Here is a 115,343-nt window from a genome sequence, read left to right as displayed (position 1 = left end):
AAACAGCAACAGTAATAATGAATGCGCCAAAGAACCAGTTGGCCACGTAAATGTGAGAGGTCTTGCGCTTAACGATGGTGCCAAAGAAGACCACCGCGTAACTGACCCAAACCACCGCAATGGCGATATCAATTGGCCATTCCAGTTCTGCGTATTCTTTACCTGAGGTAAAACCTAACGGAAGGGTAATGGCGGCTGCCACAATAATTGCTTGCCAACCCCAAAATGTGAAGGCAGCCAGTTTTGGCGCGAACAGCTTGGTTTGACAGGTTCTTTGTACCACATAGTAAGATGTGGCAAATAGGGCCGAGGTACCGAATGCAAAGATAACGGCGTTGGTATGTAGTGGTCGTAAACGACCATAAGTTAACCACGCAATATCAAAGTTCAGCGCTGGCCAGACTAGCTGTGCTGCAATTAAAACGCCGACAGCCATGCCCACGATACCCCATAAAACGGTAACGAGTGCAAATTGGCGTACAACGGTATAATTGTAGTCAGCTGTAGATGGACTGGAATGAGACATCATTATGCTTCCACTGCTATTGGATTTTTATACACTTTATAGTTTTCGTCAGTTCAACTTCATACGCAAAATATCCAATGCTATAGGGTGATCTATTTCACAAAAAAACCGCTAGCGGCTTGGATAAATCAGAAGTCACGGCGATCATACTTGAGCTATATCAAAAAAGATAGCAATCCAACTACAAGAAACCTGATCCAGATCAATGCGCGGGAAATATATTTGAAAACTGGCAACAATTGGCTAAATACCCACCGAAAATTTAACATATGTACGGTTCTAGCAGTATTTGCAACCATAATTTTGTTATCAGCTTGTAAACCTGCAACCGACGACTTAGGAAGTTTACAACCTGATCTAAGCCTGTGCTTATTCGAGCAGGAGGTTTGTACAAAAACGGTGCCGGGAATGTCAGTAAGTTTAATGACTTCACCTACCGAAATGCCGAGTGAAGAGATGGTCACGTATCATCTTGAGTTTTCAACACCGGTAACGCGGGTGCGAGGCAAATTAGAGGGCCGGGATATGTTTATGGGCTCGATACCAATTTTGTTTTCTAGAAAAGAAGGTAATCACTTCGATAGTGAAGCGCAATTTGGGGCTTGTATCAGCGGTTACATGGTTTGGCGCTTGACTGTGAATTTTGAAACTCAGTCAGGCCCGCAACAAGTGTATTTTGACTTTCTAGCTGACTCCGATCAACACCAATAATAAGTGAACCATTACTATGTCTGCCGTGGATACTTCTAACGACAATAAAGCACAGCGTCAAAAACAATTACAAAACTGGTTAAAAAGCTTCACTCGCAAGGCTACGCTTACTAATACCTTGGCCTCGATCTTCGGTGTAGCTAACGGTTTGCTTATTATTGTGCAATGTTGGTGTTTAGCCAGTTTAATTCATGGCTTGGTTATGGACGCAGCACCGTTTAGTGATGTAAGTCAGCTGGCTATAATTTTTGTAGTCAGTGGCGTTTTTCGAGCCTTGTGTTTGTATGCAAAAGAATGGTTTGGTTTTAAAACGGGAGAAATCATACGGGTTACCGTTCGCAGTCAATTGTTAGCGTCGATGGATCGGATGGGTCCGGCTTACATAAGCCGCTTTAGTCAAGGCCATTGGAGCACGGTATTAATTGAACAGGTGGAAGACATTCAAGATTACTACGCCAAATATCTGCCGCAAATGCGAATGGCCATGTTTATTCCCATTTTTATTTTGGTCGCAGTATTTCCACTCAACTGGGCGGCGGGTCTTGTGTTGTTGTGCACGTTGCCGCTGATTCCTTTATTCATGTGGTTGGTAGGCCAAGGCGCCGCCGACGCTAATAAACGAAACTTTATCGCATTAGGCCGCTTAAGTGGTCATTTCCTGAATCGGTTACAAGGCATTGAAACCATTAAGCGCTTTAATCGACAGGCGCAGCAAAGCAAGGCTATCCATGAAGCCAGCGAAGATTTTCGTTCGCGCACCATGGATGTGCTTAAGTTAGCGTTCCTAAGCTCTGCCGTGCTTGAGTTCTTCGCTGCTATCTCAATTGCCGTAATGGCCGTTTACTTTGGCTTTTCTTATATTGACCATTTGAATTTTGGTCATTACGGGGCGGGCATAAGCTTATTTGTTGGATTGTTTTGCTTGATGCTTGCGCCAGAGTTTTATCAGCCACTTAGGGATCTCGGTACTCATTATCACGCCAGAGCCCAGGCTGTTGCTGCGGCCGACTCCCTATATGACGTCATTCACGCAAAACCAACGGTGTCTGCTCAAGCTAGCAGTAAAATCGCAGAAACGTTCGGAATTGGATTGGTCGCCAAAGACATGGTGGTGTGCTCACAGGACGGCCAGCCGTTAACGCAACCAATAAACTTTGATATAAAACCGGGTCAAGCGGTGGCGGTTGTCGGGCCCAGTGGCTGCGGTAAAACGTCGTTGATTAACGCATTGCTGGGTTTTTTACCTTATAGCGGCCGCTTACAGAATTCACCTAAACTTGAGCAGATAACCTGGCTTGGGCAATCACCTAAATTGTTTAACGGCAGCATTAGAGACAATTTGCGGGTAGCTAATCAAAGTGCAACTGACCAACAACTTAAAGCGGCATTAATAGAGGCAAACGCTGCGGAATTTGTAAATGAACTGGATAGAATGGTGGGAGACCAACAACAAGGTTTGTCGGTGGGTCAAGCTCAGCGTATCGCGTTAGCACGGGCCATGTTAAAAAACGCATCAGTAATTTTGCTCGATGAGCCTACCGCCAGTTTGGACCCAGAAAATAAACAGCAAGTGAATAACGCAATAGCGCAATGGCAGCAGCAAAATACGCTCATTATGGTGACTCATGAACTGCCTTCAAACTTAGTGTTTGATCAAATTATTCGATTGCAACCGTTAGCGAATAAGGAGGTTTGCTCATGAAAGCGTTGATGCCTTTTGTACGCCTATTCGCCCGTCATTGGGGGTGGATGAGTTTAGGTTTGTTACTGAGTCTGCTGACCCTAGTCATGGCAATCGGCTTATTGAGCCTATCCGGTTGGTTTATATCAGCGTCTGCGGTTGCAGGTCTGACTGTTGCGACGAGTCAGGCATTCAACTATTTAATTCCTGCAGGTGGGGTACGCGGCTTATCCATTGGACGTACCGCTGCAAGGTATGGTGAGCGTTTAGTTACCCATAACGCCACGTTTAAGTTGTTAACCGAGATGCGGGTGTGGTTATGGAATAAATTGCTACCCTTATCGATAGGGCAATTGACACGCTATCGCCAAGCGGATTTATTGAATCGCTTAGTGAGCGATATCGATACTCTAGATCATCTTTACTTGCGGCTATTAACCCCAATGTTAGCCTCGCTCAGTGTTATTTTGTTGTTGGGCGGTTTTTTGGCAATATTCGACGCAACGGCGGCTTGGTTTCTTTGTTGTTTGTTATTAAGCCTGTGGTTGTTATTGCCGCCGCTATTTTATTGGCTTGGCAAACGTCCGGGCGAGGCGACTCTGCAAGCAAAACAGGCGTTTCGGATTAGAAGCATTGAGTTGGTGAGTCACGCCAGTGAAGCTCGAGTTTTTGGTTACCAACAACGGTTGCAGCAACAACTGAATGACGCCCAAGACGTGCTTTTGAACAATCAAGCAAAATTGGCAAAGATAACTGGGTTATCGCAGGCGGTTATTATAGTAGCAAGTGCCGTTGCTGTGTTTGGCGTTATTGCCATTGCCTCTCAAAGTGTTATGAGTTCGACATACAGTGGTCCTATTTTAGCCTTGCTGGTATTCGCCACGATGGCAAGCTTTGAAGCTATGCTTCCGGTAGCCGGAGCTTTTCAATACCTTTCTGCCACCATAAAAGCGGCGGTGCGTGTTAGCGATGTGGTTGAGCAGCAACCCATGATTGAATACCAAGGTCATGAGCAACTAAATGTGAATAGGGAAACCGCAATTGAGTTTCAAAATCTAGCGTTTCAATATCCACAACAAGACAATCCGGTGTTCGTTAATTTGGACATGAAGGTGGCTTTAAAAGAACGAGTAGGAATAATAGGGCCATCCGGTATTGGTAAATCAACTTTATTGGCGTTAATTAATCGACAATGGCAGCCTAGCGATGGCCAGATTAAGGTTTTCGATACACCTTTAGAGCAGATACAAGAAACCAGCTTGCGACAAAACCTGGTAACCATTGGCCAAGTGGTGCATTTGTTTAATGCAACCCTTGCTGAGAATTTACGGATTGCAGCCGATGTCAATGATGAGAAATTAGTCGAGGTGTTAAAGGCCGTTGGTCTTGACTCACTGCTGCAACAACCGCAACCATTGGAGCAATGGCTAGGCGAGGGCGGACGAACCTTAAGCGGTGGTGAGCAGCGGCGCATTGAGATTGCACGGGCTTTACTAACCGGCGCACCCATTTGGCTGTTAGATGAACCGACAGAAGGTTTGGATTCAGACACCGAGCAACAAATTTTGCACCTACTGACAGAACTACCGTATCAACCGACTATGCTGTGGGTTAGCCATAGACCTCAGCATGAGCAATATTTTGATCGGGTGATTAACATCGGCGAGTTTCAATCCAAATAGCACGAAAACTTGTTTATTGATTAACATTGCAGTAACTTTATGGTTAATTGTTAACAATTAAAAGTATAAGCGCAATGAACAAGTACACTCGTGCAGCCTTTCTGTATGCCTCAGTCGTCACTATTGGCGGCTTTGTTTTCGGCTTCGATGCGGCCGTCATTTCTGGAACCCTTCGCTACGTGTCGTTGGAGTTTGCTTTAACCGATATTGAACTGGGTAATGTGGTGAGTGCACCAGCACTTGGTGTGCTGGTTGCGTTATTGGTGACCGGGTATGTTTGCGATGTAATTGGACGGCGAAATACCCTCATTGTTATAGCAGCGTTGTACACGGTGTCCGCCATTGCCTCAGCGTTTGCTCCCAACTATTGGTCTCTAGTTGCAGCGCGATTTTTAGGTGGCTTGGCATTTACGTCGCTTTCGATGGCATCGATGTATATTGGTGAAATTGCACCGGCGAAGGCCCGCGGCAAACTGGTATCGATGAATCAAGTGATGATTGTCATCGGCTTAACCGCAGCGTATTTCTCCAATTATTTTTTAATGGAGGCCGTAACAGCTAACGCTGACTGGGTTGTTAGTTGGGGTATAGCTGAAAATTTGTGGCGTTGGATGCTTGGCGTCGAGATTTTACCTGCATTATTGTGGCTAGTATTGCTGATGAAAGTGCCACAGAGCCCGAGATGGCTTGTTTCTAAACAGCGCTATGATGATGCAAAAATGACTTTGTCTAAGCTATTGCCGCCAGAAGAAGCAGCGACCGAATTTGAGGCGATTAAAGCCAATGTAGAGCAAGACAACACGGGGCCGAGCAATATTAAGCAAGATATTAAAGCCCTTATTAAGCCAAAATACCGTATGGCCATTGCCGTAGGGTTGATTTTTGCAATGGTGCAGCCACTTACTGGCGTTAATCCAATATTGTTCTATGCCCCCATGGTGTTTGAACAAACTGGCATTGGCAGTAGCGCCGCTTATGCTCAAACCTTAATTATCGGCATGGTCAGCTTGCTGTTTACATTAGCTGCGGTTTATTTGGTCGATAAATTGGGGCGCAGACCATTGGTTAATTTTGGTCTAGCCGGTTCAATTGTTTGCTTAGGTTTATGCGTTTTTGCTTTTAATAACGCTACCTATAAGCTTAACCAAGACAGTTTAGAAAAGCTCGCCTTGTTGCACGACCCAGTGGTCGTTGAGCAATTGCAACCTATTATAAATCAAGAATTTGTCAGTGATACCCACTTTAAGAAAACCGCTGCCGAGCTTATTGGTCACGACACCTTTAGAGCCATTGACCACTCGCTCATTCAACACGCCATTGATATTGATGCCACATTAGTACTTATCGGTATTGTTGGCTTTATCGCGGCTTTTCATATTTCCATAGGGCCTATTATGTGGGTCGTGTTTTCAGAAATTGTGCCCACTAAAATCCGTGGTGTAGCGATACCGATGTTTGCGCTGTTAACCAGCTTAATTAGTTACTTTATGCAAAAGTACTTCCCGTGGTTGCTCAATGCACTTGGTGCCGATCAGGTCTTTTTAAGTTATGCCTTGTCGGCGTTAATTGGTTTGATTTTACTAAGCCGCTACCTACCGGAAACTAAAGGTAAAAGCATTGAGCAGGTGGAGCAGTGGTTCGAACAAAAGCGTAAGCAAAAACAGCAGCAACACCTTGCGCAAAGCAAATCCACTCAGCCATTAAATTAGGGAAAGGAGCCTGTAACGATGTCGTCATTGTTGTTAAGCGAAAAACAGGTGAGCGATTTTCATCGAGATGGTTTTGTGATTGCTAAGGGCTTTTATACCGTCGAGGAAATTTCTAAACTTCAACAAAAAGCCTTCAATGACGACAGTTTGTATGAAAAAGCTTGGGATAAAAAAGACGCCTCCGGCACTATAAGCAAGGTGTGTTTATGGCAAGAGCTTGGCAGTGATTTGTATTCAATGTTTTCCAGAGGTCGTCGCTTAACCGACTCGGTTGAAAAGTTGCTGGGCGAACCAGTTTTTCACACCACAACTAAAATCATGATGAAGGAGCCTTACGTTGGCGGCGCGTGGGAATGGCATCAAGACTTTGGTTATTGGCACCATGACAATTTTCATTTAATGCCCAAGTTGGTCAGCGTCATGATTGCTATCAATAAAGCCACCATAGCCAATGGTTGCCTTGAAGTCTTGAAGGGCAGCCATCACCTCGGTCGTTTAAACCACAGCCGCACCGGCGACCAAAAGGGCGCTGAAATGCTGTTTGTTAATGAGGCGCTGAAACACTTGGAATTGGTTAAGGTGGAACTTGAACCGGGTGATGCCTTGTTTTTCCACTGCAATCTGTTGCATAAATCCAATCAAAATCGTTCAAGTGATCCACGTTGGACAATGATTTCGGCGTATTGTGCAGAAAGCGCTAAGCCGTTTCACGAGAACTCGTTGCAATACCGGCCTCTCGTAAAAGTTGATGACGACGCTATTTTAAGGCATGGCAACTGATACTGACGATACCCCAGTAGCCTGGGGCGTGATTGGTTGCGGGCGTATTGCGCAGCAATTCTGCGCAGACATGAGCTGGGCTCACAATGGCGTAGTGAGGGCGGTTGCATCGAGAACTCTTGCAAAAGCACAACACTTTGCTGAGCGTCACCATATTGATAACGCGTATGGCAGTTACCAACAACTACTAGACGATCCCAGCATTGAAGTGGTGTACATCGCAACCCCGCACGTTTTTCACTGTCAACAATCCATTCAAGCCCTTAAGCGCAGTAAAGCGGTTGTGTGTGAAAAACCCATCGCCGTCAACCTTTATGAATGCCAACAACTATTTCAAGTAGCGCGCTGTGAAAAGGTTTACGTAATGGAAGCCATGTGGAGCTATTTTTTGCCGGCCATTAAACAAACTAAAGCCTGGATTGATAAAGGAGTCATTGGGGAGCTGCGCTGCATAGAAGCGAGTTTTGGTTTTGTTGCGCCTAGAGACCTGCAAGGGCGTCATTTTAACAAAGCGCTTGGCGGTGGCAGCCTATACGATATTGGTATTTATCCGTTGGCGATGGCAGCGTTCTTATTAGGAGAGTTCGAAACAAGCTGGTGTGTTGAAAATATGGTAACCAATCATGGCGTAGACAGTGAAGTAAGCTTCACAGCGCAAACACAGCATGTGCAACTGTCGTTTTGCTGCAGTTTTAATCGGGTTTTGGCTAACGAGCTTGTAATCACTGGAAGCAAAGGCCGAATCACCGTACCGGACTTCTGGCAAGCTAAAGGCTGCCAATATTGGCTAAACGATGGTAGTGGTGATGCTTTTATCGATCAAACTCAGGGCCTAGGTTATCAACATGAGGCCATTCAAGTCGCAAAAGACATTAGAAAACAAAGAACACAATCCAACGTAATGACTCTATCCAGAAGTCTGTGGCTACAACAACAAATGGAGAAAATACGTAGCGAGCTCATTAAAAGTTAAAAACAAACTTGAGCTTATGTGCAATGCACAATATTGTAGCTGTAACGTGAATAAACGGAAGATACACATGATTGAGCATTTTTTAGGTCGTTGGTCAGTGGACGCAACAAAAAGTCACTATGAGTTTGGAGAACCTATTGTCAGTGGTGGGTTAGACATAAGCATGGACGACAATTTCACAGTGTTTGATTTTTACCATAGTGACACCGGCGATAAGCACAAGCATTTCATTTTTGAGCAAATTGCAGACGGTATCACTCGTCCGTATGGCGACTCTGATGTTGAAGAGAGCGTACTCAAGGTAAACGATAACAAGGTAGAAGCCGTCATCTTAAAAAACGATGAAGTGATTTGTGCGTTTGAAATTGAAAAGTCGGATAAGCAGTTGGTCTTGTATTTTGGCATGCGAATTGGTGGCAAAGATTTGCGCACCAACACCCATTACCTTGTAAAATCTTAAGGTTTAATTACGGGTCACAACAGACTCGCAAAATACCACATTCTTTTTTGTTCTAAGACGAACGCCTAAACATGCTTTATGATGCCGCCTTTATAGGTTAACGAGGCGGTATCAATGAAAGTGCTCAGCCAAACACAAATAGGTTCGCTGATCGCGATAACACTGATAGTCAGTGCTGCGATTACCGCGAGCTCAGATTTATTTTTGAGACTGCTTATTGGTCTTGCTCTCGGCATCACCTTAACTAAATCTGCCATAGGGTTTGCCGGCAGCGTTAATCGCGCTTATCGCCGTGGCTCAACCGAGCTTATTAAAACCTTAATGTTGATGTTTGTCAGCGCATCGATAATGAGCGCCGCACTATTGTATAGCCAAGGCAACGAACACTTCCAACTTTGGGTCAACCCTATTAACGCTGGCTTAATCCTAGGGGGATTAATGTTTGGTTTTGGTATGACCTTATCGAGTTGCTGCGCGTCGGGAGTTATGGTGGAAATGGTGGCCGATGTGCCGAGGGCATTAACCACCCTAGTTGCATTTGGCCTGGGCGTTTACATAGGATTTCCGTTGCAAGCCAGCGCCAGTTGGATTACTGACAGTTGGCTCTCTAGCGCAAGTTACACAGACAAAGGGGTGTTCTTACCGGATTGGTTTAGCTGGGGACCGCTAAACGGCTATTTAATGGCGGTTTTGGTAACCGTAGTATTCGCCTATATTGTTGTTAAGCTTGCCGAACGCTACCAACAAACACGCAAAGAGCAGGGCCGATACCTTGGCGTTGCTGCTGAAGAGGCCCGTCAGAATTTGGTATTAATGCAACAAGGTGCCAGTAAATTAAGTGCTTTGTGGAGCATGAATTTCGGCGCTGTTGTTATAGCCGCCATTTTCACCATACTCATGATAACCACAGGCGCAGGTTGGGGCGCTTCAACACCCTTTGGCATTTGGTTCGGGAAACTGCTCATTATGCTCGGCGTATCGGCCAGCGATGTCGCGCAATTTAGCCACAAGAGCGTAGAGTTGTTTCAAACACCCGTATTGCAACACGGCGTTTCACTGCAGAACATCGGCATCTTACTTGGCACGGTAATCGCTGTATTATGGTTAGGTAAATGGCGTAATCCCTGGGTCAACAGTTACACGATAAAACACTACGCCTTGTTTGCACTCGGTGGAATCTCTATGGGATTAGGTACTCGGTTTGCCAACGGTTGTAATGTGGGCGCGCTGTTTACGCCCATTGCTAACTTTTCATTATCGGGTTGGGTATTTTTCGTCGCTTTGATTATTGGTTGTGTCGTTGGTAATCGATTTGCTCAGAAAGTTCGGATGATTGGGTAGGTAGACAAGCGGGGAGCTATTAGGGCTTCCTGCATTTCCTAGTTACTTTGAGTTACACATTTGATTTAACATAATATACATTGTGCGCACTTTGTTGTGTGATGGTCTGGTAACCATATTACAATTTGTAACCACTCAGCCTCTGCTAATTTAGCACTTTACTATTGAACCAGATTAACTAATTCAATAAGTTAAAACTAACTGTTTCATTTTGGTCTAGGCTTAGTGAATGCCAAAACCAAACTAATAACGATGGCGTTTATGGATCTGAGTGTGCAGCAATGGCAAATATTAGCCATTCTCTTAGTTACAATTGGATTGTTCCTTTGGGGTCGATGGCGTCATGACTTAGTGGCGCTGTCCGCTTTGTTGGCCTGCGTGTTGCTGGGACTGGTCAACAGCGACAATGCGTTTATCGGCTTTGGCCATCCGGCTGTTATCACGGTTGCCTGTGTTTTGATTTTAAGCTCAGGTTTGCAAACCACCGGTGCGGTCGACTTACTCGCCAAATACACCTTACCAAAATCGTCTGGTCCTACTATTAGTATTGGCGTGCTAATGACCATTGGCGCGCTCTTGTCGTCCTTTATGAACAACGTTGGCGCTATGGCATTGTTAATGCCGTTGGCGATACAGTTGTCAAAGCGCTTAGAACTAACGCCTGGTAAAGTGCTGATGCCGCTAGCGTTTGGCACCATTTTAGGCGGCATGTCGACGCTGATTGGTACGCCTCCAAACTTGATTGTATCGGGTTTTCGAAGCCAAGCGGGTTTAGGTCATTTTGGCATGTTTGATTTCACCATTATTGGTGTTTGCGTGGCTGCCGTAGGCATAACCTTTATTGCGTTTATTGGCTGGCATTGGGTTCCAAAACGTGAGCCTAAAGGCATTAAAGGCTTTGAATCCGGCAGCTATTTAACCGAAGCCATTGTGCCTGAAGACAGTGCTGCCATAGGTAAAACCCTTGGTATTATTGGTCAAGAATTAGACCGGCACGATGCCCAAGTAGTCAGTATGGTGCGTAACGAATTTAGGGTATTTGCTCCCTACCCCAATCGCCGTATTCTGCAGGGCGATATTTTAATGATTGAGGCGGAACCGGCCAGTTTAAGCGGTGCGCTGACTGAAATTGGACTGGAAATACAGCAAGAAAATCCACCCAAAGAGCCTGGCGGCGAGCAAGATTTAATGGGCCCTGATAAACCGTTGCAAAAGGAAGAATTGGCTCAAACTAGCCTGCAAGAGTTCGTGATTCTGCCCGACAGCTTGTTGATTGGGCGCTCAGCGCGAGAGGTACAGTTATCTCGGCGTTACGCATTAAAATTATTGGCCATTAGCCGCCAAGGGCGTCGCTCAATTAAGCGTTTACGTTGGGAGAAGCTTCAAGCCGGCGATTTAGTATTGGTGCAAGGCAACCCAGAGGCACTAACAGGCTTTGCGAATACCTTTAGTGCGGTGCCTTTGGCGAATCGAGATATTCGCATTCCTAACGTCAAACAAGCCGCTTTTGCAGCGCTTATTATGGCGACAGCTATTTTGGCTACGGCGGTTGGATTAACCTCTGCGCCGGTGGCTTTCTCAGTAGCGGTTATCGGCTATGTGGTTACCGACATCATTCCATTACGAAAATTGTACGACGCCATAGACTGGCCAGTTATCGTGCTATTAGCCTGTTTAATGCCGGTTGCAGCGGCGATGGCTTCCACGGGTACGGCCTATTGGTTAGCAAGCGTGTTGTTGGAAAATGTAGCCCAAGGCTCGCCGATTATTGCGCTTACCTTAATGCTTGTGGTCACCATGACGTTATCAGACTTTATGAACAATGCCGCAACTGCAGCGGTAATGTGCCCTATTGCGGTCAGCACCGCACAACAACTCAGTGCGTCCCCCGACCCGTTTTTAATGGCGGTAGCCATTGGCGCATCCTGTTCGTTTCTAACGCCGATTGGGCACCAAAATAACACCCTGATTTTAGGACCTGCGGGGCTTAAGTTTGGCGATTATTGGCGCATTGGATTACCAATGGAAATATTGGTGGTGTTGATCAGCATTCCATTGCTGCAAATTGTTTGGCCATTGTAATAACCATAGTACTCAGTTGGTGGTTCCGCTTCTGCCGTAGCGATCGTCAAAGCGAACAATGTCGTCTTCGCCTAAGTAACTGCCCGACTGCACTTCTATCATTTCTAGCGCGACTTTACCTGGGTTTTCCAATGCATGACGCTCACCAATTGGTATGTAGGTGGACTCGTTTTCTGTGACCAAAAAGGTGTCATCTCCAATGGTCACTTTAGCGGTACCACTCACGACTATCCAATGCTCGGCACGATGGTGGTGCATTTGAATCGAGAGCTTTTCACCCGGTTTGACCGAAATGTGCTTCACTTGATAGCGATGTCCATTATCAATGGAGTCGTACATACCCCAAGGACGATACACTTCTCGGTGGTTTGTGGCTTCACAGCGCTGTTGCTGTTGCAGTTTGTTGACTATGTTTTTAACGTCCTGCACCTTTTCTTTATTGGCAACTAACACGGCGTCTTTTGTTTCCACGACCACCAGATTGTCAACACCGACAGTGGCAACGAGTTTGCTTTGCGCATTAACATAACAATTTGAACTCTTGTCCAATAGCACATCGCCCTGCAGTACATTGCCCTGCTCATCTTTATCCGCTGAATCCCACAGCGCATGCCAACTACCTAGGTCACTCCAACCCACCGACATGGGCACCACAACGGCATCCTTAGTGTGCTCCATTACTGCATAATCAATCGAGTCTGATGGCGATAGCGCAAACTCAGCTTCTGGGATACGGACGAAATCTAGGTCGTCGTAACGTTTAGCAAAAGCTTTTTTGCATGAAAGCAGCATGTCTGCACTGTATTGTGATAACTCATAAATGAATCGCTTGGCTTTAAACAAGAAAATGCCACTATTCCAGTAAAAGTTCCCCGACTCAATGTAATGGCGCGCCGTTTCAACATCCGGTTTTTCTTTAAATTGGCTAACGGCCAAGGCTTTTGTGCCTTGGACAGTTTCTTTCGCCTCAATATAGCCGTACCCCGTCTCTGGTGACTCAGGGGTAATACCAAAGGTGATCAGTTTGTCGTTCAACGCCGAATTGCTGGCATGATTAATGGCGCTCGTGAAGGCCTGCTCGTCTTTTATTAAATGATCAGCCGCCAATACCAAAATTTTAGCGTGAGGGTCGTCTTCAAGAACTGCTAAAGCAGCGATGGCAACTGCAGGAGCGGTATTGCGCCCTACTGGTTCCAAAATGATTTTTCCCAACTGATTAATAGCCCGCAGTTGCTCCGCTACAACAAAGCGATGTTCTTGATTGCAAACAACGATAGGTTTAGCGACATTCAGTCCGGCCAAACGCAATACCGTTTGTTGCAATAAGGTGTGCGTGCCAGCCAAAGCTAACAACTGTTTTGGAAAGGCCGCCCGGGATAATGGCCATAATCGACTGCCACACCCACCGGCTAATATGATTGGATAAATCATGCGCAGAGTCCCTTTGAAAATGATAATTTATTTTTTGTCTTTCAATTAAGTGTGCACACAAATGGCAATTTCGCCAGTTTAGTTAATGGGACAATCAAAAGGCTTTGAAAAACGATCGCGACTGGCTAAAAAGAGTTGAACATAGCCAAGGAAACTATTGAAGTTAAGCGGTTTGTCGGAGTGCTCAGTTAATACAGTATGCGCAATGGTGAGTATTTCGGGACGACATTGGGCCAATTGCAACCAATGGTTGGCAACGTAATATTGATGGTAATATTTTGCCTCTCCGCTTCCATCTACTTTAAAACTCAGTTGTTCTTTGTGATACATAACATCCACTAAGGTGTTCGCCATACAAGCCAGAGCAGGTGTAACAGAATCTATTCCTCTCTCATGAGCTAACAAGAGAAAACCAATTTCTATATCAGCGTGAGTAATGTCTTGTACTTTTGGCCAGCCTTTTATTTTGTAGGCATAGTTCCACTGACAAGAGCCTGACGAATCGTAGTCAATTTGGCTTAGAAAAAACTCGTTTAACTTAGCCGCTTTTTGCCACAAATCTGTGCGCGTTGGCCGCCATTTATGAATTAACAACATGGCTTTAGCCATTACCAAATTATGGTTGTTTGCTAACGGTGGAGAATACAGGCCCTTGTCGGTACTGTATCGATTGTGAACATTGGGGTAATAAAATGACGCACCGATACCTTGTTGTTTTGTTTCTGAATAGGAGCTTGAATGGCTATCAACCACAGTTTCGGCTAAATCCAGCAGCGCATCTGCACGTTGATAATATGGCTTTAACTCAAATCGATATACGTGATCCACTACCATAAGAAGCACTGCAGCGATAATTCCATCGGTAAGTGCTTCAACTCGCCAACTGTCTCCTTTTCTTTTGCCACGCCATCCAGGTGCCGCCACGCCAGCATTGTTTAGGTAATACTTAGGTGCTTGCCAGTATGGCTGTGAGACGATATCGATTTCCCCTCTTTTAAAGCGGTTGGCATCGTTGTTGGCAGCAATGTGTTCAGCCACTTGCAGTGCTTGCTCTAGAAAATTAGGTGAGCCTTGAATCTCAGATAACAATAAATATGCGTGGATCCACGCAGGAGCTTCCCAAGCAAATCGTCCCGTTTCATTACCTACGGTGACGTTAAGAACGGGTTTAGTCGCTGGAAAATTGTTGTCATATTCCTGCAAAACAGACGCTAATTCTTGCCAGTCGTGGTCTTCGGTAGTAGCAAAGGCCTGTGATGACACTGATGTCATGAGTAATGCGCAACACACCAGCAGCGATTTTAAAAGCATAGTAGCGGGTTGAAAATTTATGGGTACTTAATAACTTAGTAGAAAGGTTTGAATTTTTCCTGCAACAATAAAAAAAGGAGCATAGCGCTCCTTTTTTATCTGACTCGTAAGTTGAGGCGTTACTTAGTTAGGCGCAACATGTTTGCCCAGGCTAAGTACTCTCCAAACCAAGTAGTTTTGTTTGCGTGGCGATCTAATGTCGTTAAAACGTCATTAGCGACTCGCGGATCAAACTGATGCAATTCAACCCAGTTCCAGCCCGTATTGGTATTGTGCTCAGAGCTCGCCGAACCACCCTTACCATCAATTAAATCGGTGTAGGTTCCGTTGCCATCATACATAACGGTTGTAAACGACTTAGTAATGCACTGCATAAGATCTTCGTCGCCGGTAATCCCTTCTCTAAAAGCCTTTACAGCAAACTCAATGTCTAAATCACCGTGGTTTAGATCTTCCGTTTTTGTGTTCGGATCCGACACGTGATACTGGTAACGCCAAGTGCAAGTGCCATTACTTTGGTATTCCATCTTGTCGGCATAAAAGGTCCACAAATTGGTCACTCGAGTATGGTAGTTGCTTTCACCACTCCATTTATCCATTACAAGCTGCGGGAAGGCCATTGCAAAGTTGTGATTAAATGGTAGTGGACGACTGTATAGGCCATCGTCACCGTACTTGTCGGTATCATTTGGGTAATAGTAAGACCCAGCGATGCCCGGTTGACGCGTTTCGCTGTAAGACGAATCGTGACTGTCGATGATTCGCTTAGCTTTTTGCATGTACTCGTTGGCCTTGTCATCGTATTGGCTTAGGCCATTCTCTTTAATGTAGTCAACGACATACATTACACCGACAAGTGCACGACCATCTGTGAGTGCTTCAACACGCCAATCAATACCATCTCTAGGGAAGTGTCTGCGCCAACCCGGTACAGGCGTTCCAGGGTTGTTGGTGTAATAACGTGGGGCTTGCCAATATTTATCTCCGGCTACGTTAATCTCGCCACGCTTTTCGCGCTCTTCGTCCGTATAGTTAAACATATGGTCGATTAATTCTATGGCCCAATCTATGTACTTAGTATCTTGATAGGTCGTCGCCATGGTTACATAGGCTTTTAACCAAATCGGCGCTTCCCAAGCAAATCGACCGGTGTCGTTACCCACGGTAATGTTCATAACCGGACGGGTATTAGGGTATTGCTTGTTAAATTCATAGTCCCAATCTGCCTGAGATTGCACTGGCGCATTTGACATATCGAGATCGTAACCGGGTAGACACCAGTTATCGTTGTCATCACATGGGTTTTCTGGTGGTAAACAGCTATCTGGATCCTCTTCACATGGATCAACCGGTGGCAGACAATCGTCTGGGTTTTCTTCACATGGATCAACCGGTGGCTCGTCTGGAACAATATGCTCGACGTCCGTTAAACTGAAATTGGTACCCGTATCTGGTAATAGGTTTTCAAAGCCCTGAGCTCGATAATTTACGGTATTAGTACTATTGGCGTCATCGATTAGCGACAGCGCTTGCAAAATACCAGCAGAATAAACCTCACCACGGCTATACATTACATCGAAATGCATAGAAGACGGTTGAATACTCGAGTCTGCTACAGATGCGGTGCCTTTGCCGTCAGTAACGGTTAAACGTCCATCGCTAACGTGCAGTTCCACATAGTAAGTATTAGCAAAATCAAACGATTGATATATACCAATGTATTGATTCGCAAACTGTACCTGAATTGAATTGGCGTCTAATCGAACCGATTGCGAAGAATTGCTATCAGCAAGAACGTGAGTCCATACGTATTGACCTTGCTCATTCTTATCCAGTTCGCCCAACCAAATTTTGATGGTAACGTCGCCTTGCGCTTTCCAATCCGCGAAGGAAATATGGCTTGTAGAGCCGTTAAATTTACTGCCAAAGCCTTGTAATTCTTGTGCTTGAGCAAAGCTCATGCTGGTGCATGCCAGTAGACCCAATAAACAGGTCTTAATAAATGATTTAATCAAGTGTGCTCCTAATCTCAAATGGTTTTGTGAGGCGCTTTATCTCGAATGAGCGCTCTAAAAATACCTACAGGCGGTTTTGCTATGAAACATAGAAATCGGCGCCGTTGTTGGTCAAAAACTATACAGATGAGGTTTTAGAGAAGAAACCGAGGTCTCAAAGATAAATGGCTTGACTTTCGAGCATTAGAAGGCGCTAATGCTCAAATAATGAACTAGTATGATGTTTTATATAGAAAAAGAATTTTACGCTGTAAAAACACATAAAATTTAGACTGTTAACACACTGTTAAATTTAGGTGGCAAGTTCGTTCTATTGGAATGAAAAATGATAAATAACATGCTAACTAATTGAATATGCTATCTATTAATGCGAGCGCCGGCATATTTTGCCATTAAAAGCTCACATTTATACATCCTAAAACAGCACAGTAACCTAAATAAATCATCTTTTTCCTGCTTTTATTCCGACATTTGGTTAGTAATGCCGACTCTTAAGCTGTTGAAAGAAAGGAAAAAAGTGTATAAACCTAATTTCCTTTCTAATATATAGAAACCAACTTTACGATTTTCTTGATAAACCCCGTCTTTACTCGTTAGTTGTACAAAAAGATAACGTGATAGTGTCGCAAAACCATTGCTCTGCATCACCGTTTTGCATCACGCAACGATCGCAATACAAAGGTAAAGTTACCTATTAAATAGCGCTTCCACATTCTTTGCGGCTCTTTTATTAAGCGATATACCCATTCGACACCAAGGGCCCGCATCCAATGAGGAGCTCGCGTTGCTTTTCCTACGGTAAAATCAAATAAAGCACCCACACCTATGCCTAAGATAGCGCCACATTTTTCAAGGTTATTATCGAGCCAAAGTTCCTGTAGCGGATTACCTAACGCGACAATAACGATATCGGCCTTACAAGCTTTAATGGTTTGGCAAATATGCTGCGATTGGCGTTCGTTAAAATAACCATGGTGCTCCCCTACCCAGTTTAACTGCGGATATTGCGCTTGCCATACGTTTAAACACTCTTTCGGGATTCCCGGCTCGCCGCCGAGCAAAAAAAGCTTAGTACCCGGTGTTAAATTGGCCAACAAGTAGGGAACAAAATCGGTACCGTTGAGATTATCTTTAAAACCGATTCCATATTTGAGTTTCGACGCTAGACGCATTCCGGAGCCGTCGTTTACGGTTAGGCTTCGGTTTAATACCGCCAAATACTCATTACTTTGTTGAGCAGTATTAATGGAGTGGGCATTTGCAAAGGCTAGAATCGTAGACCTTCTATTTTCAAGCCTTTCATTTAATTGAGTCAGTAATGCTTGTTTTGAGTAATCGTTGACGGTTATCCCTTGAATCACCTTCTTTTGGGCATTTACTTGCTGGTAAACCTGCTCAAAGGATTTACTTACCCTTGACCAACTGTATTCTTGACTTGCGCTGATGGCCTTACTTCGCAGCGATTGATATTGCTCAGAGACATGGTTGCAAAATTGAACGATGCGTTTAGCATCTTGAGCCGGATCGTTAAATGGCGTGATTAACCCAACTTTAGCGTTATGAATGATCCGATTGAAACTGGCAATATCAGATACTACAGGTATAAGCCCTGCGGCCATACCTTCTAATATGGTCAATCCAAACCCCTCGTACTCTGAAGCACTGCATATATAGCTAGCACTGGACACTAAAGCTCGAATTTCGTCATCCGCTAACTCGCAATATATGGAAACCCAACCCTGAGCATTGAGTGTCGAAATTTTCTCCGTAAGCAGCAGTTTATTATTATCCCAATCTTTGCCGATTATCGATAAACGAACCTTAACACTACCGATTTTATTAACCTCGCTGAGCGTATCTATGAGTTGTGGAAGGCGCTTGTTATCTGAAAATCGACCGATAAAAATGAAGTGAGGTTGATACTGGGGTGACGCGGCATTAGCGAATTTGCTCACATCGACACCGTTTTCAATGAGCAATAATCGCTTTTGATTAATCTTGCTAAAACGCAGTAAATCGTTATTGCTGCAAGCCAATACATATTGAAACGCACGCAAAGACAATCGAGTCACGGTATTGAAATAGAGTCGTTTTGCCATGGATGCAAATTTTGAATGAAAAAAACCGCCGTGCGTCGATACCACCATGGGCGCAGATACCCGCCACCAGTTTACGGCAAGGTAATCGACAAAAAAATCGATGGCATGAACATGTACAACATCACAAGACGGAATTTCGCCTACGATTGACAAGGCTATGGGATAGCGCGGACTGCCAACGTAGCCGATACGCTTTACTAAAATACCCTCGATTTCTGCTTCATACGGCAGTTGCGAACCTTGTTGGTGAAAGACTCTATTGAGGGTAATTACAGTAACGCTATGCCCAGACTTAAGTTGCTCTTGAGCGAGCGACTTTACGAAGTTTTCTAAGCCCCCCATTGCTGGATCAAATTGGCGAACGATATGAACTATGTGCATAGTTAGCCTCACCTCATTAACTGTAATTGTTTACGAAACTTATAAACATCTTTAGCGGCACGCAATAGGCAGTAGCTAATGATCAAAATGCTTTGCCATTCTAGTAAACGAGTAAGCTCTAGAGCGCCGGATAACCCAGCAAATGCCAACAAGATAGCCAATGCGATAACGTTAATTAGGTGGTTAGGAATGTCGCGACGACTTCCACCAAATCGATATACAACATAAGGAATCCATTTACTCAATGCCTGACTAATACAAAACGCCACACCCACTGTGCCTGTTGTGACTATCACTAAATAACCGCAACTGCGGGCTAATTGAAGCAATAGCATGGGTAAGATTCGCCCCTGTACAGGCAAGCGATTAAACCAAGCAAACATAAGCCGAACACTTATCAACAAGCCTGTAAAACTGGCAAAAATGATTAACACAGACATTGGAGCAGCACTGCCGTTATTTGCCAACGCTAAAGTAACGCTTGCGGGTATCGCTAAAATAAGACTGAAGATCCAAGCGTAGACAACCGAAAAGTGCGGTGCATATCGCTTATAACCATCACTAACCTTGGGATTTTCTTCATACTGCAGGCCCAGCTTATCGTTTTCATAATAGCCAATTTCATAAGCGGTAAAATAACTCAGTAAGAAAAGAAATAACGCTAAGGCGGTTAGGAAAGGCTCTGCAGAATAACAAGCAAAAGCGAGCAGCAATACTAGGTAGTCGTGGCCAATGATTGCTCGGGTGAAGTAACTTTCATTGGGCCGTTTTACCCGCTTTAAGTATGAAAAAGGTAATAATGGTGTTCTACCGGCCGGTATATTTACCGCGGTTGGCCACTTAACCAATAAAGGATATTTGCTTTTTCTAAACAAATCGTTGTCCAGACGACTGTCGCTAATGGTTGCGCTGTTCGCCAGCTCTTCTTCGCCAATGTTCTTTTCGACGATGCTTCCTTTGCCTAATAAGCGCAGCGTCCGATAGTTGCCAAAATCTGCGCTCACAACTACTGGCCAGGGTACATTGCTCGCCGCAACTAAGGGGGTAATGATAAAGCCGAAGCTGTAACTCGCTATGTACACCTTGTCAAAACGTCTTAGTGTCTCTACTAGGGCGCTATTAAGGCATTCATTCACCCGTTTCTTTGCGGTCTTGGGCCAAAAAAACAAAGTCCAAGGCGCTAAAAGCAACACTGCACCAATGCGTATTTTGTCTCTAATATGATCAGGGTTAATGCTGTTAAACCAATCCCAAGGCCTGATTAAGCCTAACAGTTGTAAAATGATGGCTACCCATAAATTGGGTCTCGCGGAAGATAAAAACTGTTCTACCGAATTTCGAAGCCATAGCGTTTCATCGAAATCAACAACAATGGGAGTCGATTTAGGAAGGTGTGATAGCTGCGATAAAGCTTCGATAGGAGTGCTTAACTTTACGGGTTTACTAGGGTCAATAGAGCGCATTGCAACACCCTCTTCTATCACATTATTAGAGCTATCCATTAGTTTTGCCCCTCTTTATGTTTGCCATAGATTTCAATGCGTTCAACATTCAGAAAATAGCGAACCTTACCGTAATTTGCTCTTTGCATGAGCTGATAGCGAAATGAGCCTTTGGCATGAGTAACACGGGCAAATGCATGCAACGCACTTGCGACTATAGTGAGAAATATGGCTCTTATAAAACCAATGAGACTGTTAACACGCCACTTATCTTTAAAGAAGACTCGAGCATAAACTTCGCCGATTCGAATGGAGCGTTTGAGTAAGTAATCGGCGTTTAAGCGTTTTTTCTCGACGGTTTCGAACACTTTAGCCTGCGGGCAAGTAACGATGCGTCGGCCTTGGTTATGCATGGTATTGAACAATTCGGTATCACCGCCCCCCGTAATGCCATAGTCACTGTCGAATGGGCCTTGTCGCTGTGGTAAGTGATCTTTATAAATTAATACATTGTTAGTAGCACCAACGTTAATTTCAGTGCCTCTTGGCGACAAGGTGCGATTAAAATAATCTCCGTCAACAATCCACTTCGGGGTATTTTCGGGGTAGGAGGCAATGACACTGCCCATAACGACCGATGCTTTAAACTCTATAGCGGCGTCCATAAGTTGCGTCAGCCAATCTTCGGCCACCAACTCGTCGTCATCAATAAAGGTAATCCACTGTCCTTTAGCATGAGCAACACATAGGTTTCTAGCTAAACAAATATTCTTTCGTGGTTCTACATAATAGCGAACAGGAATGGTTAATTGTTCACCGGCGCGTTCTACGAATACGCGGCCTGATTGTTGCTTGCAATTATCTACAACAACGCACTCCAAACGAAAAGAATTTGGCACCTTTAGTGCGGCTAAACTCATCAAACATTCATAAATAAACGGTCTGTTATAAGTGCAAATACAAATGCTAATTAGCGGTTCCATATGTCGTTTGCCTATATTCTTTATGCGCTCTAAGAGCGATAGCTATCACCAACAATTGAATCACCCAAATTGAATGAAGCCCCCTAATTATGCTGGATTCAGTAATGTTATTCGTTAACGAAAAAAGCATTAAGATCCAGCAAATATAAAACAGTTTACGTTGGCTAAATTGAAAGCCACTGACGTGTTTTGAGAACTGAGCTAAGCAACCAATATAGGCGAGTAAGCCAATAACGCCCAATTGCGCTAACAGGTCGATGTAGCCATTGTGCGCTTGATGCAAAAACACAATAAACCCTTCACCGTAACGGATGTTTGGGGAGTCAAAACCGATGCCCCAAAACGATCCTAATCCATAGCCAATTAACCAAGATTCCTTGATTTCATCGAGCATAAAGCCCCAAATGAAATCTCGCCCGGTAAGGCTGGTATCCTCAACAAATAACTGTAAGAAGGGTTGAATACTCAATCCAAACCAGGCCGTGCCAAATGCAATGAATAAGCTGATACCTGCAATGGCTAGAAATAATACGGTTCCAACCTGAAGTCTTAATGACTGACCAATGTAGTCCAGCCCCACTATCAGCATAGGTACCAGAACAAACAGGGCGATGGAGGTTTTTGAAATGGACAAAAGTAGCAATGCTGCCCAAAGCGCGCTGTAAAAAACTAAGCCCAGTTTGTTTATTGTATGGCCACAAAAGTAATAGACCGCCGCTCCCATGTATAGGCTCAGTGCAGCGTACTGACCCATTACGTTTTTATGAGTTAACGCTCCGCGAAAGGCGCCGTTAAGATCAAACGCTACGCCTGCGGGAATGCTCATCAAATTGATGAACAAAAGGATGAAGCACAGCCGATAAAGAATTAGAAATATTTGTCGTATGTCTTTTATAAAGATAACGGCACTAAATACGGTTACCAGTAGAATGATTTGCATGACTGAACGCTTGAAAGAAATTACTGGCGCAAGCGCCCATGCAACGCTTATGACTCCGAAAATTACCAGTATTAGCAACGGTTTTTGGGATAGACAAAACTGACTGACAGTTTTCGGAAACTGAGCACAAAGAAACAGTGATAAGGCAAATAGACTGAACCAAAAGAGATACTTGCCAGCCCCACTCCCTGAAGTATCCTCAACCAGCATGTCGACGCCAAACTCATGGTAGTTTACCGCGCTAAAATCCGGTGACGCAATTCGCAAAACCTGCACACTGATAGCGGTAAAAATGACGATGGCCAATTTCTGTGAAAACGAATACGAGCGACAATCTTCGCTCACCCATAATGACAACAAGGTATTCATAACTGTCCATCCCTTGCGCTGGACAATAGGGATTGTGGAAAGTCGATAACCATAGCCTTCGCCTTCGCCTCTCCTACTACATTTGCGGCTTTTTTAACGGCTTGGGAAAGTTTTGGCGGACGCGTGGTTAGATTATGAGCGTCGGTTGCGATACTCGATACCAGCCCCTGTTGTAATAATTCGATGGCGCGATCGTATGACTCTCGTCTAAAAGCCCCGAGCAGCGAACCTGCTGTGATTTGAAAATAGCAACCGAGCTGAACTAAAGGCGATAACTTTTGTGGAGACTGCCATACGTCACGATTACGCTCTGGATGAGCAATAATCGGGCGTATGTCTCGCTGTAACAGCCAGCGAATCAGCTTCTCAATACCCACAGGTACGTTAGTGTGAGGCATTTCCAACAAAATTATTTGTTGCCCATTTAGTGTTCCCAACGTAGGTAATCTATTGCTACTTGCAAGCGTTAACACGGTCGGGTCTACCCGTAATTCGGCTGCGAACGAGGTCGATAAATTTAACTCTGCTTTTAGCAAATGTTGTCTGAACTGCATAAAAGCTTGTGCGATTTGATGAGGCTGATTTTCAAACCGGCCAGGGGTTATGTGAGGGGTCACGATGGAGTGTTGTATGCCATCTTCTAAAGCCATCGACGCCATCGCTAAGGCGGTCTCTAGATCATCAGGGCCGTCGTCTATGCCTGGTAATAAATGGCAATGAATATCAATCATCAGTTGATCAAGGCGAGCCGACTAAGCAACTCGCGCCTCCTTTCCGTGGACCTTATTATGGTTTTGGGTGTAATAATCTGAATAGGTTTGATAATCGCCATATTTGTGAGCGTCTTTTAAATCCATGCGATTTAAAATTACGCCATCAATTCTTACTCCGTTTTGAATTAATCGACCTACCGCAACTTTAACCTGCGGTTGTCTGGTGGTTGCCGCTTTTATAACGAGAATACAGGAGTCGCAATGTTGGGCTAACAAGTGCGTATCACTGACCGGCTGCAGCGGCGCACTGTCTATAACAATGCGGTCATACTTTGTTTTTAGCATGGCTAGGATTTGTTCAAATCGTTTTGATACAAACAGGTCTAACGGGTTTGGAGGAATCAATCCAGCAGGCAAAATGTCTAATTCGCTACGTCGATCGTGAACAAGACAGTCCTCGAGATCATGAGTACCGGCGATAAGGTTAGCTAAGCCCGGTTGGAACCCGGAGAATTTAAACTTTGTCCCTAGTGAAGGTTTGCGCAAATCCGCATCGATTAGCAAGGTTTTTTCTAACGATGACAAAGCAAACGCTAAACTGGTTGAACAGGTTGACTTACCCTCTGAAGGTACGGTTGAGGTTACTAACACGACTTTTTTATCAGAGTTAAGGTTAGACAGCATGTAACCGGTCCGAACCGTTCGGATCCCTTCAGCGAAGCTCTTATCTTTTTCGTTAAAGTACAAATAGGCTTCAATTTCGCTCTTATTAAATTTAACCTTTGGAAGAGCGGCTAATAGATTAAGCCCTAGCCCTTCCTCAACCTGTTGTACGTTCACAAAGCCTTCATTCAACGCGTCTCTTATGACCGCAATAACACAACCAAAGCCCAGTGCGGTTAGAAACGCTAAAACAACAATAAGCTTTCTTTTAGGTGCGCTTGGATACAGCGGCGCCACTGCCTTGTCGGTAAAGTTGGCTATGGTTGCTCCAAAATCGCTGGAAGCAGTGGTTTCCTTGTAGCGCCCCATAAACATTTCGTACAACTGCTTATTGGAATCTACTTCGCGAGCCAATTCGTTGTATCGAGTACGTTTAACCGATAAGTCTCGGTATTCGTTTTTCTTGGTCTGGATCTCTGCTGACAGGGCCGCTTCAGCATTTCGGGCGGAAGTAACTTCATTTTTAATGCCACGAAGTAATTCATTGAGTTCTTTGTTTAATTTTTGACGAGTTGACCGTAATTCCGCTTGTGCGGTTTGCATCCTTGGGTGTTTAGGTCCATAGCGCTGTGACAATTCCATGACTAATCGGTCTGCTTGCCCTTCCGCTAACTTTAGGTCCCTAATCAAAGGATGGTTCGTTATTTCTGGTAGGGTCGACATCACCGCTAAGTCATTTTCGGCAGAAGTGCTTAAATTATACAGCGAGGCCGCCGCAACTCTGCGGTTCTTAGCTTCGTTTAACTTCGAAGTTAATTCGTTAAGTTCTCGAGATGCTAACTCCGACACGCCTGCTTTACTGTCAGATTCTACTAAGCCTTCTTTTCGAACAAATTCTTGCAACTTGGTTTCGGACTCATTAAGTCGATTTTTTAACACCTGCATGCGATCGCCTAACCATTCAGACGCCTGTTTCGACATTTGAAATTTGGCATTGAGGTTGTTTTCTATGTATACCGTACCCAATTCATTAGCAATCAGTGCTGCAAGTGCGGCGTTTTCACTGGTAAAGCTGATGGAAACTAATTGCGTTTTGCGTTTTGGCTCAATGACTAAACGACTTTTAAAACTGGCCAACACCAAAGCCTTTTCCTGAGCTAGGCGTTGCGCCTCATTCGGTATTTGTTCCACTTTAGGCGTCAAGCCTAGTTGCGCGGCCAACTCACTCTCGGCCAAATGGATTTCAATGTAATTTCTGAGGTCTGCAAACATAGGCTCCCGAAGATTCGGGTTAAATTCTTTGTGGCTTTGGAGGTTTAAACGCTCAATAACTTCCTGGGAAATGGTGTTGGACTTTAAAATCTCGAACTGAGTGAGCAAATATTCCGAGGAGCTGGTATCGATACCAAACACTCGATCGCCACTTAACATTTGGGAATCTTTTGGCTCAATCATTAACGTCGCTTTGGCGGTATACATATGAGGCTTCGACAATACAAAAGCCACTGCTACCGCTGTGATGACCAAAGCGAAGAATAGAATTTTCCATTTGTGTTTAAGGATCGCAAATAGATGTTTCTTGAGATCCAGTGGCTTCTCGTTAACCGATGAGATTCCTGCAATCATTTGATTATCATTCATGAGAATACCTACTCTTAGAAAAAGCTCTGATCAATGACGAGGATATCTCCAGGCTGCACCTTGTGGTTTAACCCAACTTTTTTAGGTTCACGGTTTGGAAATTCACTGTTACTCAAATAGATGCCGTTTTTCGACGCGCGTTCAGTAAAGCCGCCGGCAAGGGCTATGGCTGTGTTTACGGTAAGGTTGGGCTGATAAGGATAGCCGCCAGGGCGTTTAACCTCGCCATTTACAAAAAATGGACGGTATTCCAAAATACGGACATGAACGTTTGGCTTTAAAAGATAGTCACCTTTTAAACCACGTACAATTTGGTCCTTCAGTTGTTCAACCGTTAACCCTTTAACGGTTAACTGCCCTAAAAATGGGTAATTGATGCGACCGCTTGAGCCAATTAGGGTTTCAAAAGTCAGTTCCTCCTCTCCGAAAACCTCTATCATGATCTTGTCGCCAGGGCCTAGCTTATAGGTACTTTCAAAACTGTTGGCTTGCACTAATGCAGAGAACTGCACTGCGCAAAGTGTCACCATAGCTAAGATAAACCGTTTCAAAATCATCATAGGCTTACAAGGTCACGTGGAAAGTTACGGCTATAATGCTTTGGTCAAAACCAATTCCGGCAGCATTTGAGCTTTTATTGGTATCGGTATAGCTAAGACCCACATTCATCCAGCGTTGAACATCGTACTCTAGCCCTACGGTATATTCTTTTATGGTGTCATCTCGAACGATGCCGCTGTATGCATCCTTACCGTAATGATACTCTGCTATGGTTGCAAAACGGTCGAGCCAAAAGTGCTTCCAATTAAGGCGAATGAGACTGGCTTTAACATAATCACCGGTTTCTTGACTGGGGTTTTTGGCCCGTTGGCTGGTTTCCAAAGTAAGCTTTGAATAAGCTTTTAGTAAGTAGCCAATGTTTACGTCCCAACTAAAATCGTGGAAAGAATCGTCCCGCCCCTCTTTAAAGCGCTTGTTTTGATAACCTAGGCGTACTTTACCTGTCAGCTTTGCTGAGTCAGAACTCATTTCTGCACCAACAAAAGCAAAGTAGTCGTCATTGTCTCGGCTAAAAGTTTGGTCTCGCGTTACTTTATAGCGGTTATCGACCTTAACGCCTTCGATTAGTAAACTGGTTTTAGCGGCGATACGATAGAAAAATGTCGCTAAATAGCGCGTTTCAGTAAGATCTTGAAACTGTGTTGCATCTCGGAAGTTGGTATAGCGTTTGTCTCGGTGTCGAAAACCGACGTCAATACGACCCGTGGCGTTTTCACCACCAAAGCTGTAAACCACTTCGCCGGTTTGTCGATCTATCTTTACAACTTCATCAAACAGTTCCCCTCGACCTTCGGAGAAACCATAGCCTCGTCCTTCATGCATTTTATCGAAATTGTAATAGAAGTTTAGTCGATGGCGAGTGGCGAGATTCCAGTTGAATACACCGTTTAAGAAATGGTCCGTAAAGTTATCGTCGTTCGAGTCGTAGTAGTTCCCTTGAACGAGACGATACCCCACTTCAAATTGTGAATTACCCGGATTGCCGACCAGTTCAACGCCTGGCTCGATGTGACTCCCAAAAGAGCTAATGGTATCGGTCTGGCTACGAATAACGTTATTATCATTAAACAAGCTCGCCTTTACGTATGGATTGAGTTCTAAGCCATTCTCAAAAACATACGGTTGCGGCTGTACATCAGCTCGAGCTGAACTGAGGGACATCAGGATAGCGGTTGTTAACGCTGCAAACGCCTTAACAGGAAAACCTTGCATAAAGCCTCCATACTAAATCAATTAAAACAATTTCTTATTGCGCACTTTTTATTGTTCTTTCAACTATAGTCAGCTTTTTAAAAAAAGAATAAATATCCATAAAAAATTAAAAATTAATTAAGAAACTTGCGATAACTGATATTTTGGTCTAGCAGGAAATTTAGAAATCTTGGTCTATAGTTAGCGTAGAAAACAACAAAGACCATTGGAAAGCGCTTATTCATGTCCACTAGCCAAACTAAAGTGTTGCATCTAACGATGGATTACCCCAATCCTTATCGCCCTAAAAACACGCCGGCGGTTAAGAACTTAATTGCAGAACTTAATCATATTGACCATCAAGTTATAGCCTTAAGAAGAACCTCAAATGTATTTAAGACACAAACAGTAACCATCGACGATAATAAGGTCGCTATAAGATTCTTTGGATTACCATTTGGATTATTGCATTCAATTAGCATGGCATTACTTGCCTATCGAATTAAACGACTCGTAATGAAAAAAGGAATTGAATTCGATGTTATCCATGCGCACAAGTTTGCCTTCGAAGGACTTGCTGGTTATTTCTTAAGCCTTCAAACTAAAAAACCCTTCATGGTATCGGTTCGAGCGGACTCAGATAAGCGCCTAATCAGTTTCAAACCTATGCTACAGCCTTTATTAGCGAAAGTGGCGAAACGCTGCAAACACATATTTTATGTATCTGCTTGGTATCAAAAAGAGTTAGAAGTTCGCTTTAATCTGCCCAGTGAGAAGCAAAGTTCACTACCTAATTTTGTACACCAAGCCCCCAAAAGCGCCCCTAAGACTGCCGACTCAAAGCGACTGGTTACGGTACTCGATTTAAATATGTACAAGAAAAAAGGGTTGGTCGACTTGTTGTACGCAATCTCTTGTTTAGTCATTACTCACCCGACGTTAACTCTTGATATATATGGTGATGGCTTTAGCCACCGTGTAGAAGAAGTAAAACAGCTCATTCAAAAACTGCAATTGACAGAGCAGGTAACGTTAAAAGGTAAAGTGGACAATACGCAATTGGTGAAGGCTTTGCCCGACTACGCGGCGCTCATTCTCGCAAGCCACTCTGAAACCTTTGGAATGGTGTACGTAGAGGCACTGTTTGCCGGCATTGGAATAGGCTATTCAAAAGGGACCGGCATCGATGGTTTTATAGATGATTTGAATGTTGGTGTGGGTTTTGATAGTAACAACAGCGCGCACATACAGCTCGCTATCATCGAGTTGCTGCAACGACAACGTGAATTCAAAGTTTGGATTTCAGAAAACAAGGTCTTGTTGCAACAACGTTTTTCACCTCGAGCCTATTGCCAACGGTATTATCAAATCCTCGATAACATTAAGAAGTCTGAAACACAGCAATATGCTCAGCTACCATCGCGATGATTCGATTCATAGCTTCGGTGCTTGCCCACGCGCTGTGAGGGGTAATAATGAGATTAGGCAAGGATGCGATCATTAGCGGGTTATTCGCCTCTATGGGCTCGACACTTGCTACGTCAAACCCTGCACCCCCGATTTCTTTGCTCACTAGAGCTTGTACCAAATCCAGTTCGTCAACAAGCCCTCCACGTCCACAATTAATAAGCAAAGCATGGGATTTCATTAACTGCAGTTCTTTTTTCGAAATCAAGCCGCTTGTTGATTCCGTTAACGGGCAATGAAGAGATACGACATCACTGGTTGCGAGCATGTCAGAGAAAGCAACTCGACCAGGACGTACATGCTGTGCCCCCTTTCTTTCGGAAAGCAATACCTTCATACCTAAGCCTCTAGCAGCCTCGATAACTTTGTTTGCGATGCCTCCAACGCCGACAATTCCCAGTGTCTTACCAGACAGCTCCATTATGGGATAATGGTTAAGGCAAAAAATGTCACTGTTAGTCCACTTGCCGCGACTCACATCATCACGATAATGATGCGCATTGGTGGCTAACATTAACATTAATGCCATGGTGTGCTGAGCCACAGTAGAAGCGCCGTAGTTTTCCACGTTACGAACCTCGATTGCAGCGGCTTTGCAAGCAACAAGATCGATATTATTAAGGCCCGTTGCAGTAACACAAATCAGCTTTAAACTAGAACAAGCCTCTATTACAGGCTTATCGATAACAACTTTATTGGTAATGACTAAATCAGCCTCTCCGATACGCTCTATGGTTTGCTGCGCGGTTGTGACATCGTATTCGCGATAGTCACTCAACAAAGATGCGATGGGTTTAGTCGAAATGGTTTCGGGGAAGGTTTTACGATCTAAAAATACACCTTTCATAGCGGGCTTATCCTTACTGCATAATTAAAACTCGGCAACTGTGCATAACGTGTTTAGCGGGTATTGCGTTGCCACTGTAATATAATTTTCTTCCAAGCCAATTTTTCTTCCGCTTGTTTGGCGTAGTTAACTCGAAGTTCGAGTAGAAGCAAGCCAGGCTCTAACCCTAACTCTTTGGCGACATCTAATGCCAACTTATCCGACAGTCGGCGTCGGCCCTTTTTTATATCGCAAAAATAGGCGGTGGAGATCCCCATACTTTCCGCCATCGCTTTATCACTGAGCAAGCGTTTGCTCTTTTTATATTGGTTAAACAAAGACTCTAAATCAACCACTTCTTACACCATTTCAATAAGATACACCGATAAGTACGCATTATCGCGAATGAACCAATTGAGGAATACGCACTTATGCGTATCGCTCGTAGCGTCATTCTCTATTTTGCGAACCAGCTTTTTAAGTGTACGTCATTAGGCGAACAATCACCAATGGCAATTGATTTAGAAATGAGTAAGTTGTGATAGAATCAGTTACCCACTTTTTAGAATCTGAAATTAATGACTGAATCCTCTACCCGTTTAAGCGCAAAGCAATTGGTTCCGCATTTTGAGCAACTGGCGTTGTCCGACTCCAACCAAACCATTAGCAAAGCCTTATTGGGGCAACAGCGGGCTACTGAAACCATATCCCTAGCCTTATCACAGGCCGTTAAACGTCAGCATGTGTGTTTAAGCCACTTTGGTGACATGCATCTCGAATTACTTACCCAAGCCATTAGCTCGCAAATCGAAGGCGATGTCGCTGTTGTTGATAAAGCCATAAGCCGACAAGCCTTGGTGGGTAATGCACAGTCCCCCGGATTACTAACAGAAAACACATGCCTTTTTATTCGTGCTGAAGTACTGCTGCATCAAAAGCAGTTATGTAAAAGTCTACTCACCGAGTTGCAACACCAAACAGCCGCCTTAGTTGTCGTGCTTGGGCATGCTCATGAGGTACAGTCATTGCAAACGATTCATAGCCAGTTTTCATTACAATTTGGGCTGATGGCTGAACTGAATCATGAATTTGAAATCACTGAACAAGGCTCCCTCGCCTATGTGGAATACCTGCAAGCCATTGCTGATTTTAATCAATTGCAATTGTCAGAAAGTGCCTTGTTGCCCTTGTTTACTTTCAGCAGTTGGTTAACTGAGCATCAAAACCGTCTCAGCCTTTGCAGCAAGTCCATAAGTCAGTTAATGCAGCAAGCCGCCATGTTCGCTAAGTCTTCTTTAATTTCCGCTGACCACATTCAACAAGCGCGTGCTCATAAAGCCTATCGTCATGACATTCAGCAGCAACTGTCGCAACAGGCGTTTCTCGATAAATTTGTATTACTGCAAACTGAAGGCAACTTGGTGGGGCAAATTAATGCGTTAACGGTTATTGACACTCCTGAGAGCAGTTATGGCGAGCCGGCTCGTGTCACGGCTACTGTGCACTATGGTGATGGAGAAGTTGCCGATATTGAACGAAAATCCGACTTAGGGGGCAATATTCATGCTAAAGGTATGATGATTTTATCCGCCTGCCTGTATCGAATTTTCGGTAAAGATGCCCCGCTTCACTTGAACGCCAATATCGTGTTTGAGCAGTCCTATCAAGAAATTGATGGTGACAGTGCCTCGTTAGCCGAATACTTAGCGCTGATCAGCGCCATCAGTGATTTACCCATTCGCCAAGAGCTTTCGGTAACCGGCGCCATTGATCAATTCGGTAATGTCCAAGCCATTGGCGGCCTTAACGAAAAGATAGAGGGCTTTTATCGCCTGTGCCAACAACGGGGCTTAACCGGCCAACAGGGTGTTGTAATACCTGCGGCAAACGCGATTCAGCTAAATTTACCGGAAGAAATTGTGGGTTCAGTCAAAGAACAGCAATTTCATATATACCAAGTTGATCACATTGATGAGGCTATACAACTGCTGTTGCAACACAAAGCAGGAAGCGTTAATGACGACGGTTTGTTCCCGAAAGAAAGCGTTTATGGGCGAGTTCAAAGCCGTTTAGACGAATTAGCGGGTGATATTGAGCCTGAAACAACTTGGTTTGGTCGTTTGCTGAGACGCTTAGTTAATTAGGCATTACTCATCTGGTCGGTCTTGTTAGGCTTACAAGTGTTCGCTATTCTGACGCCTCAAGATTCATAGCAGAATAAAGAACATGACTAAGCCAAACAGTTTTAGCAAAGAGCAAATCGTAGCCTGTGGTTACGGTGATTTGTTCCCAGGAGATACACCACGCCTGCCCGTCGACAACATGCTGATGTTGGATCGCATTGTCACCATTAACCAAGATGGTGGCTCGTTTGGGAAAGGTGAAATAGTAGCCGAATTAGACATCAACCCTGAACTGTGGTTTTTTGACTGCCATTTCCCGGGTGATCCGGTAATGCCCGGTTGCTTAGGTTTAGATGCAATGTGGCAATTAGTGGGCTTTTTCTTGGCTTATGAAGGCGCTAAAGGTAAAGGTCGAGCACTGGGTGTGGGTGAGGTTAAATTTACAGGCCAAGTACTGCCTGAGGCTAAAAAGGTCACTTACCGAATTGACGTTAAGCGTACCATACACAGAAAATTGGTTATGGGCATCGCTGATGCGACGTTAGAAGTGGACGGTCGCACCATTTATACCGCCACCGACTTGAAGGTGGGCGTCTTTACTGACACCAGCACCTTCTAATCCAGCGTACACATGTTTCATCAAGCTTACAGTAAGGCTTCGATTTCCTCTTTAAGCTTGATGGGATCAGTGGCAGGGCCATGACGGCTCACCACCCTACCTTCTTTATCTACTAAAAACTTGGTGAAATTCCACTTAATGTTATTGGTTATCAATCCCTTTTGCTGACTTTTAAGATAATCAAACAGTGGATGAGCGTTGGCACCATTGACGTCGAGCTTTTCTGACAACGGAAAAGTTACGCCGTAATTTAATTCACAAAAGCCTTGTATGTCGGAAGCGTTTCCTGGCTCTTGCTTACCAAACTGATTGCACGGTGCTCCTATGATCACTAACCCTTTATCTTGGTAGTGCTTATGCAGAGCCTGTAAACTTTGATATTGCGGTGTAAAACCGCATTTGCTGGCCGTATTAACAATGAGTACCACTTTTCCTTTTAAGCTCGATAACTGCAACTCTGAGCCATCATTCATTGTTAATTGGTGTTGGTAGAAATCCATAAAAAAACCCCCTATTGTTAGGGGGTTAGATTAACTGAAAATGATTCTGACTGCTACTTGGTAAACAGTCCTGCTAATCGCCCTTCTGTGCCTTCTCGCCAACCACCGAGCCATTGGGATTTAATGTCTAATTCTGAATAAGGGCAAAAATCTTTACTGCGGCCTGATGCCCCAGCTTGGAAACCTTTGGAATAAGCGCGTTCTAAACGGTCTCGTTTCTGTCTTTTCATACTATTTCCTCTTGGTTCTAAAAAAAGTGACGCGTTAGCGAGCTAACAAAGTCACTAACACTATGATTAGATCCTTTCGCTAGGAATTTCAATACAAAAAAGCACAAACTTTAGTCTAACCTAAATAAGCTTATGTAAAGGTTAAGGATTCTCTTAAGATCGATTTGTTATTAATGGGACCCCAAAAAGCATAATGGAGGCTTAAGCCTCCATTAAACACGTAAACAGCAGTTAAAGCGGGTTAGCTGCGACGACGCCACCATATCAATGGTGCGGCAAGCAGCAGCCACCAAAGCGCGGCACCTTTGCGCTTGTAGACAGGATTCGAAATGTCATCTTCATAGGTACACACTTCACCACTGCTGGTGGGTTTTAAAACGGCGATGCGTGGAATTAGCGTGGTAATGGGGTCACCGTTAGCATTCAGTACAAAAAACGGCATACCGTTATCGCCAATAATTACTTTACCTTCTTCATCCACTTCGTAGTTTGGCTTTGATACAAACGCCGTACCAATGATAGTGCCGTCTTCTAGGATCTTATTACCTTCAACCACTTCGATAATCGTCTGGTAGGTAAAGGTGTCGCCACGACCATCGGTAACCGTTACTTCATGACGTTTCCAACTGTCGCCATCTGGCTCAAACCCTTTAGACTCACAAGTGAGCAGGTTATTGACGTCTTCAAAACTCTCATCTCTGTGATCGTACAAGAAGGCATGACGACGACGTACCGTATCTTTACGATAATCCACTTCAATATTGCCCGTCACTTGACCTGCGTTATTAATAGAACGCGGATAGCTAGACAGATCGGTTGTGGTCGTGGCGAAGTCTAACGGCTCATGAATACGAGGATCCGCTTCGTTGGTGTCTAACACAAAGAACTTGTAACGAGGGTATCCAGAAATATAACGTTGAGAACGACCTATCATTAGGCCGTTATCGTTAATATCATAGGCAATGGAATCAAAGATATCCCAGTTGTTAAAAGTAATTTGGTTAATCTTGTTGTCTGGTGTCCACCAAACGGCATCGTAGCGTAAGGAGCTGGTATCTCCGTCGCGATAGGTGTGTGAACGCCCTACAACCACACCGTTGTTGTTAACGCCTAAGGCTTGAGCTAGATACAGGCGGGTATCGTCTTCATCAATATCAATTGGGAATTCCAATTGCACCGGTTCAACCACACCGTTATTGTCTTGCCATTTAAACGCTCTGGTTTGGTAGCCAATGCGAATACTGCCATTTACTGGGAACTGACCTGTTTGAATACACACATCAATGGGTAGCGCCGTATCTGGGTTCTCTTCTAAATTTTCTATACAATTATCGATGTAACTCTTGCCACCGGCGGTAAGCTCCGTAGAGCCATAGCCTACAGCAACGTTCGATTCGTTAATGGATACGGCTTGAGAGAGACCACCGATATTATAACCTTCGTAGCTAGTTATGGATGGCGGCAAGAAGACTGGGTCTTGGTCACCCACTTTATAAAAAGCGCGTTGCTCAAACTCTCGGTAATACCAAGTATCTGGATCGTCTTCATCGGCATCTTCATCCGGTGGAATTGGTAGCGTGCTGACTGGGCCGCTGGCGTAGCCAACCTTAGTGCCAGAATCATTTGAACCAAAATACACAGAATCAGTAGTATTGGGCGAGTCCACTTCCGATGGTGGTGTGGTGTCAATTATTGGGTCGAACTGCAATTGCCAATTTGTGGTTTCATTGGCGGTGAAAGTGAACAGGTCGGCAACAATGGGGCGAGTGACATTTAAATAGGTTACTTCGCTGTCACTGATGCCACTGTCACTGTCGAAATCGGTCGTTGTCCGACGACCGTTTGACGTACCAATCACTTCGCCGAGGGTATTACCAGCTTTACCGTATGAGGTTCGAGTCCCTAACAAAGTAGGTAAATCGTAATCGTCGATGTTTACAATTTCGTATACTGGCTTAGCAACTGCTGGAGCGGATAATGCACCTAATAAGGTGACAGATAAGGCCGAATAAACCAGTGGTTTTGCTGCTTTCATTAAAAATTTCCTGTATTACTCTTGGTCTGTTTTGAGCTGTTCTAGCTCTTCCCAACGCTCGAAAAGCGACTCCAGTTGCTGTTCTTTGTCAGCCAACTGAGCGAGTTTGTCATTTACTATTTGTTGTTCTTGTTCAAAAAATTCTGGAGAAGCGATGTTTTTTTGTAGCTCTTCTATATCGACTTCTAAGTTTTCCATTTGTTCCGGCAATTGTTCTAATTCGCGCTGCAATTTATAAGACAATTTCTTAGGGCGCTTGTTGGAAGACTCTACCTTACTTGATTTCGGGCTTTTTTCAACTTCTGATTTTGCCGGCGCAGCGCTGTCTTGCTCAGCTTTATAGAACTTCGCCCCTTGGCTAACAGCATCTTCATAGCCACCAACATATTCCTGCCAACGACCATTGCCTTCAAACCACCAACTGCTGGTGACCGTATTATCCATAAAGGCTCGGTCATGACTCACAATTAACAAGGTCCCAGGGTAATCCACCAACATGGCCTCTAGTAACTCTAGAGTTTCGATGTCAAGATCGTTGGTTGGCTCGTCGAGAATGATTAAATTGGCCGGCTTTAACAACAAGCGCGCAAGCAACAAGCGGTTTTTTTCGCCGCCGCTTAAAGCTTTTACGGGCGTACGCGCCCGCTCTGGGCTAAACAAGAAATCTTGTAAATAGCTTAGAATATGCCGTTCACGGCCATTAACCATGACCTGTTGCTTACCTTCGCCTACGTTATCTTGTACAGTTTTTTCTACGTCTAGTTGCTGCCGATATTGATCAAAATAGGCCAGTTCAATATTAGTGCCTTGTCGAACGCTGCCTGATTCTGGTTGCAGCTGTTCCATCAACAACTTAATCAGAGTCGACTTGCCACACCCGTTTGGGCCAATTAAAGCAATTCTGTCGCCTCGCATCACCGAAGTGGAGAAGTTTTTTACCAGATAATCGTCTTCATAAACAAACGATAATTCTTTTACTTCAAACACTAATTTACCGGAACGATTGGCATCGTTAACGGCCAGTTTGGCATTACCTTGTTTCTTGAGACGCTCACTACGCTGTTCACGCATCGCTTTTAGCGCTCTAACCCGGCCTTCATTGCGGGTGCGGCGAGCTTTAATGCCTTGACGTATCCAGGTTTCTTCCTCTGCCAATCGTTTATCAAACAAGGCATTTTGATCCGCTTCAACTTGAAGCCATTTTTGCTTGCCTTCCAAGTAGGCTTGGTAAGACCCAGGCCAAGATGTGGCCACCCCTCTATCAAGATCGATAATACGAGTTGCGAGTCGGTCGATAAAGCCACGGTCATGACTAATGAACACAATCGCACCTTTGAAGTTGAGCAATAACTGCTCTAGCCACTCAATGGTATCGATGTCTAAATGGTTAGTGGGCTCGTCAAGCATGAGCACATCCGGCTCACTCACTAACGTTTTTGCTAACGCAACCTTACGCAACCAACCACCGCTGAGTTGCGATAAGGTTTGTTGTGCATCCAAGCTAAGCCGTTGGCACATAGAGTGAATCCGGGCATCGAATTGCCACCCGTCTAGTCGGTCTATGCTTTCTTGCAAAGTCGTTAAACGCTTCAATTTGGTGGGGTCGTTTGCCAGTGTCGGATCGGCGCTCAGGGTTTGATACTCGGTGAGCTGATTACCAACGACCGCAAGCCCTTGAGCTATATATTGATAGACGCTGATGTCGCTGCTTTGCGGTGGGTCTTGTTGTAAACGGGCTAAGTTAACGTCGCTACTGATATTAAGCTCGCCGTCGTCCAATTCAATTGAACCATCGAGCACCTTAAGTAAACTGGATTTGCCAGCACCGTTGCGTCCGACAATACACACACGTTCACCCGCTTCAATGGCGACATCGGCGTCCTTTAGTAACGGCGTATGCCCAAAGGCAAGATTGCCTTGATTAATTCTAATAAGACTCACTTAACGCTCTCCAAGAATGCGCTGACCATGTCTTTATCAAAAGGCCAACCCAATTCACTGCCACCTAATGTAAGTACCGGTATGCGGATCCGGTAACGCTCAAGCCAAACGGTTTGCTCACATATGTCCACCAATTGATACGCCAATCCCATATCATCGAGTAACGCCTGAGCTTCGTCACACAAGTGACAACCATCGGTGTGAAACAAGGTTAACTTACTGCTCATGGCGTACGACTGACCAACAATTGTGAATTTGCGGATTGCGTTTAAAATCTAAAGGCAATAATTTGGCATCAATATTAATGGCTTTTAAACCGTGCTCAGCGAGGCCATCGAAGTCCATCTTAAATTTGCGGCGATTGTTGGTGAAGATAATTTCTCCACCGGCAGACAGAATGCGCTTTAAGCCCGTTAACAAGGCGACGTGATCTCGCTCCACATCGAAGGTCGTGTCCATGCGTTTTGAGTTGGAAAACGTTGGCGGGTCAATGAAAATCAAATCAAACTCTGTTGTGCAATCATCGATCCATTTTAAGCAGTCCGCTTGAATAAACTGATACTGGCGTCCGGATAACTTATTAAGCGAGAAGTTCTCCTGTGCCCACGCTAAATAGGTGCGCGACATATCCACCGTAGTAACACTTTTCGCGCCTCCTAGTGCCGCATGGACCGATGCGCTGCCGGTGTAGGCAAATAAGTTTAACACCGATTTGTCCGCTGACTTTTGCCCCACCAGCTTACGAGTTAAGCGGTGATCTAAAAACAAACCACTGTCTAAGTAGCGGGTGAGATCAACTTTAAAGCGCGCTTGGTATTCAGTAACGATTAGCTCTAACGACTCATTACTGCGCTTTTGATACTGCTCGCTCCCCCGCTGTTTCGCCCGGGTCTTCATAATGATGTTATCTGGCTCAATACCGGTGGCCGCAGGTAGGCTTAACAACACTTCAGTTAAACGGCGTTGCGTAGTTGCTTGCGGAATGTGCGAAGGTGCTGCATATTCTTGAACCACCAAATAATCTTGATAGCGATCAACCGCTACGTTGTACTCCGGAATATCGGCGTCGTACAAACGATAGCAATCGGTGGGCTGGCTTTTCGCCCATTTTTCTATTGCTTTTCGATTCTTTTTAACACGGTTCACAAAAGATTGTGCAAACTCTAAGTCCACCGGTGAATCAGTCGTGAGGCGATTTTCGTGAATGGAGTAATTACAAAACTCACATTCCAAATTACCGTTGTACATTTGAATGCGTTTATCAAACTTAAGCTTCATCGCTCGCAGTAGTTCTGGCTCACTGGACAGTAAGCTTATCTTCCAACCGCCGAAGTGACTTTTTAGCTGTTGTCCGAATTTAAAATAAAGCTGTAACAAGCTGTTGTAATTACCCAAGCGCTCGCCAAAAGGAGGGTTTGCTATTAAATAACCGGGCTGTTCGGTTTGTGGAGTCGCTTCAACGGCATCGGCTTGCTCAATGGTTACCAGCGCGGCAACACCGGCGTTTTGCACATTGTGTCTGGCCGCTCGAACCACGCGCGGGTCATTATCAAAACCGTAGAAGCGTGTTTTACAGCGTTTTACACCCAAACTGGCTCGTGCCTGCGCTTCTTGGTATATGTCATCCCAAAGTTTGGCGTTATGACCGCGCCAACTGGTGAATCCATGTTGGTTACGGTTAAGAGCTGGTGCCATATCAGCAGCAATCATGGCCGCTTCGATTAGAATGGTGGCGCTGCCACAAAACGGATCCATGATGTCTTTTTGATCGTCAAGCCATCCCGAGCGAGCAAGCATGTTGCAAGCAAGGTTTTCTTTTAAGGGCGCGTCACCAGTGCGACCACGATAGCCTCTTTGATGCATGGCAGAGCCACTGAAATTAAACCCTAAGGTCACTTGATCGCGCTTAATGCGGGCAGAGATGCGGATGTCGCACTCTTCTTTACTTACATCTGGACGCTTATAGCCGTCATCGCGAAACCTATCCACTATGGCATCTTTGATCTTTAACGCACCAAACTGAGTGTTATTAATAAGTTTGTTGCTGCCCACAAAATCCACTAGAAACTTGCTTTTCTCACTGAAAACCGCTGGCCAATCCACACAAAAAGCGGCTTCATAGAGTTCATCCACTGTGGTGAATTTGCCTTGATACAGGATCATGATGATGCGACTTGGCAAGCGCGACCACATGCAAATGCGATAGGCGGTTTCTAGGTCTGCGCCGAAGTAGGCTCCGGCCTGGGCTTCTTTTACATCATTAGCCCCAAGTTTAATAAGCTCTTGGGTTAATGGAAATTCGAATCCACGAGGAGCGGCAGCGAAAAATTGATACATAGGATGGGCTTCTGTTCAAACAATTGCGTCATTATAACTGTCGAGCGCATGAAATGATAACGCCAATCTTGGCTTTAACCCTCAGATTCGTTGTTTATTTGAGCATACAAACCAATTGCGCAAGAATAGACTTGCAAAACAAAAGTACGCTGTTAAGATACACCACGTTTTCGGACGCGGGATGGAGCAGCTTGGTAGCTCGTCGGGCTCATAACCCGAAGGTCGTCGGTTCAAATCCGGCTCCCGCAACCAATTTTTCAGTAACCACCAGCAACTGAAATCTAAGAAAACAGTCACCATTCGGACGCGGGATGGAGCAGCCTGGTAGCTCGTCGGGCTCATAACCCGAAGGTCGTCGGTTCAAATCCGGCTCCCGCAACCAATTCTCTTGCTATTGATATCCCTTTCTATTTGCAATCATTGACTTATACTGGCTAAACACTTTCTAACACCATTAATCTATTGTGAATAAAATTGCTGTTTTTGTTGATGTGCAGAATATCTACTACACCACTCGCCAAGCTTACCAGCGCCAATTTAATTACCGCCGGTTTTGGCAGGAATTGTCTTTTCAGGGTGACATCGTTATCGCCAATGCTTATGCGATTGCGCGTAACGATGACCAACAACGCAAATTCCAAGATGCGCTGCGCCACATCGGCTTCGACGTTAAGCTAAAACCCTTTATTCAGCGTGCCGACGGCAGTGCTAAAGGCGACTGGGATGTGGGCATCACCATAGACGTGTTAGAAAGTGCGTCGGCGGTTGATGCCATTGTGCTGCTCAGTGGCGACGGTGATTTCGATAGACTGCTCAGCCACGTTGCAATCAAGCATGATTGCCAAACCCACGTATATGGTGTGCCCTCGTTAACGGCTCAATCTCTCATCAACCAAAGTCACCATTTTCACGCCATTGACGACACTTTACTGTTGTAACGCCTGAAGTTGTTGCCACAGTCCTGATTGCCGCACCGTAGCTCGTTCAATACAAAGTCTCAAACTCGGCACTTGAGCGTAAATAGAGACCTGCGACTTGGCTCTGGTAATTCCGGTATACAACAACTCTTTCGACAGCACTTGCTGTTGTTTGAGCTCTGGCGGTAGCGCGATCGCTACGTGGTTAAACTCGGAGCCCTGAGATTTATGTATGGTCATCGCAAAGGCGACATCATAATGGCTTAATCGACTTGGTAGAAAGGAACGTACACTGCCATCCATTTGTAAGAAGCACACCCGCAATTGGCCCTCTTCATCCTCAAGGGTGATGCCAATATCGCCATTATACAGCCCCAAGCTATAATCATTGGCCGTGATCATGATGAGCCGACCGGGATAAAACCCTTGTTGCAATCGAGTTTGTGGAAGATTAAGCAACCTGGCTTCTATGCGCTCGTTAAGAGCCTCAGTGCCCAACTCGCCGCCACGCGTGGCGCACAATACACGATAACCATCGAACTTAGTCAGCAGGGTATTAGCATCTTTAACGCTTGCTTGATGACTCGCCAACACCAAAGGTTCGTAAAACGACAGGCTGTTATCAATAAGCCGTTGACTATCAGGCTCGCTAAGATAGCCATTTAACTGTCCTTGCCCATGCTGTTTGTGAATCAGTTGCAAGGCTTCAGTCACGTTTTGCTGGTTGACCGCCTTAGCCAAATCGCCAATGTGTCCGCCAAAGCGCCAACTTTTTTGCAGCATGCACAAACAATCGCTGATAGCATTGGCTTGTGAGCTTTGATGTTTATGTAACGACTGCTGACTGATATCGGCTAAGGTTTGCGCATGCTGAGGGCTGTATGTCATTAACGTGCTGTCATAACTTACCCGAATAAAGCGACACAAATCGCCCATCACCGCTCCCGCTTCCACCGACGACAGCTGATCTTTGTCACCCAGTAACACCAATTTACAGTGCGCCGGCAAGGCCGCCAGCAGTTTGGCCATTAACGCCAAATCAATCATTGAGGCTTCGTCAACCACTAAGAAATCTAACTGCAACGGGTTATCTCGGTTATGCCTAAACTCCACTGAGTTCGGTATTGCCCCTAATAGGCGATGTATGGTGGTGGCGCTTTCCGGAATTTGCTGCAATAGTTCGTCATCTAACGCGAGGCCAGCTTTAGCATTGCGTATGGATTCGGTCATACGAACCGCCGCTTTGCCCGTGGGCGCTGCCAGTCGAATCACCACGGGTTGTTGATGAGACTGCTGCATCAAGCTTAACGCCAACAAGCGGATGACCGTGGTGGTTTTTCCCGTCCCGGGGCCGCCGGTAATAATGGCCAGCCCTCGGCTGATCGCCAGCGCGCAAGCAACCCGCTGCCAATCGGTCTCATTGCTTGTTGGCGTGCCAAATAACCGGGTGAGTTGCCGGTTAGCGCCAATGATATCCGTTGCAACGTTACGAGAAGCTTTATCGAGCAAGTTCAGAGCAACATTGCGCTCATAATACCAATAACGGCTTAAGTACAGACGCGGGTCGTTATCATCACCATCGAGCACGAGCGGCGTGTTTCGCTCTGAGCTCGCTTCGCTCACAAAACGATTTGCTAACAGCTGTCTGACAACCGTGCCTTGATCTGCAAACCTAAGGGATTGATCAGTTGCATTACTATCCAATAATGGCGTAAAAGGCTCGTTCACCAGCTGATTAATATTAATGCACACATGCCCCTGCGCCTGTGCTTGACTCATTCGCAATGCCAGCCAAAAAACCGGGTCCGCTAAGTCGGCACAAATGTATTTGGCAAACTGATAATCGATAGCGCGAATGCGACCTGCAGCGATGGCGGTTGTTATCCAATCACGCGTTATCATGGTTAACCTCCTCGGATTGCACACCCAATTGTTGCCCTAACGATTCAATCAATCTCTGCTCAGGTTTCGCAACAAACACCCCAGATTGAGGCGTAATTCCGTCCATCCCACGTAAGAAGCAATAGACACCGCCGCCCATATGCTGCTCGTATTGGTAATTGGGTAAGCGATCGCTTAAATACAAATGCAACGCGAGCACATAGAAAATTAATTGCGCGTCATAGCGATGTTCACACATCATGTTCTGCATTGCCTGTGGGTGATAATCGCTAAGGCTATTTCCTAAATGATTAGATTTGTAATCCAACACGTAATATCGGCCATCAAATTCAAACACAAGATCGATAAATCCTTTAATTAGCCCTTTGAACCGATCAAACTTTAACGCTCGGTTGTGCTTAGCAATGTCGGCGTCGAGTACTGGATAGCTCTCAAGTAGGCGATTAAGCTGGCTATCGTTAACCTGGGCATCGACTTTAATAAAAAACTCCATTTCACTTAACCATTGCCCTTTTGACAAAGCTGCCAAGCTGAATTCTTTATTGTGATCGGGTAGCAAAATGGGTGTATTCAAGGTTTGTGTTAGCCATTCACTAACCACAGTTTGCCAAGAGTCGGCGTCTTCTATGCCATACAGGCTCAGTTGAGACGCCACTGCGTTATCAAGCTCATCGGGGTCGTTGTCGGCAAATTGTTGATGTTCGAAAATGCCGTGAAGTGCCGTCCCCGGGTTAGCCCCTCGAGGAAAACTAAACCGATTTTGCATAAACGGTTCTGGCACCAAAGTCTCTGGTGCTGGCTCAACCACTAAATCATCCGCTTTATCAAGTGTGGATGTGGGCGTATGTAAATTTCTAGACAACCCTGAATAACTGGTTATTTTCCAACTTTGGTCAACGCCATGACTTAGACGTCGATGCTCAATACTCGCATGTTTGTCTGCGCTAGAGGCGAACATGGTTGCAGGCTCATCCTCATAGAGTTGACAAGCGATAAGCTCTGGATGTTGTTGTGCAAGCGTTTGCGCGGCTTCGTTTACGTGCTCATCGTCAGTTACGCCTAAAACATGCGCCAAAGCGGATGTGCCGGTAGGCTTCTTTTTGGTTTGGGTCAGATTAATGAAGCAACCGTAAGACGCTCGAGTTAAGGCTACGTACAACAGCCGCACGTCTTCAGCCAAACGCTGCTGCTCAGCTTTTTTGAGATTGGTGGCTTGGTTGGAGAAATCCACTATGGTGCCGGTTTCACCACTGTACACCGCGAGCTTCGCGCTTTTTCTAGACAGACCATTGGCTAAAAATACCAACGGATACTCCAAGCCTTTACTGGCGTGAATGGTTACAATTTGTACCAGGTCTTTATCACTTTCGAGCCGCAATCGTTGGTTATCGACGTCTTGTGGTTTCGAGCTTAGTTGACGTTCGAAGTAGTTGAGCAGGCTGTTAATGCCATCCTGCTGCAACGCTTGCTGCTGCAGCAGCTCGGCAATATGATTTAGGTCCGCTAATTGGCGTTCGCCATTAAGCGTATCTGTAAACAGCTTTGCTGCAATTTGGTAATCAGAAAGCCATTGAAGATAGGCTGATAAGACACCCTTGCTCTTCCAAAGCTCATGATATCCTTCGAATCGCTGTTGATGGGTTTGCCAGACTAATTCATCTTGGTGAAACTGCTGAATGTCCTCGGAGCTCACATCCATAAGCGCCGTACCTAAAGCAGCAAATACCTTTCTGCGACTTTGATAGGAGGCCATCGCCGTCAGCACCCGAAACAGTTGGGGCGCGATCTCTGCACTAAATACACTGTCTCGACTTAGGAAAACGCTGCGAACATTACGCCGTCTTAGCGCTTTGACAATGTCTTTCGCCTCGGTTCTGTCGCGCACAAGAATGGCAATATCCGATGGCGCTAACGCTCGGTTACCTAACTGCCCTCGACCTTCATTGGCTATTGTCAGTAACTTGGCTATGGTTTGGGCAGTGTGCTCACTACCGTAGTTTTCTTCATTATAAGGCGCGTTAAACTGGGTAAAGTTCATGCTGGCCAGGGCTTTGCCATCCACCACCAAGTTGCCCATTGCTCCCGTGTCATTGGCGGCGACGGCTTGGTAACTGATGTTATCTGCAAGAAACGTTGCCTGCCCTGCACAACCAAATAATTGGTTTACCGCTGCCACCATGGTATTGCTGGAACGATAATTTTTATCCAAGGTGTACAATTGAGCTTGTTCTAGCGATTGCTTTGCCTTGGAATAGGTTTCTATATCGCCACCTCGAAACGAATATATGGCTTGCTTAGGATCGCCAATCATCAACCAACAATGGACTTTGTCGCTATCATAGATGCCATTGAACACTCGATATTGTAACGGATCGGTATCTTGAAACTCATCGATAAGAGCCACTGGGTACTGGCCGATGAGGTCACTTTTTAGAGATAAGCTATCATCATTGCTCAGCGCATTGTCCAATGCCACCATGAGGTCGTCCGGCCCTTGTATGTCGAGCAGTTGCTTTTGCTCTTCTAAGCGTTGTTTTACGTAATGCAGCGCTTCGCTATACAGTTGTGGGCTCAACTCGCGTTGAGCTTGATAGCGTTCATACCCTGCAAGAAGCTGTTGCGTTTGCGAGTCGGGTTCCAGCTTATCGACTTTTCCTGTGATGTAGTTTTTCGTTTTTGAAGGCCAGTCTCCCTGCCCTTGGTTTTCAAACCAGCCCCCAACAACACTTAAATGCTCGCTCAGTATCCCCTTTTGAATCTTTGGGATAGCGGCCAACTCCTGATAAACGTCATCTAAACAATGGGCACAGTCATCTCTAAATTGTAAAAACGCTTGAGCCGTTTCTTGCTGAACTCGTTCAATGACCGCTTCAATGGGTTGCGCTAGGGGTTGTGGTTCAACCGCCAAGGATTTTCTAGGCATTAACCCTTTCAACGCGTTAGCCAGAGTCTCTGGATTATTGGCTTTTAAACCGGATTTAAACGCATCCATTACCTTTAGCCATGGCTCTCCCGCTAACGGATATAGGCTATCGCGCCAAAAATCTTGGCAAGCGCTGATTAACAACTCCGTGTCGTTTTCAAGATAATTGTCCGCTAATGAAACTCCACTGCTAAACGCGTTCTGGCTTAAGGCGCGTCGACAAAAGCCATGAATGGTGAAGATGGCGGCTTCATCCATACTTTTTTCTGCTGCATAAAGTCGTTTTAACACAATGGCTGAATCGTGTTGATAGAGCTGATATAGATGCTCTAAAGCGTCATCTCCTTGACTGCCCTGTCCCCGAAAGCAGTTAACCGCTGTATGCAGGCGAGCTCTTATACGGTCTCGCAATTCAGCGGTCGCTGAGCGCGTAAAGGTAACCACCAATATGTTTTCTGGAGTAAGCAATACACCGCCGTTTTCCTTAAGTAACGGTTGTTCGATAATGAAGCGCAAATACAAGGTTGCTATGGTATAAGTTTTTCCAGTTCCTGCACTGGCTTCGATCAGTGCTTTACCGCTAAGCGGTAAGGTTAACGGATTTAATCGTTGCACAATAACCCCTCCACATAATCCAACGCCTTTTTGTGGGTCACGACAATTTTTGCGGTCTTCGTTTGCCCTTTTGGGGGCACCATATATGCATGTTCAACTAAGGGCACCAGTATTTGCTCGGTCAGTTTTATAAACGCTGGATAAGCTTCTTCAGCATTTTTAAAGCAGCGCGTTAAGTACTCATCGACCGGGCGATGGCTAAACTTATTCTGTTGCCAAAGTTCGTTTAACGTCTCTAGCGCATTAATTTGTGTTTTTTCATCAACTTTGGCTATGGCAACAGAAATACCCGCATCAACAAGCAGTGGTAATGGCTGTTGCAGGCCTTGCTGATAAAGACTTATCAGTTGGGCGAGTATCGAGTGCGCCTGCGCATTGGGAATGGCTTTGAAAACGCATGCGTTCTTTTTATCAAGCAGCAAGTAGTGATAATCAGCACCGCTTGCACAACTGCTTAAGTGGCGCAAATACGCACGAACGATGTCTTTGTCTTTAATGGAGCCCGCTTTTAACTGACAACGCAGATGTCGCTTACTCTTTGGCAGTTCAGCTGTCAGCATTAATTTAGGCTCATCGAAGCTCAGCCTCAGCACGTCGCTTTGTTTATCTTCCTGTAGGTATTCAGAAAAATGAGTCACTATCGACTCACCTTCATCCCAAGCTTTAGCCAGTGTTTGCGTTGACGCTTCACCAAATGGCAACTTACCTGTTCCTTGATAGTGCGCATCAAATTGATTTTGCTGAGCGTTTGCCAGTCTCATGGTTAACGCTTTGTCAGACAACTGCCATTGTTGCAGCGTGTCGATAACAAAGGGTTCGTGTTGCAAGGTGTCCAACTCTATCTCGTCAAAGTAAACCTCCAGTGTGCGTTGCATAAAGACACGACAAGGGTTAACCATAAACCGTTCTAACTGGGTAAGCGAAAGTTCCTGATGTTCCGCTTCTAGGCGGCTTAACTGGGGGTTATGGGTTGCATAAGAGCGTGGCGGTTTAAACGCAGGGTCTTGACTGAGTGCTAGCGCTTGGCTCCACAGACTGGCGAAGCTTTGTTGGGCGCTTTGTTTTGAAAAATTAATGGCTTGATATGCCTGCAGTGGATGCTGGTGGGTCATTTTGCTGAGTAACTCTTGAGCCACTTGCGCCGGTTCATCAGTGGCTTTACTGTCGCTGTGGATCCACGCTTCGGCAATGTAATCTCGCACTTCGCTGATTAAAATGGATGGCGGCTTGTGACTGTCGTCTCGAATATCTTGGCCAACCCAACTTAAGTGCAAATGTTGTCGTGTTGATAAAAGCGCTTCTAAGAATAAGTAGCGGTCATCTAGCCGTCGAGAGCGATCGCCACGAACTCGTTGATTGGCCATCAAGTCAAAATTTACCGGGTGATTTTGGCGGGGAAACGCATTTTCATTCATTCCTAACAGGGCAATGACCTTAAAGGGAATACTGCGCATTGGCATTAAGGTACAGAAGTTAATGGCCCCGGCCTTAAAACGGCTATTAGATGACTGTGCTTGTAAACTTTGCTGTAAATAGTCTTTGATAATGGTGCGATGAATGGTTTGCTGATAACCAGACTGATCAATGTATTGCTTAAGACCTTCTAGGCATTGGCTAGGTTGCTGCAACCACACCACTTCACTGGCCTCGCCTTCAAAAAAGTCGTTCATCATTTGATTAACCAAGGTTAACCACTGACCGGCTTGGTAGTCACCAGCAAGTTGTGTACGGTAATCCAGCAGGCAATCAACAAACATCAGCAGCTTACCCAAAGCTTCTGTTTGGGCGCCTTCCATTTGGGAGTACGGCATTAACCCATCAAAACAGCCTTGTGCTGGATGCATGGCATACCCTAACAGCAGTCGCTGTGCGCCAAACAGCCATGAGTTTTCTTCAAAGCTAATAAACCCTAGTTCTCTGCGGTGGGCAGCATTAATGCCCCATCGAATGCCCACATCATCTATCCAGCGATTAATGATATCTAACTCGTGCTCATCAATAGCGAATTTGCGCATGACTGCCGGCACTTCCAGTATCGACATCAACTCATTGGCATACCATCGGCTTTGGGGTAAATCGAACAAATTAAGTAAGCAATCGGCAAGTGGTGACTCTTGTTGAGCCGACAAATCGTTGATCGAATAAAAGAGCCGATAGTCATCCGTAATTCCGCTAAAGGTGGCATGAATGTAAGGCGCATATTCACTGACATCTGGAACCATCACCATAACATCGTTGGGCGTAAGTGATGGGTCTCGCTCAAATAAGAACAACAATTGATCTTTTAGGACTTCAATTTCGCGCATGGGCGAATAACAACTGTGAAATAACACATTGCTACAGTCGTTATCATTGAGGCTAATTTTATCGATATTACTGGTTAATTGTGTGGCCGATAACGCCTCAAACTGACCGCGTATGCTTAAATTCAAGACTTCATTTTGTAACAACCCCAATGCACCGGTTGTAGGGTATGGCCGATAAGCCTCATGCCAGTCGCCCTGCAATTGCTCTAACATCAGTGATAAATGCTCTCGCCCTAAGGTACCAAGGGATGCAAGCAGCGGGTTACCTACCAAAAAGTAGCGATCATCGGCCAGATCAGCCAGGCGTTGATAGTTGGGTTTCGCCGCTAATTTGGCCAACGATTTGCCATCAATAATGTCCAACCAGAACTCCTGACACGGGTTGATTTGAAACCAGTGGACTTCAATGTGGTTAGCCAAGGCGTTAAACAAGGCTAAACTCTGTTCCGGAAGCGAAGAAATACCGAAAATAAACAACCGCTTAGGTAAGCTTTGCAATACCGAGTTATCGAGGTTAGCTGCGTTAAAGCTGTCGATGGTTTGAGTCAATAACTCGCCCCGATGCCATTGCACACTGGCGCCTGAAGAGCCACTAATGCTGCTGTTGAGACGTTGCCACAGTATCGGCTGCCAGGCTTGCTGTGGGGTTACTTCTCCACCGACTTCGTCTTGCTCCCAATTGGCCATCCATTGAGGACGATAAATCAAATACTGGTCAAAAATATCTGCAATGGCGGCGCATAAGCGATAACTTTTCAGCGCTCGCTGTTCTTGTTGTTGCTTGTCTGCAGTGACATCCCCTAAATACCGTTCAACCCAAGCGAACTCTTTGTGGTTCATGAGATCAGGCAACAAGGTCATTAAATGCCAAGTCATATTTTCTTTTGAAAACGGAGACTGTTCGGGCAATTCTGGGTACAAAGCATTGAACATCTTCCAGACAAAGCTACTGGGCATAGGAAATTCAATGTTCGCTGCGATGCCATGTCGCTGCGCCAACTCAATTTTTAACCATTGTGCCATGTCTGGGTTTTGCACCAGAATCGACTCGCAATCCAACGCCGAAATACCATCTGGAATGGTGCCAATAATTGCACTTAATTGATCTAATAGCGCTTCAGTAAGATTGTGCTGATAAATATGTAGCATAGTAATAGTTATGAGTTGTGTGCCACGATTTGAATCAAATCAGTATACACGAGCTAAGCAATTAAACAGCGCCAAAAACAACAAAAAAAGCCTCGTTTTACACGAGGCTTTCAAACTTACTTTTACGTATTTACGGTTACGTCTAGCGGAAAAATAACTGACTGAACGGATTCAATAAACTGGCAAAACCACTGGTGAAGTGCAGCGGAGATTGTAACAAAGTAAGACACAAACAATCCTGACCCGGTTTCGTTCGAGGTGTATGGGTATGTTCACCACTTTGAATCACGAAATCGCCTGCTTTGTATACGCCGTTCTCGTCTTCAAATTCACCGTCAAGTACCAAGGTAATCTCGACACCAGTGTGAGTATGCTCTGGCAAGGCTGAGTCTTCATCCATATAGATGAAGTTCATTTTACTTTCGCCACCGGTTTGCACCGCGGCTCTTTGCAATTTACCGGGTAAGCGGGACCAGGGTCCTACTTGTTCCACATGACCGACAAGTGCTCTGGGAACATTGTATTCTTTGTCACCAAGCTTAAGTGTTCGTTTAATGGGTTGAGCCACCGCGTAGTCAGCTGGCGACTCCATGATGTGACTCATCATGCTGCTAAATTCGTCGTCCAACTCAAAGGTTAGCTCATCAGTGTCTGACGATGCCATCTCTTGCGCATGGGCAGATTCAATCGCCTGCAACTGGCTTTGGCATTCGCTACACAGCTCAACGTGGGCACTGATTATGATGCTTTCGCTGGGATCAAGCTCCGCCAGCGCAAAGCGTTTTAACGTATCCTCTGAGGGATGTAATTTGACACTAGTCATCTAGCGCCTCCTTCAATTTCTGTAGCGCCAATCTCAATCGGCTTTTAACTGTGCCAAGCGGAACATCCAATAAATCAGCAACTTCCTGCTGAGATGCTCCTCTTAAATACACCATAGACACAACCTCAGCCTGGGGCTTTGGTAGCGTACTTATAAGATTTGAAAGCTCTTCAGTAACAATGCTTTCAAATTCTCTTGGTAACTTTTGGTCATCTTGAGGCTCTTCTAAGGTAGGCCAAAGATCATCTCCTTGAACCCAGTCGTTTTGATGCTTTTGACGGCGCAACAAATCAAACTTCGCGTTTCGAGCAATCGAGAAGATCCAGGTGAGTCCTGCTCCCTTGCTGTCATCATACAAATGTGCTTTGGTCCAAACCTTAAGCATGGTTTCTTGAACCACCTCTTTGGCGATAGACTCGTCACCCATTTGCTTGCGAATAAAGTTATGCAATCGTGGCGCAACGTGCTTGAACAATCTTTGGTAACTGATTTGGCAACGGCTAGCTGCTACTTTCAATAAAAGTTGTCCTACATCGACTTCCTTATTCGATCCTTCCATATGACCTTGTTGTTGTATTGAGACTGCCATAATCAGTAACTTACCACTTCAAGGTTAAATTCGCCTTAATAAACGCAGGCTTTTTTCAGTTGGATCAATCTGTTCCAATAAAATTGTTAAATATCTTACCGCTATCTCGCAATCGCCTACTTTTAGAAGGTTTTGTTTGGTTTCCACCGACAGTGGCAACAACTCTAGCCAGCGTAAGCACACCCAATTTGGGTTGCGCCAGTCTCTATAATCGAGCTTAGTTCCAAGCCGCTTACACAACTCTTGTTCCAACCACTGTCGTAAGAATGCGCTGATAAACAAACAGTCGTTGCACGGCTCTTGGTCGCTCCACAAGGCTTGTTGCTCCGCTAATAAGGTTTGGCTTGCGCCATCGACATTGTGCAAAGCCTCGCCCCAACCATAAACATCCAGCGTCAGTGTTATAGAATCTTGGCTGAGCCAATCGATACTAATCACCTTCGCTAGCGCCACTCGGTCACCAGCGACTTGTCGTTGCGGCGATTCGCAATCTCGCATGACTATCCATAACCGTTGGCTCAATTGTACAGAGCGCGCCCAACTGCTAAACAACAACCCTTTCCCTGATAATCTCGCAATGCTTCCAGGAAGCAAGTGTTCCGTCGTTTGGTGAAAAGGCAGTGAATATCGATTTACTGCATGAAAACCCATAAAACTCTCCTGTTATTCACTGGTTTAAACGCAGCGGCAAAGTAAATGGATGACTGATCGAAGCGGTTTTTTTCTTCGTTAACAATGAAAACATTTAGGAGTAGTAACAATGACTGGATTTTCGTGGCTGTTATTAGGGCTATATAAAGTGAATTGGGCAGTTGCCTACTTTTATGGCGATGATGGCATCGTTGCAATGGCATGTATTTTTGGTTTGATGCTGGCTTTAGCCATTCGCCGAAAAGACACGCCCTTAATTATCTTTGCCAGTGGTGCTGCAAGCCTCGGTTTAGCGATGGATGCCTTGTTAGGCTCGGTGAATGTATTTCAGTTTAACTACCCTCCGCTGCCGTTGTTTTTAATTTTACTATGGTTGAGCCTAGCGTTGGTTTTACCTGTGTTTAAATCGCTGCTTGGAAAGAACTTCAGTCTTTGTCTAATGCTCTTTGCGCCCTTGAGTTATTACCTTGCCAGTGAAGCCAATCACTTTGCTTTCCCGCAGCAATTGGGGGTTTCGTTGGTGGTTTTAGGCTGTTGTTGGTTTGCCTTTTCAAAAAGCTGTGAAAAATTTTTGATCCATCTTAAATCTGATGCCGTTTGATTGGTCAGCCAATTTAACAGGAGAGGCTAATACAATGAAAACAAAGTATCTAATCCCAATGCTACTTGCTGCAGGTGCTCTCAGCGCCTGTGATGACGACGATGCCAAAGACGTTTTAGAAGATCTGGACATCATCGAACTATCAGACGTGCGTGTCACTCACGCAAGCGCTGATGCCCCCATGGTTGCAATCTCTATCAACGGAAACGTAGTTGAAGGTTTAGAGATGGTTGATTATCAAGTGGGTTCAGGCCTGATAGAAATTGAATCTGGCAGCTACGACATCGCGGTAAACGCCCTACTTCCGGACATGAGTAACCCAGCGGTCATCGAAGCGAACCTTAATTTCGCTCCGGACATGCAATACGATATTGTCGCGCTTAATTATGCAGGCGCCATCGAACCCGTTGTATTAAGCCGAGACGACAGCGACGTAGAGAGCACTGACGTGCGCATTGACGTATTACACGGTCATCCTGATGTCGGTGAAGTGGACATTTATCTCGGTACCGGCGACAGCATTATGGACGCCGATCCAAATGTAGCGGCGCTTGGCTTCAAAGTCGATAGTGCTGACCTGCCAGTAACTGTACCTGCGGACACTTACCGCATTCGTATTACTCCAACCGGCGACAAAACTGTGGTCTTTGATAGTGGAGACTTAGAATTGGCCGGTGGCTCAGATCTGATGATCACTGCGGTGCCAAACAAAGATGGCAGCATGACCGCTCCGGTTAATTTGTTGGTGGCCAATGGCGAAAGCGTGGCAGTTGTTAGAGACATGAACGAGATGGCTCGTGTACGTGTAGTACATGCGGTAGATGATGCGCCTGAAGTTGATGTGTTAGCGTCTGGAATGAAAGTTGATGGTTTCACTAACATTCCATTTAAAGCGTTCCGAATTGGTGATTTACCAGCGGCGAGCTACGACTTACAAGTAGCGGCCAGTTCAGACAATTCCATTGTCGCCATTAACGCACCAGGAGTCATGTTAGATAAAGGCACCACAACCAGCATATACGCGGTTGGTAAACTGAATGCCATTACCGATAACACCATAGAGCCTCTCGTGATTGCAGAAGACTTACGCTCAGTAGCCTTGTACGCTAAGTTACGCGTCGTTCATGCAAGTCCCACCGCAGGTGGTTTAGGCTTGGTGGACATTCACGCCTCAGCTGATGGCAACTTCAGCGCAGAAACTAAGGTGTTAGAGGGCGTCGACTTTAAGGGTAACGCCACGTTAGAAGTACCAGCGGGTACCTACTACTTGGGCGTAATACTGCAAAGTGATATGGAGTACAATCCAGCGGTTCAGGCCATGGCAACGGTTGAGAATGGCGGCGTATATTCAGTGGTCGCTACCGATGATTTTGACGGTGGTTTGTTACTCAACGTAGACTATATGAAAATGGCGATGTAACCTATCGCCCTGACATAAAAAAGCTCGCGAATGCGAGCTTTTTTATTATTTGCAGTTTGGTGTTGAGCGATTAAGCTGCGACCCAAACGGCCTTAGCACTGCGTTTTAATGGTTGCAGGCGATTGTTCATCACCTTAATGGCGTCAAATTGAGATAAAGACTTCTTAGAGGACAATTGCACTTCATCATGCACCATTAATACCACTGAAGCTTGAATGCCCGCTTCAATCACTACCACAGCGACTTTCTGTTCGTTTTCTAATTGTAACGAACACACCTTGCCTACCTTTGGATACACCAGTTCGCTGGATTCTTTAAAAAACCAAGACTTTGGCATTTGCGGTTTTAATAGGAAATAGGCGGCGGTTGCATTTAACGCCATTTGCACCTTTTGCGCACTACTGATGTTTGCAGCACTCTGCAGAGACTCGATAAAAGCGATGTAGTACTGAGCATGTTCGCAGTCAAACTCAACGTTCGTTAAGGCATCTGGAATCAATACACGAGAACAATACGGAGTTAAAAACTCATATTCCTCTCCCAACGAAATCGTTAAACAATTTCGCTGTTCATTATATATCCATTGCCAATCTGTATTAGGCATTAATAACATAATGAATATCTCAGTAGTTAAGGTAAATGTTAAATCTATGATAGCTAATAGTAGCGCATATATTAAACAATATCAAAATTTAAATTATTGATAAATAAGATTATACCGAATCTATAATGATCATTTTTGTGATCTATTAAATAAAAAAATGATCGAACCTTTCGATCCGATCATTTTTTGATCTATTAATTAAAATAAACGAGTTATTTATTCAATTGACGCGTTATATCAGCAATTAATTGTGGGCCTTCATAAATAAAACCGGTATACAGTTGAACGATACTCGCACCGGCGTCTACTTTATCTTGAGCATCCTGCGCACTATGAATGCCGCCTACCCCTATGATGGGTATTTCCCCATTAAGGGCTTTACTCAGCTTACCAATAACTTCGGTAGATGCACTGGTTAAAGGTTTACCGCTCAAGCCACCCGCTTCGGGTGCTTCTGGTAAATGACTGACAGCCGCGCGTTCTAAAGTCGTATTAGTGGCAATGGCACCATCAATCTTATTGGCGAGCAAACACTGAGCAATGCTCTGGATTTCATCGTCACTCAAATCAGGCGCTATTTTTAACGCTAAGGGCACATACTTGTCGTATTGTTTGGCCAATTCAAGTTGTTTTGTTTTTAATTCAGATAGCAATTCGTTTAATAATTCACCATATTGCAAACTTCTTAGTCCAGGCGTGTTAGGCGATGAGATATTAACGGCGATATAATCGGCTACATCATAGACTTTATCCATGCAGATTAAGTAATCGTCTTTGCCAAGTTCAACAGGGGTATCTCGATTCTTTCCAATGTTTACACCGATAACCGCTTTTCTCGAACTCGCTTTAATATTAGCGACTAAATTATCAACGCCTTTGTTATTAAACCCCATTCGATTGATGATGGCTTTCGCAGGTTTTAATCGAAACAGTCTAGGCTTGTCGTTACCAGGTTGAGGTCTTGGTGTAACCGTTCCTACTTCGATGTGACCAAATCCCATCGCCGCAAATGCATCTATGGCTTCACCATCTTTATCCATACCCGCTGCAAGACCGACTGGATTAGGAAAGCTTACCCCCATGACTTCAAACGGTTTCGATGGAATGTTTTGCTTATATAAGCAATTCAATGGATTGTTTGCGGTTAACTTAAGATTGGTTATAGCAAAGTTATGCGCCGTTTCGCCGTTCATTTGGAACATAAACTTCTGAGCTATCTTGTAGAACATTTACCTTATCCCCAACAGTAAAAAGCCCCGGACCATCCGAGGCTTTAACAGATATTTATTGACTAGCTTTGTTCATCACAATGTTGAATTAACAAAACTAGTTCTCTTAAAGCCACAGAGAACTTAGCGAACTCATGACTAGAAGAGGTTCTAAAGTCCGCCAGCATACTAAACCAACGCGTTAACACTGCTTGGTGCTCATCCATAAAGTGATGGATGATGCTGTCCGCCTCGCAGACACCACCAGGACAGTTCCTTAGAACCACCGAAGTCAAAGAACGCTGCTGCCAATCTAACTCTTCTCTAAAGGCAGCTCGAGCGAGTGCTTGCCAATGGTTGCCAACTTCTTGAGCATTAATTTCAGCTAAGAACCAGTGTAAGTCCATTGCTGCGCCAAGACGGAAGTAAGTTTCGCTTACTAAACTCACCGGTTTGCCATCGGATTCGCTGACTTGTGCCAAATCTAAGCAACTGAATAAGGTGCTCATGTAGGCAACGTTGTGCGCTAGCGACTGTGGAACACCACTCTTAATCAACAATTCGGCATTGTTATCAAGCTCAACTCGCTCATCTGAAACCATGTACTCTTGTGCATTTTCACGCAACTCAACGTAAACCGGCCTGTAGAAAGCAATGGTTTGCTCGATGGATAATGCGCGATTACGACGTCGCAAGAACCAACGGCAGGCACGACGAATGTTACGACGCACCTCATAGAACATTTTGTTCTGTACGTTTGCTGCAACAACGCCATTAAGCTCAACAATTTGTTGCGACAGTTGGCTCATTCCAAACACTTCTGCGGCGATAGCATAGCATATAGCAACTTCGGAAACTGTGGCGCCGGTTTCATCTTGCATACGTTGAACAAAATTCAATCCCATGTCATTAACCATGTTATTGGCTAATGAGGTAGCAATGATTTCGCCTCGCAGAGGGTGCTCTGCAATTTGTTGTTGATACTGTGTTTGCAAAATTTCTGGGAAATACCCTACGGAAAGCTTGCCTAAATACTCATCTAAAGTAATTTCATCCGCGACCAATTCTTCTTTCAACACCATTTTGGCGTATGCGAACAATACCGAAAGCTCTGGACGGGTTAATGCCAACCCTTTAGCGGAGCGTTCTTGTAAATCTTCATCGCTCGGTAGGAATTCCAACTGCCGGTCCAGTTTACCGTTGCGCTCTAGATTTTGAATGAAACGAATTTGCTCTTTTAAATGACGAGCGCCTTGGGATTCCGTGATTGAAATGGCCCGAGTTTGATCGTTACAGTCTTTAAGAACAATTTCTGACACAGCGTCAGTCATGGTTTCAAGCAAGGTATTTCTCTGTTTAACGGTTAAATCGCCGTTATCGACCAAGCCGTTAAGTAGAATCTTGATATTGACTTCGTTGTCCGAACAGTCAACGCCACCAACATTATCGATGAAGTCGGTATTCAAACGTCCACCATTGGCAGCGTATTCAATACGTCCAAGCTGAGTCAGTCCTAGGTTACCGCCCTCACCTACAATGCGGCAGTTAAGCTCTGTGCCGTTAATACGCAGAGCATCGTTAGCACGATCGCCCACATCAGCATGGGTTTCTGACATGCCTTTAACATAGGTGCCAATACCGCCGTTCCAAAGCAAATCAAACTCCATGGTTAATAAGCCCTTAATGAGCTCGTTGGGCGTTAAAGACTCTTTATCGCTGTTCAACATACGTTGAATTTCTGGCGTTAATTTAATTGATTTCGCGCTGCGGCTAAAGACACCGCCGCCTTTAGAAATTAGTTTGGCGTTGTAATCTTCCCAGCTTGAGCGTGGCAGCTTAAACAAACGATCCCGTTCTTTCCAACTCTTAGCTGAATCTGGCGTTGGATCGATGAAAATGTGCATGTGGTTAAAGGCGGCGACAAGTTGCGTATGTTTTGACAACAGCATGCCATTACCAAACACGTCGCCGGCCATATCACCAATGGCTACACAGGTGAAATCGGTCTTTTGACAATCAACGCCCATTTCCCAGAAATGACGTTTCACCGACTCCCAAGCTCCTTTCGCTGTGATGCCCATTTTTTTATGGTCGTAACCATTAGAGCCACCAGAAGCAAACGCATCGCCCAGCCAGTGTCCATACTCTTGGGATATCTCGTTGGCAATGTCAGAGAAAGTTGCTGTACCTTTATCCGCAGCAACTACTAAGTACGGATCGTCTTCATCGTGACGAACCACATTGTGCGGTGGAATGATCTCACCTTGGTTAATGTTGTCGGTGATGTCTAACAAGGCACGAATGAAAATGCGGTAGCACTCTTGTCCTTCTTTAAAGAAGGCATCACGGCCGCCTTCGGTAGGCAGTTGTTTACATACAAATCCACCTTTGGCGCCAACCGGTACAATCACCGTATTTTTAACTTGTTGCGCTTTAACTAAGCCCAAGACTTCGGTTCTAAAATCTTCACGACGGTCCGACCAACGCAAGCCGCCTCGCGCTACTTTACCACCACGAAGGTGAACCCCTTCTACCCGCGGTGAGTACACAAAGATTTCGAACTTTGGCATGGGCAACGGCATTTCAGGAATTTGCTCAGGAGCAAACTTAAACGAAATGTAGCTCTTGGCGTTGCCCGCTTCGTTGACCTGATAGAAGTTGGTTCTAAGGGTTGCATAGATTAAATCGAGGTAGCGGCGAATGATGCGATCGTGATCCAGACTGGCAACATCTTCTAGCTTCAATTCAACCTGATTAATCAGTTTAACTAATGTTCGAGTCTTAAGCTTAGGGTTAAACTTACGACTGAACATGTTGACTAACAGGCCAGCAAAATGCGGGTAACTGGCGAACGCTTCTTCAATATAAGCTTGGGAGAAGGTTGCGTCTATTTGGCGCATGTACTTAGCGTAACTTCGTAAAATAGACACTTCGCGACCGCTTAAGCCAGCAGCAAGTACCAAGCGGTTAAAGCCGTCATTTTCGAGTTCGCCCTTCCATACATTGAGCAAAGCTTCTTGGAAACGCTCTTGGCTGTCGGCGAGCGCTTCACTCGGCACTCCCGCCATGGTCATCAAAAAGTCGAGGATCCAATAGGTGGCACCATCTTCAGTGGTGACTTCATAAGGACGCTCATTGATGATGCGCAAGCCAAAGTTCTCAAGCATTGGCATGACATCAGATAAATGAATCGGCTCATCTTTATGGAACAGTTTTAGACGTACTTTTTGCTGTTGTAGAGCTTCTTCTTGAGGCTGATAAAACAGCATCCCGAGTTTGTGGTTATCATTTAAGCGTTCTAGCTGCTCGATATCAACAACCGACGAAGTTGGCAACACGTCTTCTTTATAGCTGTGTGGAAACGCATGTGCGTAACGAGCGGCCAAATCGCGACCTACTTCTTCGCCGAAACTGCCATGAAGCGCGACTTCAAGCTTATCTTCCCATTGACGAGCGGCTTCAATTAGGTTGGATTCAATCTGCTTCACATCAATATCCATATTATTATTATCGACTTTTACTAGGTAATGGGTACGGGCCAGAGTAGATTCCGAGAAATACGTGGTGAACTCCACCGGCTCATTGGTTTTAAAGTAGTCCGCCAAAACCTTCTGCGTATCGATTCGCAACTTAGTGTTGTAGCGCTCTTTAGACACATACACCATGCAAGACAAAAAGCGCCCAAAACAATCACGTCGTACAAATACTTTTAGACGATCGCGGTCCTGCATTTGCAGAACACCATTAGCGATGTCACCTAAGTCTTGCTCACTGCCTTGAATGATTTCATCACGAGGATAGGTCTCTAAGATGTGTAACAGCGCTTTGTAATCGTGACTGTTTGGGGTGAGACCACTGTTGTCCATTATCCGCTGAACTTTATTACTTAGGAATGGGATTTCTCTGGTACTGCGGTTGTATAAGTTAGACGCGTATAAACCAATGAATCGATCTTCACCAATGACATTGCCTTTTTTATCAAAGCGTTTAATACCAATGTAATCGATGTGCGCAGGTCTATGAACGCGACTTTTAGAGTTACTTTTGGTCAAAATCAGCAGGGAGTCGGAAAGCGCTTCTTGGCGTGCGGTTTCTGCCATGTTGGACAGCAACAAGCCCTGTTTAGAGTTCGCGTGGCTGCGTTTCATTAAACCTAAACTGGAATCTAGGTTGCCCACTAACTCGATGTCACCTTTAACCTTGCGTAAATCGTAATGGCGGTAACCTAACAAAGTAAAGTGGTGGTTCTTCAAGTATTTTAGGAAATCGATGGCTTCAGATTTGTGCTGAACGTCGCCAGGATAAGGGCTGTTTGGCAGTTGTTCGATGACCTCACCCAGTTTATCCATCATAGGTTGCCAATCGTTAACCGCAAATTGGACATCTTGACTGACGGATTCAATTTCCCGTTCTAAGACTTTAATTTCTTCAGCTTTGCTTAGGCGATCAATTTCAATTAAGAAAATGGCTACGGCGTCGCCACTGGTTTCATCTTGATCTAAGTATTTGACGTTACAAATGGTGCCGCTGTCGTCCCTTTGGACACGCATTGGCGTATGCAGAGAAACGTGCGCTGTGTGGCCTAAGCGATTTAATAACATGCCTACAGAGTCGGTAAGAAACGGCATGTCGGGTTGAATGATTTCTACAATGGTGTGATTAGATTGCCAGCCGTGTTTGGACTGTTGAGGGTTAAACACTCGAATGAAGCTGTCGCCGCGTTGTAGTTGATTAAGCTGATTCCACAAGCTTAGCCCTGCCCCATATAGGTCACTGTCGTTGCGATCTTGCAGATCGTCGGTGGGCATGTGTTCGTATAGGGTCGAGACGAAGCTTTCAACTAATGAGGCTTTATCTTCTGGTACTTTTGAATGTATTAATTTAGCGACGTTTTCTAACAAAACCGATGGTTTGGCATCGTTTCGAGGCATAGGGATTTCCTTCAGCACTTATTTCTTATAGTCGTTGCAGTAAAACCGTGACCCTAATCACGGCATTGCATTGGCTGAAGTCTATAACTAATTTCTAGATTTTAGTAGTGCCAAATCACGTTTTTTGCGGGAATGTGGTGCTGGTTTGACGTCCTATAAACGCATTAGGACGTCAACCGGCGATTATCTATGCAAATTGCTTGCATACTAAGCAACTATTCCTGCTGTAAAGCGCTTAAACAGGCTTTTCTACTGCGCCTTGTTCCCACCTCGTTGTCCCCACCAAAAAATGCAGGCCAACGCTGGTAACATGGTAATGGCGGCGAGCATATTTACGTAAAACATAAAGGTCAGCAAAATCCCCATGTCCATTTGGAACTTCAGCGCCGAGAACACCCAGGTGCTTACACCAATGGCTAACGTAAGACCGGTGAAGACTACAGCGCTGCCTCGCTCTACAAGCGCTTGAGCAAACGCTTCTTGCACTGCCAAACCATCCCGTAACTTCATGTTCATGGTGGACAATATATAGATGCCGTAATCCACTCCAATACCGACGCCTAAAGCGATTACCGGTAAGGTGCTCACCGTTAGACCAATTTGCAGTTCGGTCATCAAAGCTTGAGCCATGGTGCTAACCACATACAAAGGTAAAATAACCGCTACCGTGGCCTTTAGTGACCTAAAACTTAACAAACACAACACGAATACCGCGCCGTATACATAAAGCATCATAGGTACTTGAGCACCGGATACCGCTTCATTAGTCGCTGCCATTACCCCAACAGGGCCTGAGGCTAATTTAAAGTTTAAACGCTCATCGTTGTACAACGGCTGTAAGCGCTTAACCTCGTTAATGACCGTCTCTATGGTTTCAGCTTTGTGATCGGTTAAAAACAAATACACCGGCATGGTAGAGCAATTGCTGTCAAGCAAGCCCGAGGTTGTGGGCACTTGACCTACCGCTTGCACCAGTGACGCCGTTGTTCGCGGTAATACCTGCCAACGAGGGTTGCCTTCATTGAAACCGGCATTTACTTGCTTAGCGACCGACGCCAAACTGACCCCAGATTGCACCCCTTCGACGTTCATCATTTGCCATTGGAACTGATCCACTTTATCCATCACTTCATGATAGGTACAAGCTTCCGGAAAGGCTTCAACAATGACACTAATAACATCAGTCGTTATGGTGAAATTTTCCTGAATAAAGAAGGTGTCTTGGTTGTATACCGAATCTTCATGAAGAGACGGAGCCCCTGCGTGCAAGTCACCAATTTTCATGCTGGCTGACATCGAGTGGGCCAATGCAAAAATTGCGGCACTTACAATTAAGGTAGGTATTGCCCATTTTGGCGTAGCGAAGTTACTGATCCATAGCCAAACTTTGCTGGTTTTGCCGCCTCCGGTTTTATGCTTATCTTTAAACTGAACAAAGGACAAAAGCAACGGCAGCAATACCAAGTTGGTAAAGATGATCACCGCAACACCTAACGACGCTGAAATCGCGAGTTCTCGAATAATCCCGATATCGATGGCTAATAAGGTTAAAAAGCCAACGGTATCACTCAGTAAGGCAATTCCACCGGGCACCAATAGCGCCGCAAACGCCGCTTGAGCAGCGGTTAATGACGACAGCCCTTCAGCCACTCGATGCTTGACCGCATTAATCATTTGCACACCATGACTTACACCGATGGCAAACACCAAAAACGGTACCAAGATGGACATGGGATCCAACCCAAACCCAATCAGGTTTAATAAACCAAGCTGCCAAACCACGGCAACTAAACTGCACAACAGTGGCAACATGGTTAGCACTTTAGAACGGCAGAACCAGTAAACCATGATAGCGGTAATAGCAATGGCGATGGCAAAAAAGAACACCACATCTTTGGCGCCATCAGCGACGTCACCGGCCATTTTTGCAAAACCAATAATGTGCACTTTTATGTGGTCATTCTGGTATTTCCCGCGCAGTTCCTCTTCCAGAGTTCGTGCGAAGGCTAAGGTGTCTAAAGGTTTACCCGTATTAGGGTCAAATTCCATTAGCTGCGCAGTAATCATAGCAGCGTTATAATTCTCAGCCACCATGCGCCCAACAATACCGGCTTTTTCGATATTGGAGCGAATGGTATCTAAGCCAAAGCTGATTTGCGCCATTGCCCGCTCGTCGTAGTCACCGTTTGAGCTGTCGAGTACTCGTTCATTGATGACAAAATCCGCAGGAATAACCGGTCCACCGGCAAAACCGTCTTCAACCACTTGGGTAAAGCGAGTTGAAGGCGAGTACAAAGATTTAACTTGGGAACGATCCACACCGGGGATAAAAAATAATTGGTCGTGAATACCTTTAAGCGCTGAGAAAAATTCGGGGTTAAAAATATCACCGCGGGTGTCTTCAACCGCTACCATGATGTTGTTAGCACCACCGAATTGCTTTTGATGCTTAAGGTAGGTTTGCATGTAGGGGTGTTGTAACGGGATATTTTTGGTAAACGCGGCATCCAGGCTTAAATTTGCAGCCATGCCTGCTAAAAAAATCGTAATAAGCGCGAAAATACTGATGACCAGGCGGCGATATTTAAATAACGCGTACTCCAGACGCACTGCACCATGAAAGTTCATTAACTACTACCTTGTTGTTATTTAATGAGTAAAGGGTGAACACCGTGGCTACCAGCAAGCCACAAACTGCCATCTTTGCCTTGGGTGATGGACACCAAGTCCTCACCAGTAAACTCCGCCAGCTGTGTTACCTCGCCTGCTGCCGTGATACTCAGCACCGAGCCGCCATTGGTTACCGCTAATAACTGCCCTTTATCCGTGGTTAGCAATTGATTGATGCTCGCTTCAACGCCAATATCGATTCGTTGCCATTGATCAAAAGTCGCATTGCTGCGATACAGGTTACCGCGCAAGCCGCCAAAGTAGATCCAGCCATCGCTATGCTCGACAACACTAAACCAGCTGCCTTGATAAGGGGCTTCAATGCGCTCAAAGGCACTCGCGTTGTCATCGCTAATCCCAACGAAACCCATTTCGCCAGCAATCACCACTTTGCCGTCAGACAACCGCGTTAGGCTATTAAAGTGCGGTAAAATAGCAGCACGTTCGAATAAATAATCTTCTTCTGATTCTAGTCTAATATCATCAAGATATTCTTTGTCTTCGATGTAAAGCAGATCGTCTCTAAATTCATACTGCCAATTCTGGCCACCATCATTGCTGCGATAAAACATACCGTATGCGCCCACGGCAATCCCCTGGGTTTCACTGAGCATCAAAACGTCCAGCAACGGCGTTTCAATTTGAGGGTCAAAATGGCGCAACTGCCAACTGTTACCCCCGTCATTGCTGCTTAATATCGATGCGTCATGACCCACCGCTAAGGCGTTCTTTTGCTGGCACACTACTTTGGTTAACAACGAGCGCGTCGGTGATGGCATTTGTTGCCATTGATGTTCGCTGTTGAGTATTTGCCCATGCTGCCCTACCGCCAAATAGTGTCCGTTACAGGCATCTACCGATAAGGTTAAAGAGGATTTAGCTAAAGGCATGATCTGGCTAGGGACCGGCTCAATGGTCTGTGATGCGACTGCTATGCCGCTGAAGAAGGCCAAACTGCTTATAAACGAATACCGCATAAAAACGTCCATTTAAGTCAAAAAAAACCGCCACAAACTCTATTGTGGCGGAGTGTCTGATTAACGTCGACCGGAGCGACGCAGTGCCTGAGGTGTATAATTGCTGTCCGGTAAGTTCGCATTGAAGTCATACATTTTGTCTTCATTGTCCAGGCCCATGGCCAAGTAACGGCGAGAGCTTAGGTCATGGAAGACCTCTAATGTTGTCCACAAGGTCGGCACGTCATAATAGTTAATGATGTGTGCTTGAGCCACGCGATACAGTTGATCACGGTTATCGTAAATGTCCGTTACCGCAATCTGCCACGAATCTTCGTCAATGTAGAACACTCGTTTCTTATAGATGTGGCGCATGCTGTCTTTAAGCGTTGCTTCAACAACCCAAACGCGATGCTTCTCGTAGCGAACTAAATCGCTATTAATGTGCCCTGGCGTTAGGATTTCATCGTAAGTTACTTTATCGGAATGTAGGCGATAATCATTGTACGGAATGTACATTTCTTTCTTACCTTTCAATTCCCAGTTATAACGAACCGGTGAGCCGTTATACATGTCGAAATCATCGGTTGTACGCAAACCGTCTGAAACTGTACCTGGAGTGTCAAAGGCGACATTCGGTGCACGACGAACACGGCGCTGACCTGTGTTATAAGTCCACGCTTGACGCGGTTGCTTTTGCTGGTCCATGGTTTCGTGAACCAATAACGCCGTACCCGCTAAGCGCGCTGGTGATTTAACAACCTGCTTAAAGTAGAACAGTAAATTTTCCCGCTCAAGTTGTTCCGACGTCATGCCTTCTCGGCTGTAGCGAAAACTAATGTCTTCGTCTAACTTAATTAAGGTGTAGCTACCACCCGCCGTTGGGGCCGCTTGGCCACGACGGTTTTTCATGCTCACACCACGAAAACGTAATGTATGGTTCCAAATGGCTTCTAGACCATTGGCTGGAATTGGAAACGGCACCCCGATCTTGGCGTTTTTAATGCCATTACCACCATCAACCAACTCCGCTGTCGTTGCGTTTTCGAGAGTGGCATCCAACACATATTGCGGATACGACGCCGAACGATGGGTTGGGTACACGTTCATTTTAAAGGTGTCAGGATACAAATCGAACAGAGCGATTTGACCGGGCGACAATTGATCCTTGTATTGCGCAACGTTGCTCTTATCAATAGTGAATAGAACTTTGTCGTTGGCATAGGGATCTAAATGGTGCATGCCTGGCTCGTAACCGGCCGGTGCTTGTGTGATACCGCCAGTATAAGCAGGGATCGAGCCATCGGCATTAGCGGCTGTCTCGGCACCCATAATGGTGAGTTCTTTACCCAGTTTAGCGGCTTCAGCCTGTGATACCTTAGCTTGAACCGGAGCGATACATAGTGCCATTAACACAGCACTGCATAGAAGCGATTTTGTTTTCATTGTTGTTCCGCCTTAAATCGAATACTTCAAGTTGACCGAGAAGTAATCACGGTCTTCTAATTGATTGGTTGTGCCTACGCCACCCATAAAGGCGTTATAACTCATGTCAAAGCCCCAGCGGCTTTGGAAATCAAAGTTAATGCCCGCCGATACCTTTTTGGTGCCTTCGGTGAACAGGAACATAGGATCTGGCGTAATACCGCTAACATCATGTGACCAAATAACCCGAGGCGCGACGTTAATACCAGCAAAAGCGTTATTAAAGTCCATCTTACCCACTAGGCGATATCCCCATGCACTGTCGGTTGGGAACGGATTCGTTTCTGGACCGTTGTGAACCGCTTCAATAATCCCTGGCATATCAGGGTTACCACCGCTACGAGCTGTACCAGGACCATTTAAACGCAGTTCATCAAAACCTGGCATGTCGTGGATCCATACACCCCCTACTTCTGCTAGGAAAGTAAAGTTATCACTGCCCAATGTAGGGCCAAACAAGTGTGTAAAGGTTACTTGCGCTTGAGTGGTATCGAGACGAACAAAGCCTTCGGCATAGTCACCCGGCTGAATGTTGTCCATTTGCGAAATGCCGTCTAAATCTGGACGCAAACCTGCGTTGGCAAGCTGCTGTGGCATTGCCGCAAACAAAAGTTCAACATCATCGATTTGTAACGGCTCATCTTGGCGATGGGCAATTTCACCGGCAACCGACGTGGCGCCAATGTTAGTGTTAAAGCTGATACCGTATAGTTTGATGTCTTCAGGGTAGACTATTTGCGCTTTCGAATAAGTATCTAAAGACAACATGATGTCGCGGTTAATCTGACCTTGGCTTGCCGCCAAAGTTTGAATGTCTCCGCCAATCGCTGCTGCGCCGAAGTCCGAAACGGTACCAGAGATCAGTGGGCGACGAGAGTGATAGTTCATGTAGTACAAACCAAATTCAGTATCAGCCAATTCTGGTGAGTAATACGCTAATTTCAAACCATACTGGCCATCATCTCGAGCTTTCGATTGGTCTTCAACTAAGGTCACCTTAGTTGAATAAGCCAGCATCATGTTACCCAAGTCTTCTTGGCTTACTTGTCCCGACAGAGCCGCCTGAGCCAACACTTCCATCTCGCTCATTACGAAATTTAAATCCAAATCCGGATTCGCGGTAAAGCCTAATTGGGCGTTATTAGCGTAGCCGCCGTAACCGGCAAAGTCGTTTGTCGATAAGAATGAACCCGGTGCCGGAACCCAAATTGGCTCCCACTCATACTGATAGAAACCTTCAACAGATAACTTATCGGTCACACCAAAGGATGCCCAAACCATGCCTTGAGGACGAAAGGCTTCTTTCAGCTCAGCACCTGGCTGGTTTAAAATATTAAGATCCACGGCATTGATAACACCAATACCGTGCGGAATTAGGGTGCTTTCACCCCAAGAAATTACCTGACGACCCACGCGAATCGACAACGGGTTGTAGCCATCGTTGAAATCGAAATCAGCAAACAAATAGGCGTCTAACAAGCGTACGTCCTGACATTGCACTTCTTTCGCTTTGTCGTCAGCACACGCATCAAATGCTTGTCCACTTACTGGATTGTTGTAATCAAATTTAGAGTCATTTAGCTTTTTGTCGTAGAAATACATGCCGCGAGCAAACAAACCAAAGTTGTTGTATACCAACTCTAGCTCATGAACACCTTTAAAGATTTCAGAGGTGGTATCGCCTTGACTGTATAGCTTGTTGCTAAGGTCGCCGTTGGTTGAATACGAGCCAGGCTCTTTCCAAATTTCTGACGAAGTGTAGATGGGGTTGTTAAAGGCCGAATAGCCTGTCCAGTCAAATTGCGGCTGGTTCGACTTACCGATTAAGTCGTCATAGTTACGCTTTTCTGCTCGCCAACTTGCACCAACCGTCCAAGTTGAATCGAAACTCCCTTCAATGTCTCCCCAAGAAAAAGTAACGGCCTTGACCGGTGAACTGAGTGATAGGCCTATCGCTGCTGATACGCCTAGCGCTAGCGCTGATTGCTTAAAGCTGTGCGCCTTGTTATTCATGATTGGTTCTCTCCCTAACCTGCTCGTTTATTCGTTATTATTACAGCTAACATTTTGTTAGCCTGCAGATAACAACATTGTTACAAGATATACCCCTGTAGAGCAAGCGTTGAAAACACAAAATTGACTTTAAAACTATGATGTTAGCCAGATACGGTTGCGTTATTGGCTAATTGAGATTTGAAATTGCTCAGGCGGATGCGACATACAGCCATTTAGCCGCTATAAGTCTATGTAAAAAAAGTAAATTTTACTGATTAACTGGAAGTTATTAAAAACAGATTGTTAACAGGTGTTTGAAGTATTTGCTCTAATTTATTTTGCGTCCGCATAAAAAAAGAGCAGCTTAGCTGCTCTATTTTCGATTACCTGACTACCGCTTAAGCTAACGATTTTGAGACTTTTTCAAACAAGTCTTTGGCCAAATTGGGTAATGACTGCAGTCTTTTCAACTCGGCTTTCATAAGTTGTTGACGAGTCTCATCGAGTCGTTGCCATTGGATTAACGGTGTAATTAAACGTGCAGCAACTTGCGGGTTAACGTCGTTGAGCTTTATTAATAGGTCAGTCAAAAAGCGATAACCGCTGCCATCCAGTTTGTGGAAGTGCTTAGGGTTGGCATTGGCAAAGCTGCCGATCAAGGAATACACCCGATTCGGATTCGCTAACGCAAAAGCACTGTGCTCAAGCAAAGCATCAAACGAGGCCAACATATCCTTGTTCGGGTTTTTGCCTTGTAAGGTAAACCACTTGTCCATGACTAAGGGGGTTTGCAGCCATTTTTGTTCAAAATCGATCATCAGCTGCTGGCGTTGATGTAACTGATGCTCGTTGGCCGTGTGCAACGCCGCTAGGCTGTCGGTCATATTATCAGCCTGTTGGTATTGGTTAACGACCAGCTCCTGTTTGTCCGTTAGCACCCCTAAATAATACAGACAGGTGTTTTTAAGAGCTCGATTCGCCACCGCCTCACCGCCGCTTAAATTGGTTTGTTGAAGACATGCGTGATAACGCTCATCTAACTCGGTTGCCAATTGCTTAGCTAAGGTATCAATGTGGTATTGTCGAGCAGTTATCAGTTCATCCACTAATACCGGCTCGCACTCGTCCATTAAACTGGCGAATGTGGGCGGTGTCATTAATTCGGCAATGAATGCCGGATCAAGTGCCTGGGTTTGCAACACTGATTGTAGCGCTTCCCAAAGCTGTGGAGATGACTGACAGGACTCACCTTTAGAAAGCCGTTTTACATTAGCCAAAATACTGCTGCTTACCAACGCTTGACTGGCATCCCAGCGGCTAAACTCGTTGCTGGCGTGCTTAAGCAAATGAACTAAGTCGTCCTGAGAGTATTGGTAATCTAGCTTAACCGGCGCTGAAAACTCTCTAAATAGCGATACAATCGGTTTTTCGGCGATGCCCTCAAAGGTCCACTGCTGTTTCTCTTGAGTAAAATTGAGCACTTCTGTAACCAAAGAGTTTCCTTGGCGGTCGAGCAGCTCCATATCCACAGGAATGTGAAACGGCAATTTTGCACTGCCATCGGCGGTGTAGGGTGTGGCTTGCTCCAGCGTTAGCCGATAGGATTGGCGTTTGTCATCATAGGCTTCTTGCAGCCGTACAATTGGAGTGCCCGCTTGCGAATACCAACGCTTAAACTGAGAAAAGTCAAAGTTATTCGCATCGGACATCGCCGCCACAAAATCATCGCAAGTAACCGCTTGACCGTCATGACGCTCAAAGTACAAAGCCATACCTTGTTGAAAGCCTGCTTCTCCAAGCAGGGTGTGCATCATACGAATAACTTCAGCACCTTTGTTATAAACGGTAACGGTATAGAAGTTATTCATTTCTATGACAGATTCAGGGCGAATGGGATGCGCCATAGGTCCAGCATCTTCAGCAAACTGAACGGTTCGCATGGCTTTAACTGCAGCAATTCGGTTGACCGTACGCGAGCCTAAATCTGAGCTAAACTCTTGGTCTCTAAAGACGGTTAACCCTTCTTTTAAACTCAATTGAAACCAGTCGCGGCACGTGACACGGTTGCCGGTCCAATTGTGAAAATATTCATGCCCAATTACTGACTCGATACCATCAAAATCGTTGTCAGTAGCACTGGCTTTATCTGCGAGTACGTACTTGGTGTTAAACAGATTTAATCCTTTATTTTCCATCGCGCCCATATTGAAAAAATCAACCGCGACAATCATATAAATGTCTAAATCGTACTCAAGATTAAAACGTTGCTCATCCCACTGCATCGACTTTTTTAACGACGTCATGGCGTGCTCTGCTTTGTGCAAATTGCCTTTATCCACAAACACTTGTAAGTCAACCTTACGACCGGACTTGGTTTGATACTCGTCTTGCAGTAAATCGAAGTCTCCCGCCACCAATGCAAACAAGTAACTTGGTTTTGGATACGGGTCGTGCCAAAGTGCGTAATGACGATCGTTATCTAGGCTCCCCTGCTCGAGTGGATTACCGTTACTCAATAAGTAGGGAAAAGATTGAGGCGCTTCGATACGAACTCGATAGGTGGACAATACGTCAGGACGGTCTAAGAAGTATGTGATGCGGCGAAAACCTTCTGCTTCGCATTGTGTGCAATAAGCCCCGTCCGAAACATACAAGCCTTCGAGCTTTGAATTATTTTGTGGATCGATATGGGTTACAATGGTCAATTCAAATTCATCGAGGTCGACGTTAATGTCGATACCGCCTTCGCGAGTGATGACCTGATGAGTTACCTCATTCTCATTAACAAATACCGAAACTAACGATAAATCTTCGCCGTCCAGTTTAACCACCTTTGCGTCTTTGCGCAGACGCTTAATTTGTGACTTAGCCACGACGCGGGTTTTATTTGGGTCCAATTGAAAGTCTAGGTCAACGTGATTAATGGTGAAATCCGGTGATTGGTAGTCTTTTAAATAACGGGCTTGTGGTTGACTCATGTTTTATACCTACTACAAAGGTTATCCATCGATGTAATAAAAAAGCCAGTCTCTCGACTGGCTTATTGGAAGCTATAGTTTATTGCTTGACGTACAAGTTCGATTGACTCATATCTAGGGTGATCGCAACCGACTGTTCAAGGAACACATCCGGCTTTTCGAGATCATCAGGCAAGTCGTCCAAATCCGTCACAGGCTCTTTGCCTAGCTCTTTGAGTCGAGCGTTTGCTCGGGCGAGTGACTTAACGTCGTCAGCATCTCGCTCTGCGATGCGCTCTGCCTCGACTAAAGAAATGGTCTTGTCGGCATGACGAGTTTTGTACTCGGCAATGTCTTCCATCACAATATCGTACTCAGGGTTACCTTGTACCCGTTGCTCGTAATTGTTATCCAGTGCCTTAACCAATTCTGGGGTTATACGACCTTGATACTGATAATTTACCCGAGCAATTTTATCCCAAGGTAACGGATTATCTTCATCCGCCTCGCCATGCTCGCCTGGCTCGTAGGGGCTAGGGAAACGGATGTCTGGAGTTACACCTTTAATTTGAGTGCTGCCGCCATTGATTCGATAAAACTTTGCAATGGTGTATTGTAGGTTGCCCACAGGCTTTTCGTACATATCGTACATGCGACCTAAGCTGGTGTGCTGTTGTACGGTACCTTTACCAAAAGTGGTTTCACCCACAACCAAGGCTCGACCATAGTCTTGCAATGCCGCGGCGAAAATCTCAGAAGCGGAAGCACTGTAACGATCGACCATAATGACCAAGGGACCATCGTAGGCGATCTTGCCATCCATATCGGCATTTTGGCTAATGCGACCACTGGCGTCGCGAATTTGAACTACCGGGCCACGCTCAATGAATAAGCCGGTGAGCGCTGTTGCTTCGGTTAACGCGCCACCGCCGTTCATACGAAGATCAATGATGACACCTTTAATCTCTTCACTTTCAAACTCTTTCAGCTTCGCGGCTACGTCCTTGGATACATTCATATAAAAGCTCGGTATCTCAATGACGCCGACTTTTTGGCCTTTGAATGCACCGCTATCGGACACTTCAATCTTAGATTTAACCGCCCGATCTTCGAGTCTGATTTTATCTCGTACTAAAGTAACCTTGAACGGCTTAGCATTTGCTCCGCCTTTCTTTGGTAAAATCTCTAGCACTACTTCAGAGCCCTTCGGGCCTTTAATAAGCTCTACCACGTCGTCAAGTCGCCAGCCGATGACATCCACCAGTTCCTTGCCTTTCTGACCAACCGCGACGATGCGATCGTCTGGGCTGAGCTTTTCGCTCTTGGCCGCAGGCCCGCCTGTCACGAGACTGCGAATGGTGGTGTAGTCGTCTTTCATCAACAACACGGCACCAATACCTTCCAGCGACAAATTCATGTCTTGCTTAAAGCGATCCGCATTGCGTGGTGATAAGTAGGAGGTATGAGGCTCAATAGTGCGCGCAAAGGCATTCATCACAGTTTGGAAAACGTCTTCACTGTTCGACTGTGTTAGGCGTTTAATGGCGTTGTTATAACGCTTGCCGAGCATCTCAGCAATTTCCGGCCACTCTTTGCCTGTTAATTTGAGGTTTAACGCATCAAATTTTACTCGTTGGCGCCAAATTTCATCCAGCTCTGCTTCGCTGGTCGCCCAGGGTTTTTCACTGCGGTCATAGGTATAACGGTCACCTTCTTTGGCGAAGTCCATCTCCTTGTCTAGCAACGATAACGCAAAACTGAAACGCTCAAAACGGCGTTTGTTGACTTGGTTGTAGATGTCATAGGCCGAAGACAATTCGCCGCTTTTTAGCATGTCATCGAAATCGTATTGATACTGCTTAAATCGGTCAACGTCGCTTTGCAACATAAAGGAGCGATTGTAATCCAACAGTTTCAAATAGCGTTGCCACACTTTTTCCGAAAAAGCGTCGTCTATGGTTACCCGTTCATAATGGGAGCGGCTTAATTTGCCGGTTACACGTTTACTGGCTACTTTATGTTGTGGCTCTTGCTTAAGTACCTTTAAATCATCTACCGATAAAGTAGGATTCAGCGCGAGCGCTGGGAAAGAGGCCACACAGCCATAGGTAAGTAGAATTGCACCTGCAATACTTTTTATTCGCATCAACACCAACTCCCGTTTTAGGTCGTTATACTTGAATATGCTCTAATCGTACTTTGACGGTTAATCCGCTATCCAATTGAACGTTTACTTCTTGCTTTACAATTTCTAATACTTGACCAGAAACAGCAGACTTGCCAAGTTTGACCTTAACTTTTTGCTGAGGTTTCAATTCATTCAAACTTTCTGGTGTAACGCCTTCTGCTTCCACTGTTTCTTTTTGGGCGGTTGCTTTGGCTGGTGCCTTCTTGCGGGCTGGGCGTTTAGCTTTGGCTAAATCAGCACGGGCGCTTTTCTTGGCGGCTCTGCGTTGTTCAGCCATTTTCTCGGCGCGCATGGCTTTCGCTTTCGCTTGGCTTTCTTCTAGCGCCTTAGCAGCGTGCTCAACGTGCTCAGCTTCTATCTCACCGCAATCATTGCCGTCAAGATCCACCCGTAGTTGGCCTGCTTTAATGGACTTGAGATAGCGCCAGCTGTTGGTGTAACGACGAATCGCTACTCGCAGTTGTGTTTTGCTAACTTTAGGATCGTTTTCCAACCGATCAGCCAATTCCTGGAATAGGCCAATTTTTAAAGGTTTGGTCTCACCTTCCGCGGTGAAACAGTTGGGGAATTGTTGAGCTAAATACTCAATAACCTGGTTAACGTCAGTTAACTTATCGGTTGTTTCCATTGTTACTTCCAATTAGTGATTGTTGAGTACGGAACCTTATTCCGTCTCAGCTTCGTTATAGAGCCACTCAACAAAAGCTTCAATTTCGTCTTCATCGAGTTCTGTAAGTCCAGGATTATGTTGCCAGTAATCCCAAACAGCTTCCAGCAGCATTTCTAACGCCGAAGGGTCGACATCGTCTGCAGCTTTCGCATATATACTGTGATAAATACGGTTTAAATTATCGGCGGCAAGTTCTTCCTCGCCTTCCCAATCACCAATTTCCATTGGCGACACCAGAAACGTCTGGATTGATACAAGTTCTTTCATAAAAGGATTCTTGGCACAATTACCGCCATTATAAGCTTGAAGTGGGCTATTTCACCAATTAATTTCTGTTAACTGCTGGCTTATTCACCAGCAATAGAATTTAGGTAGCTTTGGATAGCTGTTAAACCTTGCTCATCGGCCTCATCAAAGCGGTTAAACTCGGGGCTGTCGATGTCCAGTACCGCGACAACATTACCCTTGTGCACAATTGGCAATACGATTTCTGAATTCGAAGCGGCATCGCAAGCGATGTGGCCTTCAAATTGGTGAACGTCCGCTATCCGTTGTACTTCATTTTTTTCTGCTGCTACACCACACACGCCGTTTCCTAAAGGGATTCTGATGCAGGCTACCTGCCCCTGAAACGGCCCTAACACCAATTGCTCTTGTTGGCGTCGATAAAAGCCTACCCAGTTGACTTGCTCCAAGCTATGAAACAACAGCGCCGAAACGTTGGCCATATTGGCTACCCAATCTGGCTCGCCTTCGGTAATTGCCTCAACTTGGTTTAGCAAGGTGGAATAGAATGCTTGTTTTTGGCTCATGTATTTCTTCTCGTTATTGATTTGCAGCGGTTTTTATCGCAGCGACATCGGCTTTTTTAGCTGGCTTGCTCGCTACCTTTTTTACCGGTCCGCCTTTTAGTAAGCGAGCTAACGTATCTCTTTCTTGAGCTAAATAGAAGGCCAATTGCTCTAATTGTTCTTTATCTTCAACTATTTTTGATTCTTCGATAAACTCGCTTAAGTTATCAGCGACATCTAACATCTTGTCGTATGCATCGGCTTCTTTTTTAGAGGTAAATGTCATCTTATCGGCTCCGTTGCGTACCACCACAAATCGAGTTTCTACGGCCATGGCTGCTCTCCACTGTTATTTTATACAGTATAGACTGGCACAAATACCAAGGTCTGTGCAACAATAGCAGGACAAAAACCATGAAATTGTGCGTTAAGTCGATGGAGTAGCAGCCACAAGACCATGATAGAACAACAACAATCCGCCGGTGAAGACGATATTGGCAACTTTGTGTTATGCAAAAGTTGCGACCGAGTAATGGAAAAACCGCTCTTACAAGATAACCAACGAGCCTTTTGTCCCCGTTGTAAAACCCGTGTGTTCGATCCACCGAATTGCCCAATGAACATGCTACTCGCCTTAACCATAGCGGCCTTGGTAATGTATTTCCCTGCGAATTTTTTACCCATTTTAGAGGTCCATTTTTTCGGTAGCATTCGTCAAACCACAATCACTGGAGGGGCGTTATCGGTTATCGAACAAGGGTATTGGCTTGTGGGAGTATCGGTCTTGTTGTGTGCTGTTATCGCACCAGGCTTGCTCATTTTAAGCCTGTTAGCACAGGTTATCGTTATAGGTAGAAGTCAAAAGCTAAGCCCACTGCGCAAGAGCATTCTTTTGAACTTATTGCGCATGCATGGCTTACTGACCCAATTCACCATGTTAGAAATATACCTAATCAGTTTCTTAGTATCTGTGTTTAAGCTTACCGATTTCTCAGACGTCTATTATGGCGTTGGCACCTGGAGCTTTGTCATCTTATATATTGTGTTGTTTTATGCGCAGCGCGAATACGTGGCTGAAGTGTTTTGGAGGCGGTACCATGACCAATACAACTAACGGCCAACACCAAAACTTAAAACTGTGCGTGCTTTGTCACGCCACCAATAATGGTAAAGACAGCCACTGTTATCGCTGTAAAGCCCCGATTTACTTTCGTAAGCCTGCTAGCCTTCAGTTAAGCTGGGCGTTGTTACTGACCGCGTTTATTCTTCTATTTCCCGCCAATTACTTTCCCATTACGCAACTGACTAATCAGGGTAAAGTAACTTACGATACCATTTACAGTGGCATTCTCTCTTTGGTTCAGTCCGATATGATCCCAATTGCTATCATTGTATTCATTGCCAGTATTGTGGTGCCCTGGGCAAAGATAGCCGGCATCTTTATCGTATTACTCGCTATCCAATTGAAACTGCCTTTGTCCACCAAACAATTAGCGGCCTCATTTAGAGTGATCGAGTGGATTGGGCGCTGGTCAATGTTAGACTTATTCGTAATTTCTATTATGGTTGCCATAGTTAATATGGGACAATTGCTGGATGCGAAGCCAGCTCCGGCTGCAACAGCCTTTGCAGCCGTGATACTATTCACACAATTAGCGGCTAAATCTTTGGACACCCGATTACTTTGGGATCGTATGGAACGAACAAATGGTACAAGCGGAAAACGCAAAAGTTCATAATAAGAAACTGATTTCCCCAATTTGGCTATTGCCAATCATTGCCTTAGTGTTGGCGGGATATCTCGCCGTTAAAAGTTATAAAGAGGCTGGGCATCGAATCGTCATCAACTTCCCTTCCGCAGCCGGAATGGAAGTCAACAAAACGCTGGTAAAATATCAAGGTCTAACCGTTGGTAAAGTGGTTGATATTAGCATCAATAAAGAGGCTGGCGTCGATGTAGCGGTGGTTATGGACCACCGGGCGGGTGACTTACTTAAAGACTCCACTAAATTTTGGTTGGTCGCGCCAAAGGCTTCGATTACCGGCGTTGAGGGTTTAGATGCTCTGTTTTCTGGTAATTACATCAGTATGTTGCCGGGTGAAGGCAAATCCGAAGACAATTTCATAGCAGAGTTAGAAGCACCGGCGCTGCTCCCCAGTGATGACGGCTTATACGTGCGCATCGCAACCGATAAACTTGGCTCGATTAATATAGGCTCGCCCATTTATTACCAACAAGTGCCGGTTGGTCGGGTTATTAATTACGTACTAACTCGCAATAAGCAAGTGATCATTTCCGGCTTTATTGAGCACAAATACACCCACCTGGTGAAAGATAATAGTCGTTTTTGGAACGTAAGCGGTGTGCAGGCTAAAGCCAGCTTAGCAGGCGTTGAAGTGACCACCGAAAGTCTCAGCAGCATACTGGCTGGCGGCATTTCATTTTCATCTCCTCAAGAAAGTGACTTATACCTGCCTGCCATTCCAAAAACATTTCGCTTGTTTGATAGCTTTGACGCCAGTAACGTCGGTACCCAATTGCAATTAACAGCAGCCACCGCTGAGGGCATCAATGCAGGTACTCAGGTTCTCTATCGCAACATACAGATCGGTGAAGTCAGCGACATATCGCTCAGCCAGCAAGGGGTTACTATTGGGGTCGATATTTACCACGATTACGCGGAACTCGTGCGTCGAGACAGCCTATTTTGGCGGCAAGGGGTTGAGCTATCCGCGCAAGGTATTCGACACCTTGATAGAGCTATTACCGGCGCGGCTATCGAGTTTTTACCCGGCTCCGAGGCATTCCCCAGTCATCACTTTGAGCTCTTATCCAAAGCACCGGAGCGCCCTGCTCTTGGGAAAACCATCAAGCTATACGCCAAGCAAAACCCTGGTATCAGCAAAGGCGCGGCCATCACTTATAAAGCTTTTACCATAGGTCAAGTGTCTGAGGTGGCCCTCGCTGAAAACTTCAAACAAGTTGAAATTCAAGCCAATATTTATCCTGAGTTTCAATCTTTACTAAACGACCGCAGCTACTTTTTGCAATCGGCCCTTGTGGACGTCAATGCCAGCTTAGAAGGCATCAAGGTGAGCAGTGGTAATCTGAGTAATGTGTTGTCAGGCGAATTGCGCTTGGTCAGCAAAGGCACCATAAAGACCAACAGCGCCAATGGCTACCCGGTATTTTTAGATCAAGCGCAAGCCGATAGACAACTGCAATTGTCGCAATATCAGAAGGTGGTGCTTACCGCTAGCCACGCAGCTCAATTGCAGGTTGGCTCTAGCGTAGACTATCGTTCCATGATCATTGGCGAAGTGGCGTCTGTAGAGTGGCAAGCCCAGCAAAATAACTTCGTAATCGAGTTGCTCATTGCCCCTCAATTTAAACAATTAATTAATGACAAAGCGGTATTTTGGAAGCATCAAGCTGTGTCGGTTAAAGCCGACTTATCGGGTATCGATATCAACGTAGCTCCTATGCAAACCTTACTTAAGGGTGGCGTAAGCTTAGGTCATACCGACAGCAAGATTGGAGAACTAGCGCCTGTACGTATTCTTTATGACGAGCAACAAGCCGCGTTAACCCAAGCCCGTTATGCCAGTATTCGCTTCGATTCGACTTTGCAGTTCAGCGTGGGCAACGCTGTAAAATATCAGGGATTCGACATTGGAAAGATAACCGACGTCAGCCTACTGCCTTCACTTTCAAGCCAAATGGTTACGGTCGAAATGAATGGTGAATATGCGGACACCTTCTTAAAAGCAGACAGTCAATTTTATCCGATATCCGCAGAAATCAGTCTCGCTGGGGTGGAAAACATTGATACCCTGTTGACTGGCAGCGTTATTGGCGTGATCCCAGGTGAAGGTGTATATAGTAATGAATTTGTAGGCTTAGCAAAGGCACCGGTTAGTACGCAGTTGCCCAATGGCCTTAATGTTGTGCTGACCACCCCAACCTTGGGTTCCATAAAGATTGGAACCCCTATTGTTTATCGAGGCATTAATATCGGCCAGGTTGTGCAATATCAACTCAGTGAACTTGCCAACGGTCTCGACATTGTTGTCAACATCGAGCCGCAATACCAACACCTTGTAAATAGCAGCAGTAAATTTTGGGATCTGTCTGGACTCTTGTTTGAATTTGGCTTGTTTTCAGGCGCTAAGTTTAAAAGCGGCAGTCTAGAAACCATTCTCAGTGGCGGTATTGGTGTCGCCACCGAGCAAAGCAATAGCGCCGATAACGCGTTGCAACAAGGTCAACGTTTGCCTCTTTACGCCAATAGTGAAGAGTCGTGGCAAACATGGGCACCACAATTGCTTCAACGTTAGCTGTTAGGCGGTCATTAGCTTACCCGTAAAACCAGTAGGCAATGACAATCGCTGCGACAATGCCCGCAGCATCGGCAGACAAGCCACAGGCTATGGCGTGTTTGCCTTTGCGAAGCCCTACCGAGCCAAAGTAAACCGCCAACACGTAAAAGGTGGTTTCAGTACTGCCCTGAAATAAGGCCGCCAAGCGCCCGCTAAACGAATCGACGCCGTGGTGCTGCATAGTTTCCAACATCAGCGCCCGTGAGCCACTGCCACTAAACGGCTTCATAAGTCCTGTGGGTAATGCATCGATGAAACGCAAATCCATACCTGTCGGTGATAATAGCCAAACCAAAGCCTGCAATACGCTGTCCAGCGCTCCAGATGCCCGAAAAACACCGATGGCAAGTAACATGGCTACCAAATAAGGGATCAGGCGTACGCTTTGTTCGAAGCCTTGTTTAGCGCCTTCAATGAACAATTCGTATACAGGCAGCTTTTTCATGCCGGCAATCAGTACAAACGCAAAAATCAACGCCAACAGTATGCCGTTGCCCATAATGGTCGACACTTGCCCTATTTGCTGCGCTGTCAGTGTTAATAAATACATGACCAAAGCGCCTATGGCTGCGATGGCAAACGCTAAATAACCCAACACCACCGTTTGCGTGAGCTTAAGCTTTTGCAGCCAAGCCACCATCAACAGCCCCACCAAAGTTGAACAACACGTGGTCAACAAGATGGGTAAAAAGACATCGGCGGGATCAGCAGCGCCTTGCTGAGCCCGATATAAAAAAATGGTAACGGGAATTAAGGTAACTGACGACGTATTGAGAACCAGAAACAACACCTGAGCATTGGTGGCCGACTCTTTAGACGGGTTTAGGCTTTGCAGATCCTGCATCGCTTTTAAGCCTAACGGCGTTGCGGCATTATCAAGACCAAGCGCATTGGCCGTTAAGTTCATGGTCATACTGCCATAGGCTTTATGGCCACGAGGAACGTCTGGCATGAGACGCGACAAAAAGGGTTCGGTTAATCGCGAAAATAGGCCCACCATACCGCTGGCCTCTCCCAACCGCATTAATCCCAGCCAAAGCGTTAGCACCCCCACTAACCCCAAGGCGATCTCTGCGCTGAGTTTTGCCATCGAAAAGCAAGCAGCAACCACCTCTGCCAGTACTTGATACTGTCCAAGCACGAGTTGCAATGCAACGCTGATTGCTGCGCAGCCAAATAAGGCAAACCAAATTCGATTAAGCACCTAAATTCCTTGGTTATGATAGACTGACGGTATTAACCGTTTATACAAGAGTCTACACCTTGGTCGCTACCAGTTTAAACCCTGAATTTCTTGATTCTATAGAAAAAATTCTCCCAAGTGAGCTTTCCATTGACGATTTTATTGACTATTCGCAACGGCCATTGCGACGTTCGATTCGGGTCAATACCTTAGCCATATCGGTAACCGACTTTGTTAAACGCATGCAAGCACAAGGCTGGCAGTTACAAGCCATTCCTTGGTGTGAACAGGGGTTTTGGGTGGGCCCTGAGGACAAACTTGACGCCATTGGTAATACTGTCGAGCACTTAGCCGGTTTGTTTTACATTCAAGAGGCCAGCTCAATGTTGCCGGTAACGGCCTTGTTCCAAAGCCAGCGCCAGCCAATGATGGTGTTAGACATGGCCGCCGCTCCTGGTAGTAAAACAACCCAAATAGCGGCGCAGATGAACAATCAAGGTCTGCTCGTAGCCAACGAGTATTCCGCAAGTCGAATAAAGAGCTTGTTTGCAAACTGTCAGCGGCTTGGCATTCGTAATGTTGCCCTAACCCACTTTAGCGCCAATGTGTTTGGTCAATATTTACCTGAAACCTTTGACAGCATTCTATTGGATGCACCTTGTGGCGGCGAAGGAACCATTCGCAAAGACCCACGCGCCTTAGATAATTGGAGCCAAGCGGCCATCGATGAAATTTCTGCGCTGCAGCGAGAATTGATTGAGTCGGCGTTTCAGTCTCTTAAGGTCGGCGGCGAACTGGTGTATTCCACCTGCACGTTAAATGAGCAGGAAAATCACCAGGTTTGCCACCACTTAAAACAGCGCTTTGCTGATGCGGTTGAGTTTGTCCCGCTTGACGGATTGTTTGACGGCTGCGATAAAGCGCTTACCGAAGAAGGATTTTTACACGTTTGGCCACAACTATATGATAGCGAAGGGTTTTTCATCGCTAAAATTCGAAAAACCAAAGCGGTAGACAGCAAAGAGGCCCGCAAAGCAAAAATAGCTAAGTTTCCGTTTCAAGCGGCCACTCAAAAACAACGAGCGACACTGCAGCAGCAACTGCAGCCCTTTAACTTAGCCATTCCCGACAGCGCCGCAATATATTATCGAGACGGTGACTATTGGTGGTTCCCAACGGAATTTGAAGCACTCATCGGCAAAATGCGATTTTCACGCGCCGGTATCCGCGTCGCCAGCGAGCATAAAAAGGGACTCAATTTGCACCATGATGCCGCTAAAGCACTGTTTAATCGCAATGCCCAAGCCATTGAGTTAGACGTTAATGATGCCGGTGCTTTCTTAATGGGGCGAGACGTGGAACAAAAAAACAGCGCCGATAAAGGCGAAAAACTGGTCAGTTATCAAGGCACTACCTTAGGGATAGTGAAAGCACTTGGTAAACGACTAAAAAACCGGCTACCCAGGGAGTTGGTGCGCGATAAAATAAGTAATAGTAATTTTTCAGAATAAATAACTTTTTATTCTAGCTATTGCAGAGTTTTCTACTAGACTAAATCATTAGCGCACGGCTCCTCAGTGAGCCATTCCCCTAGCCCAGAACATCGGACTCGTTCTGGGCAATTTTTTGCCTATTATTTACCGGTTTCTAGCGGTTGGCACCGCGAAACAAATTGAAGTAATTGTCAGTGGTTTGCTGTGCTAGCACCTCTAAGCGTTCACCGCGCAGATCCGCTAAAAACTGTGCCAGATCCGCAACAAATGCCGGTTGATTTTCTTTGCCGCGATGAGGCACAGGCGCTAGATACGGACTGTCGGTTTCAATTAACAGGCGATCCAGTGGAATTTTCTTGGCCACTTGCTGTAATTCGGTAGCATTCTTAAAGCTCGCAATGCCGGAAATTGACACGTACATCCCCATGTCCAAGGCTTGCTTGGCCATCGGCCAGTTTTCGGTAAAGCAATGCAAAACACCACCACAACGCTCTACTTGGCCATTTTTTAAGATAGCGATGGTATCTTCACGCGCATCTCGGGTATGCACAATCACCGGTTTATTCAATTCACAAGCTAATTGCAATTGCGCTTCAAAGCTTTGTTGCTGAAGCGCTATCGAATCCTTCGAGTAATAGTAGTCTAAACCGGTCTCCCCTATCGCCACGACCCAATCGTCACTGGCTTGACGACGAAGCAGTTCAATATCGACTCCGTCTTCAATATCCAAAGGGTGTACACCCGCTGAAATACTGACGCCGTCTAAACCACGCATCATCTGCGCCATTGAGTCAAACTCACTATGGCAAACATTAACGCACAGGAAATGATTAACGCCGCGAGCTCGGGCAGCATCGAGTAGCAAAGCAACCTGCTCGCGCGTAGGAGCCTTCTTTAGTCGATTAAGGTGACAGTGTGAATCAACAAACATGGGGACTTTTCTCACCAAAAAGAGGCGAGCATACCAGCTATATGGTTGAGGTCAACTCGCCAGAGTTAAGTTTAGCAGCCAACAGGTTTTCTATTTGGCTTTTGTGCAGTTCAATGTCCGATTCCACCTTGATTCCAACACCTTGAGGACGACCCCCTTGAGAGCCTAAAGGGTTAATCCAACACACACTGCCCTCGAACTCATAGGTAGTAGCAGAGCCTGGTAACCGATAGGCAACCGTTAGTTTTTGCTCCATTTGATAGCTGTCATTAGTCGACACAAACATAGCAACCGGTGAAATGAATGGCATATAAGCGCGATACAGTTGTTCTACGCTTTCAAAGTTAGCCAATAAATCTGCCATAAATCGCTAATTCCCTTTAGTTAATTGCTTATACTCTAAAACAAGTCGGTTACATAATGCTACATAATTTATTGTAGGCATTTGTGAAAGCTTTTGATGGGTGTGCCACAGTTGCGAGATAAAGTCGCCCAGTTTAAGGCTCAATAATGGCTGTTGCGTTTTTAATGAGGCCAGTTTTTTGCTGAGTAACCAATCTAAAACTTGTAAGCTGTCCTGGGGGTGCTCTGCTGTGTATTTGGCTAAGTTCGCATCAACAATCCCGTTAGCTAAGGCATTACGCCAAGCCAAACGAGCGCTCGCTAATCCTTGTAAGCGTTCACCGGTGTTGGCATCGAGCAACGCATAGGGCCCGCCAACAATTCGATAAGCCCAGCCATGCTGTTGCCAGTCCACACCCTGTTGCTCTAACCAATGTTTTATAGGCGCCTCGTCGATACCGCTGACATTAATGCGTTGGCAACGACTGATAATGGTTGCAGGTAATAGCCCAGGTGTATCACTGCACAAAATAATAAAGCAGTTTTCATTGGGCTCTTCCAGCGTTTTTAACAGCGCATTAGCGGCGGCATTATTAAGACGGTGGGCTTGCTCAATAACAACCAAACGACTACCACCTTGCTGACTGGTGGTGGCTAAGGCACTAATAAGCTCGCGAATTTGATCCACTTTAATCTGATTACCGTCAGCGGCAATCCAGTAACAATCTGGATGGCTACTGGCTTGCAGTAATCGGCAATCTTTACAATGCCCACAAGGGGCGTCTACTTGGCGACACATCAAGCCACGCTCAATGGCTTTGAGTAAATCGTGGGCCCCTAAGCCGTCACTTAGCTGCAGCAACAGAGCATGGGCCAACTGCTGGCGTTGCGCCTGAGCCATAAGCTCGTTGTAACTGGTTTGCAACCAAGCCGGTAATTGGGACGACGCCATTTAGCTCTCCAAAAAACGCGCTAAGGCGCTGCGAATTTGCTGTTGCACCTGTTCGATGCTTTTCGATGCGTCAATGGTAACAATGCTTTCGTCTTGTTGTGCAAAACTGAGATAGCTCTCTCGAGCTCGCTCAAAAAAGCTGAGATCTTGCTTTTCGATTCGATCCAGCTCACCTCGCCCGGCAGCTCGGGCTAGGCCCAATGCTGGGTCGATGTCCATATAAATGGTCAAATCCGGTTTAAAGCCGTTTAAGGTGGCATCGCTGATGCGGTTAACCAGACTTTGTAACTCTCTGCCACCGCCCTGATAGGCTTTAGACGATAAATCATGGCGATCGCCAATCACCCATACGCCGTTAGCTAGAGCGGGTTTAATGACGTTATCAATCAGTTGTGCACGCGCTGCATACATCAATAAACATTCCGCAGTATCGGACAAAGGATCACCATCCACTTCCGCTTTTGTAATGGCCCGAATTTGCTCGGCCACCGGTGTTCCGCCGGGCTCTCGAGTGGTAATTACCTGCTCAATCTTGTGTTGCTTTAATACGTCGTTAATGCAGGCTACCGCGGTGGATTTTCCCGCGCCTTCAAGCCCTTCGATTACGATAAATTTTGCTGTCATCGGATGGTTCTCAAGTATTCCTTTACGGCTTTGTTGTGATCTGCCAAATTGGTGGAGAATTTATGGCCACCTTTGCCGGTTGCGACAAAGTACAAATAAGGGACGTCCGCTGGATTGGCCGCGGCCTTCAGTGACGCAAGCCCTGCTGATGCAATGGGTGTTGGCGGCAGACCGTTTATGCGGTAGGTATTGTAAGGCGTTTTCTCACGCAGGTGTGCCCGGGTAATATTGCCCTTATAGCGCTCCCCCAACCCATAAATAACCGTGGGGTCAGTTTGTAAACGCATGCCTTTGTTGAGGCGATTAATAAAGACCGCCGATACCCAGTCTCGCTCGTCCGCCACCGCCGTTTCTTTTTCAATGATGGAAGCTAGAATTAATAACTCGTAGGGCGATTTCAGTGGTAGCTGCGCTTGCCGTTGCTGCCATGCCGTGTCTAAATGCCGTTGCATTTGTTGGTAAGCTCGTTTCAGTATGTCTAAATCACTGTGACCTTTGTGATACTGATAAGTACTGGGGTAAAACCAACCCTCTGGGTTGGCTTGTTCGATAGCCAAGGCGTCGACTAAGTCTTCAATGGAGGTAAGTTGCTGTTGTAAATAATGCTGTTGGTGCAGTTGCGCCATCCATTGCTTAATGGTCCCACCTTCTACCAAGGTGATATAGAACTTCTTTTGCTTGCCGTCGACCATCAAATTCAACGCGTCTATCAGGGTCATCTGCGGCGTCAGTTCATAAAGCCCGGTTTTCACACCGGCTAACTGCGGATACAGGCGCAGCAATAACGATGTATGCCAACGGTTAGACAAATATTGCGCTTCAAACCAGCCCTTGTCTGTCATTTCTGCAATGACACTTCGAGCGCTGTCACCGCGAACAACTTCAAATTCCTGCGGCGCCGTTAGCCTAAGCTCAGTGCTTAAAGAACGCTGAAAATCCTGGTAAAGCAACACCGCTGCAGCGAGGGCTACTACCAATAGGGCCACAATCAATAGGCCTAGTCGTTTAAGCATAAATCATCCTTTCTTTTGTTTAACGCATGCTCCATTGTGCGTTGCAAACTGTGACTGTCGAACCTAACTTGGTCAATGCTGTTAATCGCTACAACACCCATTAACGCGTTACACATTATCGCACCATCGAATGCGTTGATATCAGTCACAGATAGCTCCGTGGCGATGACTTGGTAACCCTGTGCAACCATGGCCTGCATAATTTGCAATCGGGTGATCCCTGCGATACCACTGCGACCCAGTGCCGGTGTAACTAAACGCCGCCCTTTAGCAAAAAACAAATTGGCAGCGGAGCCACACACCAGCTTGCCACTGTCATCGCAAACCACATAATCATCACCCGCGCCATTATGGTTGTGCTTTAACATGACCTGCTCGATGCGATTTAGATGTTTCACGCCCGCTAGCATGGTGTGTCGGGATAACGTCATAGCGTGCACCCTCAGCGCAACGCCCTGTTCTCGCCAGTGGTTGTAGTGCTGGGGCACTTGGTGATGACTGACAATGCACTGCAATTGAGCCTGCATGGGTGGTGCATAGCCACGTCCACCATGGCCTCGAGTTACCATGACTTTAATTACCCCTTGCTGAAGGGCTAAGGCTTTGGATTCAATAAATTGCTTATGCGGTTGAAACCACTCCGCAAAGGTCAATCTTGTGGCCATGCCCATCATCAATGCGGCATCTAGCAATCGACGCTGATGTAACGACCACGCTTCAATGACGCCGTCGTTTAAGCGCATGGTGGTATAGAAGCCATCACCATAGGCAAGGCCTCGATCCGCTAATGATAACGCCTCGTTATCACCATTTAACCAAGCGCTATCGCTCACTCAGTCGTCCTGGCTAATACGGCTCGCCACCGCATCTTGCTGATTTTTGTACTTTGCATTTTGGCGCTTATTGTACGGTCTGGCGCAGGCTTGATTTAGCCGTTCAAAGTTCAGCGCGCCGATGGTCATTCCTGGGCGCAGCGCTAACGGCAGCTTGCCAGAATTATAGAACTCCAGAACAATGCGCCCCGACCAGCCGGGATCAATTCGATGAGCCGTCACATGCACCATTAGCCCTAATCGAGCCAGAGATGAGCGACCATCTAACCAGCCAACAATGTCTGCCGGTAACGTAACGGACTCGTGAGTCACGGCTAGGGCCAATTCACCAGGGTGTAGGAAAAAAGCTTTGTCCTCAGGGATATCGATCTGCTCGCTCATCACCGAATCTAAAGCTTGTTGGACTTCGGCACTGGGGCCACTGAGATCAATGTAGGCGGCAGTATGATCTTGAAACACTCGAAATTGCCCGCCAAGCTTCACATCGACGCTAACGCCGTTAATGGCGTCGGCAGCTGGAGCGGGTTCCATGATAATGGTGCCGTCGGCTAGGCACTGTTCTATTTCCGTATCGGTTAAGCGCATCAGTGAGTTCTCTTATTAGTCTAATAGGTGCTGAATTCGAGATTTCAACATGTCAATGGCAATGCGATTTTTACCGCCTCTTGGCACAATAATATCGGCGTATTGCTTCGATGGGTCAATGAACTGCATAAACATAGGGCGAACCGTGGTTTGATACTGCTCAATGACCGAGGTCATGGTACGGCCTCGCTCTTGAATGTCTCTTTGCAGGCGACGCAATAAGCAAATATCCAAAGGCGTATCCATAAACACAGAGGCTTTAAACTGTTGTCGTAACTTGGCATTAGTTAACAGCAAAATACCCTCTAAGATAATCACCTTTTTAGGTGAAACTTGACGACTATCGCTGGTGCGTGTGTGCTCTGAGTAACTGTAACTTGGAACCTGTACACTTTGGCCAGCACACAGCATTGACAGATGCTCCGACAATAAGTCGTGGTCCAGTGCCTGCGGATGATCGTAATTGGTCTTTATGCGCTCTTCCATCGACAAGTGCGATTGGTCTTTGTAATAGCAATCTTCGTTAATCACCGCTATTTGATTGGTGCCTAGATCTCGTTTCAGTTCATCATAAATGGTATTTGCCAATAAGCTTTTACCCGAAGCCGATGCGCCGGCAATCGCGATGATAATACATTCGTGGTTAGCCATATGTTCCCTTTACTACTCGTCGGTAATTTCTATGGAGATGGTATCGGTTTGCGCGATTTTCACTAATTGCGATGTAGCGCTGCGAGCGATGCTTTTATACAAGTTGCTCACTTCGCTGTCCGGTTGCGCTACTACGGTTGGGTTGCCGCTATCCGCCTCATCGCGAATTTGCGTATTTAACGGTAATCGACCAAGCAAAGGCACGTTGTAACGCTTAGCAATGTTTAAACCGCCGTCTTCGCCAAAAATGTGGTCTTTATTGCCGCACTCAGGACACAAATAAAAGCTCATATTCTCCACAATACCCAGCACAGGGATATTCACTTTATTAAACATGCTAATGCCTTTTTTAGCATCCGCGGTGGCAATGTCCTGCGGCGTGGTTACCACCACAGCACCACTCACCGGTACATGTTGACTGAGAGACAATTGAATATCGCCGGTACCCGGTGGCATATCAACGACTAAATAATCCAGCTCTGGCCATTCCGTTTCTTTAATCAATTGACCCAAAGCACCCGCCGCCATCGGTCCACGCCAAACTGCCGCTTGATCATCCACAATCATAAAGCCGATGGATTGGGCAGTGATGCCATGGGCATGGGCCGCTGACATCATCACGCCATCGGCGGAGGTGGGTCTAAAGTCTTCAATGCCCAGCATAATAGGAATCGATGGCCCGTAAATATCAGCATCCAAAATACCTACTCGTGCCCCTTCAGCGGCCAATGCCAGAGCAAAGTTCACTGCGGTGGTAGACTTGCCGACACCACCCTTACCGGAAGAAACCGCGATAACGTGTTCAATATTTTTAATTTTATCGGCACTGGCGTTCATTACGGCCGTTGGCGGTTTGAAGTCGATTTCGCAAGCTACTTCGTCGATTTCAGGCAGTGTAGCCAAGGCTTTAGTAATCGACATAACGCGGTCACGATATTGGCTAACGCACGGATACGGATAGCACAAACCTAATTGCAGTTGTTTTTCTTCGATATCGAGACTGGTGACAATATTGGCATCGATTAAGCCCTTATCTAAATAAGGGTCGATTTGCTGATTAAGGATCGTTAAAACGGGTTCTAGTAGGGTTTCAGAAAGCTTAAACGGGTTAGGTTGCTGGGACACGGACATAGCTCCTGTAAAAATTTGGATAATTGTACCAGATATACAGCTCGATTCATGCATACAAAAACATCAGTTACCGTAATGTAAGATGAAATAAGCTTAAGCATGTTGTACTATTTGACGATCAAAGCTTCAACTCCCATTTATCGAAACCAAATTGTTGAAAAATCATGGCCAAAGCATCCAGAAAAATCTTAGTAACTAGCGCTCTTCCCTACGCCAACGGCCCCATCCATCTTGGGCATATGTTGGAATATATTCAAACCGATATTTGGTCGCGTTATCAAAAGCTTCAAGGGCATCAGTGTCATTACATTTGTGCGGATGATGCCCACGGCACTCCCATCATGTTAAAGGCACAGCAACTGGGCATTACACCAGAGGCAATGATCGAACAAACCAATCGCGAACATCAACAGGACTTTGCCGACTTTAACATTGCCTTTGATAACTATCACAGCACCCACTCCCAGGAAAACCGAGAGCTCTCAAGCCAAATTTATTTACGCTTGAAAGAAAATGGTCACATTAAGACCAAGACCATAGCGCAGCTGTTTGATCCCGAGAAGAACATGTTCTTGCCGGACCGCTTTGTTAAAGGCACCTGTCCAAAATGTAAGAGCGAAGACCAATACGGTGACAATTGCGATAACTGCGGCGCAACCTACTCGCCCACCGAGTTGATTAATCCAAAATCAGCAGTGTCTGGTGCCACGCCAATCATGAAAGAAACCGAGCATTTCTTTTTCGATCTACCTGCGTTTGCAGACATGCTAAAACAATGGACCCACTCAGGCTCGTTGCAAGAAGAAATGGCCAACAAGCTCAACGAATGGTTTGACCAAGGACTGCAGCAGTGGGACATTACCCGTGATAGCCCTTACTTCGGTTTCGAAATCCCCGGAGCTCCTGGCAAATTCTTTTACGTGTGGTTAGATGCGCCAATTGGCTACATGGGTTCCTTTAAGAACCTATGCGATAAGCGTGATGATCTTAATTTTGATGATTTCTGGGCGGCGGACTCCGATGCCGAAGTTTACCACTTCATCGGTAAAGACATTGTTTACTTTCACAGTTTGTTCTGGCCTGCAATGCTTGAAGGCGCAGGCTTTCGTAAACCCAATGCGGTATTCGCCCACGGCTACGTAACCGTAAACGGCGCTAAGATGTCTAAGTCGAAAGGCACCTTTATTAAAGCTCGCACCTATTTAGACAACTTAAATCCTGAGTATTTGCGTTACTACTACGCCGCTAAACTCAATTCAAGAATCAACGATTTAGATTTGGATCTGGAAGACTTTGTGCAGCGGGTTAACTCAGACCTCATCGGTAAACTGGTTAACATTGCCTCGCGCACCGCAGGATTCATCAGTAAACGCTTCGATGGCAAATTAGCATCGTCAGTGAACGACGAGCACATCTTGCAGCACTGCATTGACAAGCAAGCCATTATTGCTGATTTGTATGAGTCCCGTGAATACTCAAAGGCCATGCGTGAAATTATGGCGCTGGCGGATATGGCCAATGCCTATATTGCAGAGCAAGCACCTTGGAAACTGGCGAAAGAGGAAGCCACGTTAGACCAAGCGCACAAGGTTTGTACCCTTGCCATTGCCATATTTAAAGTGTTAGTGACCTACCTCAAGCCGGTATTGCCTCAGTTAGCGGAGGACGTTGAAGCTTTCTTAAACGTTGAACTTAGTTGGGACAATCTACAAGACAACCGCTTTGGAGAAGCCATTAACCCATTTAAGGCGTTAATGCAGCGTATCGATCCGAAACACGTTGAAGCCATGGTGGAGCAATCCAAACAAAACCTTGAAGCCACTGCAACAAAGTCAGAGTCCACAGAGACCGAGTCTGCGGTTGCTGACAGCGAGCTTAGTAAAGAGCCGATTGCCGACGAAATCACCTTCGATGACTTTGCCAAGATTGACTTACGCATCGCTAGAATCGTAAAAGCTGAGCATGTAAAAGAAGCCAATAAGCTGCTGCGCCTTGAATTAGATTTAGGTGGAGAAAGTAAGCAAGTCTTTGCCGGTATCAAGTCGGCCTACTCACCGGAAGATCTGCAGGGAAAACTTACCGTGATGGTGGCCAACCTTGCCCCACGTAAAATGCGCTTTGGTGTATCAGAAGGGATGGTGCTGGCGGCAGGCCCAGGTGGTAAAGATCTTTGGATTTTAGAGCCCCACGAAGGCGCTGAACCCGGCATGCGAGTGAAGTAACGTGAGTTACGATGCCTCGAGCATTCGAGTGCTCCGGGATGATGAAATTAGAAACACCATCCCGTTTGAGCTCATAGGCTCTGTTGCCACAGACTATGGCGTTGCAACAAGTTGTGTGCGCAAGGCTTGGGAAGCAGCTCATATCGTTGGGGTTGATTTTGAGCATTATGTGCAGCGCTATCTCAAGGGCGATAAAAGCATTGCGCAAATACCGGAATTTGAGCGCACCTACTTTGAATTGATGAAAGACGAAGTAAATCGAGCTCGGCGTTAACTGACACAGCGCTAACATTCATACAAAAAAAGGCCAGTTCATTAGTGAGCTGGCCTTTTTGCTGAGTTAGATGACGCTTAACCGATTTTGGTTAAACCGCCCATGTAGCTTTGTAACGCTTGCGGCACTTCAATGCTGCCATCAGCTTGCTGATAGTTTTCCAAAATAGCCACCAAGGTACGCCCTACCGCTAAACCACTGCCGTTAAGGGTGTGCAGCAATTCTGGCTTCTTAGCGCCCGTTGGACGATAACGTGCTTGCATACGGCGGGCTTGGAAGTCTTGCATGTTTGAGCACGAACTGATTTCACGGTAAGTGTTTTGCGCCGGCAACCAAACTTCTAAGTCATAGGTTTTAGCCGAGCCAAAGCCCATATCGCCGGTACACAAAATTACTTTACGATAGGCTAGCCCCAGCTTTTGTAAAATGGTTTCAGCGTGACAGGTTAGCTCTTCTAGCGCAGCCATTGAATCTTCTGGCTTAACCAATTGAACCAACTCTACTTTGTCGAACTGATGTTGGCGAATCAAGCCACGGGTATCGCGACCATAAGAGCCCGCTTCCGAGCGGAAACACGGCGTATGGGCAGTCATCTTCAGTGGCAATTCTTTTTCATCGAAAATGGTATCGCGGGCCATGTTGGTCAATGGCACTTCAGCGGTAGGAATTAGGCTCATGCCCAACCCTTCTTCCGTCGCCGGTTGGGTGTGGAATAAATCTTCTCCAAACTTTGGCAACTGACCGGTGCCGTAAAGGCTGTCTGCGTTAACCAAGTACGGCACGTACATTTCCTGATAGCCGTGCTCTGTGGTATGACAATCCAGCATAAACTGAGCAAGAGCTCGGTGCATGCGGGCAATTTGCCCTTTCATAACAATGAAGCGAGAGCCGGATAACTTAACCGCGTTTTTGAAATCCAGTCCGTCTGCTTGTTCGCCAAGCTCGACGTGATCTTTGACTTCGAAATCAAACTGCTTAGGCTCACCCCAAGTGAGTACCTCAACGTTTTCGTCTTCATCTTTACCAACCGGTACACCATCGGCTGGCAGATTAGGAATGCCAGCAGCAATATCACTCAACTGTTGTTGCAGCTCGGCAAGTTCCGCCTTTTTAGCGTCCAGTTGGTCGCCTAAATCAGCAACTTGGGCTAGCAAAGGTTGGATGTCTTCTCCGCGAGCTTTCGCCTGACCAATGGACTTAGAGGAGGAGTTTCTGGTGGCTTGAAGTTCTTCTGTCGCCACTTGCAGCGATTTACGCGTGGCTTCTAATTCGTTGAGTTTACTGACGTCAAGTATGTAACCACGGCTGGCCAAACGCTCTGCCGCCGTTTCAATTTCGCTTCTTAGAAACTTAGGATCCAACATGTTGTGTGTTCTTTACTCTTAAGAGTTAATACCGTGATAGCCCGCAGCGGACTATCGTCAAAATTTAGTAGATTGTAACAAAAGCCAATCAGCGCATCAGTACCTTTTTTGAGAAGATGCGGCATCTAACGCTTGTAACCGTTTGAGTTTTTCCGAAATCCGTTTCTCAAGTCCTCTATCCGTCGGTTGATACAAGGACTCATTCACGATTTCTTCAGGTAAATAGGCTTCGCCGGCGGCATAGGCATTGTCTTCATCATGGGCGTATCGATATTGGGCACCGTACCCCAAATCTTTCATCAACTGGGTCGGTGCATTGCGAATGTGATGAGGTACTTCCAATGACTGGGTTTTCTCCGCCAACGCCAAGGCTCTCTTAAAGCCTAAGTACACCGCATTACTTTTCGGGGCACAGGCTAAATAAACCGCCGCCTGGGCTATGGCCCGTTCCCCTTCGGCACGGCCAACGCGATGAAAGCAATCCCAAGCATTAAGCGCCACCACCATGCCTTGTGGATCGGCATTTCCCACGTCTTCTGACGCAATCGCAAGCAGCCGTCTTGCCGCCATCAGTGGATCGCCACCGGCGACGATCATTCGAGCGTACCAATACAATGCTGCATCGGGGTTACTGCCGCGAATGGATTTGTGAAATGCCGATAGCAAGTCGTAATAGGCATCACCACCTTTATCAAAGGCGCCCACATTAACACCGGACACTTGGCTTAAGTGCTCAATACCCAGCTCGTCGCCATCTTGTAGCTGATCGCAGGCCAGCTCCAACAGGTTTAACGCCTTGCGAGCATCACCGCTGGCTAAGCCGGCGATGGCATCTAAGGTACTGGATTGCGCAGTAATGCCTCGATGTCCTAAACCGCGTTCATTGTCAGCCAATGCCTTTTGCAGCAACTCAGCCAGAGCTGTCGAGTCAATCGGCTTAACTTGGTACACCCGAGCTCTCGATAACAAGGCGTTATTTAACTCAAAGCTTGGGTTTTCTGTGGTCGCCCCAACAAACATCACCGTGCCATCTTCGATGTAAGGCAAAAAGGCGTCTTGTTGGGATTTATTAAAGCGGTGCACCTCATCCACAAACAAAAGCGTTTGTTTAGATTGCGCCTGCGCCACATGTTGCGCTTGGGTGATGGCATTACGAATATCTTTAACGCCAGAGGTCACCGCAGAGATGCGCTCCACATGGGCATCAACGTAATGGGCGATCAGCTCCGCCAGCGTGGTTTTGCCAGTGCCCGGTGGTCCCCATAAAATCATGGAATGAGCTCGCCCAGCTTCTAGGGCTTTGCGCAGCGGTTTATCGTTGCCTAACAGATGCTCCTGTCCCAAATAGTCATCAAAGCAAACTGGCCGCATGCGAGCGGCCAGAGGTTGAAAATCGGGACTGAAGTCAAAACCAAGACTAAGGTCTTTGGTCATCGATCTCTACTCCTTGCGGCGGAGTGAATCGGAATAACTCAGCAGCGGGATTATCTTGATGATTGGTTAACTTGAATAAGGTGGTATTACCTTGGCTGTCTGCCAATCGCAACGAGCTTAAATAGTCGTTTTCAAAGCACACACTGGCTTGACGAAGCATGGATGGATTCGGCCCAGACAATAACGCCTCTTTTGGCGTGATTTGATAACAGGCTTGTAGTTGTTCTACCTCATAATTATCCCAGGCATCGGAAGACTCTTGCACCAATAGCGCCATGGGAGATGCTTGTATCGCCTGTTGTAAACTCATTAAGGTAACCTGTTCAATAAAGGGATTATAAACCCAGATATTTTCACCATCCGCCACAATGAGAGACTCATCAGGTTCAACCGCATGCCAATTAAAACGGTCGGGAATGGATAAGCTGAGCTCACCCTTGCCTTGCTGCAGCACCTGACCGTTAATGTCGGTAACCGTTTGCACGAACTGGCTAGTAAATTGGCTGTGTTTGGCCATTGTCTGTTGTAAGTTGCTGACCGCGTCGCTCTTTTCAAGCGCTTCGCTAGCGGCAAGCGCATGCTGACTTAACAAAACGGTGGCGACAAGGGTAATTGCTGTCTTTTTCATTAATTCACTTTAACTGGTGGTGGCGCCAAGACTTCTCGGTTGCCGTTGTGAGCCGGTGTACTTACGACGCCTTGAGCTTCCATTTGTTCAATGATTCTTGCAGCGCGATTGTAACCAATTTTGAATTTACGCTGAACGCTAGAAATAGAGCCGCGTCTCGATTCGGTGACAAACATAACCGCTTCATCATAAAGTGCGTCGGTATCTTCATCGGTTTCTGCGACTTCGCCCGGCATCAGCACTTGCTCACCGTCTGCGGTGCCCGCAAGAATTTCTTCAAGGTATTGAGGCTCAGCTCTTTGTTTCCAATCGGCAACCACTCTGTGCACTTCATGATCGTCAACAAAAGCACCATGCACCCGCATTGGCACCCCGGTACCAGGTGGCAAGTACAACATATCGCCCATACCTAACAAGGTTTCTGCACCCTGTTGATCAAGAATGGTGCGCGAATCAATTTTAGACGACACTTGAAACGCCATACGAGTCGGCACGTTGGCTTTAATCAAACCGGTGATCACGTCAACCGATGGCCGTTGAGTTGCGAGAATCAAGTGAATACCCGCGGCTCGCGCTTTTTGAGCAATACGAGCAATCAACTCTTCAACTTTTTTACCGACGATCATCATCATGTCGGCAAATTCATCCACCACAACTACGATAGACGGCATTTTCTCTAATTTAGGCGGCTGAGTTTGCATGGATTCTGCAGGGTTCCATAACGGGTCCATGATCACTTCACCCGCGGCTTCTGCTTCAGCAATCTTGGCGTTATAGCCTTTTAGATTACGAACGCCCATGGCCGACATCAGCTTGTAACGGCGCTCCATTTCGCCCACGCACCACCGCAAGGCATTGGAGGCCTGCTTCATGTCGGTAACCACTTCACACAGCAAGTGCGGAATGCCTTCATATACCGACAGTTCCAACATTTTCGGATCGATAAGAATCAAGCGAACGTCTTCTGGGCCGCTTTTGTACAACAGCGACACTATCATGGTATTAACCCCAACCGATTTACCAGAGCCGGTGGTACCGGCCACCAGCAAGTGAGGCATTTTTCCTAAATCCACCACCACAGGATCACCAGCAATATCGGAACCCAATACCATGGTTAGGTTCGATTTACTGTCAGCAAATGCCTGCGTATCCAAAACATCTCGCATGAACACGGTTTCTCTAAATTTATTAGGAAGCTCCAGCCCAATCACTGATTTACCTGGAATAACCTCTACCACACGCACACTCACAGCTGACAAGGCACGAGCAAGATCTTTAGCCAAACCGGTAATTTTAGACACCTTAATGCCAGGCGCCAAATCCAATTCAAAGCGCGTAATCACCGGCCCTGGACACACATCAACCACGGTTGCAGTCACGTTAAAGTCTAGCAATTTAGCTTCCACCAGCCTCGCAACCTGATCTAGCTCTTCTTGGCTAATAGGGTTTTGAGAGCGGTTAGGTACGTCTAACAAGCCAATGTCTGGCAGCGGTGCCATGGTTGGCTTTTTAGCTTTGGCGGGTAAAACTACTTGGCCATCAACAATTTTCGCCGTGTCATCAGCTGGTTCTCGCATTGATCCCAATGTTGGCTCTAGCGCAGCGTCAATATCAGATTCTCGCTCAGGCTCAATTGAAGGTTCGATAGCAAGGTCAATGTTCGGCTCAATAGTAGGCTCAAACGCCGGCTCAGCAAAAGACGGTTCCATACGCTGATGCTGTAAGGCTTCATCTGCCACAATGCCCGGCTCGCTTCGACCATTATTGCCGGTTTGTTCAACGGTATTGTCAGAGGTTTCGGTGCCCGCCTCAATGGGCTTGCTGGTTTTGAATCGATTCACTAACGCCATAAAACGACCGGTATCATCGTCGTTTGCTTCTACCGTCTCTGCTTTTTGACCACTAAAGCGCTGCGGCAACCGCCACAAAAACAGAGCAACCTGAATGCAAGCCTCCCCTACAGTTTCCACCAAGGTTATCCAAGACACTCCGGTGAGTAAGGTAAAACCCGCTCCCACAAACCACAGCAGCAACAAGGTGGTACCCAGTTGGCTGAAGTACGGAAGCATGGTACTGCTGATAACATCACCAATGACACCACCTGCTGAAAAGTCGTAGATGTCGTTGGCATTCATACTGGCGAGGCTTGTTAAGCCGCATAGCATGAGTAGGAAACCTATGATGCGCAACCCAACCGCGAAGTAATCCACTTCGGCCAATTGCTTGGGATGGCGGAAAATAAGCATACCACTGGCAACAACGATAAGGGGCATTAGCCAGGCACTGAAACCCATAATGTAAAACAGTACGTCGGCGACCCATGCCCCAACACTGCCGGCATAATTTTGAATGTCTTCGCTAAGACTGGCTTGACTCCAAGCCGGATCCGTTGCATCGAAACTGGCCAATGCAATCACTATAAACGTGGCCAGCAACGCACAGAAGATCAAACCGCCTTCTAGTAAGCGTTGCACCCCGGATAGTATTTTGGTGTCTTGATTCTCGCTCAATTGCTCAACCTCAACCCTGAGTTTGATTCGATAGGATTTAACATACCAAAGAATGAGTTAAAAAGCAGTGTTAAAACAGCACAGAATGCAGAAGCAATCCGGCTTCTGCATGGTGTTCGACTAATATTTAGCCGCCTGTTTAATTATTCGCCAGAATCACTGCTCAATACAGCGATGTGGTTGGTTTGCTTTACCTCTTCCATAACGACGTAGGTACGAGTGTCAGAAACACTCGGCAGCTTTAATAAGGTATCGCTGAGTAACTTGCGATAGGCAGACATATCGGAAACGCGGGTTTTTAACAGGTAATCGAAATCACCGGATACCAAGTGGCACTCTTGAATATCATCCAGCGATTGCACCGCACGATTAAAGCGGTTAAACACCTCCGGCGTATCACGGGTCAAGGTAATCTCAACGAATACCAGTAACGATGCCCCTAGATAATGAGGATTAACCAAAGCGGTATAACCATTAATGAAGCCTTGTTTTTCAAGGCGCTTTACTCTTTCTAAACAAGGTGTGGGACTCAAGCCTACCCGCTTAGACAGTTCGACATTAGAAATTCTGCCGTCTTTTTGAAGTTCACTTAGAATGTTGCGGTCAATTCTATCGAGTTCTTTAGCTGGCTTGTTATTATTGTTTGCCATTAGGATTTGCTTCCATGTCTTAAAAATAAAGAGTTTTATATGGTTTTTTATTAAATTTTAGCAGCATTAACTGCTTTAATGCTTCTATACTAGCGTTCTCAACAGCTCACAACAAGCTGTAACCAACAAACACTATATAATAAACCGAATCACGGTAAAAATTTTTGTGAGGCAAGACAATGATCATAGGCGTACCTAAAGAAATTAAAAACCACGAATACCGCGTTGGTATGGTGCCGGCAAGCGTTCGCGAATTAACGCAACGCGGTCATCAGGTTATCGTTGAAACACAAGCGGGCTCAGGCGTAGGCTTTAGTGACGACGATTACGTCGCCGTGGGTGCCAGCATTCTTGATACGGCCAAAGCCATTTTCGATAAAGCCGATATGATTGTTAAGGTGAAAGAGCCTCAAGCCATTGAACGCGCCATGCTGCGTCACGATCAAATTCTATTTACCTACCTGCATTTGGCGCCGGATCTACCTCAAACCCAAGAACTGGTAGACAGTGGTGCTGTTTGCATCGCTTATGAAACCGTAACCGATAACCGTGGTGGTTTACCTTTGTTGGCACCAATGTCAGAAGTTGCCGGACGTATGTCGATTCAAGCCGGTGCCCAAGCACTTGAAAAATCTCGTGGTGGCCGTGGCATGTTGTTAGGCGGCGTACCGGGTGTGGAGCCAGCCAAAGTCGTTATTATCGGCGGTGGTATGGTTGGTCGTAATGCCGCTCAAATGGCGGTAGGTATGGGGGCCGATGTCACCATACTGGATCGCAACATTGATGTACTTCGTGCCCTTAACGTCCAATTTAACAACACCGCAAAAGCGGTATACTCCACCGCCGATGCCATTGAAAAGCATGTACTAGAAGCGGATTTGGTTATTGGTGGCGTGTTAATTCCAGGGGCAGCCGCGCCTAAATTGATTACCCGTGATCACATTGCCCGCATGAAGCCGGGTGCGGCCATTGTGGATGTAGCCATTGACCAAGGCGGATGTGCAGAAACCTCTAAAGCCACCACCCATCAAGATCCAACCTATATTGTTGATGACGTGGTTCATTACTGTGTTGCAAATATGCCTGGTGCGGTTGCACGTACCTCTACGTTTGCACTGAACAACGTAACCTTGCCTTACATTCTGCGTTTAGCGGATCTTGGATATAAGCAAGCACTCAACAATGATCCGCACTTATTGAATGGATTAAACGTCATGCACGGCAAAATCACTTGCGAAGAAGTGGCTGAAGCTCACGGCATGCCGTTCGTAGCGCCAGCGTCTCTTCTTTAATGGAAAATAGCGTCAACAAGGGGAAGCATCATGCTTCCCTTTTTTTGAATGCAACGTTCGGAAAAATTGTTAACAAGCATGCTTTACCCGCACTCTGTTAAGCCTTAGAATCCAGCTAACTAAATTACCAGTATCGGCATAGGCTCAGTCACAGTGACGGCCACGGAGATTTCAATGAGCGATGTACAACACTTTCCATTATTAATTCTTGGTAGCGGCCCTGCAGGATATACAGCAGCCGTATATGCTGCTCGTGCCAACTTAAACCCTGTGCTCATTACCGGCATTCAGCAAGGTGGTCAGTTAACCACCACAACAGAAGTTGAAAATTGGCCGGGTGATGCCGATGATTTAACCGGTCCATTGTTAATGGAGCGCATGCAAAAGCACGCTGAGAAATTTGATACTCAGATCATTTTCGATCACATTAATAAAGTTGACCTTGAGCAACGACCATTTCGATTAACCGGTGACTCCGGTGAATTCAGCTGCGATGCGCTTATCATTGCCACTGGCGCATCGGCTATGTACCTAGGGCTGGAATCAGAAAGCGCCTTTATGGGTAAAGGGGTTTCCGCCTGCGCTACCTGCGACGGTTTCTTTTATCGCAATCAAGAAGTCAGCGTTATTGGTGGTGGTAACACCGCCGTTGAAGAAGCGCTGTATCTTAGTAACATTGCCAGTACCGTGCATTTGGTTCATCGTCGTGACACCTTCCGAGCGGAAAAAATTTTGGTGGACCGCCTCATGAAAAAAGTGGACGAAGGCAAAATTGTACTGCACCTCGACAGCACCTTAGATGAGGTGCTAGGCAACGACATGGGTGTTAGTGGCATGCGCATCAAGAATAAGCACGATGACAGCACCAAAGACATCGAATTGGCCGGTGTATTCGTAGCCATTGGCCACAAACCCAATACCCAGATGTTTGACGGTCAATTACAGATGGAAAATGGTTACCTCACCGTGGAAAGCGGCCTTAAAGGCAACGCCACCCAAACCAGCATCGAAGGTGTATTTGCTTGTGGCGATGTTATGGATCAAATCTACCGTCAAGCGGTTACCTCGGCCGGCAGTGGTTGTATGGCCGCGCTCGATGCGGAGCGTTATTTAGAAAAGCTGCACAACTAACGCGATAAAGCATGATACAGTAAAGCCTTTACCTAACCGTGAGGGCTTTTTTTTGACGAAACAAAGGTCATTGGTTATCGCAGCAGCGGCTTTTCTGCTCATTAGCTGTGGCTATGTCGCGGTGGAATCTGAACAACCTATTAGTGGTGATGGCTATCACCAACAACAACTTACACGCTTGCCCTTCCGTGTATTGCTGTGGAACATTCACAAAGAAAATGATAACGCCCTGTGGCAACAAGAGTATCTTCAGTTACAACAGCAATTGCTGCCCGACTTTATTTTGCTTCAAGAGCTGGTCTACAAACCACAAACAACTGCAAATTTTACAGACAAACATCAAGGCTTTGAGTACCTTGCCAATCTCTATATCACCGAGAGTAAAAGCTATTCAGGCGTCGGTTCAATTGCACGGGTCAAGCCAGACTATCACCGCGCTCACTTGACTAGAGCAAAAGAGCCAATAACCAACAGCGCAAAACCCACCCTAATAACTCGCTACCCAATTACAGATAGCGAACATTCGCTGCTTTTGATCAACCTGCATGGTATCAATTTTCAGCTGAGTATTGATGGTTATAAGCAACAGCTTGAGGTTATTGCAGATGAAGTCAAGCAACACACAGGTGCGGTTATTGTTGCGGGGGATTTCAATAGCTGGAGCGAACAACGCAGTGACTATCTAGTCACCTTAATGGCTAATATGGGTTTACAAGCGGTGGACTTCGGCCAACAATCTAGCCACATCAAGTCGTTTTTGGGGCAACGACTTGATCATATTTACTACAGCCGTGAGTGGTTAGTCGTTAAAGCCGACTCGCCAAGGGTGATTACCGGCTTGCAAAGCTCGGATCATTCACCGTTATACGTTACGTTCGAGTGGCGCCACTGATTACATGGCTTTATCAACCCGCACATACCCGCTTAAATACACCACTCGAACTTCATCGCCGGCTCGAAACACCATGCCTGCGTCATAATCTTGCACCACCATCACGGTTTCCCCTGACTCTTGGCGGATCATAAGCTCTACAATTTGTTGTTGAACTTTATATTGATTAGGGTTGCGATTATTGGCTATAGCGCCCCCGGCAATGACGCCCAGCACCGTGGCAACGTCTTGCCCTCGCCCACCACCAAATTGATGGCCAATAACGCCCCCCAGCACGGCACCGCCAAAGGTTTTCCAGCCGGAGTTTCGATCTTGTACTATCTCTTCTTTGGTGACGTTGCGAACCGACTCCACTGAGCCATACTCAACCTTTTGCACCGGAACCGCTTGATTTCGCTGGTAAGCCTGAGCGCCTAAGCTGAAGCACATCAACAAAGCGATGACGACCATTTGATTAACTGTTTTCATTGCTACTACTCCTAGGCTACGGATTATCAACGGTCACGGATTGACTTTTTTAGCCGTTACCATAACCATAGCCTGTTGACACTGTATCACAGCTGACTGGCTTACCTAAATGAGCCGCTGTTAGCCACACCAAAGGAAGCCCTATGCCACCGGTTCCCGACCTCACCCCTGTAAACGATGGTTTTCCCGATCCCCGGCAAGCCATGGACGAACCCAACGGGCTATTAGCCGTGGGCGGAGATCTGTCTCCTGCACGTCTTATAAGCGCATATCGGCAAGGTATTTTCCCGTGGTTTAATGAAGGTGACCCAATCATTTGGTGGGCGCCAACGCCCAGAGCGGTATTCTTTCCTGATAAAGTAAAACCCAGTCGAAGTCTCATAAAGCTTGCCAAAAAGTACCCTTGGCGAGTCAGCGTCAACCAAGCTTTTGATCAAGTCATCAGTCACTGCGCCGCACCGAGAGCCAATGAGCCAGATACCTGGATAAACTCCCAAATGATAGAGGCTTATCAATCGTTGCATCGCATTGGCAAAGCCCATTCTGTCGAGATTTGGCTAAATGAGAAACTGGTGGGCGGCCTTTATGGCGTTTGTGTTGGCAAAGTATTTTGTGGCGAATCCATGTTTCATACCGTCTCTGGAGCCTCCAAACTGGCTTTTTGGCAAGCCAGTCGACTGTTTAGCCACTGCGGCATAGAACTGATCGACGCTCAGCTGGAAAACTCACACCTCATGTCATTAGGAGCCGAGCTAATGGATCGCGAAGCCTTTTTGGAATCATTGGAACAATGGCGAGACGACGAGCTTAATCCACAAATTTGGCAAGCAAGGTGGTTAGAATTTCAAGAATCGCCCTATAATTAAGCAAAAGAGCGCCGCAGTGTGATGGCTTAGGCTTTACACAAGCGGCAAAGTGTTGCATCATAGCGGCGTTTTTATTTTGAGTAATTTTGAGCATTAACGGGAAAACCAATTAAATGGCGAAAGAAGACAGTATTGAGATGCAAGGCACCATTCTAGAAACCTTGCCGAATACCATGTTTCGGGTAGAACTAGAAAACGGCCACGTGGTCACTGCACACATCTCTGGCAAAATGCGTAAAAACTACATCCGCATTTTAACTGGCGACAAGGTAACGGTTCAATTAACACCGTATGACCTAACTAAAGGACGCATCGTTTTCCGCGCCCGCTAATGTTTGGGGTCTGTACAGACCGATATCCGTTAAATGAAAAGCTTTCCTAGGAAAGCTTTTTTTGTGGCTGTATATCAGTAGCGATAGTTAATGCTTAACGCCAACCCCTTGCCACGATTTTGCACCGTTACCAAGGTGATATCGGTGTCCGTCTTAAACGACTTTTTAGCATAGTCCTCGTAAAACGCTGTAGCGCCTATTTGCCAATTGTTGCTTAGGTCATAACTGAGGCCTAATCGATAGCGAGCATCAAAGCCCCCCAACAAATCTATGGCTTCATCCCAACTGACGCCGCCTTTCAGCGACCAACGATTACCTTGGTACTCAACAGCCGAGGCAAAACGATTACTGTTGTGCACCCCCACCAGCAAACCGAACAAATCGTCGTAGTTATTGTAGCGAACACCTTTGCCTTGCCAGCCGCTGTAGCTAAAGCTATTGTGCCAGCTCAACCGCTCACTCACCTGCCAACTGACAAAAGCACTGGTTATCTGCGGCAGATCAAACTCAATGAGTTCATCTTGAAAATGGCTGGCAAATTTATGGGCAAGACCAACACTGAACTGAGCGCTTGGGGCCCAGTGGGCGCTCAAACCACCAGACCAACCGCCGGTGTTGCCCTGTTGGCTCGACTCTCGACAGCCTAATAAGCCACAGTTATTTTGGGTGAGCTGATAGTCGCCATACAAATACTCTACGCTGCCCCCAAAGCTAAACTGCTGCCACTGGTACGCAATGGATGGGGCAAAAGACACCACAATCGGCCGCACCCGAGTTTCAGGCAACACCGCGATTTGTGGAATGGAAATGTCAGCCGCTGTACGGCTATAAATGGCAACGCCGCTGGACCAGTGTTGATTTAGCTTATTGGCAGCAAACATAGCGGGAATGGGATCCGCTTGCTGATAGTCACTGGTTTGGCCGAAAATATTGTAATCGGTACTTACCGAGTAATAGGTAGCGTTTACCACAAAACTGTTGTCTTGCAGTTGCGTCATAGCCGCGGGGTTAAGGGCTATGATAGACGCATCTTGCGCAACAGCGCCGTTAGCCGAAGCTAAGGCGCTGTTGTTACTCGATGATTCCCAAAAGTTTAATCCCGTTGCGTTTATCGGAGCGCTTATCACCACTAGGGCTAAAAGCGCTGCTAAACGCTTCAAGACTCTGCCTTTGCTTTTTTCTTGGTATGGAAGCTCAGTGCCAGTTTGTCATCTTTCAATGCCACTGAAACCTCGCCGCCTTTTTGCAATTTGCCAAACAAAATCTCATTGGCTAAGGGCCGTTTTAATGATTCCATTACCACCCTTGCCATTGGCCGTGCCCCCATGGCTTTGTCATAACCTTTTTGTGCTAACCAGGTACGAGCTTCGTCACACACATTCAGCACCACTTGTTTGTCATCAAGTTGCGCTTGTAATTCCACTAAGAACTTGTCGACAACTTTCGCAATCACCGTCATGTCTAAGTGATTAAACCAAACTATGTTGTCCAATCGATTTCTAAATTCTGGCGAGAACACTCGGTTTATTTCACCCATGGCATCGTGGCTGTGGTCTTGCTGTTGGAAACCAATGGACTTGCGCACGGTTTCTTGAACCCCAGCGTTGGTGGTCATGACTAACACCACGTTCCGAAAGTCGACTTTGCGGCCATTATTATCGGTAAGTCTTCCGTGATCCATCACTTGCAATAACAGGTTATAAATGTCGGAATGTGCCTTTTCAATTTCATCAAGCAGCACCACCGAGTGTGGGTTTTTAATGACCGCATCGGTGAGTAAACCGCCTTGATCAAAGCCAACGTATCCCGGAGGAGCACCAATTAGACGGGAAACCGTGTGGGCTTCCATGTATTCCGACATGTCAAAGCGCAGCAACTCAATGCCCAGTGCTTTGGATAATTGCGAAGTGACTTCGGTTTTACCTACCCCGGTGGGGCCGGCAAACAAGAAGCTGCCCACCGGCTTGTCTTCACCACCTAAACCACTGCGAGATAAACGAATGGCCGAAGTTAAACTGTCAATGGCTTTGTCTTGGCCGAATACCACCATTTTCAAGTTGCGATCCAGGTTCTTCAATAACGCCACATCGGAAGCGGATACCGATTTCTCTGGAATTTGCGCCATTTTCGAAATGATGCGCTCAATGTCTTGCTCTGAAATGCTTTTCTTCCGTTTTGCCGCCGGTAGCAACGCAACTCGTGCGCCGGCTTCATCAATCACGTCAATGGCTTTATCCGGCAACTGGCGCTCATTAATGTACTTAGCGGCTAAGCGAGCCGCTGCCGACATGGCACTTTGAGTGTACTTAACGCCATGATGGTCTTCGTATTTAGACTTAAGGCCCATCAGTATTTTGGTGGTTTCCGAGATACTAGGCTCTTTAATGTCTACTTTTTGGAAGCGACGGGCCAAGGCTCTGTCTTTTTCGAACACCCCTTGATACTCGTGGTAGGTAGTTGAGCCTATGCAGCGTAACTGGCCGTTACTTAATAACGGCTTGAGCAGATTAGAGGCATCCATCATACCGCCAGAAGCCGCACCCGCCCCAATGATGGTATGAATTTCATCGATAAATAAAATGGCATCTTGGTCTTTCTGCAGCTGTTTTAAAACACCTTTAAAGCGTTTTTCAAAGTCGCCTCGATATTTAGTACCAGCCAGCAAGCCTCCCAAATCAAGTGAATAGACAACCGCATCTTTCATAATCTCAGGTGCTTCATTATTCACAATTCGATACGCCAGCCCTTCCGCAATGGCGGTTTTACCAACCCCGGCTTCACCCACCAATAGCGGGTTGTTTTTGCGACGGCGACACAAGACTTGAATGCATCGTTCCATTTCAGCATGTCGACCTATAAGCGGGTCAATGTTACCCTCTTCCACCGCTTGATTAAGATTGGAGGCGTATTTGGTTAACGGATTTTCTGCAGCGTCCGGTGCCGGTTGCATTTCAATCTCGTTTTCGTTGGTGTTGTCGTCGGATTCCTGTTTAGCAACCCCGTGACTGATGTAATTAACCACATCTAAGCGATTAATGTCGCTGCGTCTTAAAATGTACACAGCTTGCGATTCTTGTTCACTGAAGATGGCGACTAATACGTTGGCACCATTCACTTCATTGCGTCCAGACGACTGCACGTGAAACACTGCGCGTTGCAGTACGCGTTGAAAGCCTAACGTAGGCTGGGTTTCTCTTTGGGTATCGTCAAAGGGGATCAACGGTGTGGTTTGGTCGACAAATTCACTGATTTCGGCTTTTAGCTTACCCAAATCAGCACCACAAGCATCTAAGGCTTCCACCGCTTCTGGGTTTTCTAATAAGGCTAACAACAAATGTTCAACCGTCATAAACTCGTGACGAGCATCCCGCGCTTGTTGAAACGCCACGTTAAGCGTTAATTCCAATTCTTTATTTAGCATAGCGCCCCCAACTTGTTTTTATCGCCAACCAAAACCGACTCACTCTGCTCTACTCGCTTTGCTCTACAGAACACAATAATGGGTGTTGATGTTCTCTTGCGTATTCATTGATCTGCATGGCTTTGGTTTCGGCAACGTCCTTGCTGAAAACGCCACAAACGGCTTTGCCATCATTATGAATCGCCAGCATGAGCTGCACGGCTTGTTCTTCTCCCATACCAAAGTAGATACGCAAAATATCCACTACAAAGTCCATAGGAGTGTAGTCATCGTTATTAAGTACGACCTTATACAAAGGTGGTGGAGCAAGCTTTTCTTTCTTTGCTACCAGGTCTTCTGCAAAGTCAAAGTCATATTTTTGGCCCATGAATCTAGCTTAGCCTCTCGTTGTTAGGTTTGCTAATCAGAATGCGCTTCGCCATTTAAATGTTTATTTTTTGTTACATTCGCTTGACAGGTTAACAAGTTGATCACATTCTGGTTGTTGAACATTGAGGGAATTCAAATCCCGATGCTCATATCATACTTGTAAGGATAGCGAATAAGGAAGCAGAAGTATGGCAACAGGCTCTGTTAAATGGTTCAACAACGCCAAAGGTTTTGGCTTTATCTGTCCAGAAGATGGCGGTGATGATGTCTTTGCTCATTACTCAACCATTCAAATGGATGGGTATCGAACCCTAAAAGCAGGACAACCTGTCAACTACGAAGTTGAGCAAGGACCGAAAGGCAAACACGCCTCGGAGATCAGTCCGCTTAAATAAAAGCCGATTGCAGCAATCGTTTTTTATTTAAACATAGAAAAAGGCAACCGTACGGTTGCCTTTTTGTTTGCGATTAATGCGGCTTAGAAGTTATCTATGATGGCATCACCGAAGCCAGAGCAAGATACCAGCGTGGCATCGTCCATTAATCGATCGAAGTCGTAGGTCACGGTTTTATTGGCAATTGCCCCTTCCATACCTTTAACAACCAGATCCGCAGCTTCCACCCAACCTAAATGACGCAACATCATTTCGGCACTCAAAATCAGCGAGCCTGGATTCACTTTATCTAGGCCGGCGTACTTTGGCGCAGTACCGTGGGTAGCTTCAAATAACGCAACGCCGTCACCAATATTGGCGCCCGGAGCGATACCAATACCACCCACTTGAGCCGCCAACGCGTCGGAGATGTAGTCACCGTTTAAGTTCATGGTGGCAATCACGTCGTATTCGGCAGGACGCAACAAGATTTGTTGTAAGAAGGCATCGGCAATCACGTCTTTTACAATGATTTCTTTACCGGTTTTCGGATTCTTGAAGCTGCACCATGGACCACCATCAAGCAACTCCGCGCCAAATTCTTTTTGGGCAAGCTCATAGCCCCAATCCTTAAAGGCCCCTTCGGTAAACTTCATGATGTTACCTTTGTGAACTAAGGTTAGGCTGTCGCGATCGTTATCAATGGTGTATTGAATGGCTGCGCGAACCAAACGCTCGGTACCTTCTTTAGACACCGGCTTAATACCAACACCGCAGTTTTGCTCGAAGCGAATTTTAGTCGCGCCCATTTCATTTTTCAGAAAATCGATCACTTTGTCTGCTTCGGCTGTACCGGCTTGATACTCGACACCGGCGTATATGTCTTCCGAGTTTTCGCGGAAAATCACCATATCGGTTAGTTCAGGATTTTTTAACGGGCTTGGGGTGCCGTTGTAGTAGCGCACTGGACGCAAGCACACATATAGGTCTAACTCTTGGCGCAAGGCTACGTTCAGTGAACGAATACCACCGCCAACGGGCGTAGTTAACGGACCTTTAATGGCCACGCAGTAATCTTTAACTGCGGTTAAAGTTTCTTGTGGTAACCAGGTATCGGCTCCATATACTTGGGTCGCTTTTTCACCCGAATATACTTCCATCCAGTGAATTTTGCGTTCACCGCCATAGCTTTTCGCCACAGCCGCATCAATAACCTTTATCATTGGTGGGGTTACGTCAACGCCAATACCATCGCCTTCGATATAAGGAATGATTGGATTGTTAGGGACGTTTAGCCGATTATTCTGATCAACTGTAATGGCTTGACCTTCAGTTGGGATAACTAACTTGCTTTCCATGTTGTACTCCTAATTTCCTCAGTCTATTTTCGAGACTTAGATCACATTCAGGCCACACTATAGAGCAAATTGTTCATTGTGGGAATTCGACTAAACGAGAATTTTTCATTTCATTCGCTTGGGATAGAAGCAATAGCGTAAAATGCACGTTACAATGGCAACTTCATTTATCTTGCACGGCTTATCAATGAAACCCAGCATTCATTACAAACCTCGTAAAACGAAAGCGACGACCACCCACAAAGCCGCAACTCGCCGGCCAAAGCCAGTGCCTAAGCAAACTAAGATTGTACTTCTAAATAAGCCATACGATGTATTGAGTCAGTTCAGTGACGACAGTAACCGGCGTACCCTAAAAGATTTTGTGGACATTGCCGATGTCTACCCTGCAGGTCGTCTCGATAGAGACAGCGAAGGACTGATACTGCTGACCAATAATGGACAACTGCAAGCTAAGCTTACTCAACCCAACAAAAAAACCGCCAAAACCTATTGGGTTCAAGTGGAAGGTAATGTGTCCGATAAAGCCATTGCACTACTCAGCAAAGGCGTTACCTTGAAAGACGGTCCTACCAAGCCTGCGAAAGTAACACGAATCGCAGCGCCGGCTATTTGGCCGCGAAATCCACCCATTCGCGAGCGTGCTAACATTCCAACCAGTTGGCTTGCTATAACCATCACCGAAGGCCGTAATCGCCAAGTTAGACGCATGACTGCTCACGTAGGCTTTCCAACTTTGCGCTTAATTCGTTATCAAATTGGGCCCTATACGCTTGAGCAATTGCAACCGGGTGATTACCGCCTCATAGAAGTAGACACAAATAGCTTATAACGAGATCTAGCCCGGCCTATTTGAGCGTGTTAGAATGTGCGCCCTGAAAATTCTTTGTTTATGTATCGTAAGTTTATATGTCGTTAAACAGCTCCAAAAAAGTCATTGTTGGTATGTCAGGTGGCGTAGACTCTTCTGTGTCTGCTTATCTGCTGCTGCAACAAGGTTATCAAGTCGAAGGCCTGTTCATGAAGAACTGGGAAGAAGATGACACGGACGAATATTGTGCAGCAGCGACGGATCTTGAAGATGCGCAAGCGGTGTGTGACAAACTTGGAATCGAGTTGCACACGGTGAATTTCGCCGCTGAATATTGGGACAATGTATTTGAGTATTTTCTACAAGAATACAAATCTGGGCGTACCCCTAACCCCGATATCATGTGCAACAAAGAAATCAAATTCAAAGCCTTCTTAGAGTTTGCTGCTGAAGCGCTCGGTGCCGATTATATCGCTACCGGTCATTACGTTCGTCGACGCGAGCAAGATGGCAAGTTCCAAATGTTACGTGGTTTGGATAACAACAAAGACCAAAGTTACTTTTTGTATACCTTAAGCCATGAACACATAGCGCAAACCCTGTTCCCTGTCGGTGAGCTGGAAAAACCGGAAGTACGCGCCATTGCCGACAAACTAGGGTTAGTGACGGCCGATAAGAAAGACAGCACTGGTATTTGCTTTATCGGCGAGCGCAAATTCACCGATTTTCTAAAACAATACCTGCCGGCTCAACCTGGCGTTATTGAATCGGTTGACGGTGACGTGATTGGAGAACATCAAGGGCTTATGTATCACACCTTAGGCCAACGCAAAGGTTTGGGCATTGGCGGACTTAAAAACTCCGGTGAGCAACCTTGGTACGTGGTCGATAAAGACATGCAGCGTAACGTGCTCATTGTCGCCCAAGGTGCGAATCATCCGCGCCTTATGTCTAGCGGCATGGTGGTTAATCAATTGCATTGGCTCGATAGAAAAACCGTCACATCGCCAGTAAAACTCACAGTAAAAACCCGTTACCGTCAACGCGATGTTGCCTGCACAGTTACCCCAATCGATAACGAAACCCTCTCGGTAACCTTCGACCAGCCGGTAGCAGCGGTAACCCCAGGACAATCCGCTGTCTTTTATGACGGAGAGGTTTGCCTCGGCGGTGGCATCATAGATTCGCTGATAAAGGACTAACACCAACATGGACCAAGGCAACGACCAAATTCAACAACGAACACTGGCCTTTGCCGCACTCTGTCAAGCTGTGCGCTTGGTCCAGCAAGTTGCCCGCCAAGGTCAAATCGATGAGCATGACCTTGCGGCTTGCCTATCCCCTATTGTGGTGACCGACCCCGAGTCCATAGAAGACATCTATGGCAGCCCGCAACAACTGACACTGGGTTTGCAAACCATGCTAAACCAACTGGGTGATCAAAAGCATAAGGACTTAGAGATCACCCGTTACCTTGTTGGTATTCTTGCTCTGGAGCGCAAGCTGTTTCGTCGCCAAGGCCAATTAGGCTTGCTGGCTGAACGCATTAACCAGGTAAAAAGACAGCTGAATCATTTTCAAATCACCGACGAGCAGGTGCTGGCTAATATCTCCAGCATCTACGTTGATGTGATCAGCGATTTGGGACCTAAAATCCAAATCACCGGTAACCCAAAAAACCTTCAACACAGTTCTAATCAGCAAAAAATTCGTTCTCTGTTGCTTGCAGCGATGCGAGCAGCGGTATTGTGGCGTCAACTCGGTGGTAAGCGCAGACAGTTAGTGTTTGCGCGTAAAGCCATGAGTAACGCCGCTAGAGGTCTAATAATAACTTAATCCCTAGTCATTCCTTGAGGAGTATTTAATGGAACTTTCTGCACTGACCGCCGTATCACCCGTTGACGGTCGCTATGGAAGTAAAACCCAAGAGTTGCGCGACTATTTTAGTGAGTACGGTTTAATTAAATATCGCGTTGAAGTCGAAGTAAACTGGCTTAAATTGCTATCCAGTTGCCCCGAAATTAACGAAGTTCCACCTTTCTCGGAAACGGCATTAGCTCAGCTCGATGCTATTAAAGACAACTTCAACGAAGCCGATGCCCAGCGTGTCAAAACCATTGAAGCCACCACCAACCATGATGTGAAAGCCGTCGAGTATTTCATTAAAGAAAAATTCGAAGATAACCAAGAGTTATTGGCCGTCAGCGAGTTCGTCCATTTTGCCTGTACCTCAGAAGACATTAATAACCTCTCCCACGGTCTTATGCTCAGTAACGCCCGTGAACAAGTGTTATTGCCCTACTGCAATCGCCTTGTTGATGCCATAACCCAGTTGGCCAGCGAATACCGCGAAGTACCGCTGATGTCACGTACCCACGGACAACCTGCTTCACCATCGACGCTGGGTAAAGAAATGGCCAACGTTGTGGCGCGATTACGCCGTCAGGTTAAGCAAATTGAACAAGTGGAAATCCTTGGGAAAATTAATGGAGCCGTGGGCAACTATAATGCACACCTATCGGCTTACCCAGAAGTGGATTGGCATGCGATGTCGGAGCGATTTGTTACCTCATTAGGATTGACTTGGAATCCGTACACTACGCAAATTGAACCGCACGACTACATTGCAGAGCTGTATGATGCCATCGCTCGCTTTAACACCATCATTATTGATTTCGATCGTGACATTTGGGGTTACATCGCGCTGGGTCACTTTAAGCAAAAAACCATTGCCGGCGAAATTGGTTCCTCAACCATGCCTCACAAGGTGAACCCGATTGATTTCGAAAACTCAGAGGGTAACCTGGGCATCGCCAATGCGGTCATGCAGCACTTAGCATCAAAGCTCCCAGTATCGAGATGGCAGCGGGATCTCACCGATTCCACCGTATTGCGTAACCTTGGCGTTGGTATTGCCCACGCGGTTATTGCCTATCAAGCAACACTTAAAGGCATCAGTAAGCTTGAAGTGAATCAAGCCAATACCGTTTCTGAGTTGGATCAAAACTGGGAAGTGCTCGCAGAGCCGGTACAAACCGTAATGCGTCGTTATGGCATTGAGAAACCATACGAAAAACTTAAAGAGCTGACTCGTGGTAAACGGGTTGATGCCGAGGGCATGGCTGCTTTCATCGACGGCTTAGAATTGCCAGAAGCGGTTAAGGTTGAGTTGAAGAAACTAACGCCAGCCAACTACATTGGTCAAGCCATCGAGTTAACCGACAAGATTTAATTCTCCGCGTTAACAGCCATAAAAAAAGTCACCCTAGGGTGACTTTTTTATTGGGTAGAGTTTTTAAGATTACTTCATGCGACGACGCATGCCCGCTAATGCAAGTAGCATCAGTGCAAAGTATCCCAATGAACCACCGTCACTGTCGTCTTCTTCATCTTCCACTTCAGGCTCAGGCTCTGGAGCGGCAGGAGGCGTAGGCTCAACACCATCAGACACTACTTCTAGCATAAAGGTTACGCTGTGAGCATCGTTCGGGTTTGCCATGTCGTGAACCATAACGGTTACTTCAGTCATACCATGCCAATCTTGATCTGGCGTGATTGAGAAGGTAGAACCGCTTTCAGTACCCATTACTTCAGCAGTAATGTTGTCACCGCTAACCACAATACCATTGGCAGTGCCTTTAAGGTCGTTGTAGTAAACTGTGATGTTTTCAAGCATTTGGTTCTCATCAATCATGTGATCGTTGATCGCCGCAACAGTAATGTTAGCCGGTACCTTCATAGAGTGAGCTACCGTGGTCATTTCTGAATCGCTGTACTGACTGTCTACGGTCAAGTCTTGTATGGTACCTGTTGCTGCAGCTCCCACGACAACAGAGAAGTCTAAGTTAACTTGAGACTGTTCTGGACCGTGGTAGTCACCACAAATTACCATGCCTTCTTGGATAACATCACCTAAGTTATTGTAGGCAACGCCGTCATTTAGATAACCCAATAGCGGACCGTAGGTACCTGATGGACCGTAGAAGCCGTGGACACCTACTGAACCAATGTCTGGGTTAGCAGTTTTGAATGAACGATACGCATAAACTAATTCGTAATCGTTTGGTTCAAAGTTCAACTCGGTAGAAATAACGGTTTGTACGCTGTATTCCGCGTCTGGATCTGGGTTATTGGCACCCACAAACCAGTTCGCATACTCAACACCGCCGTCCCATTGAATGATGTAGTGCTTGTCAGTGATGATTGGATAAACACCACTTGTAAAGCGACCTTCACCCCAATCAAACATAGGCTCCGGCATCATTACATCACTTTTCCACATTGGAGCAACAACTGTGTCAGGGAAGAATTGGAAATTGTCATTGAACTCAAAGTGTTGACTAAAGAACAATGGCAGTTCATCAAATTGAACGAATCCAAACGGTGAAATGGTCAATACATCACGGCCATACATTTCAGGGTTACCATACAAAGGAACGTGTGGTAATCCGTTAGCAGATAACGGTACCTGAACAGTTTCGTTTGGATATCCCCAAATTGCAGCTGGTTCATGATTAACGGCTAAATCAAAGAAGCTCGGATCATCACCATAAGGGACCTTACATTGGTCATCCGTAAAGTTGGTGGTAAACACGTATTCACGCTTCATGCCCGCAGAAGATGGCTGAGTCGCAGCAATGGTTACGGTTTGACCATCAATGGTCACGTCGTCCATTGATACACCAAAACCACCTAGGCGAATGCTGTCTTCTTGTAAGGTGTAGTGCTCAGGCAGATTAACCGTCATGGTGTAATCGCGATCACCGCCCGCCAAGTTCGGCTTAAGATCTAAGTTAAAGTCGATTACATCGCCAGCTTTAGCAGCGGTTTGGCTAGCCATTAGAATAACGTCACTACCTTGGTGATCTAAGCGAATGGCCATTGAACCGATGTTAGCGTCGTTATAATCATTGCTACCAATGTGCAATAGACCATAGTAAACATCACCTTCCATTACATCGTCTAATTGATAGTTCAATTGCAATTGATAAGGAGTGTTCGCTTGAACTTGAGCAGGTCCTTCAACGGTCACCATACCAGAGTCTTGCATTGGAATAATCGCAAGCGCTGCAGACATAGGATCCATAGTGTTGTCTGGATCTTCCCACTCTTGTTTCCAGTTACCCAAGATAGCCCAGTACATGCCAGGTGCAGGGTTATTAACCGCACAATAGTCGTTAACGTTGGTGTATGAGTAACATAGGCCTTCATCGCCCCATTGGAACTCACCGTCGTTGTTCACGTCCATTCCTAACTGGATACCTGAGAAAGCATTACCTTCTTTAGAAGCAACTTCCCAAACGATACGAGCGGTTCCTTCTGGTACTTCAAAGTACACAACTTCGGTACCGGTATCCGCTTCTAGATCGGCAATGTTGCTGCCATCATTAATGCGAGTCGTACCGCGATCTAGGTTAAAGTCGTAACGCATACCTTTAACAAGGCCATCAACACGAGTCGTCAATGATTGAATTTCTTCTGTCATTAACTCTGGAGTCAATATGTGGCCGTTGGAGCGGTGGATTACCGCAGATGCTGATTCTGGTAGAGAGTTTGGCTTGTAACGAACACTCATTGGTAAGTGTTGTACAGGCATATCACCTTCAGTAGGAGTGATGGTGACCACACCGTCTAACATCAATTGCGATGAATCCGCGTTTGGCGCGTTAATTTCAAGAATGTTTGCTTTAACGACGATGTTTTGCGTTTCACCCGCCTTTAAGCTAAACGATTTTGGCATCACTTCAACATCCAGCATGCCCGCACCTTCCATAGCGTGCGCCATACCATCAACGTTCCAAGTACCGTCTTGAGTGGCGGTAAAGGTACGCATCCAAGTACAAGACTGGTCGCAAGAAGCGTTGTACAAGTACGGTAGGTTCAAGTTGATTACGCTACCACCATTACGCGGGTTGGCCGCTCGGTAGTTGTCAGCGGTTTCATCAAGTAACAAACCGGTCTTAACGGCGCGTGCAACGTTAATTACACCGCTACCAACATCAGAGTACTGAGCCGCTTCAATGCCTGCATTCCATTGGGCGTTATCTTCAGTACGAGTAACACCTTCAATACTAGCAGTCATCATTAGTGCAGACTGAATCTGGGCTGGTGTCCAGCTTGGATTCGCTTGCTTAAGCAAAGCCATAGCACCCGCTACGTGCGGAGCTGCCATTGAGGTACCGCTAATAGCGACATAATCAGATGGGAACGGCGCTGCAGTGAATGGCATTTCGTCAGCGTAAGCTGCATAAACATCAACACCTGGCGCACCTAGGTTAGGACTCATTACATCTGGTAGTTCTAGGTTAGGACCACGGGATGAGAAGTCAGCGACCATATCAGCCTGACCTTCTTCAGTGATAACCTCAGCAGCGGTAATGGTAGCCATGTGGTCAGAGCCAGAGCTTAGCCAGTTATTTAAGCTCCAAGTCATTGATGCATCAATGTGGATTGCTGGAATTTCAAATACATCGTTAACAATGCCATCATCCCAGTAAACGTTGTAAAGAACCAATGCGCCAGCACCACCGGCGGCCACGTTAGTTGCTTTTTCAACACGAGGGATTTCGCCACGAGCACAAACAACAATCGGTGCTTTAGTAAACGGCATGCCCATTGGATCAGCATCGAACGTACCTGCTGGGAATGGCGTTAAACATTGCTCATCACCATAATCCGCAGCGCGTACGATAGGCCCAGAGTAGCCCTCAGTAAT

The 115,343-nt window shown here is 46.0% G+C and carries 91 protein-coding genes and 2 tRNA genes (2 of these 93 cut by a window edge); 33 read left to right on the top strand and 60 right to left on the bottom strand.

Translation table 11 applies throughout. From position 1 onward, the window contains the following. A protein-coding gene (gene ccoN, locus CLC91_RS10060; RefSeq protein WP_095499050.1) for a cytochrome-c oxidase, cbb3-type subunit I crosses the window boundary here: on the bottom strand, nt 1-529 show its beginning. The gene continues 917 nt to the left of window position 1, outside the view; the window shows 529 of its 1,446 coding nt (coding positions 1-529); the start codon lies at nt 527-529; its stop codon lies beyond the left edge, outside the window. Nucleotides 530-676: 147 nt separating this feature from the next. Here ccoN and CLC91_RS14905 point away from each other — a divergent pair, with 147 nt between their 5' ends. From CLC91_RS14905 to CLC91_RS10015, 9 genes are all read left to right on the top strand, one after another. Next, entirely contained in the window at nt 677-1,237 is a 561-nt protein-coding gene (locus CLC91_RS14905) for a hypothetical protein (protein WP_125828495.1), read from the top strand. A gap of 16 nt (nt 1,238-1,253) precedes the next feature. Beyond that, entirely contained in the window at nt 1,254-2,939 is a 1,686-nt protein-coding gene (gene cydD / locus CLC91_RS10050; RefSeq protein ID WP_095499052.1) for a heme ABC transporter permease/ATP-binding protein CydD, read from the top strand. After that, on the top strand, nt 2,936-4,600 hold the full coding sequence (gene cydC / locus CLC91_RS10045; RefSeq protein WP_095500371.1) for a heme ABC transporter ATP-binding protein/permease CydC: 1,665 nt from the start codon (nt 2,936-2,938) through the stop codon (nt 4,598-4,600). The genes cydD and cydC overlap by 4 nt, the downstream gene beginning before the upstream one ends. Nucleotides 4,601-4,674: 74 nt before the next feature. Continuing rightward, the gene (locus tag CLC91_RS10040; RefSeq protein ID WP_095499054.1) at nt 4,675-6,309 is read left to right on the top strand and encodes an MFS transporter; all 1,635 of its coding nucleotides are present in this window, start codon (nt 4,675-4,677) and stop codon (nt 6,307-6,309) included. Between the two features lie 18 nt (nt 6,310-6,327). Continuing rightward, nucleotides 6,328-7,089, top strand: a complete 762-nt coding sequence (locus CLC91_RS10035; RefSeq protein WP_095499055.1) for a phytanoyl-CoA dioxygenase family protein — start codon at nt 6,328-6,330, stop codon at nt 7,087-7,089. After that, nucleotides 7,079-8,062, top strand: coding sequence for a Gfo/Idh/MocA family protein (locus CLC91_RS10030; RefSeq protein ID WP_095500370.1), 984 nt, complete (start codon nt 7,079-7,081; stop codon nt 8,060-8,062). Before CLC91_RS10035 ends, CLC91_RS10030 begins: the two co-directional genes overlap by 11 nt. A 67-nt stretch (nt 8,063-8,129) precedes the next feature. Further along, the gene (locus tag CLC91_RS10025) at nt 8,130-8,522 is read left to right on the top strand and encodes a hypothetical protein (RefSeq protein ID WP_095499057.1); all 393 of its coding nucleotides are present in this window, start codon (nt 8,130-8,132) and stop codon (nt 8,520-8,522) included. A 114-nt stretch (nt 8,523-8,636) separates the two neighbouring features. Continuing rightward, a complete protein-coding gene (locus CLC91_RS10020; RefSeq protein ID WP_095500369.1) occupies nt 8,637-9,863 on the top strand; it encodes a YeeE/YedE family protein in 1,227 nt (408 codons plus the stop codon). A gap of 273 nt (nt 9,864-10,136) precedes the next feature. Continuing rightward, nucleotides 10,137-11,945 carry an SLC13 family permease gene (locus CLC91_RS10015; protein ID WP_233132610.1) on the top strand — a complete coding sequence of 603 codons (1,809 nt, stop codon included), beginning with the start codon at nt 10,137-10,139 and terminating at the stop codon, nt 11,943-11,945. 12 nt (nt 11,946-11,957) lie between these two features. Here CLC91_RS10015 and CLC91_RS10010 read toward each other — a convergent pair whose 3' ends face one another. The 11 genes from CLC91_RS10010 to CLC91_RS09955 form a co-directional block, all read right to left on the bottom strand. Next, the gene (locus CLC91_RS10010; protein ID WP_095499059.1) at nt 11,958-13,376 is read right to left on the bottom strand and encodes a mannose-1-phosphate guanylyltransferase/mannose-6-phosphate isomerase; all 1,419 of its coding nucleotides are present in this window, start codon (nt 13,374-13,376) and stop codon (nt 11,958-11,960) included. A gap of 78 nt (nt 13,377-13,454) precedes the next feature. Further along, nucleotides 13,455-14,648, bottom strand: a complete 1,194-nt coding sequence (locus CLC91_RS10005; protein ID WP_125828497.1) for a hypothetical protein — start codon at nt 14,646-14,648, stop codon at nt 13,455-13,457. Nucleotides 14,649-14,806: 158 nt separating this feature from the next. Beyond that, entirely contained in the window at nt 14,807-16,702 is a 1,896-nt protein-coding gene (locus CLC91_RS14975; RefSeq protein WP_095499061.1) for a hypothetical protein, read from the bottom strand. A gap of 644 nt (nt 16,703-17,346) precedes the next feature. Continuing rightward, entirely contained in the window at nt 17,347-19,182 is a 1,836-nt protein-coding gene (locus CLC91_RS09990) for a WecB/TagA/CpsF family glycosyltransferase (RefSeq protein ID WP_095499063.1), read from the bottom strand. Between the two features lie 8 nt (nt 19,183-19,190). Then, on the bottom strand, nt 19,191-20,684 hold the full coding sequence (locus CLC91_RS09985) for a hypothetical protein (protein ID WP_095500368.1): 1,494 nt from the start codon (nt 20,682-20,684) through the stop codon (nt 19,191-19,193). Next, nucleotides 20,684-21,607, bottom strand: coding sequence for a glycosyltransferase family 2 protein (locus tag CLC91_RS09980; RefSeq protein WP_095499065.1), 924 nt, complete (start codon nt 21,605-21,607; stop codon nt 20,684-20,686). Before CLC91_RS09980 ends, CLC91_RS09985 begins: the two co-directional genes overlap by 1 nt. Then, the gene (locus CLC91_RS09975; RefSeq protein ID WP_095499066.1) at nt 21,591-22,916 is read right to left on the bottom strand and encodes an O-antigen ligase family protein; all 1,326 of its coding nucleotides are present in this window, start codon (nt 22,914-22,916) and stop codon (nt 21,591-21,593) included. The genes CLC91_RS09980 and CLC91_RS09975 overlap by 17 nt, the downstream gene beginning before the upstream one ends. Continuing rightward, nucleotides 22,913-23,647 (bottom strand): tyrosine-protein phosphatase, encoded by a 735-nt coding sequence (locus CLC91_RS09970; protein WP_095499067.1) that lies wholly within the window; start codon nt 23,645-23,647, stop codon nt 22,913-22,915. Before CLC91_RS09970 ends, CLC91_RS09975 begins: the two co-directional genes overlap by 4 nt. 21 nt (nt 23,648-23,668) lie before the next feature. Then, nucleotides 23,669-25,933, bottom strand: a complete 2,265-nt coding sequence (locus CLC91_RS09965; protein ID WP_095499068.1) for a GumC family protein — start codon at nt 25,931-25,933, stop codon at nt 23,669-23,671. 14 nt (nt 25,934-25,947) lie between these two features. After that, complete coding sequence (locus CLC91_RS09960) at nt 25,948-26,493, bottom strand: polysaccharide biosynthesis/export family protein (RefSeq protein ID WP_179287565.1); 546 nt, start codon at nt 26,491-26,493, stop codon at nt 25,948-25,950. A 4-nt stretch (nt 26,494-26,497) separates the two neighbouring features. After that, the gene (locus tag CLC91_RS09955) at nt 26,498-27,706 is read right to left on the bottom strand and encodes an outer membrane beta-barrel protein (RefSeq protein ID WP_095499069.1); all 1,209 of its coding nucleotides are present in this window, start codon (nt 27,704-27,706) and stop codon (nt 26,498-26,500) included. Between the two features lie 222 nt (nt 27,707-27,928). Between CLC91_RS09955 and CLC91_RS09950 the strand changes: the two genes are divergently transcribed. Further along, a complete protein-coding gene (locus CLC91_RS09950; protein WP_095499070.1) occupies nt 27,929-29,113 on the top strand; it encodes a glycosyltransferase in 1,185 nt (394 codons plus the stop codon). On the opposite strand, the gene CLC91_RS09945 is transcribed toward CLC91_RS09950, so the two are convergent. After that, on the bottom strand, nt 29,067-29,999 hold the full coding sequence (locus tag CLC91_RS09945; protein WP_095500367.1) for a D-2-hydroxyacid dehydrogenase: 933 nt from the start codon (nt 29,997-29,999) through the stop codon (nt 29,067-29,069). The genes CLC91_RS09950 and CLC91_RS09945 overlap by 47 nt on opposite strands. A 53-nt stretch (nt 30,000-30,052) precedes the next feature. Further along, a complete protein-coding gene (locus CLC91_RS09940) occupies nt 30,053-30,334 on the bottom strand; it encodes a hypothetical protein (protein ID WP_095499072.1) in 282 nt (93 codons plus the stop codon). Between the two features lie 222 nt (nt 30,335-30,556). Between CLC91_RS09940 and CLC91_RS09935 the strand changes: the two genes are divergently transcribed. Beyond that, nucleotides 30,557-32,122 carry a S16 family serine protease gene (locus CLC91_RS09935; RefSeq protein WP_095499073.1) on the top strand — a complete coding sequence of 522 codons (1,566 nt, stop codon included), beginning with the start codon at nt 30,557-30,559 and terminating at the stop codon, nt 32,120-32,122. Nucleotides 32,123-32,204: 82 nt separating this feature from the next. Further along, nucleotides 32,205-32,720 (top strand): bifunctional 3-hydroxydecanoyl-ACP dehydratase/trans-2-decenoyl-ACP isomerase, encoded by a 516-nt coding sequence (fabA, locus tag CLC91_RS09930; RefSeq protein ID WP_095499074.1) that lies wholly within the window; start codon nt 32,205-32,207, stop codon nt 32,718-32,720. A 26-nt stretch (nt 32,721-32,746) separates the two neighbouring features. Here fabA and CLC91_RS09925 read toward each other — a convergent pair whose 3' ends face one another. The 6 genes from CLC91_RS09925 to rlmKL all read right to left on the bottom strand — a co-directional run bounded on the left by CLC91_RS09925 (nt 32,747) and on the right by rlmKL (nt 39,763). Further along, the gene (locus CLC91_RS09925) at nt 32,747-33,220 is read right to left on the bottom strand and encodes a glutathione peroxidase (RefSeq protein ID WP_095499075.1); all 474 of its coding nucleotides are present in this window, start codon (nt 33,218-33,220) and stop codon (nt 32,747-32,749) included. 53 nt (nt 33,221-33,273) lie between these two features. Continuing rightward, on the bottom strand, nt 33,274-33,450 hold the full coding sequence (rmf, locus tag CLC91_RS09920; RefSeq protein ID WP_095499076.1) for a ribosome modulation factor: 177 nt from the start codon (nt 33,448-33,450) through the stop codon (nt 33,274-33,276). A gap of 241 nt (nt 33,451-33,691) precedes the next feature. Continuing rightward, entirely contained in the window at nt 33,692-35,485 is a 1,794-nt protein-coding gene (locus CLC91_RS09915; RefSeq protein ID WP_095499077.1) for a DUF3466 family protein, read from the bottom strand. A gap of 15 nt (nt 35,486-35,500) precedes the next feature. Further along, nucleotides 35,501-37,426 carry an ATP-binding cassette ATPase Uup gene (gene uup / locus CLC91_RS09910; RefSeq protein ID WP_095499078.1) on the bottom strand — a complete coding sequence of 642 codons (1,926 nt, stop codon included), beginning with the start codon at nt 37,424-37,426 and terminating at the stop codon, nt 35,501-35,503. After that, complete coding sequence (locus CLC91_RS09905; RefSeq protein WP_095499079.1) at nt 37,423-37,653, bottom strand: glutaredoxin family protein; 231 nt, start codon at nt 37,651-37,653, stop codon at nt 37,423-37,425. Before CLC91_RS09905 ends, uup begins: the two co-directional genes overlap by 4 nt. Further along, nucleotides 37,643-39,763, bottom strand: a complete 2,121-nt coding sequence (gene rlmKL / locus CLC91_RS09900; RefSeq protein ID WP_095500366.1) for a bifunctional 23S rRNA (guanine(2069)-N(7))-methyltransferase RlmK/23S rRNA (guanine(2445)-N(2))-methyltransferase RlmL — start codon at nt 39,761-39,763, stop codon at nt 37,643-37,645. The genes CLC91_RS09905 and rlmKL overlap by 11 nt, the downstream gene beginning before the upstream one ends. 175 nt (nt 39,764-39,938) lie before the next feature. Between rlmKL and CLC91_RS09895 the strand changes: the two genes are divergently transcribed. The 3 genes from CLC91_RS09895 (at nt 39,939) to CLC91_RS09885 (ending at nt 40,701) form a co-directional block, all read left to right on the top strand. Continuing rightward, nucleotides 39,939-40,015, top strand: a tRNA-Met gene (locus CLC91_RS09895). Between the two features lie 53 nt (nt 40,016-40,068). Then, nucleotides 40,069-40,145 (top strand) — tRNA-Met (locus CLC91_RS09890). A gap of 82 nt (nt 40,146-40,227) precedes the next feature. Further along, nucleotides 40,228-40,701 carry an NYN domain-containing protein gene (locus CLC91_RS09885; RefSeq protein WP_095500365.1) on the top strand — a complete coding sequence of 158 codons (474 nt, stop codon included), beginning with the start codon at nt 40,228-40,230 and terminating at the stop codon, nt 40,699-40,701. Here CLC91_RS09885 and recD read toward each other — a convergent pair. The 6 genes from recD to CLC91_RS09855 all read right to left on the bottom strand — a co-directional run bounded on the left by recD (nt 40,690) and on the right by CLC91_RS09855 (nt 51,638). Next, nucleotides 40,690-42,582, bottom strand: a complete 1,893-nt coding sequence (gene recD / locus CLC91_RS09880) for an exodeoxyribonuclease V subunit alpha (RefSeq protein WP_095500364.1) — start codon at nt 42,580-42,582, stop codon at nt 40,690-40,692. The two genes, CLC91_RS09885 and recD, sit on opposite strands and share 12 nt — an antisense overlap. Continuing rightward, nucleotides 42,569-46,120 carry an exodeoxyribonuclease V subunit beta gene (gene recB, locus CLC91_RS09875; protein ID WP_158220723.1) on the bottom strand — a complete coding sequence of 1,184 codons (3,552 nt, stop codon included), beginning with the start codon at nt 46,118-46,120 and terminating at the stop codon, nt 42,569-42,571. Before recB ends, recD begins: the two co-directional genes overlap by 14 nt. Next, on the bottom strand, nt 46,108-49,575 hold the full coding sequence (gene recC / locus CLC91_RS09870; protein WP_095500362.1) for an exodeoxyribonuclease V subunit gamma: 3,468 nt from the start codon (nt 49,573-49,575) through the stop codon (nt 46,108-46,110). Before recC ends, recB begins: the two co-directional genes overlap by 13 nt. A gap of 142 nt (nt 49,576-49,717) precedes the next feature. Continuing rightward, the gene (locus CLC91_RS09865) at nt 49,718-50,398 is read right to left on the bottom strand and encodes a ChrR family anti-sigma-E factor (RefSeq protein WP_095499085.1); all 681 of its coding nucleotides are present in this window, start codon (nt 50,396-50,398) and stop codon (nt 49,718-49,720) included. Beyond that, on the bottom strand, nt 50,391-50,987 hold the full coding sequence (locus CLC91_RS09860) for a sigma-70 family RNA polymerase sigma factor (RefSeq protein WP_233132608.1): 597 nt from the start codon (nt 50,985-50,987) through the stop codon (nt 50,391-50,393). Before CLC91_RS09860 ends, CLC91_RS09865 begins: the two co-directional genes overlap by 8 nt. A gap of 24 nt (nt 50,988-51,011) precedes the next feature. Continuing rightward, entirely contained in the window at nt 51,012-51,638 is a 627-nt protein-coding gene (locus tag CLC91_RS09855) for a hypothetical protein (protein ID WP_095500361.1), read from the bottom strand. Between the two features lie 109 nt (nt 51,639-51,747). On the opposite strand from CLC91_RS09855, the gene CLC91_RS09850 reads away from it, so the two are divergent. Next, nucleotides 51,748-52,239 carry a DUF2878 family protein gene (locus tag CLC91_RS09850; protein WP_095499087.1) on the top strand — a complete coding sequence of 164 codons (492 nt, stop codon included), beginning with the start codon at nt 51,748-51,750 and terminating at the stop codon, nt 52,237-52,239. A 34-nt stretch (nt 52,240-52,273) separates the two neighbouring features. Then, on the top strand, nt 52,274-53,659 hold the full coding sequence (locus tag CLC91_RS09845; RefSeq protein ID WP_198950923.1) for a DUF4397 domain-containing protein: 1,386 nt from the start codon (nt 52,274-52,276) through the stop codon (nt 53,657-53,659). Nucleotides 53,660-53,729: 70 nt separating this feature from the next. Here the strand turns inward: CLC91_RS09845 and CLC91_RS09840 are convergent, their stop codons facing one another. The 13 genes from CLC91_RS09840 to CLC91_RS09780 all read right to left on the bottom strand — a co-directional run bounded on the left by CLC91_RS09840 (nt 53,730) and on the right by CLC91_RS09780 (nt 74,448). After that, nucleotides 53,730-54,272 carry a cell division protein ZapC gene (locus CLC91_RS09840; protein WP_095499088.1) on the bottom strand — a complete coding sequence of 181 codons (543 nt, stop codon included), beginning with the start codon at nt 54,270-54,272 and terminating at the stop codon, nt 53,730-53,732. Nucleotides 54,273-54,475: 203 nt separating this feature from the next. Continuing rightward, nucleotides 54,476-55,492: a quinone-dependent dihydroorotate dehydrogenase gene (gene pyrD / locus CLC91_RS09835; RefSeq protein ID WP_095499089.1), complete on the bottom strand. Its 1,017-nt coding sequence runs from the start codon at nt 55,490-55,492 to the stop codon at nt 54,476-54,478. A 62-nt stretch (nt 55,493-55,554) separates the two neighbouring features. Next, nucleotides 55,555-60,402 (bottom strand): NAD-glutamate dehydrogenase, encoded by a 4,848-nt coding sequence (locus tag CLC91_RS09830; RefSeq protein WP_095499090.1) that lies wholly within the window; start codon nt 60,400-60,402, stop codon nt 55,555-55,557. Between the two features lie 249 nt (nt 60,403-60,651). After that, entirely contained in the window at nt 60,652-63,030 is a 2,379-nt protein-coding gene (locus CLC91_RS09825) for an efflux RND transporter permease subunit (RefSeq protein WP_095499091.1), read from the bottom strand. A gap of 17 nt (nt 63,031-63,047) precedes the next feature. Continuing rightward, nucleotides 63,048-64,049, bottom strand: coding sequence for a WD40/YVTN/BNR-like repeat-containing protein (locus CLC91_RS09820; RefSeq protein WP_143812008.1), 1,002 nt, complete (start codon nt 64,047-64,049; stop codon nt 63,048-63,050). 60 nt (nt 64,050-64,109) lie between these two features. Then, nucleotides 64,110-65,474 (bottom strand): DUF1329 domain-containing protein, encoded by a 1,365-nt coding sequence (locus CLC91_RS09815; protein WP_095500359.1) that lies wholly within the window; start codon nt 65,472-65,474, stop codon nt 64,110-64,112. A gap of 12 nt (nt 65,475-65,486) precedes the next feature. Then, the gene (locus CLC91_RS09810) at nt 65,487-67,526 is read right to left on the bottom strand and encodes a DUF1302 domain-containing protein (RefSeq protein ID WP_095499094.1); all 2,040 of its coding nucleotides are present in this window, start codon (nt 67,524-67,526) and stop codon (nt 65,487-65,489) included. Between the two features lie 380 nt (nt 67,527-67,906). After that, the gene (gene pepN, locus CLC91_RS09805; RefSeq protein WP_095499095.1) at nt 67,907-70,486 is read right to left on the bottom strand and encodes an aminopeptidase N; all 2,580 of its coding nucleotides are present in this window, start codon (nt 70,484-70,486) and stop codon (nt 67,907-67,909) included. A 79-nt stretch (nt 70,487-70,565) separates the two neighbouring features. Beyond that, entirely contained in the window at nt 70,566-72,611 is a 2,046-nt protein-coding gene (prc, locus tag CLC91_RS09800; RefSeq protein ID WP_095499096.1) for a carboxy terminal-processing peptidase, read from the bottom strand. Between the two features lie 25 nt (nt 72,612-72,636). Continuing rightward, nucleotides 72,637-73,281 (bottom strand): RNA chaperone ProQ, encoded by a 645-nt coding sequence (gene proQ, locus CLC91_RS09795; protein ID WP_095499097.1) that lies wholly within the window; start codon nt 73,279-73,281, stop codon nt 72,637-72,639. 36 nt (nt 73,282-73,317) lie between these two features. Further along, entirely contained in the window at nt 73,318-73,590 is a 273-nt protein-coding gene (locus CLC91_RS09790) for a hypothetical protein (RefSeq protein ID WP_095499098.1), read from the bottom strand. An 80-nt stretch (nt 73,591-73,670) separates the two neighbouring features. Continuing rightward, nucleotides 73,671-74,135, bottom strand: coding sequence for a GAF domain-containing protein (locus CLC91_RS09785; RefSeq protein WP_095500358.1), 465 nt, complete (start codon nt 74,133-74,135; stop codon nt 73,671-73,673). Between the two features lie 13 nt (nt 74,136-74,148). Then, entirely contained in the window at nt 74,149-74,448 is a 300-nt protein-coding gene (locus CLC91_RS09780) for a YebG family protein (RefSeq protein WP_095499100.1), read from the bottom strand. Between the two features lie 123 nt (nt 74,449-74,571). Here CLC91_RS09780 and CLC91_RS09775 point away from each other — a divergent pair, with 123 nt between their 5' ends. From CLC91_RS09775 to CLC91_RS09765, 3 genes are read left to right on the top strand one after another with little or no spacing between them, the layout of a single operon-like run. After that, nucleotides 74,572-75,228, top strand: coding sequence for a paraquat-inducible protein A (locus CLC91_RS09775; protein ID WP_095499101.1), 657 nt, complete (start codon nt 74,572-74,574; stop codon nt 75,226-75,228). Then, the gene (locus CLC91_RS09770) at nt 75,212-75,853 is read left to right on the top strand and encodes a paraquat-inducible protein A (RefSeq protein WP_095499102.1); all 642 of its coding nucleotides are present in this window, start codon (nt 75,212-75,214) and stop codon (nt 75,851-75,853) included. Before CLC91_RS09775 ends, CLC91_RS09770 begins: the two co-directional genes overlap by 17 nt. Further along, entirely contained in the window at nt 75,822-78,452 is a 2,631-nt protein-coding gene (locus CLC91_RS09765) for an MlaD family protein (protein ID WP_095500357.1), read from the top strand. Before CLC91_RS09770 ends, CLC91_RS09765 begins: the two co-directional genes overlap by 32 nt. A 19-nt stretch (nt 78,453-78,471) precedes the next feature. On the opposite strand, the gene CLC91_RS09760 is transcribed toward CLC91_RS09765, so the two are convergent. Then, entirely contained in the window at nt 78,472-79,698 is a 1,227-nt protein-coding gene (locus CLC91_RS09760; RefSeq protein ID WP_095499104.1) for a nucleoside recognition domain-containing protein, read from the bottom strand. Between the two features lie 59 nt (nt 79,699-79,757). Between CLC91_RS09760 and rsmF the strand changes: the two genes are divergently transcribed. After that, nucleotides 79,758-81,188, top strand: a complete 1,431-nt coding sequence (gene rsmF / locus CLC91_RS09755) for a 16S rRNA (cytosine(1407)-C(5))-methyltransferase RsmF (RefSeq protein WP_198950922.1) — start codon at nt 79,758-79,760, stop codon at nt 81,186-81,188. Nucleotides 81,189-81,324: 136 nt separating this feature from the next. On the opposite strand, the gene CLC91_RS09750 is transcribed toward rsmF, so the two are convergent. From CLC91_RS09750 to apbC, 9 genes are read right to left on the bottom strand one after another with little or no spacing between them, the layout of a single operon-like run. After that, on the bottom strand, nt 81,325-82,101 hold the full coding sequence (locus CLC91_RS09750; protein WP_095500355.1) for a TatD family hydrolase: 777 nt from the start codon (nt 82,099-82,101) through the stop codon (nt 81,325-81,327). A 37-nt stretch (nt 82,102-82,138) separates the two neighbouring features. Then, nucleotides 82,139-82,465: a PilZ domain-containing protein gene (locus CLC91_RS09745; RefSeq protein WP_095499107.1), complete on the bottom strand. Its 327-nt coding sequence runs from the start codon at nt 82,463-82,465 to the stop codon at nt 82,139-82,141. A gap of 6 nt (nt 82,466-82,471) precedes the next feature. Then, nucleotides 82,472-83,395, bottom strand: coding sequence for a DNA polymerase III subunit delta' (gene holB / locus CLC91_RS09740; protein WP_095499108.1), 924 nt, complete (start codon nt 83,393-83,395; stop codon nt 82,472-82,474). Then, nucleotides 83,396-84,019: a dTMP kinase gene (tmk, locus tag CLC91_RS09735; protein WP_095499109.1), complete on the bottom strand. Its 624-nt coding sequence runs from the start codon at nt 84,017-84,019 to the stop codon at nt 83,396-83,398. Next, on the bottom strand, nt 84,016-85,032 hold the full coding sequence (gene mltG, locus CLC91_RS09730) for an endolytic transglycosylase MltG (protein WP_095500354.1): 1,017 nt from the start codon (nt 85,030-85,032) through the stop codon (nt 84,016-84,018). Before mltG ends, tmk begins: the two co-directional genes overlap by 4 nt. Further along, a complete protein-coding gene (gene pabC / locus CLC91_RS09725; RefSeq protein WP_095500353.1) occupies nt 85,017-85,865 on the bottom strand; it encodes an aminodeoxychorismate lyase in 849 nt (282 codons plus the stop codon). Before pabC ends, mltG begins: the two co-directional genes overlap by 16 nt. After that, a complete protein-coding gene (gene dcd, locus CLC91_RS09720; RefSeq protein WP_095499112.1) occupies nt 85,866-86,450 on the bottom strand; it encodes a dCTP deaminase in 585 nt (194 codons plus the stop codon). It abuts the gene before it with no gap. A 15-nt stretch (nt 86,451-86,465) separates the two neighbouring features. Further along, nucleotides 86,466-87,101, bottom strand: coding sequence for a uridine kinase (gene udk, locus CLC91_RS09715; RefSeq protein ID WP_095499113.1), 636 nt, complete (start codon nt 87,099-87,101; stop codon nt 86,466-86,468). 12 nt (nt 87,102-87,113) lie between these two features. Then, nucleotides 87,114-88,226 (bottom strand): iron-sulfur cluster carrier protein ApbC, encoded by a 1,113-nt coding sequence (gene apbC, locus CLC91_RS09710; RefSeq protein ID WP_408634223.1) that lies wholly within the window; start codon nt 88,224-88,226, stop codon nt 87,114-87,116. Between the two features lie 170 nt (nt 88,227-88,396). Between apbC and metG the strand changes: the two genes are divergently transcribed. Further along, nucleotides 88,397-90,454, top strand: coding sequence for a methionine--tRNA ligase (gene metG / locus CLC91_RS09705; RefSeq protein ID WP_095499115.1), 2,058 nt, complete (start codon nt 88,397-88,399; stop codon nt 90,452-90,454). A gap of 1 nt (nt 90,455) precedes the next feature. Beyond that, on the top strand, nt 90,456-90,728 hold the full coding sequence (locus CLC91_RS09700) for a hypothetical protein (protein WP_095499116.1): 273 nt from the start codon (nt 90,456-90,458) through the stop codon (nt 90,726-90,728). A gap of 77 nt (nt 90,729-90,805) precedes the next feature. On the opposite strand, the gene serS is transcribed toward CLC91_RS09700, so the two are convergent. The 5 genes from serS to lrp all read right to left on the bottom strand — a co-directional run bounded on the left by serS (nt 90,806) and on the right by lrp (nt 97,314). Beyond that, nucleotides 90,806-92,092, bottom strand: a complete 1,287-nt coding sequence (gene serS, locus CLC91_RS09695) for a serine--tRNA ligase (protein WP_095500351.1) — start codon at nt 92,090-92,092, stop codon at nt 90,806-90,808. Nucleotides 92,093-92,188: 96 nt separating this feature from the next. After that, nucleotides 92,189-93,526: a replication-associated recombination protein A gene (locus CLC91_RS09690; protein ID WP_095500350.1), complete on the bottom strand. Its 1,338-nt coding sequence runs from the start codon at nt 93,524-93,526 to the stop codon at nt 92,189-92,191. Continuing rightward, nucleotides 93,510-94,154, bottom strand: coding sequence for an outer membrane lipoprotein chaperone LolA (gene lolA, locus CLC91_RS09685; protein ID WP_095499119.1), 645 nt, complete (start codon nt 94,152-94,154; stop codon nt 93,510-93,512). Before lolA ends, CLC91_RS09690 begins: the two co-directional genes overlap by 17 nt. Further along, on the bottom strand, nt 94,154-96,664 hold the full coding sequence (locus CLC91_RS15195; RefSeq protein WP_095499120.1) for a DNA translocase FtsK: 2,511 nt from the start codon (nt 96,662-96,664) through the stop codon (nt 94,154-94,156). Before CLC91_RS15195 ends, lolA begins: the two co-directional genes overlap by 1 nt. Nucleotides 96,665-96,807: 143 nt before the next feature. Next, on the bottom strand, nt 96,808-97,314 hold the full coding sequence (gene lrp / locus CLC91_RS09675) for a leucine-responsive transcriptional regulator Lrp (protein WP_095499121.1): 507 nt from the start codon (nt 97,312-97,314) through the stop codon (nt 96,808-96,810). 179 nt (nt 97,315-97,493) lie between these two features. Here lrp and ald point away from each other — a divergent pair, with 179 nt between their 5' ends. The 3 genes from ald (at nt 97,494) to CLC91_RS09660 (ending at nt 100,629) form a co-directional block, all read left to right on the top strand. After that, nucleotides 97,494-98,606 (top strand): alanine dehydrogenase, encoded by a 1,113-nt coding sequence (gene ald / locus CLC91_RS09670; RefSeq protein ID WP_095499122.1) that lies wholly within the window; start codon nt 97,494-97,496, stop codon nt 98,604-98,606. A gap of 174 nt (nt 98,607-98,780) precedes the next feature. Continuing rightward, on the top strand, nt 98,781-99,737 hold the full coding sequence (trxB, locus tag CLC91_RS09665) for a thioredoxin-disulfide reductase (protein WP_095500349.1): 957 nt from the start codon (nt 98,781-98,783) through the stop codon (nt 99,735-99,737). A 52-nt stretch (nt 99,738-99,789) separates the two neighbouring features. After that, nucleotides 99,790-100,629 (top strand): endonuclease/exonuclease/phosphatase family protein, encoded by an 840-nt coding sequence (locus CLC91_RS09660; RefSeq protein WP_158220722.1) that lies wholly within the window; start codon nt 99,790-99,792, stop codon nt 100,627-100,629. Here CLC91_RS09660 and CLC91_RS09655 read toward each other — a convergent pair whose 3' ends face one another. Then, complete coding sequence (locus CLC91_RS09655) at nt 100,630-101,097, bottom strand: outer membrane lipoprotein (RefSeq protein ID WP_095500347.1); 468 nt, start codon at nt 101,095-101,097, stop codon at nt 100,630-100,632. A 143-nt stretch (nt 101,098-101,240) separates the two neighbouring features. On the opposite strand from CLC91_RS09655, the gene aat reads away from it, so the two are divergent. After that, nucleotides 101,241-101,963 (top strand): leucyl/phenylalanyl-tRNA--protein transferase, encoded by a 723-nt coding sequence (gene aat / locus CLC91_RS09650; protein WP_095500346.1) that lies wholly within the window; start codon nt 101,241-101,243, stop codon nt 101,961-101,963. A gap of 113 nt (nt 101,964-102,076) precedes the next feature. Beyond that, complete coding sequence (gene infA, locus CLC91_RS09645; RefSeq protein ID WP_095499127.1) at nt 102,077-102,295, top strand: translation initiation factor IF-1; 219 nt, start codon at nt 102,077-102,079, stop codon at nt 102,293-102,295. A gap of 74 nt (nt 102,296-102,369) precedes the next feature. Here the strand turns inward: infA and CLC91_RS09640 are convergent, their stop codons facing one another. From CLC91_RS09640 to clpS, 3 genes are read right to left on the bottom strand one after another with little or no spacing between them, the layout of a single operon-like run. After that, nucleotides 102,370-103,455: an OmpP1/FadL family transporter gene (locus CLC91_RS09640; RefSeq protein ID WP_095499128.1), complete on the bottom strand. Its 1,086-nt coding sequence runs from the start codon at nt 103,453-103,455 to the stop codon at nt 102,370-102,372. After that, nucleotides 103,452-105,716, bottom strand: coding sequence for an ATP-dependent Clp protease ATP-binding subunit ClpA (gene clpA / locus CLC91_RS09635; protein WP_095499129.1), 2,265 nt, complete (start codon nt 105,714-105,716; stop codon nt 103,452-103,454). Before clpA ends, CLC91_RS09640 begins: the two co-directional genes overlap by 4 nt. Nucleotides 105,717-105,765: 49 nt before the next feature. Next, complete coding sequence (clpS, locus tag CLC91_RS09630; RefSeq protein ID WP_095499130.1) at nt 105,766-106,083, bottom strand: ATP-dependent Clp protease adapter ClpS; 318 nt, start codon at nt 106,081-106,083, stop codon at nt 105,766-105,768. Nucleotides 106,084-106,273: 190 nt separating this feature from the next. Here clpS and cspD point away from each other — a divergent pair, with 190 nt between their 5' ends. After that, entirely contained in the window at nt 106,274-106,480 is a 207-nt protein-coding gene (gene cspD, locus CLC91_RS09625; RefSeq protein ID WP_095499131.1) for a cold shock domain-containing protein CspD, read from the top strand. An 83-nt stretch (nt 106,481-106,563) separates the two neighbouring features. Here the strand turns inward: cspD and icd are convergent, their stop codons facing one another. Next, nucleotides 106,564-107,817 (bottom strand): NADP-dependent isocitrate dehydrogenase, encoded by a 1,254-nt coding sequence (icd, locus tag CLC91_RS09620; protein ID WP_095499132.1) that lies wholly within the window; start codon nt 107,815-107,817, stop codon nt 106,564-106,566. 154 nt (nt 107,818-107,971) lie between these two features. Between icd and CLC91_RS09615 the strand changes: the two genes are divergently transcribed. The 4 genes from CLC91_RS09615 to purB all read left to right on the top strand — a co-directional run bounded on the left by CLC91_RS09615 (nt 107,972) and on the right by purB (nt 111,860). Beyond that, entirely contained in the window at nt 107,972-108,649 is a 678-nt protein-coding gene (locus CLC91_RS09615) for a pseudouridine synthase (protein WP_095499183.1), read from the top strand. Nucleotides 108,650-108,726: 77 nt separating this feature from the next. Then, the gene (mnmA, locus tag CLC91_RS09610) at nt 108,727-109,830 is read left to right on the top strand and encodes a tRNA 2-thiouridine(34) synthase MnmA (RefSeq protein ID WP_095499133.1); all 1,104 of its coding nucleotides are present in this window, start codon (nt 108,727-108,729) and stop codon (nt 109,828-109,830) included. A gap of 7 nt (nt 109,831-109,837) precedes the next feature. Continuing rightward, nucleotides 109,838-110,464 carry a high frequency lysogenization protein HflD gene (gene hflD, locus CLC91_RS09605; RefSeq protein WP_095499134.1) on the top strand — a complete coding sequence of 209 codons (627 nt, stop codon included), beginning with the start codon at nt 109,838-109,840 and terminating at the stop codon, nt 110,462-110,464. Nucleotides 110,465-110,492: 28 nt separating this feature from the next. Beyond that, the gene (purB, locus tag CLC91_RS09600) at nt 110,493-111,860 is read left to right on the top strand and encodes an adenylosuccinate lyase (RefSeq protein ID WP_095499135.1); all 1,368 of its coding nucleotides are present in this window, start codon (nt 110,493-110,495) and stop codon (nt 111,858-111,860) included. Nucleotides 111,861-111,929: 69 nt separating this feature from the next. Here purB and CLC91_RS15175 read toward each other — a convergent pair whose 3' ends face one another. Then, nucleotides 111,930-115,343, bottom strand: partial view of a S8 family serine peptidase gene (locus CLC91_RS15175; RefSeq protein ID WP_269844425.1) — the 3' portion only. 1,560 nt of this gene lie beyond the right edge of the window; only the last 3,414 of its 4,974 coding nucleotides appear in the window; its start codon lies off the right edge, out of view — the gene reads right to left on this strand; the stop codon is at nt 111,930-111,932.

The organism is Paraferrimonas haliotis, from assembly GCF_002282895.1.
GTDB lineage: Bacteria > Pseudomonadota > Gammaproteobacteria > Enterobacterales > Shewanellaceae > Paraferrimonas > Paraferrimonas haliotis.
The sequence above is the reverse complement of the archived record's forward strand: the minus strand, read 5'-3'. Positions and strand labels throughout refer to the sequence as shown.

Coding starts and splice junctions, on each gene's coding strand:
- CLC91_RS09860 (WP_233132608.1), bottom strand. CDS start 50,987: ATGGCAGTCTCAATACAACAACAAGGTCATATGGAAGGATCGAATAAG.
- holB (WP_095499108.1), bottom strand. CDS start 83,395: ATGGCGTCGTCCCAATTACCGGCTTGGTTGCAAACCAGTTACAACGAG.
- CLC91_RS09745 (WP_095499107.1), bottom strand. CDS start 82,465: ATGGCAGATTTATTGGCTAACTTTGAAAGCGTAGAACAACTGTATCGC.
- metG (WP_095499115.1), top strand. CDS start 88,397: ATGGCCAAAGCATCCAGAAAAATCTTAGTAACTAGCGCTCTTCCCTAC.
- CLC91_RS09775 (WP_095499101.1), top strand. CDS start 74,572: ATGATAGAACAACAACAATCCGCCGGTGAAGACGATATTGGCAACTTT.
- udk (WP_095499113.1), bottom strand. CDS start 87,101: ATGGCTAACCACGAATGTATTATCATCGCGATTGCCGGCGCATCGGCT.
- tmk (WP_095499109.1), bottom strand. CDS start 84,019: ATGACAGCAAAATTTATCGTAATCGAAGGGCTTGAAGGCGCGGGAAAA.
- CLC91_RS09905 (WP_095499079.1), bottom strand. CDS start 37,653: ATGAGCAGTAAGTTAACCTTGTTTCACACCGATGGTTGTCACTTGTGT.
- icd (WP_095499132.1), bottom strand. CDS start 107,817: ATGGAAAGCAAGTTAGTTATCCCAACTGAAGGTCAAGCCATTACAGTT.
- infA (WP_095499127.1), top strand. CDS start 102,077: ATGGCGAAAGAAGACAGTATTGAGATGCAAGGCACCATTCTAGAAACC.
- CLC91_RS09830 (WP_095499090.1), bottom strand. CDS start 60,402: ATGCCTCGAAACGATGCCAAACCATCGGTTTTGTTAGAAAACGTCGCT.
- CLC91_RS09690 (WP_095500350.1), bottom strand. CDS start 93,526: ATGACCAAAGACCTTAGTCTTGGTTTTGACTTCAGTCCCGATTTTCAA.
- CLC91_RS09850 (WP_095499087.1), top strand. CDS start 51,748: ATGACTGGATTTTCGTGGCTGTTATTAGGGCTATATAAAGTGAATTGG.
- CLC91_RS09980 (WP_095499065.1), bottom strand. CDS start 21,607: ATGGAACCGCTAATTAGCATTTGTATTTGCACTTATAACAGACCGTTT.
- CLC91_RS10025 (WP_095499057.1), top strand. CDS start 8,130: ATGATTGAGCATTTTTTAGGTCGTTGGTCAGTGGACGCAACAAAAAGT.
- cspD (WP_095499131.1), top strand. CDS start 106,274: ATGGCAACAGGCTCTGTTAAATGGTTCAACAACGCCAAAGGTTTTGGC.
- CLC91_RS09935 (WP_095499073.1), top strand. CDS start 30,557: ATGACTGAATCCTCTACCCGTTTAAGCGCAAAGCAATTGGTTCCGCAT.
- CLC91_RS09845 (WP_198950923.1), top strand. CDS start 52,274: ATGAAAACAAAGTATCTAATCCCAATGCTACTTGCTGCAGGTGCTCTC.
- prc (WP_095499096.1), bottom strand. CDS start 72,611: ATGCGAATAAAAAGTATTGCAGGTGCAATTCTACTTACCTATGGCTGT.
- CLC91_RS09950 (WP_095499070.1), top strand. CDS start 27,929: ATGTCCACTAGCCAAACTAAAGTGTTGCATCTAACGATGGATTACCCC.
- lrp (WP_095499121.1), bottom strand. CDS start 97,314: ATGGCAAACAATAATAACAAGCCAGCTAAAGAACTCGATAGAATTGAC.
- CLC91_RS09765 (WP_095500357.1), top strand. CDS start 75,822: ATGGTACAAGCGGAAAACGCAAAAGTTCATAATAAGAAACTGATTTCC.
- CLC91_RS09820 (WP_143812008.1), bottom strand. CDS start 64,049: ATGCGGTATTCGTTTATAAGCAGTTTGGCCTTCTTCAGCGGCATAGCA.
- CLC91_RS09790 (WP_095499098.1), bottom strand. CDS start 73,590: ATGAAAGAACTTGTATCAATCCAGACGTTTCTGGTGTCGCCAATGGAA.
- cydD (WP_095499052.1), top strand. CDS start 1,254: ATGTCTGCCGTGGATACTTCTAACGACAATAAAGCACAGCGTCAAAAA.
- CLC91_RS09655 (WP_095500347.1), bottom strand. CDS start 101,097: ATGAAAACAGTTAATCAAATGGTCGTCATCGCTTTGTTGATGTGCTTC.
- CLC91_RS09750 (WP_095500355.1), bottom strand. CDS start 82,101: ATGTTTGTTGATTCACACTGTCACCTTAATCGACTAAAGAAGGCTCCT.
- CLC91_RS10020 (WP_095500369.1), top strand. CDS start 8,637: ATGAAAGTGCTCAGCCAAACACAAATAGGTTCGCTGATCGCGATAACA.
- CLC91_RS09865 (WP_095499085.1), bottom strand. CDS start 50,398: ATGACTAGTGTCAAATTACATCCCTCAGAGGATACGTTAAAACGCTTT.
- CLC91_RS09945 (WP_095500367.1), bottom strand. CDS start 29,999: ATGAAAGGTGTATTTTTAGATCGTAAAACCTTCCCCGAAACCATTTCG.
- mltG (WP_095500354.1), bottom strand. CDS start 85,032: ATGCTTAAACGACTAGGCCTATTGATTGTGGCCCTATTGGTAGTAGCC.
- CLC91_RS09840 (WP_095499088.1), bottom strand. CDS start 54,272: ATGTTATTAATGCCTAATACAGATTGGCAATGGATATATAATGAACAG.
- CLC91_RS09855 (WP_095500361.1), bottom strand. CDS start 51,638: ATGGGTTTTCATGCAGTAAATCGATATTCACTGCCTTTTCACCAAACG.
- CLC91_RS09810 (WP_095499094.1), bottom strand. CDS start 67,526: ATGAATAACAAGGCGCACAGCTTTAAGCAATCAGCGCTAGCGCTAGGC.
- mnmA (WP_095499133.1), top strand. CDS start 108,727: ATGTCGTTAAACAGCTCCAAAAAAGTCATTGTTGGTATGTCAGGTGGC.
- CLC91_RS10040 (WP_095499054.1), top strand. CDS start 4,675: ATGAACAAGTACACTCGTGCAGCCTTTCTGTATGCCTCAGTCGTCACT.
- rmf (WP_095499076.1), bottom strand. CDS start 33,450: ATGAAAAGACAGAAACGAGACCGTTTAGAACGCGCTTATTCCAAAGGT.
- CLC91_RS09990 (WP_095499063.1), bottom strand. CDS start 19,182: ATGCACATAGTTCATATCGTTCGCCAATTTGATCCAGCAATGGGGGGC.
- proQ (WP_095499097.1), bottom strand. CDS start 73,281: ATGGAAACAACCGATAAGTTAACTGACGTTAACCAGGTTATTGAGTAT.
- ald (WP_095499122.1), top strand. CDS start 97,494: ATGATCATAGGCGTACCTAAAGAAATTAAAAACCACGAATACCGCGTT.
- CLC91_RS09915 (WP_095499077.1), bottom strand. CDS start 35,485: ATGAAAGCAGCAAAACCACTGGTTTATTCGGCCTTATCTGTCACCTTA.
- CLC91_RS09975 (WP_095499066.1), bottom strand. CDS start 22,916: ATGAATACCTTGTTGTCATTATGGGTGAGCGAAGATTGTCGCTCGTAT.
- aat (WP_095500346.1), top strand. CDS start 101,241: ATGCCACCGGTTCCCGACCTCACCCCTGTAAACGATGGTTTTCCCGAT.
- CLC91_RS09965 (WP_095499068.1), bottom strand. CDS start 25,933: ATGAATGATAATCAAATGATTGCAGGAATCTCATCGGTTAACGAGAAG.
- recC (WP_095500362.1), bottom strand. CDS start 49,575: ATGCTACATATTTATCAGCACAATCTTACTGAAGCGCTATTAGATCAA.
- CLC91_RS09955 (WP_095499069.1), bottom strand. CDS start 27,706: ATGCAAGGTTTTCCTGTTAAGGCGTTTGCAGCGTTAACAACCGCTATC.
- CLC91_RS09770 (WP_095499102.1), top strand. CDS start 75,212: ATGACCAATACAACTAACGGCCAACACCAAAACTTAAAACTGTGCGTG.
- CLC91_RS09785 (WP_095500358.1), bottom strand. CDS start 74,135: ATGAGCCAAAAACAAGCATTCTATTCCACCTTGCTAAACCAAGTTGAG.
- CLC91_RS09925 (WP_095499075.1), bottom strand. CDS start 33,220: ATGGATTTCTACCAACACCAATTAACAATGAATGATGGCTCAGAGTTG.
- CLC91_RS09815 (WP_095500359.1), bottom strand. CDS start 65,474: ATGAAAACAAAATCGCTTCTATGCAGTGCTGTGTTAATGGCACTATGT.
- CLC91_RS10005 (WP_125828497.1), bottom strand. CDS start 14,648: ATGACATCAGTGTCATCACAGGCCTTTGCTACTACCGAAGACCACGAC.
- hflD (WP_095499134.1), top strand. CDS start 109,838: ATGGACCAAGGCAACGACCAAATTCAACAACGAACACTGGCCTTTGCC.
- CLC91_RS10030 (WP_095500370.1), top strand. CDS start 7,079: ATGGCAACTGATACTGACGATACCCCAGTAGCCTGGGGCGTGATTGGT.
- CLC91_RS09985 (WP_095500368.1), bottom strand. CDS start 20,684: ATGGATAGCTCTAATAATGTGATAGAAGAGGGTGTTGCAATGCGCTCT.
- CLC91_RS09825 (WP_095499091.1), bottom strand. CDS start 63,030: ATGAACTTTCATGGTGCAGTGCGTCTGGAGTACGCGTTATTTAAATAT.
- recD (WP_095500364.1), bottom strand. CDS start 42,582: ATGATAACGCGTGATTGGATAACAACCGCCATCGCTGCAGGTCGCATT.
- rlmKL (WP_095500366.1), bottom strand. CDS start 39,763: ATGTATCAATTTTTCGCTGCCGCTCCTCGTGGATTCGAATTTCCATTA.
- CLC91_RS09615 (WP_095499183.1), top strand. CDS start 107,972: ATGGCAACTTCATTTATCTTGCACGGCTTATCAATGAAACCCAGCATT.
- clpA (WP_095499129.1), bottom strand. CDS start 105,716: ATGCTAAATAAAGAATTGGAATTAACGCTTAACGTGGCGTTTCAACAA.
- CLC91_RS09960 (WP_179287565.1), bottom strand. CDS start 26,493: ATGATGATTTTGAAACGGTTTATCTTAGCTATGGTGACACTTTGCGCA.
- serS (WP_095500351.1), bottom strand. CDS start 92,092: ATGTTGGATCCTAAGTTTCTAAGAAGCGAAATTGAAACGGCGGCAGAG.
- trxB (WP_095500349.1), top strand. CDS start 98,781: ATGAGCGATGTACAACACTTTCCATTATTAATTCTTGGTAGCGGCCCT.
- CLC91_RS10035 (WP_095499055.1), top strand. CDS start 6,328: ATGTCGTCATTGTTGTTAAGCGAAAAACAGGTGAGCGATTTTCATCGA.
- cydC (WP_095500371.1), top strand. CDS start 2,936: ATGAAAGCGTTGATGCCTTTTGTACGCCTATTCGCCCGTCATTGGGGG.
- dcd (WP_095499112.1), bottom strand. CDS start 86,450: ATGCGCTTAACCGATACGGAAATAGAACAGTGCCTAGCCGACGGCACC.
- purB (WP_095499135.1), top strand. CDS start 110,493: ATGGAACTTTCTGCACTGACCGCCGTATCACCCGTTGACGGTCGCTAT.
- CLC91_RS09970 (WP_095499067.1), bottom strand. CDS start 23,647: ATGATTGATATTCATTGCCATTTATTACCAGGCATAGACGACGGCCCT.
- clpS (WP_095499130.1), bottom strand. CDS start 106,083: ATGGGCCAAAAATATGACTTTGACTTTGCAGAAGACCTGGTAGCAAAG.
- fabA (WP_095499074.1), top strand. CDS start 32,205: ATGACTAAGCCAAACAGTTTTAGCAAAGAGCAAATCGTAGCCTGTGGT.
- CLC91_RS10010 (WP_095499059.1), bottom strand. CDS start 13,376: ATGATTTATCCAATCATATTAGCCGGTGGGTGTGGCAGTCGATTATGG.
- CLC91_RS09780 (WP_095499100.1), bottom strand. CDS start 74,448: ATGGCCGTAGAAACTCGATTTGTGGTGGTACGCAACGGAGCCGATAAG.
- pyrD (WP_095499089.1), bottom strand. CDS start 55,492: ATGTTCTACAAGATAGCTCAGAAGTTTATGTTCCAAATGAACGGCGAA.
- lolA (WP_095499119.1), bottom strand. CDS start 94,154: ATGAAAAAGACAGCAATTACCCTTGTCGCCACCGTTTTGTTAAGTCAG.
- pepN (WP_095499095.1), bottom strand. CDS start 70,486: ATGAGTCAACCACAAGCCCGTTATTTAAAAGACTACCAATCACCGGAT.